Below are 115343 nucleotides of genomic sequence, written 5' to 3'. Positions count from 1 at the left end.
GAATCACAGCACCTTTCGGGAGCAGTAGAGGGAGACCACTACCAACCTTAGAATCTAGAGAGAAAAGTTTGAGCTGCTGCCCGATCTTACGGTGGTCTCGCTGAGCTGCTTGTTCCATCCGCTCAATGTATTTGTCTAATTCCTCCTGGCTTGGAAATGCAGTTCCGTAGATACGCTGCAGCATCGGCTGAGTGTGGTCACCGCGATGGTAGCTACCCGATACGCTCGTGAGCTTGAAAGCTGCTACCTTGCCTGTAGACTCTACGTGTGAACCTGCACAAAGATCGCTAAAATTACCATTTGTATAAATACTGATAGATTCGCCATCTGGAATGTCATCAAGACGGCCCAGTTTGAAGGGCTGACCTTGATCTCTGAAAAGGGTACGTGCTTCCTCTCGACTCACTTCTTTTCGAACGAAAGATTGATTCTCAGAGATAATGTTCTGCATTTCTCGCTCGATTGAGGCAAAATCTTCCGAGCTAAACCGATGCTCGTTATCAAAGTCATAATAAAATCCGTTTGTGGTTGGAGGCCCAATATCAAGTCGTGTGTTTGGATAAAGTCGAAGGACGGCTGCTGCTAGAATATGCGCAGTAGAGTGGCGGAGCTCTTCGAGAGATGTCATGGTTTTCATAAAATATTAGAGTGGGGTGATTTCGTATGTATCTGCGGTATCTTTGACGGACCATCCTGCTGAAGTGAGCTGTTGCCGTAGAGTATCGGCTTTTCCCCAGTCTTTGTTTTGCTTCGCACGCCAGCGGTCTTCCGCCAGTTGTTTGACGTGCGCTGTCGCGTCAATGTGCGGTTCTTTTGTTAGAGTGAAGCCCAATATTTTCATCACCATAGCGAAACCAATACGAACACGATGAAGCTCATCTGAGCTGATTTTATTTAATTCGAGATCAGTCAGCACCGATTTGATGGTTTTGAATAAGCGGCCAAGTGCGTCCGCCGTATTGAGATCTGCCTGAAGAGCCTCTAGCACTGGGCTGAAAACGTGGAAATCGGTACTCTTAGATTCAGGCAATTCACCGATGCTCTGTTGAAAATTACGTAAGCGGGAGATGGCTTTTTCCGCAGCATTGAGTGAATCCCACGAAAAATTGAGCATCTGACGGTAGCTGGCTGAGAGAAGCACATAGCGCAGCTCCTCTGCAGTATAGCCCTGCGCTTTTATATCAGCTAATGTGTATAAGTTTCCCAGGGATTTACTCATTTTAGCTCCATCTATCATAAGATGCGCAATGTGGAACCACTGGTGAACAAATGGCTTGTTGGTGGCGGCTTCACTCTGTGCAATTTCGTTTTCGTGATGAGGGAAAATGAGATCTACGCCTCCGGAGTGAAGATCAAAGCTTTCTCCGAGGTGTTTGATCGCCATGGCGCTGCATTCAATGTGCCAACCTGGCCTTCCTTGTCCCCAAGGAGACTCCCAATAGTTGTCGCCATCCTCGAGACGGCGGGCTTTCCAGAGTACGAAGTCGGCTGCAGACTCGCGCTCGTATTCGTCTGACTGCTCGCGTTCTACCTGAGTCGTTGTGATTTCACGCTCCTTGAGTCTAGAGAGCTTACCGTAGTCGGTAAAGGAATCGACACGAAAATAGACAGAGCCGTCCTCCGCTGCATAAGCGTGACCTGACGCCATGAGTTGTTCGATCATGGCGACTTGCTCTGGCACATGTGCCACGGCTGAAGGTTCCACATGAGGAGTGAGAAGGTTCAGCTCCTCACAGTCCGCGTGGTATTTAAGTGTCCATTCTTTTGTGAATTCTCCAAGTGTTAGACCTTGCCTTTGAGATTCACGGATCGTTTTATCATCCACATCAGTGATGTTTCTCACATGGTGTGTCACTGTGCCATCGGCTTCAACTACGCGTCGAAAAATATCTTGCATGACGAATGTGCGAAAGTTGCCGATGTGCGCAGGTCCGTAAACCGTAGGACCACAGCAGTAGAAACGCAATGCCCTGCCGTCCATTGGCTGAACGAGTTGGGTCTCACGGGTCAGTGTGTCGTAGAGTCGGAGAGGCATATTTTTGTTAGAAAGGCTGTGAGTTGCGCATTTTCACTCAGGAAAAAGGCAGTCTGGGTGGAGGATTTCTTGGGAGATGCGGAGGATTTCCAGCGGATCAATATCGGCACCTATGAAAATACCAGAGCATGGCGCCTCGCTATTGTTGATCCCACTAATGGGATCGGGTGAAATGAAGCTGCCAACGCGCTCATATAAATAACGTTTGTCGGGGTCGCTTTCGAGAATGAGTAGAGCTTTCGCTCGGATGACCGAGGTTGGCAGAGCCCTCAGCCAGTCTACCACCGAGAATGCTTCTACTGGTTCAGGAATGATGATCTGGCAACCTGTGAACGCGTGAGCCAACTTATGGCGCTCGTTGTTTTTGCCTTTAACAGACGTCGCGAGTATGGGCTTGGCCAATTCTTGCCCGCTACTGTTAGGTTGCTGAACAGCCAAAGCGTGACGGGGGCTATTTTTGATAGTCTGGCTGAGTGCGTCAGCTAGTGAGGCTGCAGTTGCACGAGTTGCATCCGAGTTGATCTCTTTGATTTCATCTTCTAGAATCTTTAGCTCACTATCTGTTAGCGTATTGTCCCATGAAATATAGTAATGGCTTGCCGTTTCCAGTTGCAGTTCTTCTAGGTCATTGAAGTAGCCTCGTTTACCGAAATGTCGCGCATCGATCACGCAGACTTGCCAACGAGGTCGCAGGCAAAACTTAGATTCTAAAAGAGTAAAAGATTCCTGTAAAGGCACAGGGTCAGCAGTGCCGTTTAGCTCAATGAGCAAAACATCGTGTGCACTTTCTGAGGCCTTAAGAATCAATTTAACAAAGCTGTGGTAGCCGTCGCAGCAAACGCAGGAGCCTGTGAGAGCTTCGATGTCTGCAGCGTGTCCTACCAATGTCTCCTTATCAATTTCGGCATTTTCACGATCATTGAGAATGACGTCAGCGAGATGATGGCGGGCTTTGAGCTGTTTCAGGAGTTCTCGTAGAAGTGTTGTTTTCCCTGCACCGAGAAAGCCCGTGAACATAAGCATCGGACGCGCAACAACTAGTTTTGGTAGAGGAGAGAAAACTGTTTGAGATGATTGTATCATGAAAATTTAGTTATGAGACGAGTCAGATTTTCCATTTAGGGAAGGGGTCAGAGAAAATTTTGTGCCATTTACGTTCGTTGGTGGCGATTTCCTCATCGGTGAGTAAACAGGCATCGAACATGCCAGTGAGACCTTCGCGATCCATGTTCTGACCGATAAGCACAAGCTCTTGGCGGCAGTCGCCATTTTCACCGTCCCATACACGGTCTATGTGAGTGGTGTCCTCTGGCCAGTGTGCTTTTGGCACGGCAGCCCAGAAATTACCTGCGCATTGGTGGTGACTGATCGAGCCAGCCTGTGACCAGTAGCCAGAAAGCTTGAGTCGAGAGGCTAGCCAGAACACGCCCTTGGAGCGGATCACGCCTGGCCAATCCTTGTGCAGGCAATCGTAGAAGCGTTGTGGGTGAAAGGGGGTACGTTGTTCGTAAATGAAGTTAGAAATACCGTATTCTTCAGTCTCAGGTGTGTGAGCGACCAGTGAGTCGAGCCATCCTTCTTGTCTTGCCGCACGGTCTTCATCATAGAGCCCTGTGCCAATTACGGTATCGAGTGGCACTTCTGAGTTTACCGTATCGTAGATTTTTGCCTGTGGATTGAGCGCTCGGATCATACCGTGCACTTGCTTTACCTGCTCTGCAGAAACCATGTCGGTCTTGTTCACTAGAATGACATCGGCAAATTCGATTTGGTCAGTGAGCAGGTCAACAATGCTTCGCTCGTCACCCTTATCGACGGCTTGGCCACGATCGTTTAGTGATTCGTTAGTGGTGTAGTCGAGCAGGAAGTTGGGAGCATCCACGACAGTAACCATTGTATCAATACTGGCGACATCTCCTAGGGACTTACCATCTTCGTCAGTGAAGGTAAAAGTTTCGGCGACAGGCATCGGCTCGGAGACTCCCGTGGACTCTATCACTAAGTGGTCGAAGCGATTCTCGCGTGCCATTTTGCCGACTTCTAGCAGTAGATCCTCGCGCAATGTGCAGCAGATACAGCCGTTAGACATCTCCACCATTTTTTCCTCGGTGTGAGATAGTGAGGCATCACCATTGCGCACAAGGTCCGCGTCGATGTTGACCTCTGACATATCGTTGACGATTACCGCCACGCGTTTGCCTTCACGGTTGCGAAGAATGTGGTTGAGCAAAGTTGTTTTTCCAGAACCGAGAAAGCCAGAAAGAACAGTCACTGGAAGTTTATTAGATTTATTCATGACTTATGAAAATGCGGTTGGTTCAGGGGCGTCTTTTTCTGGGTTTTCGATGGCACACTCGCACTCTGTGCAGCAATCGAGGTCTCGGTTCATGAAGCCGGATTTAGCGTAGTTTTCGAGCTTCTGGTCGACATTGTCGATGCCCAGTCGCTGCGCTATTTCAGCTGCTATGAGGCCAAATCGCGCGCGAAATTTGTAAATAAAGCAGAATAGCGCTTTACGGTGCACGAGTGATGGGCCGCTGTAGAAAAGCCCTGGCGTGATGGTAGATTCATCGGCCTCTTCGCTGAATACGGGGAGGTTGTGTTTATCGTATTCGAAGAGATCGCTGACGAAGCTTAAGCCTGACTCGAAGCCATTTGCAATAATCGGCTGAGTGCTGGCAGCAAGCGGAATGTCGTCTTGGTCACGTAAAATCCAAAAATCGCCCCCGAATTCAATGCTCTTGATTGTGGTGTTTTTCACCAGCTCTAACAATGGAAGTTTTTCTGGGTCAGCGAGCAACGTGCGCAAGCGGTCGAGTGTCCTAGGGCTGAGTGATTGAGATGGGTCAGGGTGGTCTGATGCCCACGCTCACCGCGCGAAATGAGCCGCACGGACTTGCCTCGGTTGACGAGATTGAGAGCTGCATCTACACCACTTTCATAGCCGCCGATGATGGTGAAGTTATCTCCTTCGAGCTTACTCCAGTCTTCGACCTTGGAGCTATGCACTGCATGCTCAGCACCTGGAAAGTCGCGGTCGCGAGGGTGGAAAAACTGCCCTGCAGCCCAGACTATATAGTCAGCCTTGATGGAGCCTTTTGAGGTTGTCACACGGAAAGCTGAAGACTCTTTCTTTACTGCAATGACTGCTACACCTGATTGTACAGGCAGGCTGTGGTGTTGCACCACTGCTTGCAAGTAGTTAGCATAACCAACACCTTGCGGGTGCTGCGTTTTCAAAAAATCAGCAGGCGACGTGATAGGGTCAATCGCGTTAAGGTCAGTCAACCCGAAGGCATTTGAGAAAAACGATGGAGTCAGCAGCGCCATGCCCTTTGGCCACGAGCGAAAGGCTGCGCCGACCTCACGTGAATCGACTACGATTTGGTCACCGACTCCAGCTTGTTTCAGTGCTACGGAAACACCAAGTCCAGCTGGTCCAGCTCCTACGATGAGAACCTTTGTCTGTTCAAACTGTGCAGTTTCAGTCATCAGTGAGTTAGAGTTGTGTTGGGTTCGCTGTACCTTTGTAAACTTCCTTTTCGTCGAAGGATTTCTCTCCTTCAGTGAACTTGAGCTCTACAGCTTCACCAGGTTTAGTATCGAGCGGAATCTCGCGGTAGAAGCAAGAGCGGTAGCCAACGTGGCAGGATGCTTCTTTGCCGCCGATAGATGGAGGCGTGAGTGCTACCTCGATAATCACACAGTCTTGGTCGTCATCGATGAGGATGCGCTGCACGTGTTGAAACATGCCAGATGTTTCACCCTTTTTCCAAAGCTGCTGACGGGAGCGTGACCAGTAGTGTGCAAGCCTTGTAGAAATGGTGAGGCGAAGCGCTTCTTCGTTCATGAATGCGAACATGAGTACCTCTTTGCTCTCTGCGTGCATGGTGATACATGGAATGCAGCCCTTTTCGTCAAACTTTGGTGCCAGGTCTTTGGCTTCTTCTACCTGGTGTACTGATTCACGCTCTGCAAATGGAATAGAAGCAATTGTGGATTCGATATCGTTAGACATAATGGTTGTTGGAGTGTTGTTATGTAGAGTTAGATTTTGTTGGGAGCTCTATTGAGCTGCGATCGATTGGTCTAAAAGGTCGAGACACTCGATCCAGAAAGTGAGGTCCATGGCGTCATAGCGCATGGTGTCGGCTCCAGTGGACGTGGTGTAGAGAATGTTGCTGGGCTCTTCTACGAGTTCCTCAAATAGACGATTGAGGCAGTGAGCGCGAATTTCGTCATTCTCCTTGAGTGTGATATTGCCAGTGCCGCCGCGGGCGTGATCGCGCAGGGCATTAGTAACGATTTTTAGGTTCTCGTCAGAAAGGTCGATGCTGAGAGAAAGCGACGCTTGGTAGTGCTCTTTGATAATTTTTTCGAGGCGTTTGACCACGCGCTGAGCCTCGGCTTTGCGATTCACCATTTCCTTCTGGTTCGGATCAGCTTTGGGCTCTTCTTGAACAACAGAGAAAAGTTTTCTAACAGGTTTATTCATTGCTCAGTGTTTGCTTTGTTTAAAAGAGGAAGGCGCCACTCCACGCGATGATCATGGCGAAACCAGAAGCCCACAGCATTTGTTTGGCACAGAGACTGGCGGCGAATTTCCAGCGCATTTCTTTGATGATAGTGAAAACGGTGACGAGGCAAGGTAGTAGAACACCAGAAAGGTAAACGGCTGTGAGCACCTGAGCTGGTGTGGTTAGAGCTACTTTTAGCCCTTCTCCACTACCATCTAGTAGGCCGATAGCGATGCCGTCTTTACGAATAGAGCCGAGCACCACTGCTGATGCCGCATCTGCAGGCAGGTTGAAAAGAGCGAGGGCTGGAGCTAAAACTTCAGACAGACTAGCAATCACTCCCAGATAATCTAGCAGTGAGGCTGCAATACAGATCACCACAAAAATTGGGAATGCCATTATCACGAAAGATTTGAGGCTACTAGCAACTTCTCTCCACACCGCACGCCATGATGGACGAATCAGTGAGTCGACAGGCGGGGCAACAATTGCATTGCTCGCTAGGCGCAAGATTTTCGGAGTGGTAAAACGCAAATAGATCAGCGTGGTCACAGCTAGAACGGCTAGATAAACCATACCGAGCTCAGCCATGCCAGCTGCCGCAAATACAGCAAGAGTCGCAGGAAGCTGGTAGGAGCACGCTGCGCCAAAGGAAATTGCCGAAACACAGGCGCAACGGGAGCAACTATGGCAAGAGCGGCTGGCCACAATAGCAGGAACATTACAGCCGAAGCCCATCACTACGCGCACAAGCTCGCGCCCGCCGAGGCCTACAGGACGAAGTAGAGGGTGTAGCGCATAAGACAGGCGATCGATGAGGCCTGTCGACTTGTAAATCGCGAGAACGGCAGAAAAGACGATGATTGAGGGAACTGCGTAGAGTAGTAGAAATGGAAACATCGCCAGCAGACCATAATCACCACCGATGAGAGCTGCAGGTAGACCTGGCCAAGTAGTCACAGCCTCTAGAGCTGGCTTAATTACTCTTGCGATAGGGTCATAGAGCCAGTCGGCAAAACTGTTAGTGTAAAGAATAGCTAGTGCAGCAGGGAGGAAAAGAAGCAGAAAGGCGATAAGAGGGTTCGAGCAGAGTGCGAGCCAGAGGTTTTTCTTTGCAGTTTTTACTTTTTCTGGAAGAGGTAGTATCTCTGGTATAGAATTGCAGATAGTGCTGAATTTCTCTGTAGAGGTCCTCACGGCATTGCGGATTGCCGATGCTTCACTGGCTTTTAGCTCACGTGCATTGACTAGAAAGACGGGAACGCCGAGTGCTTTTTCTAGCTTTTCGGTTTGGATTTCATTTTCACTAGAAATTTTGTCGGCAAAGGTAAGCGCGACAAAGCCAAGTTTGCCGGCAGCAGTGGGGAGGAGTGCAGGTAGCTCATCTGCAGCGCGGTCTGCACGCGCTACCAACATCACGCGGTTTGCCAAGTCGATGTGCTCAAGCGCAGATCGTGTGGCCTGTGTTTCAGATTCGCGCACGATACCTGGTGTGTCAGTCCAGCACAGATCTACATCGATATACGTGTCACAAGCAATAGTAGATCCAAGGAAGTTTTCAGATACTGGGAGTCTGCCTGTTAGAGATGCTAGTAATTGTGTTTTTCCCACGCTTTCACAGCCAAACACCACACAAGTGTAGACTGGGCAATTCCCCGCTAAAAGATTTTTGCCTGGATCACTGGCACAATCTACAAAGGACTTATGAGCTACGGCGAACATTAATGCAACTAAGTTGCGTTTATGGATATAGTCAACAACTATTGCAACAATGTTGCAATAGTGGCTAGTGTGAGAAGCTTGTTCGATCGACTACATCTCGGCCGTTCAAATTTAACTCTTCGCTCAGTGAGCTCTTAAATCGAGCGTGTGTTGGCTAGCTATTTAAATGCCTCTTCTTCGGAACATTATAGCAATCATATTGCTTTACCCTCCAAATACGGGCTCTAAGCACAGTCGAAAGTGTTTGAGCCTTACCACATAAAATCTGAAGTGGTCTCCTAACCTGTTGCCTCATAAATAGAGCACACCGAAGCTCTTGATCATACTGTGTAGCGTTGCCTCATAATTAGGACACTCTACGAATCTTGATTTTGGGTTGGTTTGGTGCCTTCCGAGGCAAGCGATTCTGCAATATCCTGCTGGATGAGTTCCTTACGTTTTGCCCAAAATGCGTTTTCTTTCCTGCGTATTTCCACTTGCATTTCAAACGGATTATTGATCTTAGGTGATGCTTTATCGTGGCTGTTTGGTCATCTGATAATTTCCAGCTCGCGAGTAATCCATGGGCTGGGCTAAAGCTCTTTTTTCATGTCTACTAATAAATTTCGAGCCTTCCCCTAATTCGATTTTTTTGCTTCATTGTGACTCTGTAAAGATTATTCCAGAGACCCCATAGTCGGAGTAGCTCATTGAGCTCTTCGAGCTGCTCTTGGTGATAGAGTCTTTCGTAACCTAGGAAGCTTCTTACGTGGGTGTACTTCTTCTGCTCAACATAGGCTTTGTCGTTTTTAAAATAGGGTCGAGACCTTGTCTGATGAATATCTTTTTCTTTCAGCCAGTCGTATACAAAGTAGTTTGAAAATTCGCCTTCGTTGTCGCTATTGAGTCCCAATAAGGTGAACGGTTGGCTTTCATATATGGATTCCAAACCTTGTAGCGAGGCGTGTTGCCCTCGATTTCATATAGCTCGTATCTCTGTCCAGCCGCTTGCTATATCTACACTGGTTAGTGTCCATATGAAGCTGCCGCCCATGTTTCCTCCACAGTGTGCTACTGTGTCTACTTCTGTCCAACCAGGCTCACATGTGTCCCAGTTCTCGGCCCTAGCTTCTACCAGACTTTTCACTCCTGAGGCTGGGTTGGGTGGGCGAATTTTCTTGCCTACGTGAACTTTGAAATCTTTCAATAATCGATCAATGCTAGCGGCACTAATGGCTTCTAATTATTGGCGATTCTTCGTGGCGATATTTAGATGCGGTGTCCACAACGGCAGAGCATCCTTCATTCTTTTACCACATGGTTGGTCCATCACTATCCAACACTTTATAAGTGCTTCCACAGTGACTTTTTCATACTGTTTTGGGGCTCCTTGCTGCCTGTTTTTCTTTTTAGCCCGAGGATGACTTTATTGGCATATTTTCGATCCCAGCCAGTGACTGTTACGAATTCATTAAGAAGTTTGGTTTTTGCTCTGCGACCTGTCATGCGGGCGTATCTTTCCCGCATGGTTATTGTGTACATGGGTATCCAAAATTCGGGGGATTCCAGGACTCAAAAAGACGCTTTTCCATTATCTCAGCGTCCCATGATGGGGCTCGACACTTCAAGGGTCGGATAAAGCTTCTTGAGTGAAGTAAACGAAGAAAAACAGCATTTAAGTACAAGTAAACCTTGTTTTAGAGGGGTGGGTTGGACAAAATTCCCATGACCAGAACCTCTATAGATGCTAACTTTTCTCAACGGTTCTTCAATCCTTTATTTGAACTATTTCCCATCTCAGATCACCAACGAGATTGCCATGGATTGAGTGATTTTGAATACCTCCAAATGGGAATCGAACGCTGCATAAGCTCTGCTGTATCAGGCAACGGCTTTGTCCAAAACTACCGTAAACTTGATGGCAAAAAAGTAACTGTTAGCCATATCTTTGAAAGTATCAAAAGTGGCAGAAGGTTAAAGCATCAAAGACACATGAATCAGCTAATGAAAATCCCGCTCCGGGAGCATATTACTGATGAGTTGAGCCGAATTGATGAACTCAAAAAGTGGCATCTTCTTGCTGGCGATGTCACTATCAAAAAGCGGCCATTTTCGTCCCTAAGACCACATCCGATGCGTCTCCTCTCAGAGAACCATCCAAGTCAGCAACAGGACACTTCTTTAAGTTAGATCTCCGTACCCATCACCTTGGCTACATGGACTTAGCTAAACCAAAGGATGGCAAAAAAAGTGAGCACGACATGAAAATGCTCAAACGCCAAAGTCTTGAGAATCTTCGAGACCAAGCTCCAAAGTGGACGAAAGTGCTCTACCTATGGGATCGGCCCAGCATTGATTACCAATTCTGGATGAATGCTAAATCCCAAAAGGGTATTTATTTCGTGACTTTGGAAAAAAGCAATAGTGTCACCAATTTTATCAGTGATCATCGAGTCATCGACTATTCAGACAAGCGCAACGAAGGTGTGATGTCGGACAGAATGGTCGAGACGTCCGAGGGCTTTGAAATCCGCCAAATCATTTATATTAATCTAGCCGATGGGGTCTAATATCGCTATTTGACCGATGAATTGACCCTTGCAGCATGGACCATCGTCTTACTCTACAAGCATCGCTGGGATATCGAAAAGGTATTCGACGAGCTAAAAACAAAACTTGAAGAAAATCGTCCCTGAGCAAGTTCGAACGAGGCGAAAGAGGCACACGCTCTCTTCGAGAACCTGACTCACAATCTGATGCTACTAATGGAAAACCATCTTCACAAGGTAGAGGGCATGAAGGACAAAGTTGAGCCAAAGAAAAAGATAATCCGCGAAAAAACAAAAAATAGAGGATGGCGAAAAAAAATTACCAATTTCCTTCATAAATGGTTTCTTCGAGACAGCCTCACAGAGGACGTTTCGTTTTATTCGCTGGCTGAGGTTCAGCTTGTCTCATCGTCTTACCTACAGCGATTCTCTGGCCGAATTAGCCGACGAATGGTAGTACAAGATCCCGTAATTTTGGATACCCATGATTGTGTATTCTTTGATGCTTTTTTCACTCATGGTCATGGTTGCCGTAGAGTGTCCTTATTTATGAAGCAACGGGAGCTATTTACAGTTAGATCATATTTTTTGTGTGTCCTCTTCAATGAGGCAACACGAGCAAAACATAATTTCAAAAAGGTGGTTGACGGATAACATTCCATGGGGTATTGTTCAAGCGTCGCGAATTTTTAGGCGGCCCGATTGAATATCATTTCTGGTTTTTGGGTTTTTCCAGATGATGCACAATCGGGTCGCTTTTTTTGTGTCTAGATTTTGAGTGTGATGCAGCCCATCATGACAGGGCGATTGGCTAGACAATTGCTAAGTCTTACGTTGATATGGCTGATGATTCCAAAGTGCTTGAGGGCTGATAGTGCATGACTCATCGAGTTCATGCATCTCCATTGCAATTTTGCTGAATGTGGCTTTTCCTTGCTGGGCGGCTGTGATGAGAGCCATGAGGAATACTGGGCTTGAAGGATTTGCTTGTTCGTATGATTAAGCCAGAAAGAGTCGCAAAACTTACGATCTTAGCAGAGAGTTTCTTTAACAGGTGGTCGGCCTTGGCGCCTGTTTAGATATTGAACATACCAAGCATGGGGAACTGTTAGGTGAGTCAAGTATTCCCGTGTTTTTTATCTTTTTGTGGTGCTATTTAAATCTAACAGACAGCAGCCTTGCGACTTAGGTTAATGCTGATGGATAACTACTAAGCGATCAGATGAATTTGGTTAACAATAGGCCCCTCCTATGATGAAGGGCGAAGCTCAAACCCTAGAAACTCAGCAGAGCCAAGTACTCGACATTACCGTCGGTGCCGGTGATGGGGGAGGTGGTGTAGTCGAGCCATTGGTAGCCTAGTGCCTCGGTGACGAAGTCGCGGATTTTATCCACCGCTTTCTGGTGGAGTTCTGGATCGCGGACGATGCCGCCCTTGCCGACGTCATCGCGCTGGAGTTCGAACTGGGGTTTCACGAGGCAGATGATGTGACCGTCGGGTTTGAGGACGCTGAAAAGTGGTGGGAGGATTTTTGTCAGTGAGATGAAGGAAACATCGGTGACACAGAGATCAACTTGCTCGCCAATATCCTCAGGCACCATGTGACGGGCATTGAATTTTTCCTTCACCACAACGCGTTCATCGCTGCGAATTTTCCAAACAAGCTGGTTGGTGCCGACATCAATGGCGTGCACTTTGACCGCGCCAGCCTGCAGGAGGCAATCGGTGAAACCACCAGTGGAGGCGCCGCAGTCGAGACAGAGCAAGCCCTCGGGGTTGAAGTCAAAATGCTTGAGTGCACCCTCGAGTTTGAGTCCGCCACGTGAGACGTATTTAGGCTTTTGTTTGACTAGTAGATGCGCATCGACTTCGAGCTTGGTCGAGGGCTTTGAGACCACGGTGGTGCCAGTGAGGACTTCGCCAGCGAGGATGAGTCGTTTGGCTTGCTCACGGGAATCGCAAAGTTTGCGAGATACAAGGAGGGCGTCGGCGCGTTCTTTCATGGGAAATTGGTTGTTACGTGATTAGGTTGTTACATCTTGATTATCGTTGATCGAAGACCGGGAAGAAGCGACAGATTTTTTTGCCTAAGAATGTTTACTTTTTTCTGAGGTGTTTCACTAACTTGGTTGTGGCTAACAGTAGTTCAAAAAGAAGGTAAAGGCACAAACCTGTCAAAATAAATGCAAGTGGGTTGAGAAGAAGGGATTGTGGGGCGACAAAGTCGATGAATGTCTCGTCGTTCTCAGGGAGGTGTTCGTTATATTTTTTTGCTTTATCCCACATCACGATAGGGAATGGAAAACTTTGGCCATGAAAATGGTCGGGTCTACCCCATTTGATAAAGGATGAAATAAAGCCGAGTAAAGCGAGAATTGGTGTGCAAAATTGGAAGAATATTTTGGCTCGCCTTTTCATGCTCATCTTACTGAGCTAATGTTCTGTAGTCGCCGTCGCGGCGGGTGATGCCTTCGGCGTCTAGTCCTTCTAGTAGTGGCATGATGAACTTGCGGCTGGCTCCGCTTTGCTCGCGTAGTTCGCTGGCTGTGGCGCGGGCGTTTGTCTGAAGGTGATCGATGACTGACTGGCGCAGTTTTTGGAAGTTCTCAGCGTCTAACAATGCCTTTGGGTCGAGCTCGATGACTTGACCTGAGCGGATGAGGAAGGTGAGGGCCTGTTGTGATGACTCGTCAGGCGCGAGCTCTACACGCGGAGGAGGTGTGAGTCCGCTAGATTTGAAGGTTTTGAGGATGCTTGAGGCAAAGGGGACGAGGCGATCAGGTAGTTCGAGCGAGTGATCTTCGTTGCAAATGCCGTCTTTCTGTTTGGAGTAGCCGTTAGAGAGTAGGTGTTTTTCTATGGCATCGAGAAGTGGTTCCGGTGTGGACTCGGCTAACAACTGGGTGCGCCAAGTGCCGATAGGCATGGACGGCGAGTCCGTGTTGTGTTTGTGCCATGAGTCGATGAGAGCTGCGGCTTTGCTGGTGATTTCTTTCCACCAATGTGGGGCAAGAATCAAGCCGGCGCGTTGGGCGGCTTTCTTTTCCTTCACCAGCTTTTCGACCGTCTGGGTGATGTGCTGTTTAGTGAAGGGAATGTTAGTGAGAGGCTGAGAGGCTGAGAGCGCGGGCGACTTAGTGAGTTCGCTCAGGATAAGGGGGCGGAGAGTTTCTGGCGCTTTGGCGCGGAGGGTGAGAAATGCAGAGCGTTTGTCACTGCGGAAGCCGCGGGCCTTGGCTGCGGCATCAAGTATAATTCCGCCGGCAGGGTGCCTTGCTGGCCGCCATCGCGGATGACGAATCGGTCGCCAGTGCAGGCTGCTATCGGGGATTCTAGTCGGAGTTGGGCAAAGCATTTATCACCAAGCTCAAGGGTGGTTCTGTCGAGCAAGATGACGCGGGCGCGGGTGCGACTGGTGCCGTGGTGCAGGACGACGGTTTCGGTGTTTTTGAGCGCTCGGTTGGTGGCCGATTGACCTGTGATCGAGCGATTCTCGCGCTGGAGCAGGACATCGATCGTTCCGACGGGGGTGAGATGGTCGGGAAGTGTGAGTAGAGAGCCACGACTGACGCCAGGTTTACCTCGTTGCTTAAGAGGGAGGTCGGGGAGATTGAGGGCTGTGCGCATCCCACTGACGGAGGCATCGAGTGCTACGTTGTGGTTTTGTACGTTTCGCACGGTGGCACTGAGGCCTTGTGGGAGGCAGACTAGTGTGTCGCCTTTGTTGACGGCTTGGCCTGTTAGGGTGCCAGTGATGACGGTGCCAGTGCCTTTAGGTGAGAAAGCTCGGTCTACCGATAGCCTTGGTACGTGGTGCTTTGGGGCTGACTTGAGATTTTTGGCACGTTCAAGGATTTCAGCTTTGAGCGCATCGATGCCGTCACCAGTGATCGATGAAACGGGAATGATGGGGGCATTTTCTATAGTGGTGCCGATGAGGTCTTCGCGGACGAGTTCGATGGTGAAGTCGAGGTCTTCGGCGAGGTCGGACTTGGTGAGGGCAATGATGACATTGTCGATGCCAAGGTAGTTGAGGATCTGTAGGTGCTCTTCGGACTGGGGCATCCAGCCATCGTCGGCAGCAACAATGAACAAGGCAATATCGAGAGCTCCGACTCCTGAGACCATGTTGTTGATAAAGTCGGCGTGGCCTGGGACGTCGATCAGGCCGATCTCGAAGTCTCCTATACTAAGGTGAGCGAAACCGAGCTCGATCGTCACTCCACGTGACTTTTCTTCAGGCAATCTATCAGGGTCAATACCCGAGAGAATCTTGATGAGGGATGACTTGCCGTGGTCGATATGACCCGCTGTACCCAAAATAATGTTCATGAAGTTAGAGGAAGGAGAAAGGTGAGAGGAAAAAGGAAAAACTCCTAATTCTTAATTCTTAATTACTCCGCAGGAGTCGGGATGATGCGGGCTTTTTCGAAGTCGAATGGAGTCATTTCAACGGTGACTGTGTCGCCAATTTCGAGGGAGTCGCGGTAGTCTTTGTGCTTGATCTGGGAGTGGCCTAGAGAGGTCTTCCCATTAGGGAGAGTGACGATGAAGGTTTCCCCATCGTCGCGTTTGGCTGTGATGGTGGCAGTGGTGCGGATAGGAGCGTCTTTCATTTGAAAATTTTTACGTGTTAGGTGATTACGTTGTTACGTTTAGAGATGGATGTCTAGGCAAGTCACGAGGCTGGCGAGGGGGGCGATGCCATCGTGGTGCCAGAAGAGGTGTGGGTGCTGTGCTTTTCCGAGTTGGCAGACACGTGCAGGTGTGAGGCATTCTACGGTTTTGAGCAATGCTGAAAGTGGTGAGAGGGCAATAGTGCTGAGATATTCCACTTCTTTGCCTAGATCGAGTGGGTTATCAGGCCAGGGGCGAACGTAGATTGTTCGGTTCTGCGGGCTGGGGCGCAGGGTGGGTGAGTTTTCGTAAATGACTGTCCAACTGGTGTCACCTTTGCTCTCGTAGAGCTGGTAGTTGTCTGGTTCTTGAGCGGCTTGGTAGCGTACTGTTTCGCGGAGATTGCGGATGGATCCACTTTCCGATAGTCCGATAGGTCCACGTGGATCTCGCTGGTTGAAAGTTTCCATAGCTTTGGCTAACATTGGCGCAAAGTCTTCGGCCCCTTGTTTAACATAAATAGCATGGGGCGAGAGGCAACCTTGTTGGTTGTAGAGGGAGGCGTCTGTCGCTGCAAGTTGGGCGTTCTTGGTACTAGGTTTGTCGATCAGGCCGAAACTAATTTTGTGGCCGTGGGGGATGAAACGTTGCTGTGGCTTGAGCCGTTGGTGGATCGACTCAATCGCGCGGTCCGAGCCAATGGCGATCACGCAGTCAGCGCTGGCGAGCAAGGAGTCACTGAGTTCGCTGGTGAAGAGGCAAAGCTGTTGCAGCTCTTTGGGTAAGGCTCGGTAAAAGGCGGTGATCTCCGGGATGGATTCGCAGTCGGCTTTCGTCGCGGGGAGTTTGATCGTGTTTTGTGCGCCGACTAACAAACCTCGAAGCAGGCTCTGGAGACCAGCATGTGGTGTGTTGCCACTGATGATGTGCAGCAGGTGTTTCGGGGGAGTCGCTTTGGTGAGGATGTCTCCCACCTGCTGGAACTCGTCGAGCGCCTCTGGGTGGCCGAGTTCATGGCTGACCCAGTCGAGCAGCTCATTGGCTGTGATCTGACCGAGGAAGGCCTGAAAGGCTTCGCTAGCTTTGGCTAAATGGTGGGCGCGTTGTTCGGTGAGCATGGAGATCGGTGAGTTTATCTATACCAAGTATGTGAGCACTCGGGACACAGCCGGGCTCGGCTGGTGCGGCAGAGGGCGTAGCACTTTGGGCAATGCTTTGTTTTTCCATCGAGGCGCTGGAGGGTGTTTTTATAGAAGTCCTCAGAGCCACTTTTGAGTAGCTCTAACACTTCGGGTTCTCTAGCGATCCAACGAACGTGAAAGAGTTCTTTGACGGCTGGGTATTCGCAGAGTTCGATGAGTCTCTCGACTTGGAGGTTCCGCCAAGCCTTCGCTTCATCGGGAGTGAGAAGTTCTTGATGCCCATTGAATAGATATCGGTGTTGTGTGGGAAGTTCCATATTAGACGAGGGCTAGAAGCTCATCTAACCTGTAGATGAAGTGGTCGGCGCCAGCTTTGACCTTTTCGCGTGGAGTGTAGCCGCCGTATCCGATGAAGCTATCCACTTCTGACTGGGTTTCTAGGTCTGAGACTCCGTCGCCGACCATGATGATCTGCTCTGGTGTGAACTCGGATTTGAGCTGGCGAATGATCTCAGGTTTGCCGCCATTGTAGGTGGTCGGGTAACTGTTATCGAAGGAGATATAAAAGCCATTCTCATCGAGATTGAGCGGGACAGCTTCGATGCGATCGATTTGAAGGAAGGCGGCGAGTGGCTCGATGAGTCGCTTGAATCCGCCGGAAAGGATAACAATTTTCCAGCCTTGCTCACGGAGTGTGTTGAGGGTCGCAACGGCTGTTGGCTCGACGGTGTCGATGTAGAGTTGCTCGACCGCCGCGCAGGTCGCGAGGTCTGGGCGGATGATCTCGAGTCGGCGTGCAAAAACTTGGCCGAGTGGCACCTCGCCATTCATTGCTGCATTGGTCAGAGCCTCGACTTCTGAGAAGATTTCTGGGCCTTTAGCGCGAGCGAGTTCGTCGATTCCTTCAATGGAGGAGAGCGTGGAGTCGCAGTCGAAAATAATGAGTTTCATGTTTTAAAAGTGTGAAGTGGTGAGTTTGCTTACTCAGTGAGATATTCTGACGGGGGTGTTTTCGGTGATATTCTCGAAGAGCTCGATGACGTCTTGGTTGCGCATGCGGATGCAACCGCAGGAATGGGGGGTGCCGATTTTGTCTTCGTGGTTGGTGCCGTGGATGTAGATGTAGCGTGCTTTGGTGTTGGTGTTATCGGCGTCTTGGCCGTCTAACCAAAGAATGCGGGTGGTGACGAGGTCGTCGTCGCAGTGCTCGCCGACAGTCCATAGACCGACTGGTAAACGGCCTTTGAAAATAGTGTGGATGGGAGCATCGTGTCCGTGTTTCTCGGCGATGATGAAGTTTCCCGTGGGAGTCTTGAATGAACCTTGTTCAGAGCCTAGGCCATTTTTTGCTGAAGAGATAGGGTAGTTGCGCTGTTCAACTCCGTTCTCTAGAACTCTTAGGGTCTGATCAGATATGGAAATTTCTAGAGCGGTCATGTTATTTTGAATTTAGCTCTGTGGCGGCGAAAGTGCGATGACTGAGTTGTGGCCACCCATGCCGACTGCTATTTTCAGAATGGAGTCTGTCGCTTCGGTCTTCTCGGTAGGAAGGGTGAAGGGGGCGGGGGGCTGTGTGAGTGCGAGATTTGGCGGGAGTTCTTTGTTTCGAAGGTAGTGCGCTAAGATGGCCGTATCGAGAGCTCCGCTGGCGCCGACGGTGTGGCCGGTGAAGGGCTTGAGCGGGTGCAGTGAGATTGGGGAGCTCGGTCTGAGAGCATCTAATAGTGCGCGTTCTTCCGCTAGAGAATGCAGGTGAGTGCCTGAGGCGTGTGGGCAGACGGCTGAAATATGAGTGCCGTGTGGCAGGCTGGCTAGTGCTGATTCGAGACAAGCTCGGAGGCCTTTTCCATCAGCGGGCATACCAATCGGGGAGTCAGCATCGGAATTGCACCAATAGCCGTCCAGCTTTGGGGCAGATGGGATGTCTTCAGAGCTGAGGACGAGTGCGCAGCCAGCTTCTCCTGGGAAGAACCCTGAGGTGTTAGGGTGGTAGGGATCGTTGATTCCGTTGGTGCTTAGGACGCCCGTGTCGATATAATTTTGGACGATTTCAGGAACGAGCGGGAGCTCGATACCTAGAACGATGGCGTGTTCGACCACTCCAGCCTGAAGCATCATCCAGGCCATGCCAATGGCGTCGAGTGAGGCGGCGCAACCTGAGGAAATTGTTTGCCAGGGTCCAGTAATGCCTAACTCGATAGTGACCGCCGAGGCAATCTCACCATGCATAGAGTTTGAGGCCGCCATTAGTTTGAAGGGGCGGCGGCCAGGCCAGTCGCTGAGCCAGGCATTGCCTCGCGAAGAGCCCGCGATGACTGCCGCATTTTTTAAGTCAGATCCCCCAAGACCGGCGTCGGCGACTGCTTGCTTGGCGCAATGGACTGCTAGAGTTGATGCCGGTGCCCACTTGCGGGAGTTCAGAATAGAACGGTCTTCGATCCACGACGCTTGCAGGTCTCCGCAGTCGATGCGATCACCTAGCAAGGCTTTGAGCGATCGCAGGCCTGTTTGACCAATTTCCATGGCATCGGCATGTGCGCTGAGCGTGGTGCCGAGACCTGAAATGGCTGAGATGCCTGTGATGGAAATCGTTTTGTGCAAAACGAGGGTGACTTGTTAGGTGAGTGGGTTTTAGGTATGAGAAAAAAATGCCCCACTCAGTGAGTAGGGCATGGGAAGTTTTTCATTTTCTAGTAAGAAACTATCCGCAACACGGGCTGGCTTCCTTGTCACAAGTAGCCTTAGGGATTTCCATGTCTGGGTTAGGCTGTCTAGTACTGAGCCCGAGTTTACTGATGAGATCTAGATCTTTCTGGATGCTTGGGTTCTTAGCTGTGAGGAGCTTGTCACCGTAGAAAATGGAGTTAGCGCCAGCGAAGAAGCACATAGCTTGACCTTCTTCTGAGATCTGTGTGCGACCAGCAGAAAGGCGAACCTTGGCTTTTGGTACAGCAATACGTGTGATGGCGATCATCCGGATCACATCGAAAATGGTCACTGGGTCAGAATCGCCGAGTGGTGTGCCGGGCATTGGCATGAGCGAGTTGATCGGGACTGATTCAGGCTGCGGGTTGAGCTCAGAAATGGTTTCGATCATCTTGAGGCGGTCATCAGAAGTCTCGCCAAGTCCAAGGATGCCACCACAGCATACAGCCATGCCAGCGTCTTGGACGTTCTTGATTGTCTGGAGACGATCGTCGTACGAGTGTGAAGTAACCACGTTAGGATAGTGCTCACGAGATGTGTCCACGTTGTGGTTGTAGGCTGTGACACCTGCTTTTTTGAGGCGTACAGCTTCAGCTGGGCCGACTTCGCCGAGTGTGACGCAGACTTCCATTCCGAGTTCGGAAACGTCTTCAATGATTTCAACGACTTGGTCGAAACGCTTAGTGCCGGAGCGAACGCCTTTCCAGGCTGCGCCCATGCAGAAGCGTGTGGAACCAGACTCGGCAGCCACGCGAGCGCGAGCCATGACGTCTTCTTTTTCCATCAGCTTCTCAGACTCTACGCCTGACTTGTAGCGAGCGGACTGAGCGCAGTAGGAACAATCTTCTGAGCAACCGCCAGTTTTGATAGAGAGGAGTGTGCAGAGTTGGATTTCATTGTCGATCCAGTTTGCGTCGTGGACTTCGCGTGACTTCTTGATGAGGTCAAAGAGAGGGAGGTCATACAGTGCTTTGAGTTTTTCGAATTTCATGAAATTACGTGATTGTGATGATTAATGAATAAAAAATTGTGTGCTAGCGAATCCAGCGTCCGTTGACTGTGGGCATTTTGCCAAAGCTGAGGGACGAGTAATCGGTTTTGCCTTTGGCTCCTATCAGCCTGGTACCAGTGGATTTCTTCCAGAAACGATTCATGCTTTCACCAGTATAGCAACCCCAACTCTTACAAACTGCCTTTTTTGCGAAGGGACGTGAACTGAGTTTTTCGAGGTCGGACTCATGGAGCCATGAGGCAGAGACGCCGAGGATCTGCGATGAATAATCGAGCAAAAAACAATGCTTATTGGAGTGGCCGAAATAGTTGAATGTGCGGGTGCCGCCAGCTGGTAGGCGGTTGAACTTCTGGATGAAGTCATCGCCAGAGTGGATCCAAACAAGTTTAGCTCTTCGTTTTTGAGCCTGTTCGGTGATCCAAGTTGTGTAGGGTTTCCCGTCTTCTGAACCGCGAAGCTCGTAAGCTTTTTTGTAGACGTACCAGATGATCGATGGGGTGTCACCTTCTTGCGCTTTGATGATATCCATCTGCATGGTGGAGGCGCGGATAAAGTTGGCCCACCACTTGTCGTGTCGGTCATTCGGTACTCGGTAGTTTTCCCATTTCCTGAGAGCTGTGCCACCTGTTAGGATGACGTGCTCGGAAGCTAAGCTCGTAGTAACGAGGGCAAGGATAAGAATGAGTGAGCCGATCAGACGCTGCATGCGTGGGAGGATGAAGGGTGAAGGGGTGGCTGTGAAGAGTAAAATGCAAGGAGTAGGTAAACTTCCTGGGGATCAATGGCCAGTGGCGTCAGTGCGTGCCAGCACGGCGAGTTCAAAGGCTTGGGTGTCACCGTAGCGTTTGATGGAGAACTTCACGCAGCGGCGCTTCCCTGATTCAGGTGACCAAGTGGCTTGCCAGAAAGTGTAGCGGACACCGTTGGTGACGACTGAGACTTTAGAGACCCCAACGACTCCAGAGGAATTGCGAGTTGAGCGCTGGCAAATCCTAGCGCGGTCTTCGGTTTCTATTCGCTTCAATAGGCAGTCGCGCCATTTTCGGGCAGTCAGAAGTGAGGCCTCGATGCCGCCAAGTGGGGCATCGGCAAAGAATTTAGCGTATTTGATCCCACGTCTTTGGAGGCGGACTTGCCACCCATGCGTAAGCGCATCCGGCAGGTCAATCCGGGCGATAGCATAGTTGGGTGAGTCAGCGGGCATACAGAAAAATTGATACAGCGAGTAGTGATTGTCAACAAGAGCTGAGGAATTAGGAATGCCTGTAATTCTGTTAGGTGAGTTTGAGGTTTGTTGTGTTGGTAATTGAAAAACAAAAAAATCTTGGCTAGGGGCTTGGCGTGAGTGATGAGGCTGTTTATGGTGCCGACTCATGCGCTGCCCTCGATGTCTACAAACCATGCATTTATCTGCCGAGGAATGTCCTCATTGCGGCTTGGTTTTGGCTCAACTCGATGAATTGTATGCAGGTTTTGATAGGACGGTAAGACGGCCTCATGATGCCGCTGGTGTTCTGCGTGTTGCTGATAGAAAGAGGGTGACAAAGTGGATTGCGCGAGCTGAACGAGCATTCCCGCAACTTTACTTTTGTGTGGCGACATGTTCCTTGAGCGACGAGCAAAATATCCGTTCTTATGGATTCTGGTTGATGAACCGAGGGGAGTTTAAAGATATTCCCGAGTCGGCGAGTGAAGATGGGTGCGTGATGTTATTGATAGATGTGAACCGCAAGGAGGTGTGTTTGCATGTGGGGTATTTATTGGATGCCGCTATGAATGAGGAGGAGTCTTTTGATGCTCTGACGATAGGTCATCCTTACTTGTTGGAATCTAACTTTATGCATTCTATTGAAGTAATGCTTGGTGGAGTGCGTAAGTATGTGAAGCGGCTTCGGAGAAAAGCACGCAGATTGGCGAAATGATGAATGTCTGGCTTAGATTTATAGTAGGAGTGGTACTGGGTGCGACGTCACTTAGTATGGCGGCAAAGCTCCCACCTCTACCTGTTTGGAACGATCTTGATAAAACGCGAATCAAGGAGGGGGAGATGGTGGTTGGCATGGCTTTGCTTACTGCTGCAGGACCGAAGAAGGAGGACGACACACCTGAGCGAGAGCAGGAAGTAGAGGTGATTATCGAGGCTGTTGATGCTAAACCTAGTTTGGATCTACATAAGCGGCTGGAGGAGAACTCTAATATTTCTGGAGTTCACCTAGAGCACTATTTCGGCAAGAAGCCCGAAGGGTATTTGGTTGATCCTCAACAGATCTTGAGTATGCAGGAGCGTATTGATTTTAAGTACGCGCTGGACCTGCATATGGAGGAATCAGAGTTGCCCATTTATGTCTACCTCTTCGATGCGGCACAAAAGGTGCCAGAGGGTTACTTGCCTCAAAAAGTGTACGATACTGTATTCAAGGAGAATAAAGACCCGATAGTCATCGTTTATTATTATATTGGAGCTCCAGAGCGTTCAGACTTTTTGTTGGCTGGGGGAGTGAGCGATAGAGTACCAGAATGGCAGGTGAAGGAATTGCTCTGGAATGCAGCTCACAAGGCGCGTGAGAAATCAGACGTATTTGACCAGCTCGATGGCTTTGTGGGCCAACTCTCCATGCGCTTGTTTTGGGTGGAGGAAATTCTACGCGAAATGATAGTAGAATCTGTAACCTCGATCGTTGGTCAGCAATCTCCATCAAACAGTAAGACTGATAAGCTTGTCGGAATGCTCGACTCTGCGGCTGAAGTCGAAGTTCCGCCACTCGTCTATTGGGTTGCTGGAGGAGTATTACTCGTCGGGATAGCTGGAGTTTGGTTCCTGAGGCGGAAATTGTATTTTCCTGAATGCCCTAGCCCTTGCCGGATCGGTGGTGAAGTTGGTGCAAAGAGTGGCGGGGTATTAAGTTACCGGAATCGCCATAAACCACCATCGATGCAACGCGAGCAGTTAGGTAAAGATTTTTTCTAGATTGATCTATGTGACAAATCCCTCTCAGAAGCAGGGGGTGGGCTGGAATTTTAAACGAAAGTTTCTCGATTCATCACGAAACTATTTGCAGAATGAGAAAGTGATGACATATTGCAATTGTCTTCGCAAGAGGACAAGACGATCCGGTAGGTTCACTGTTCTTCAAGGTTAGGGGGTTTCCTTTAGAATGGTCTAGCGGGTCGTCTTTTTTGTGCTTTGGCGACGATTTTTATTCATCAGGGAGTATTTGTTCAAATGGCTTATTGAATCCCTCGCGACATAAGCTACCTTGTTCAAATATACTGGATTTGTGAATTGATGAGACTTTTAGGAAAACTTACGGTGTGTATGTGGATCGCAACTTTAGCGGCTTCTTCTGCTGCAGAACGCCTTTACGTCAACGATAAGAAGGTGCCAGAAAGCCGTGAGGATCTCATGGCTATTCAGACTTCTTTACAGAAGCATTTGGCTGAAGCCCGTCAGGCAACAGTCTGTATCAAAATGGGACAAGGCTCCGGCACGGGTGTGATTGTGTCCGAAACTGGTTTGGTGCTTACTGCTGCTCACGTTATCTCCGGCGTTCAGAAGGACATGAAGGTGATCATGGAAGATGGCACAGAATATGAGGCTAAGTCTCTGGGGCTGAATTCTGAAAATGATGCAGGTATGCTTAAAATTCTGAGTGATGAGAAATTTCCATTTATCAATTATGAGGCAAAGAGTGACGATGGTAGGCCGGCGACGCGCGTCGGTGATTGGGTGTTTGCTTTAGGGCATTCAGGAGGATTTGATAAAGAACGTGGTTCAGTGGTTCGTTTAGGCCGATTGATAAAGGTGGCGGAGACTACTGTGCACTCGGATTGTGTCTTGATTGGTGGTGATTCTGGAGGTCCTTTGTTTGATATGAGCGGAGAGTTGGTCGCTATCCATAGCCGAGTGGGACGTCGACTTGCTCAGAATATGCACGTGCCGTTGCAGGTTTTTCATGCATATTGGGAGATGCTAGAGAAGGGGGAATTTATTGGTGATGGACCCTTTGCTAAGAAACCAAAGCCTGGCACCGGTTTTATGGGCTTGGCTGTGAAGGATGTAGATGGGGGCTTAGAGGTGACTCAGGTGGAGCCGGACTATCCAGCAGCAGATGCTGGAATCGAAGTAGGGGACGTGTTGACCTCACTCAATGCAATGCCTTTGAAATCTAAGGAAGATCTGAGAGCTAGAATGAAAAAATTTGCAGAGGGTGACCGAGTACTGCTTGAATTTAGTAGAGATGGAAAAGTGAAAAGTGTGGGATTTAATCTCGTGAAACGTTAAATATAGTGAACCTAAAGAAAGTGATGAAGCGAACATTTGGATTAGGGGGATTAGTGAGTATGGGCATGTTGTTGTCGTGCTCGCAGATGTTGATTTGGGCGCAACCTAGCTTGCCTAGCGACGAACGCACGAATGGTAAAGAAGTGCGTGCCGCCTTTAGCGAGCAATGCGCAGCCATTCAGAAGTGCAGTGCCGTTATCTACGATGGTTGGCGGAATTTTAACTACGGTATCGTAGTGAGCGAGGATGGGTATATTTTAGTAAAAGCGAGCGAGCTCGAACAGCGAACTGATCTGGCAGTGCGTATTGGTGAGACCAAGTATACTGAGGTCAAAGTCGTGGCTACTGACCCGCACTGGGATGTGGCATTGCTCAAGGTGGATGCAGATGGGGTTTCACCTGTTGTTTGGGCTGAATCGAGTGACCTGCCTCAAGGTTCTTGGGTTGTGGCAAATGGAGCTTCTAGTCGTAGTTTGCGCCGCGTGAATGTTGGCATTATTAGTGCTGAAAGCCGCGAGGTCAAAGGGCGTGCGCCAGCAGTGATCGGAGTCACCTTTAAGCCTGATAAGGACTCTTTAGAGATTCATGTCGTGAGCCCTGATACTGGAGCGGAAAAGGCGGGACTTAAAGCGGGGGACATCATTAAGAAGTTTGGTGGAGATGAGGTGACAACCCGGGATTCTCTGATCGATCGGATTCGAGATTTTATGGCTGGAGAGAAAGTGCCTATCGAATTTGAGCGTGACGGGGAGTTACTGAAGGCTGATGTAGAGCTGATGCCTCGGGATAAGGCATATAAGGAAAGGAAATCTAGGAATGATCAGATGAGTGGTGACTATTCAAAACGCAGGGATAGTTTCCCACGTGTGCTGCAAACGGATATCCCATTTAGTGCGCGTACCATCGGTGGCCCATTGCTCAATCTTGACGGTGAGTGTGTAGGCATGAATATTGCCCGCGCTAACCGAGCTGAAAGTTTTGCAATTCCAGCCAAAGAGTTACGTGAGGTATTAAAAAAACTCATGAAAACCGCTCGCTAAATTTATATTTTTAGTTTGATCAATAAAAAAGGCGTCACCATTCGGTGACGCCTTTTTTATTAGAGGGGGCGTGTGATTAGACGATGATGGTCTGCTCGCGCTCTGGGCCATTGCCGATGAAGCTTACTGGTGCGCCAACGAGCTCGCTGAGGCGGTTGAGGTAAGCTTTAGCATTTTCAGGGAGGTCATCCCAACTGCGAGCACTAGTGGTGTCGGTTTGCCAGCCTGGCAGTTCTTCATAAATGGGAGTCGCTTTATCCCAGCCAGAACGAGTCGCTGGCGGGAATTCGTGACGCTCGCCGTCGATGTCATAAGCGACACAGATTTTGAGAGATTCACGCTCGTCTAAACCATCAACGATGGTTACCGCGAGATCAGTCACTCCGTTGACCATTACGGCCATGCGGAGAAGGACTGTGTCGAGCCAGCCGCAGCGGCGGGCACGACCAGTTGTCGCGCCGAACTCCATGCCTAGGGCGTGGAAGAAGGCTGAAAGTTCGTCGTTTTCGGTAGGCATTGGGCCTGAGCCAACACGCGTGGTGTATGCCTTACAAACGCCAATCACACGATCGATCGCGGTGGGTGGGAGTCCAGACCCTGTGCATGCTCCACCAGCAGTGGTGTTAGAAGATGTGAGGAACGGGTAAGTGCCGAAGTCAATGTCGAGGAGAGAACCTTGAGCTCCTTCAAACAGGATAGTCTTGTTCTCTTTCCACGCCTTGTGCAGCGTTGGGATCACGTTGGTGACGTGTGGCATGAGTCGTGCGATCGCTGGGCGAACCTCATCAAGAACCTGATCGGTCGTGAATGTTGGCAGGCCGTAGCGTGTGAGTGTTTCATTCGCTTCCTGAAGTCGGATATCAATGAGTTCACGCGCTGTTTCTTCGTCTTGAAAATCAGCGAGGCGGAGGCCAATACGGTTTGCTTTGTCGGCGTATGTTGGGCCGATACCACGCTTGGTTGTGCCGATCTTGTTTTTGCCAAGAGCCGCCTCGCGCGCTGCGTCGAGTTCGCGGTGGTAGGGGAGAACTACGTGTGCACGGTCAGAAATGAGCAGTAGCTCAGGAGTGATGGTGATGCCTTGTTCTTCGAGTGTGGTGATTTCTTTGCAGAGACCAACGGGATCCATGACGACACCGTTACCGATGATGCATGTTTTATCTCCCCAAAGAATACCAGACGGTACAAGGTGGAGTATGTATTTTTTGCCGTTAGCGAGCACTGTGTGACCGGCGTTATTGCCGCCTTGGCCACGTGCTACGAGATCGGCTGATTCGGTAAGGTAATCAACGATTTTTCCTTTTCCTTCGTCGCCCCATTGGAGACCACAGATGATGGTATTCATATGAATGTTACTTGTTTGAGATGCTGAGGCTTTTCTGAATAGTCGCAAACATGCGCTCAGCCTCTTTACTGTGTTGAAGTGCCATCTGAGTAATTACACAGATGGTGTCGCCGTCTTTTTTGAATGTGAAGAGTAGCGACTCACTCGGGATATTATTTCTACTAAATAAAATGTATCGGCCAGCGCGGGACTCACCTAGCAGAGTGCGCGAAGCAGTCTTGTGGGTGAGTTCGATGGCGTTTTCTTCAAACTGCTTGAGCAAGCTTTGGCTCATCTTTTTGAGCAATTGCTCGGGAGTGATAGATGAGCCATAGTTTTGCACCATGAAAAGGCTGTTGTCAGCATTTTCAATCCGTAGAGTTTTGATCTTATCGCCAGTGACTGTGACTTTTTCAGAGTCTCTGTGTTGAAATGTGAAGCCGTTTGCTTGGTAAGTTTGTTCGGCAAATGCCAAGCCTGAAAGGCTTGTAAATAAAGAACAAAGGATAACGAAGTTACTGAGCATTTTTCTAACGAATCCAGGCTTTAGCCTTGGGGGTTTTCAATCATGCCTGCGAACTCGTCGAAGAAATACTTCGCGTCATTCGGTCCAGGTGCCGCCTCTGGGTGGTACTGAACTGAGAATGCTGGAAGCGTCTTGTGACGGAATCCTTCGACGGTGTTGTCGTTGAGGTTGAGGTGAGTGATTTCCACGTCATCGGGAAGACTGTCTGGATCTGTCGCAAAACCGTGGTTCTGTGCGGTGATCGAGATCTTACCAGTGCGGAGGTCCTTTACCGGTTGGTTGCCTCCACGGTGACCAAACTTAAGTTTGTAAGTCGTGCCGCCGAATGCGTGGGTGAGGATTTGATGACCAAGCAGATACCGAAGATTGGCTTCTTGCCTAGGAGTTTTTTCACCTCAGCGTGAATGTAGTCAAGGGCTGATGGGTCACCTGGGCCATTAGATAGGAAAATGCCGTCTGGGTTAAGTGCGAGAATTTCTTCTGCTGTAGTGCGTGAGTTGACGACTTCGACATCGAAGCCAGCCTGGCGCATGGAGCGGAGAATGTTGTACTTAATACCAAAATCGAGGGCTACGAGCTTGTACTTCACTGGTGGAAGTTCATTGTAGTGGCCTTCACGGTTTTGTGACGGGCTAGGGATGTTCCAGAGGCGGGATTCCTTATCCCATTGGTAGTTCTCTGCAGTGGAAACTTCTTTGACGAAATCTGATCCAGCCATCGGTGGGGCATTCTTTGCTGCTTGAATCGCTTCCTCAGCGGAAAGCTCGGTAGAGATGCAGCAACGCATAGCGCCAGCTGTGCGGAGATGTTTGGTGAGGGCTCGTGTGTCGACACCTTCGATTCCAAGAATCTTGTGTTCCACAAAATAATCCCCGAGTGACTGGCGTGAGCGGAAGTTGGATGCAACCGGGGAGAGCTCTCCAATAACGAGTCCTCTAACGTGAGGGGAAGCAGACTCTGCGTCCTCGGGGTTGACTCCGTAGTTTCCTATCAGAGGATAAGTCATCGTGACGACTTGACCGCGATAGGATGGATCAGTGATGATCTCCTGGTATCCAGTCATGGAAGTATTGAAGCAGATCTCACCAGTGGTTGTAGTCCCAGTGTGACCAAAGGCTTCACCTTCAAAGGTGCGGCCGTCTTCAAGTGCGAGTATGGCTTTGTTAGTAGCTTTCATAGGCGCCGTAGCTCGCGCACACTAGGGGGCAAATCTCACCTGTGCAAGCGGTAAGTATCGCGAATTTTAAGATCCTCGAAATTAGCCGAATCCATCCCAATTTCTAGGGACGATGGAGCGAGTGTAGAGTCTATGCTGCGCCAGCAATTATTCCATATATCCAAAGAGATACACAAACGATGGCGGAGAACAAAAGCACAAAGAGTAAAGCGCTACGGGCTTGGTGGCGACGCTCGTTTTTGAGTTCACCTTTGGTAAGACGATTAGAAAAGTCGTTTTCGCGTCGACGATGGGCCAGCTCATCTGGTGCTGGCATTGTCTGCAGCCGCTCTTGTTCTTCGCGTTGGAGCTTCTCTGGAGCTTCCTTAATGAAGCTTTGCAGTTCATCGATTTGAGCTTGGAGCGCATCTTTTTGGCGCTCGATCTCAGCGAAGTTCTCTCTGTTTTTTGTGCCGAACATGCCCTAACGAGTCAGATAGATCGCGAAACCGATCAATGCTGCGAGGATCAATGGAAGGTTGAAAGCGAAACCTTGCTTGAAGTAACTGGAAAATTCACTCTGAGAGCTAGAGCCTTTGTTAGTCTTTTTCTTTTGAGTTGGGCTAAGAACTCCGGAACGACGGCCACCACGAAAATGTTGCATGGCTTCTTCGTACTCGTCTTCTGCGTGGTCGAGCATGGAAATTGAGCGGTTGAGCTCTAGTTTCAACTCATCGCGAGTCCAGCTTTGCGGGTTGAGTTCGTCGATCTTTTTCTGGTGATCGGCAAAGCACTGACGGGTTTGCTCTAAGTCTTCCATCTCCTGACGCATCTCAAAGAGCTCTCGGTCAATGGCTGTGAGAGAAGTCGTAAAACGGTCGTTGATGTCATTTTGACCAGATAAAAATTCTTTTTTGCGTTCGTTAAGTTCTTCGAGTTCAATTTTTTGTTGCTCGATAAACTCTTGCTGCTGCTGAAGTTGTTCTAATTGTTGTTGGGCTGCAACGAGCTTACCTTCAAAGTCTTCAGCTAATGGTGAAGTGCTAGGCTTTGTGTCGGCTTTCATTTCCATTTGAGTGGGGGCGACATTGAGGCGTTGTGGGCGAGTTTCGGTGAGACGGGACATGGTTCTGTAAAAAGGCTGCTAGTTCTACACAACACAACTAGCAAATCAAATTCACTTTGGCTAGGTAATTATTCAATTTCGCTTAACTAAATCACTGTGGGTGAGTCGGCCATGGGAAATGAATTAGTTAGGAAGGGATAGAATTAAAAAAAATATGCTTCATCCCTTGCATCAAAAGGATCTGAACCTAATATTATTTCACTATGTTGTTACCAACCTATTTGAGCGAAGAGATCATGTTGCATCCAGAGAATCGTAAATTTCCACCTTTCTCTGTGAGCAATTTGATGAGTACTGTGTTTGATCCTACAGATGGCTGTCGTGTTTGTATTCTAATCGATTTTGATGAACCGCAAAAATGGATCAAAGATTTTGCCTTTTTAGAGAATTCTGAATTTAGCGTCCAGCGGAAAGCGTATGAGAACTTCTACCAACGTTTTAAAGAGGGTGTAATGGATGAGTTAGGTATGAGTGGTGGTGAAATGTTCTCCTATTATTGTACCCATGGTTCAAACCTCGACCTTCGCGATGCGTGCTTTGACACTTATGGCAAGCAGCTCTCTTTAGATAAGGACATTTATACTCACTACGATATAGTCCTGTGCGTTTCTACCTGGAGCGCAACGGCACCACTCACGGCAAAGTGTAAAGAATATGGATTCCGTGGAGCTACGATGCATGGAATGAATGATATTATTTTAAACTCAGGACTAGCTGTCGATTACAATGAAGTGTCGGCTGATGCGGAAAAGGTACGTAAGGCGATGACCAATGCCGATTCCATTGAAATTGATTTCACGCTGGAAGATGGACGAGTCCTCACCGCTTGGCTGGGCTTGGATCAGCAGGATGCACAAAAGTCCCATGGACTGTGTACGGGGAGAACGCCAGATATAGCGAACTTGCCAGCAGGAGAGGTGTACTTCGTGCCTTGTGATGCGCACGGCGAGTTCCCTATGAAATATGAAGATGGCACTCTCGGCGTGCTCACTGTGGTTGACCGAAATATTATCAAATCGACTTTGATCGAAGGAAAGCAGTCAACAATCGACGAGCACAATGCGCGACTCGCCGATGATCCGATGACTGGAACTCTGGGTGAGTTGGGATTTGGAACCCAAGTGTTGCCTGTTTCCTATCAAGATATTCAGGATGAAAAAGTGTTAGGAACTTGCCATCTTGCGACTGGTCGTGATGACCATCTCGGTGGTGATATCGTGCCTGAGATGTTCAAAAAGCATGAAAATAGCACCCACGACGATATTCTCTTTGCTCCGCATAAAACACCGAATTTCAACGTTAGTGAGGTCCGTATGCAGCGTGGCGGGAAAGAGGAAATCATTATCGAAAACTTCCGCCCGAGCGAGTACATCATGAACGCGCTTCGCAGCTAACATCACTTTCTTTTATGCAAGATTACGAATCTCAAAAACTACTGAACGAATACTTGCTCATGCATTATGGGACAAGTGAGGAAAGAATGCCGTGGACGCTAGGCGGAATAGGCGCTCTCGATTTTGTGAGTAGAACTGTAGAGTTCTTCACCCAAAAACGCGTTGGTGTGAGCCTCGATCTTGGATGTGCCGTGGGGCGCTCCAGCTTTTTGCTCAGTAAAACATCGGAGAAAGTAATCGGGATAGATTTCTCTCAGAGCTTCATCGATGCTGCCAATCAAATGAAAGAGCATGGGAGTATAGCCTATCAGATTAAGGAGGAAGGCGACCGATGTGCCGATGCCGTCGCTCTGCTTCCAAAGGGTGTGTCACCTGAAAAGGTGAGCTTTGCTCAAGGTGATGCTCTCAACTTACCAGCAGGATTTAAAGGTTTTGATAGAGTGCATGCTTCCAACCTCCTTTGTCGCTTACCTGAGCCGATGGTTTTACTAAACCGACTTCCACAGCTTCTAGCTAGTGGTGGAGAGGTCGTTTTTGCGACTCCATTCTCATGGTTAGAGCAATACACTCCGAAACAGCATTGGCCACAAGGAGATAGCTGGAAATGGCTGCAGGCCGCCATGAAGGATCATTTTACACTCCTGCATGAAACCGACGAACCATTCCTCATCAGAGAGCATGGGAGGAAATTCCAACTAGGAGTGTCCAAAATTAGTGTGTGGAGGAGGCATTAGCCTCGTAAAAAGAAGGTTATGAACTGTGCCAGAAATTTGATTTCCTAATGCTAGCTACTTGCTACTGCCTACTCTCAACTTCCCCCATCAGTTCCTGAGCTAGTTTATAGCCACGGTGTTCGGACTTGGTGTCTTTGGACTGGTGGAAGAGTTGTTTGATGCGCTCGACTCCACGTGAGCAGAGATAGTGGATGGTGCTTAAAGATTGCTGAGGGTCTTTCTGTAAGAGGCTGTCGGTGCGTGAGACTGCGCAGCTCATTGCAAAAAGTTCGGTGGCTATATCGACATAGCAGCCAAGCAAGAGTTGGCGCTTTTCTAGCTTTGGGCCATTGAGAACCATCGCGTGAAACAGTGCTCTGGATAGCTTACGAGAATACTTTTCGATGTGCTTGTAGTGTCGTTTCAGGCGAGAATGGGTGCCCACTGGAACTTCAAGAGTGAGAGGCATCCAGCGAAGGGGATACCAAACTGCGTAGTGAAGGCCGGCTTTGAAAGCTGCTGGAATCCTCTGCGATATCGTACTGCGCGAGTCGATTGCTGCGGCACCTTGGCGGAGGTGTGGATCTAACGCTTCGCGCGCAATGAAGAGCTTCATGATCTCTGAGGAGCCTTCGAAAATCGTGTTGATCCGGCAATCGCGCATCATGCGCTCGATAGGGTCGGCGACTTCGCTCGATTTTTTAGAGACTCCGCAGTCTCGTAACCGCGGCCACCTTTGATCTGCATGGTCTGGTCGACCCCATGCCAAGCTGCTTCAGTTCCCCAGAGTTTGGCCATCGCGGCTTCGATTCTTATGTCGGCCTTTTTGTCCAGATCTACTAGGGCTGAAACATAGAGGACCATGGATTCGGTGGCAAATTGGTCCGCTCTGAGATCTGCAATTTTTGCTGCAATGGCAGCATGCTTGCCAATGGCGGCACCCCATTGTTCTCGGCGACTTGCCCAAGCGAGTGAGATGTCTAGGCACCTTTGAAGTGCGCCGGAGCATGCAGCGGGGAGGGTGAGTCTGCCAGTGTTGAGAGTGGTGAGGGCCACCTTGAGACCTTTCCCCTCAGCGTAAACGATGTCATCCTTTGGTACTCTAACATCGGTAAATCGGATGACTCCATTGTAAAGAGCTTTCAGTCCCATGAAGCGGCAGCGGGTGATGATCTCGACTCCGGGGCTCGTCACATCGATTATGAATGCAGTGGATGCGTAGGGTTTTTCAGAAGTTGGAGTTTTGGCCATGACGACCAGATGCGAAGCTTTTAGCCCGTTCGTGCACCAAAGCTTTTCGCCATTGAGAGTCCAGTGCTCCCCGTCTGGATCGAGGGTTGCAATTGTCTTCATTTTTGCTGGGTCTGAGCCAACTTCCTGTTCGGTGAGTGCAAAGGCTGAGATGTTACCAGCCGCAAATAAAGGGAGGTATTTTTCTTTTTGAGCATCGGTGCCAAAAATGATGAGTGGCTGGGGAACTCCTATCGATTGGTGAGCAGATAGAAGAGCAGTCAGGTTGCCGCAGTGCGCACCTAACACCATTGCGGCGCGCGAGTAATTTGTTTGGGATAACCCTAGTCCTCCGTATTTTTGCGGAATTTTGATGCCAAATGTTCCCAATTCTGCGAGTCCGCTAAAGACGCTGTCAGGGATTTCTCCGTCGCGGTCGATTTGATCTGGATCGGTGTGCTGTTGGAGGAATGTATCGAGTTTTGTAATAAATTGATCACCAGCAAGCTTGTCCTCGGTGGTTTGCTCAGGGAATGGGGATAACCTAGAGAGCTTTGGGAAACCCATGAAGAGCGAGCCAGCAAAGCCGCTGATCTCCCGTGAGTCGCGTGAGTCTTCAGCCATTTCTAAAGCGGCTCGTTGACCTTCGCTCATAGTTGAGGTGTCGATTATAGATCTGTCAGGCATAGTTTTTTTGATCGAGTTTTGTTTGAGTGAGTTTAGTAAAAGCTTCGCTTTAGTAGGTTGGTGTCGTGAGCGTGGCGCAGCGGGCCTCCGCGGAAGGGGGCGTAGCCGGTTCCCATAACCATGGCGAAATCGATGTCAGCGGCAGAGCTAGCGACACCTTCATCTAAACAGCGAGCCGCTTCTTCGCTCATCAAGGCTGTAAGTTCGTCTTGAATTTTCTGGGCAGATGACTGCGGTGAGGCCCCCGGTTGGATGTTAGGGTTTGGTTTAGTTTTACCTTTTTCGTAGAGATAAAACCCTTCGTTGGATTTTTTACCTAGAAGTCCTTTCTCAACGAGCTCGTTGAGTATGCTCGGGATTTCCATTCTATCCGGAAAGGCAGTAGAGAGGGTTTTGGCAACATGGAGTGAGACGTCCAGCCCAACTTCGTCGAGTAATCGCAGTGGCCCCATCGGCATGCCAAAGTCGAGCATGCAGTTGTCTATGGTTTCTGGATCGTGGCCATCGCTGAAGAGTTGCCCCGCTCTGACGAGGTAGGGGAGAAGGATCCTGTTGACTACGAAGCCTGGTGAATCCTTGACGACGACCGGAAGCTTTCCAATGGATTGGACGAATCTAACCGCCGCAGCCAAGGTTGCATCCGAGGTTTGTGGAGCTCTGACGACTTCGACTAACTTCATCCGTGGCACTGGATTGAAAAAATGTATTCCGACAAGTCTTTCGGGGTGGCTGATGTGCTCCGCGAGTTGGTGGATGGGGAGTGCTGAGGTGTTGGTTGCTAAGATCGTGTTAGGCGATGAATCCTCTGAGAGCTTGGAGAAAATCTTCTTTTTAAGGTCTAAGTTCTCGGTTGCAGCTCGATGACGATTTCTCGGTTGTTGAGTGAAAGGTCGGCTGTGCTTGCGGTGATTCGATCAAAGCCAGCATTGGCTTCAGTCTGGCTGAGCACGTGACGTTTGACTGAGCTGTGATAGAGCGATTCGATCGTTCCCATACCTCGAGCTAGAGCATCTGAGTTGATGTCTTTGAGGAGTACGTGGCAATTCCTAGTAGAGAGCCAATAGGCAATACCTGAACCCATCACTCCTGAGCCAATGACCGCCGCGTGGTCGATTGTGGCCGGCATTTGTTCGCCAATCCTCAGCTTCTTGGCTCTTTCTGAGGAGAAGAATAGGCGCATCAGTTGGGCTGCTTCGGGGCTTGGCTGAGCTCTATGATCGCTTCACGTTCGTTGTCGAAGCTTTCCTGTTTACTGACACGTACTCCAGTGCAGACGACGTCTACGGCGCGGTTGAGCGCAGGATAGAGACCGCGAGTTTTTTTGTAGAGGCTGTCTTGTGCTTGCTTTCGAATAAGTGAAACAGTGAGAGGGTTGTGCTCTAGCATGTGAACTGGAAGCTGCCGCATCTGTCTATTAGCGAAGCTTGAGGCATAGCTAATGAGGTGTTGCTGTGGACAAATTCCATCGACAATTCCTTTTCTAAGGGCTAATTTTGGTTTCATTATTTTACCCGATAGAATCAAGGGTAGAGCTTTGCTGAGCCCAATCAATGCTGGCAGTCGGGTAGATCCACCCCATGCTGGGAGGATGCCGAGTTGCGTCTCGGGTAAACCAATCCGTGAGCACTGTGCCTCGGACACGACTCGGTAGTCGCAGGCTAGAGCGAGCTCTAAACCTCCACCAACACAAGCCCCATGAATGGCCGCAATGGTGGTGATATGAAGGCTCTCTAGTTTGCTGAAAACGGATTGGCCCAGAGATATGAGGTTTTCTAGCTCTTCACCGGTTGCTGTTGAAAGGATCTTTAGATCGGCTCCAGCGATAAAAATGTTCGGTTTGTTGGAGCTAATAATGAGAGCTGTTAGTTTTGAGCATTTGGGGATACCATCAAGTTGTTGGTCGAGCTCCGCCAAGACATCGCGGTCAAAGATGTTCGCTGAGGAATCTTTGCGATCAAAGATGAGGTGAGCGATGGTGCCGTGGGTTTCTAATTTGAGATGCATGTTAGGTGAGTCTTTCTATCCAAAGTGCCGCGCCTTGTCCTCCGCCAATGCAGAGGGTGGTGAGTGCGTGTTGTTGCTGACTTTCTCGGAGCTGATCTAGGGCTGTGAGGACGAGCCGGGCACCAGTGGCTCCCACCGGGTGACCAAGGGCTATGGCGCCACCACGTCGGTTGAGTTTATCGAGCGGGATTTCACCGAGTTTAGAGTCGAGGCCAGCTTTCTTTGCGAGCACCTCAGAGTCACTCAGTTTGATACAGGCGAGGGCCTGAGCGGCAAAGGCTTCATTGATTTCAATGATGTCAGCTTGAGCGAGACTGAAGCCCGTTTCTTTAAAGAGTTTTTGCATGGCAAAAAGTGGGCCGAGGCCCATCCGTGACGGATCGCAGCCAGCGTAAGCATAGCCGCGAAGTCGACCGACAGGCTCTAGCCCCAACTCTTTCATGCGAATGGATCCGACTAACAGAACGGCTGCTCCGTCAGTGATTTGTGAGCTGTTTCCAGCAGTCACAGAACCCGTATTTTTTTCAAAAACCGGTTTGAGATTTGCGAGCTTTTCGACCGAGGAGTCGGCGCGGATTCCATCATCCGAATCGATCGCTTTGCCGCGTGTGTAGACTGGAGAGATTTCTTGGTTGAGGCTTTGCTGGTAATTGAGGGCTTTATTGTGTGAGTTCACTGCGAAGGCATCTTGCTCGACTCTGCTTATTTCATATTCACGTGCAAGAATTTCTGCAGTTTGGCCCATATTGATTCCAGTGAATGGATCGGTGAGCCCTAGACGCAGGCCAATGAGTGGGTTGAAGTCTTTAGGCCGAAACTGAAGTGCGGCGGTGAGCTTGGCTAGTGGGCTACGTGCTCTGGCTAGTTTGGCAAATTTTTGGACTGCGGATTTCCGATAAAGGACCGGGGTATTGCTCATGCTCTCGCAGCCTCCAACGACGAAGAGTTGACCGTGGTCAGCGTGCATTCTTTCGTAGGCCGTAGTGATAGCTTCCATGCCGCTGGCGCAGTTGCGGTGGACGGTGGCGGCGGTGACCGATTCTGGAATACCGGAGCGCAGCGCGATCACCCGTGCTATGTTTGCCGAATCTGCAGGTTGGCAGACGCAGCCCATGATGACTTCGTCGATCAGTGCTGGGTCGATTGCTGCATTTGTAAGGAGTGAGCTGACTGCACTTTTGCCTATGTCCGCCGCATTGAGGTGGTCCATAGCTCCTCCCATTTTAGTGAAAGCGGTGCGGGTGCATTGGTAGATATAGAGCATAAATTCTGAAAATGGTTAGGTGGGGCGATTATCGATGACTTTGAGTTCTTTGAGCTCTTTGCCCACTCCTTGAAGCTCGCGCATGTGTTGCCAACTGTGAAATTGAATGGAGTTTGGACTGAGCTCGGTCTTGTCTCTAAGTTGTTGGGTGATGGTGACTCTGAGCTCTTCCTCGGTGACGTCCATAGCGACCAAGTGAATGTGGATTTCATCGAGTCCGAGCGGGTCATCGTTTTCCTTTCTAAGTTCAGCTTGCCAGGCTCCCACACCATCGGTGTCGTCGAGGGCGTGTTCGAGTGTGTTGAAGTCGACGAGTGTGCCTTTTAGTTTACCTAGTTGAAGCCTTTGTATATCGGTGACACGGGAGATTTTTCCCAATAGCCGTGGGCAGGTGCGTCCGCAGTGAGGGCAAGGTTTGTAGGTGATTCCTCCGTCGATTATGTCGCCAGTCCGGTAGCGAAGAACGACGGAACCTCGGGCATTGAGCGGGGTCAATACAATCTCACCTGGTGTCTCGTCCGGGACGCGTTCACCAGTCTCGGGATCGATGATTTCGACAAAGGCTAAGTCCGGATAAAGGTGGAAACCGCTAGGGGATTTTTCTTTGGGTGGACAGCATTCGCTAAATGCCATTTTAGCCTCGGTGAAGCCATAAGTAGAGATCACATCCACATCATCGGAGCCCATCGCGGCACAGAGTTTCTTTAACTTTCGGCGCATACCGAGCGGGACTTTCTCGCCGCCAAGAACCAAGCGCTTCAAGTTGGTCCAACGCATGCCATTTTCAGCAGCATATTGCAGTAGGTGATAGAGGAAGGTGGGCATCGCGATGATGCCATCTGGCTGAATTTTATTGATGGCTTTGGCGTTGCCTGAAGTACCCATGACTTTTCCCCCACCAGTGCTGAGAACAAAACACGTATTTCCTAGAGCCGCGTACCAAGCCTGCCAAAAGGCAAGATGAGGAGCAAAGGGGAAGGCGTTGATTACTTTAAAGTCAGACTGCGTGTCGCTGAGTTGCATCAGGCGCAATCCACTGGCCTCTAAGTTTGCTAAATCATGTTTGGTGTAGAGAAAGGGGACTGGTTCGGCTGAGCGTCCAGTAGTTGAGGTCATGTGAATCGGCCTGAGTTCATCCGCTAAGACTTGCTTCACACCTCTCGGCCCGTGGCGCAGGACTTTAAGAAATGTACCGACTTGTTTTTTTAGAATTTTCTCATCTGGGATGAGAACGAAATCGCGAGTCTCACCAAGATCACGTTTCGATGTGAAGGGGAGCTTCACTAGATCATCCGTGTTCCTGATGTCATCGGCAGTGAGCTCCTGCTGCTGGAATATCCTACCATAGTGGGCCGAGAATGGGATGACTCGGTCTTTTAGGAATCTGTGGAGAAGCGCGGACTGGCGTTTTTTTATTTCGTCAGGCGACGCGCTTTCCCACCATGGATTTCTCGGTGGTTTCATCGTCGTTAATTGGTATGGGGGCTAAGAGTTTTTGGATTTCAGGAAGCGCCTTGAGTGCCTCGCTTCTCCCTAACTCTATAAAGTTTTCAAAATTATGGTATTCGTGCCATCGGCTACCGAGAGAAATGGGGTGGATCACCACATCTGCCCGCAGACATGAATCATGAGCCATGCGGATCTGTGAAGCTCGGAGTGCGCGTCTGAGGTTGTCTATGATGTTACCTTTTGCGCCAGGGTTGATCTTACTTCCTAAAATGCCGAGTGAGCGCTGCCACCAGGACTCTAACTCGACTTCTATTTCTTCTTCTGCTGTGGCTTCAGCTGCAGTGTGTGTGTCGATATCCTCTAGAGTCGGCACTGTGCTCACTGCGATTACGTAATCGACATCCGTGAATTTTTTGAGCGCACCCACTGGGACTGGATCGACCACCCCGCCATCGGTGCAGCGCATCCCGTTGATTTCTACCGGAACGATGATGCCGGGCATAGCGCATGAGGCGTGAACGGCATCTAGGATGCTGCCCGAGCGGAATACGACACGTTCATAGGTGTCGAGGTTTGCAGCGATCACTAGTAGTTGGCGTTCGGATTCTTCAAAGGTGGCTGGCCCGATTGAGCGTGCCAGTTGCGCTTTGACCTTATTGCCATAAAAAACTCCTCGGATGGGGGGAATCACTGGGTCAGCCAGCTTTCGCATGGTGCTTGGGTCTTGCATGTTTGCTGCTAAATGGAGCATTTGTTCGGCGCTGTGATTGGTTGCCCAAAGTGATCCTACATACGCTCCCATACTCGAACCTGAAACGGCGTGAATCGGGATATTGTTTTCCTCAAGTACCTGCATGACGCTAGGTGAGCGAGCGATTTTGCCCCGCCAGAGGATAGCGCCACGCCGATTTTTGGCGGGCGAGTCCTCTGAGATTTTAGCGCATTTTGCTCGGTCGCGATCCACGGGGTGATTCGCTTTAGGAATGAAACAATGTGCTGCTTAGCACTCGCTGATTCTGTAAGGTCTTGCGGCATGAGGACTCGATATATAAAAAGATCTAGGATCTTACTATAAAGTGCTACCTTCTCATTATCAAGTAGTTTCGTTAGTTGTGCGTGTTAGGGGAATGATTGCGGGTACAAAAAAACCGCGCACCATGAATGGTGTGCGGCTAGGAAGAAGCTGTGGGTGTGTTTGTTGCTAGGTTGTGGATGCTCCACGAGCCATGACAACTTTACCTGTGCGCACGGTTTCAATGATCTCATAGTCTGAGAACATCTTGGTCGCCGCGTCGAGCTTCGAAGTTTCACCTGAGAGCATAGCAATCATTGACGTTGGTGTGAGGTCTACCGTTTTACCATTGAAGTGATCGATGACTTGTAGTGCCGCTGTGCGAGACTCCGTGTCAGTGATGACCATTTTTACGAGTAAGAGCTCTTTTACGATTGAGTCATCGGCGTTGTGTTGCACACAGTGAATGACATCAATGAGTTTTGAGACTTGCTTGATGATTTGCTCGAGACCGTTAGATGAGCCCGTGATGCCGATAGTCATACGTGAGAATCGGTCGTCTCGCCCTTCAGAGACAACGAGGGAATCGATGTTGAATCCACGACGAGCAAACACCTGAGTGATGCGCATAAGCACGCCAGGGGTGTTGTTGACAAACACTGAGAGCGTGTGGCTACTCAAGTCTGGCAAATCGTTAGACGGGATGTCTGATGTGATGATTTTTTTGGACATGTTTGAATGAACGTTAAATAGTGAGTGATGAGGGTGAGTCCTATGTGGAGCCAGTAGGTTTTGCCATCTTATGTTTAGGCGGTTCAATGAGCATCTCTTCAAGAGCTGCGCCAGCTGGGATCATAGGGAAGACGTTGTCCGTCTTGATACATTCCGCATTGATGAGAATAGGCCCATCGTTGTATTCTAATGCCTGTTGAACGATGCGCTTTACATCGGCAGGCCGCTTGATATTCAGAGCCTTGATACCGTAAGCATTTGCTAGTTTGACAAAGTCGGGGTTTCCGTCGAGGTCCACACCGGAGAGTCTACCGTCAAAGAAGAGCTCTTGCCACTGACGCACCATTCCCAGGTAGTGGTTGTTGAGGACAACAATCTTGATGGGGAGTTTGTGGATCGCTGCAGTCGCGAGTTCGAATAATGTCATTTGGAAACCGCCGTCGCCACAGAATGTGATGACCTGACGCTCAGGGCAGGCAAATGCCGCACCAATAGCTGCAGGAAATCCGAAGCCCATCGTGCCGGCTCCACCTGAGCTGAGCCATGAATGGGTTTTCGCGTTGCGGTAGAACTGAGCTGCCCACATTTGGTGCTGACCTACGTCAGTTGTGACGATTGCTTCACCCTTTGTTTGTTTCCAGAATTCTTCGATTACCTGCTGCATGCGGAGGCCGCCTTGCTTACGGAAGCTGAGTGGGTATTTCTTTTTGTAGCCGTCGAGGTGTTCATTCCACTCTGTGTGCTGAACGGGCTCGATTTCTTTCAAAAGAGCATTGAGAGCAGCCTTCGCGTCGCCAATGATTTCCACATCAGGAATGATCATTTTCTTCATTTCAGAAGGATCAATGTCGATGTGAATGATCTTCGCATCTGCACAGAACTTATCCGGATCTCCAATGATACGGTCGTCGAAGCGTGAGCCAATGTTGATGAGTAGGTCGCACTCGCAGACCGCCTTGTTCGCATAGGCTGTGCCGTGCATCCCAAGCATTCCTAAAGAACGCGGATGAGTTTCAGAGAGGATGCCCTTGCCGAGTAGGGTGTTAGTGAGTGGGCAATCGAGAGTTTCTACGAGCTTGAGAAGCTCGTCGTGAGCGCGTGCAATCATGCCGCCTTGGCCAGCCAAGATCAATGGGCGCTTGGCTTTCTTGATCAGCTTAGCAGCCTCGCTAACACAGGTGGGATCAATATCAAAAGCAACCTCAGGATTGTATCCTGGAAGGTCAAACTCTTCGTTCTTCTTTAGCTTGCCAGTGAATGGCGCCGAGCTGATATCTTTAGGGATATCGATGAGTACTGGACCGGGGCGACCAGTCGTTGCGATATGGAAAGCTTCACGGGCTATTCTAGGAAGGTCGTTGGTCTTCTTCACTAGGTAGTTGTGCTTCACTATCGGGATAGTGATACCGAAAATATCAGCCTCTTGGAATGCATCCAGACCAAGCATCCAAGTCACTTGCTGGCCACAGATAACGATCATTGGCACGGAATCCATCTGAGCTGTCATAAGTCCAGTGATGGTGTTGCCAGCTCCAGGGCCTGAAGTGACAAGAACAACTGCTGGTATCCCTGTAGCACGCGCATAGCCGTCAGCCATGTGGCAGGCGCCTTGCTCGTGACGAGCGAGGATGAACTTGATGTTCGATTTGACAGTTTCTAGCGCGTCAAAAATCGGGATTGCTGCGCCGCCTGAGTATCCGAAGATATATTCAACTCCAAGGTCATTGAGAGTCTTGATCAGAGCCTGTGCTCCGTCTAAATTTTGCTTAGCCATAGTGAAAATTGGTGTATTGAGTTCAATGTGGCACTATTTCTTGAATAGTAAATCTCAAAATGATGTAAAAATGTCAATGTGTGACATATATGCAGGGTTTAATCTTTGAAAGATTGTCATTTTTTGTGGAAGAAGCGTAATTTTTCGACGAATTTGATTGAGAAAGGTCGATGTTCTTGTGCGTTTGGTTGAGGGGGGCTCAAATGTAGTGTCACACTACACGACGATTTTTGAGCTTCTAGCCAGTCAGAGATAAATCCCATTTTATACAGGATTATCAGAATTTTTGCAGGATTCACAAAATTGACCTCTGTTTCTGAAACTCTTCGTTCTGTCCGTTTTATAACATCTTTACAGTTATATTGGATCAAGAGTTGTACCCTTATTCTTTGTATTTGCAGCAAAGCTGATTTGGAGAGGGCTAAATAATACAGCGAGATTAGCTTCGTTCGTTGTCAGTTGCATAGCTCGCTATGCGTCTTCCTCCCGCCTTGCTACTCTCACCATCTTGCTTCGCTACTAATCCACTCTAACTATTCAAATGGTATTAGAAATCCTGCAATTCTGTATGAAATCACAGGCTATGTCCTAGAAATAGACCCAACTCTCCCTGTACCAAAAGTTTGCGGACCTAGTGATTATATGTCCCCCACGATTTGAGCCCAAATTCCAAGCTGCGGTGCTCAACAGCGGGGAGTAATCTCTGAGCGACTGTTAATTTTTGATCTGACTTGTTGTAGCATAGGTGACCGAACTTGTTGGTTGTTGCCAGTGTAGGGCTTGGCGCTCCCAGGGAGGGGGAGTTACTCGGGTTTGGGGAGAGGCTGGGCTAGGACGAAGGGGGTGCAGACTACGGCTGTGAAGCGGGTTTTGTCGTACTCCCACCAATCGGCGTGCTGTGGCCCAGGTTTTACTAAATCGGCTTTTTTCATCCAGGCTCCGACCTTTTCTTTGTCGTCTTCGGTGAATGCTTTGGCTACTTCAGCGAGCTCAAGGCTGGGATCGACGTAGACCATGGCACCAGTTTTGAAGTGGGGCTTTAGGTATTCCCAATCGACGTCGCCAGTGTATTTGGCGACTTTGTCGTCTTGGGACATTGAGTCGTCACCGAGGACTCCGTATTCCATTTGCTTTGCATTTTCTTCGCTCATAATGATTGGGTTAAATGGTGATTGGGAGTTAGTCAATGGTGGTAGGCTTCCGAGCTGGGGCTCGGCGCTCTCAGGTCACTCAGTCTCGCGGGAGAGGCTGGGAAGCCCACGGGCTAGGAGGCTCTGGTCGACGGTGTCTGACACTTTAGCGTCGAGGTAGATTGTTTCTGGTTGGCCGTCGAGTTTAAGTGTGTGAATGCCATTTTTAGGGACCTTTTTAAAGGCGGCGATGAGAGAGGGGAGGTCTTCGATGGCTTGTCCGTTGATTTGTTCGACGATGACGCTGTTGAGCGATTCGTAGCCGAGTGTGGCTGGGGTGGGGATGACGGCGCTGATGAAGACTAGGCGTTTGCGTCCTTTTTCATAGTCTTCTGGGTGGTTGATTGCATCGAGCAGGTTAAGTGGAGCGCGTGACACCCAGTCGTCGCCAAAGGCTCGGAGGTAGGACTTTGTTAGCTCCTGGAAAACGATGCCGCCTTTGACGAGGAAGCGTGGAGCCTTGTCATAGGTGTGGGACGGGATGATACCTTCAGGGGCGCGCTTGAGTGTGGCTGAGACCTCGAGTGGCTTGCCACCGCGTAGCAGGTCTAGCTTAATCGTGCTACCGATTGGTTGTGATCCGCGGATGAGGTGGCTCCAGAAGAGTTGGCCGTAGCCGTTGGCATGGTAGTAGCCGCGGCGGTCGAGTGGCTTGCCATTGATCGCTGTGAGGACATCTCCTGTTTTGATGCCGGCGAGTGCTGCAGCTGAGTTTGGTAGCACACGTGTGACATAGAGTCCACCCTTGTCGCTGGAGAGCTGGAGCCAATCGCGGAAGTGGATGTCGGTGGTGCGGGTGGTGCCGATACCTAGACTTGGGAATCCTTGGTACTTACCATCTCTAGCATCTTTAAGAAATGCTTTGATGATTTCTGGCGAGATGATGTCGACGATTTGGTCCTTAGAGGAATAACTCGTGAGCAGCCCGAGCAGCTTGTCATCTTTCAGAACGGGTACGGTGAAGCTGTTCGCCGCACTCTGCATGGAGGCTTTGACTTCGTAGTTGAGGAAGAAGTGACCAGGGACGAAACTAGCGACCACATCGGCACTCTGGATACGGCCTTCAGTGATCAGGGTCATGCCATTGTCTTCGATTTGGACGATGTTGACCTCATCTCCGAGGTGGGCTGTGGGTGCGATCTCTAGGCCATTGAATTTTCCAAGAGTTTTTATGCCTTCGTCAGAGTTAGGAGTGAGTAGGGCGAGGTTAGCTTCGTAATCGACTGCGACTACTCTCGCTGGAATTTGGTGCTCGCCATTGGCCGATTCTAACTGGATGAAATTGGCGTCAGTGACCATTTCAGCAGTGGTAAGCACTTGGCTGTTTGGGAGTACTGCGGCGAGGGCGCGCCTTTTGCGTGGCGAAGTTTTTTCCCATGGTTGGGATGGATTGTAGCTTTGGAGAGTGGTGGCTACACGGATGACTGAGTCGGATACATCTTTGGCCATGGCTCCGAATGAGGAGGCGAGGACGATACTAAGAGTGAAAAATGATTTCATGATTAGAAAGGTGGAAAGGTTTAGTTAGAGAGGTTGTTAGCTTTGTGCACGCCGTAGTTCTCGCTGATACGTTGGTTCGCTTCGCTGAGCCCTTTGCTGGGAAAAATGAGCGGTCGGTCGAGGCCGTCGAGCATGATTTCAAAGAACTCTGGAGGAGTGGCTGGGTTGAGTAGTTCATGGGCCTGTTTGATGTCGGTGATGTCGACTCCATTGATGGATTTGACCGCGCTGCCGACGTAGCCTGAGAGAGCCGAGTTGATGGGGTCGTCAAGTACGCGTGTCAGGATGAGGATGTCTGCACGTTCCTTGAAGATGCCTTCTTTTACATACTCGCTGAAAAGGCGGCGGACACGTGGGTTGTTTAGCTTGTGTGCCGCGTAGAGGTTGCGGTTGAGCGGTTGGAGGACGAGTCCACCTTGGATGAGGTAACGAGGCTTTTTTCCGTATTGGGCGGAGTACATACTGGCTGGAGGAAATGTTTTTAGAGAAATTTCTTTGCTGAGCTTCTTGCCGTCGCGGATGAAATCGAGCTGGATTTTGTCACCAGCGAACTTGCGCTCGATTATTTCGTTCATGTTGACGCGCTCTCCAGCGATAGTGATGTTACCTGAGGAATCGACGGAGTAGCCATCGATAGCGGTGAGGATATCGCCTTCTTTAAGAGAGCCACTAGAGGAACCTCCAGAGGTGACACTGGAGATGAGAACACCAGGATCGTTGGCTTGAAGATTGTAGACTTTACGCATGGCGGGGTTGAACAGAGCAAAGTCGTAGGCTCCTAGGTCGGCGTATGAGTCATAGCTGCCATCTTCGATGTCCTTGAGGAAGCGTCTGATGACAGGGGTGGGGATCATGTAGCCGGTGTTGTCGGCCTGGGTGAGTCCCTGAAAAGCGACACCTGCAACCTTGCCGTCTTGGAGGACGGGGCCGCCAGAGTTGCCGGGGTTGATCGCAGCATCGATTTGGACAATGAGGTGAGAGTCTGAGCGTGAGTGCGCGTAGGGTCGGAAATCGATGCGGGAAACGACTCCACGCGTCACGGAGATGCGCTCGCCACCCATCGGGTAACCAATCACGCGGACTTCGGACTCGAGCTTTGGAATGCTACCGATTTCTAAATGGGCAAGGTCAGCAAAGGGCCTGAAGTCGACCAGCTCTAGAAGTGCCAGGTCGCAATCGTGCGCGACGTGGACGACCCGGGCTTGGTGCTTGCGCGAGGAACCGTGCATGGTGATGAGGATCCGGCGGGCGTTGGAGACCACGTGGGCATTGGTAAGGAATTGATTTTTGCCAATCAGAAACCCAGTGCCAGTGCCACCAGAAAAACGACCAGCATTCCACGGGGTCTTGTAGTCGGGGACTTGTGAGGCGACTTCGATGCGGACGATGGACTTATAGATGGTAGCTTTGGTGGCGCTTTCCGTCGCGGTGTGGTGATCCTGAGCGGGAGCAGCTGTGACGGCTTCTTGGGCGTACAGGGATCCCACTAGGGCGATGGCGCAGGTGAATAGGACTTTCATTTGTTGAATAAGCTAGGCTGGATTTTTAAAAAAAGAGGGATTTGAATTTTACTTTGATGGGGGCTAAGACAAGGCATGGAACTACGCGATTTCGCTGAGCAGGTACTCTTTGGCAAGACCTTGGAGGAGAAGCTCTTGATCAATCCCAAGCTTGTGACTGATGAAGCGCCAGCCCAGCCATTTATTATGGCTGATGGACCGGGCCGTCCGATCGAGTTGCGTATTTCCGAGCGTGGTGTGAAGGCTGACTTCCCTGGGACGAACCGTCTCGACGACGATCAAGAACGAGGGAAGATGTTGCATTTCCTTGCTAACCACGAACTACTAGCGACAGAGTTGATGGCTCTTGTCTTACTTAAATTCCCAAATGCTCCAAAAGAGTTTCGCATGGGGGTGTACCAGACATTGAAGGAGGAACAGGCGCACACATTGATGTATATGCGACGAATGCGCGAGTGTGGGGTCGAGTTCGGCGAGCTTCCTGTAAATGATTACTTTTGGCGGGCGGTGGCTCCGATGGAGCAACCAATGGATTTTGTCAGCCGATTGAGCTTGGTCTTTGAACAGGCAAATCTGGATTACTCCGTCCACTACGCTAAGTTGTTTAGGCAAGTGGGCGATGGCGGGACCGCTGCGGTGTTAGAGAAAATCTACGAGGATGAGATCGAACATGTTGGGCATGGCTTGAAGTGGTTTAGAAAGTGGAAGGACCAATCGAAGTCAGATTGGGAGGCATTTCAAACACAACTTCATTTCCCCTTGGCTCCAGTGCGGGCGAAGGGATTGGCTCCGTACAATGCGGAGGGACGGCGGCTCGCTGGGATTGATGAGGACTGGATCGAGTTACTCGAGGTCGCAGAGCAATCGCGTGGCCGTACGCCCGTGGTGCATTTTTTCAACCCAAATGCCGAGAGCGAGGAGGTGGCGCGGGTGAATAAAAAAGCATTCACAGCAAAGAAGAATGTGCGTCTCTTAGAAGAGGATTTGGATATGGTGAGCTTGGCACTGGCTAGGCGTGATGACGTATTATTGCTACACAAGGAACCAAGCCGGCAGCACCTTAAAAATATCCGAGCTTGGGGATTTCCAATGCCGCAATGTGTTGTGATAGGGAATTCTAGCGAGCTGGAAGAGAGACGTGTAGGTGGAGTGCGTCCGTGGGCTTGGCAGCAAAAGGCGTCAGATGCCTTGAAGCCATTTTCTCATAATATGAGTGAAAATGTAGAGGCGAGTTGGCGGGCTGAGTCACCGTCGCTCTGGCTGTCTAAAGAGTTTGGTTATGAATTAGAGAAGATGATAGGTGACCCTGTGGGGGAGTGGTGCACTAGCATTGATGAGGTTGAGAGCTATGTGGATGGAGCTGTGGGTGATGTGCTGATGAAGGCTGCGTATTCTAATGCTGGCCGTGGGCATTGCCGGTTGTTAGGTGCTGAGTGGACTAAGAGTTCTAGGGGGTGGCTCAGGCGGGTGCTGAAGGAACACGGTGGTGTGCTGGTGGAACCATGGTTAGAGCGTGTCCTTGATTTTTCATCGCAATACGAAATTGCTTCAAATGGAGAAATTAAGCAGCGTGGAATGACACGGGTGATCAATGATGAACTCGGGAGGTTTCGTGGTTCGTTAGTATTGCCTAAGTGGTCGCAGGGCTTGGATGAGGAGTTGACCAGCTTTCTGTTTAGAGATTGTCAGGTGCATCATTTTTACCGCCACACGCTGGTCAAAGCTTTGGGTGAACTGCTGGCTGATAGCGGCTACGTGGGGGCTCTGGGGGTGGATTCTATGGTGTTCCGTGATGCCGATGGGAACTTGGTATTTAGACCCGTGGTCGAGCTGAACCTACGCCACACGATGGGCCGAGTGGCTTTGGAATTATTGAAAAAAACTGCACCAGGACTGGGAGGGCATTATGAAATCCTACGAAAATCACAGATGACGGAACCTATAAAATTGGGGCCAGAGGAGGAAAGTGCTGAGAAGCTAGTTCTAACAGCTGGTGTCTATGTGCTAAATGATCCTGAGCAAGCCGAGGAGTTTCTAGCAGTTTACCGTGTAGCCAAGCCTTCGGCCTTCGATTTTAGATAGAACTGGCAATCATTGGTGGGCATTCGTGTCAGAAAACCTTCACCGTGCTGGTTTTTCCAGGCTTTCGCATTTTTCGCGGTTGAAGTCGTTTCATCCTGCTGGCTGGAAGCCCAAAAATTGTCTTGTGGTGTGGTTTATGATAGACTCGCCCAGTGTTTATCACTTATGCTAATTGGGTTATGATTATAAAACTCCCATCCAGTGAAGGTCGATATTTAGGTTACGAGGTTTCTGGGACCATTGGTCCAGACCAAGAACGGCTTTGGATTGCCGATATTGAAGCAGCGCTAGAAATGCATGCTAAGGTTTGTGTGCTATTGGTGTTAGATACGGGTGCTGGCTGGGGCGTTAGAGCTGGAATCGATGATATAAAATGGGTGCTTACTCATATGAATAAACTTGAGAAAATTTGTGTCGTGGCGGATGAGAAGGTTTGGCAATGGCTAGTGGCCATCGATAGCAAGTTTGCCAAACTGGTAGGCATCAGAGAAAAGCACTTCAATACCGAAGAACTTGATCAAGCCTGGAAGTGGCTCAAATCATAATTTGAAAAAGTAATACGATTTTGATGCAAGTTAGTTGCTAGTTTTAGTTTAAGGCCTTATAGACATTTGTCGTGAGCACAAGGAATGCGCACAACAATGAATAAAGGGAGCCTCTGTTAACTAGCGGCAGTGACGCTGAAAAGGATTTCAAACAAGGCAAGGCGTAATGAAGGAGCGGATACTATCCGGGACCGAAGAGCAACGCAGCCTAGTGAAGGAAGACTTTTCAGCCCGCAGGGTGCCTTACCAATAATCGAGCTCGGCTCGCAAATCACAATATAACACACACACACGGCACCGATGCTAGTTACCAGAGGTTCCCTTAAGGCATGAAATATTCTTTCGAGTTGGTAGTGAAGGCCGCAAACACTAAAGGTGTTAGCGAGCAATCATAATGCTACCATTCATACTCATTTTTTTACTCATAGGATCGATTGTCCCTGTATTGCTCAAGGATAAATCTAATTTTATGGGTCGTGGGCTAGTGATATTGCCCGCGTTGGCTAGCTTTGTTTGCCTCTGTATAGCGGGGGGGGAAGTGTTGAGTTCCGGGCAAAGCTTGATCTGGACGAGGGAGTGGGTGCCAAGTTTTGGGCTAACCATTGGGCTTCATCTCAATGGCTTGGCTTTGCTGATGGGATTGTTAATCACTGGGATAGGGACGCTCATCGTCACATACGCGCTCGGGTACATGGGCGGGAAATCTGGCACGATGCGGCTGTGCTCCTTGCTGTATTTGTTCATGTTTGCAATGACGGGGATTGTGCTCTCGAACCACTTGATCATTCTGTTCATTTTTTGGGAACTCACTAGTGTGAGCTCGTATTTGTTGATTGGCTTTGACCACGAAAAAGCATCGGCTCGACGCAGTGCTTTGCAGGCCTTGGTTGTCACAGGGCTTGGAGGACTGGCATTGCTGGCTGGCTTGATCTTGCTGAATCAGATGACCGGGACTTGGATGTTGTCTGACCTTCTCACTGGTGATTACCAAGTGGCTGGGCACCCATTGTATACGGGATGTTTGATTTTAGTTTTACTGGGAGCATTTACTAAATCGGCACAATTCCCATTCCACTTTTGGTTGCCCAATGCGATGGCTGCGCCGACACCAGTGAGTGCCTACCTACACTCTGCTACGATGGTAAAAGCGGGGGTGTTTCTTTTGCTGGTGATGCAGCCCGTCTTGGGAGGTACTTCAGAGTGGTCGCATTCTTTAATGATCGCAGGCGGCGTGACTATATCCATAGCCCTAGTGTATGGCTTGCGTCAGGCTGACCTTAAAAAAATATTGGCAGCTACGACCTTAGCAGTTCTAGGTATACTGACGTTTTTGATAGGAATTGATACGAAATATTCTATTCTAGCAGCGCTGGTGTTTTTACTAGGTCACGCTCTGTACAAGGCGACTTTATTTATGACAGCTGGCGCGGTGGATCACTCTACTGGGACGCGTGATATACGGTTGTTAGGCCAGCTCAAAAAGACAATGCCACTGACTACGCCTGCAGCATTGCTGGCTGCCTTTTCAATGATGGGGCTGCCACTATTTTTCGGTTTCTTAGGGAAAGAATACGTCTACAAGTCTGTGGTGGGTGGCAGCTGGCTGACTATTGCTGTGCTTCTTATCGGCAATGCGACGATGATGGTGCTCGCGGCCCGGGCGGGTGTGATTCCTTACTTTAGAAAATCGATTGGAGATCTTCCTAAGAAGCCGCACGAGATGGGCTTGTTGATGACGGCCGGGCCATTGCTGTTAGCGACTCTAGGTTTGGTGATCGGCTGTTTTCCCGGTTTGGTGGGCCCTTTGATTAGTTTTGCCTACACTGGCATTGTAGCTGGAGCTGAGCCTTACACTCTCTCGTTATGGCATGGAGTGAATCTCCCATTGATTCTGAGCTTAGTAACCTTTGCTCTGGGTTTCACTTTGATGAAAGTTCTCAGACCTGCAGCAGCGGGTAAGAAGGTCAATGAATCGACATTTGCCGACACAGTTTACGAGCACGTTTTTAAGTTTGTTCTGATGGTGGCACGCTGGTCGACCCAGTCACTACAGACTGGCAGGCTGCGCTCTTATGTAATCATTATTCTAGTTTCTAGCTGTGGCCTCATTTTGTGGAAGCTTGTTCGCTTCGGCGGTTGGCCCACTTTCGAGGGAATCGGGCAGCTCAATCCATTCATAACCATTTTGTTAGTGGCGATGACAATAGCGACTTTGTTTGCTGTTCTCTCAAAGTCGCGTCTGACCGCTGTGGTCTCACTCGGTGTTGTTGGTTACGGTGTTTCTATGATTTATGCGAAGTACAGCGCACCGGATTTGGCAATTACCCAGGTGTTAGTGGAAACGCTTACTGTGGTGCTTTTTGCCTGGGTCGTGCGCCGGTTACCACGTTACAGGAAACTCTCGACTGGCTTCGAGCGCTTCATGGATACTGGTCTAGCATTGATCATGGGAGGGGTGATGACGGTTCTCATGCTAAAGTCCCAAGGGCTTTTGTTTGGCCCGAAGATCTCGGATAAATTGACTCAAATGAGTTACCCTGAAGGCCATGGCGCCAATGTAGTGAATGTTATTTTGGTGGATTTCAGAGCGCTTGATACATTTGGTGAGGTTTGCGTGTTAGCAATTGCAGCGCTTGGTGTATGGGCGCTGGTGGATAAAGTCACAACAAAAGGAAAGTAATGGATTCAGTCATTTTACGCACAGCGACCCGCTTTCTCTACCCGCTCTTGATTCTACTTTCTTTAGTGGTCTTGTACCGTGGGCACAACCTGCCCGGAGGTGGGTTTATCGGTGGCTTAATTGCTGCCTCGGCAGTGATGCTACGTGCTTTGGCTGTCGGTTGGGATGAGATCAAGGCGAGTAGAATTCTCAAACCAATAGCGTTGATGCAATACGGCTTGATCATTGCCTGTGTCAGCTCCTTGATCGGACTAGCCGTCAATAATGTGTTGTTTCAGGCTGTCTGGCTGCCGACTTGGTATTTACCCGTTATAGGGAAGCTCAAGCTTGGAACACCGATCGTGTTCGATATCGGGGTCTATATGGTGGTGCTCGGCTTTGCCTTGCTCTGTGCAAAATCCTTAGATTCTAACAATAACTAATCATGTCTCTCCTCATCACTATCATGGCTGGCATATTATTCGCAGCAGGCGTCTATTGTCTGTTGCGGCGCAATATGACAAAGCTCATCATTGGCATCATTTTACTCAGTCAGGCTGCTAACTTGTTAGTCTTCACCATGGGGGGGATTCGAGCCCACCAGCCAGTCTTTGCCGACAGTGAGACAGGCACTGTGGCTGCTGGTCACGCCGACCCCGTCCCTCAGGCATTGGTGCTTACAGCTATTGTGATCGGTTTTGGTCTAATGGTTTTCACGATCACGCTGCTGATGCGAGCCCACGCAGTACTCAAGAGTGATGACGTGAATGAATTTAACCACACGGACGCACTACCATGATCTGGTTAGTTTTATCCTTACTTCTGCCATTCATAACGGCAGTGGCTTGCTTACGCAAAGAGCGCTGTGGGCCGTGGGTGCCACGGCTGAGTTTGATCGGAGCTGTGCTCCAATTAGGCAGTGCTGGGATGTTGATGAATCATGCGTTAGAGCATGAATATGTAATCATCCACGTGGGGGCTTGGGCTGCACCTTTTGGCATCACTTTGGTTGCTGACCTGTTCAGTGCTATGATGGTTTTGATCACGGCGGTGATTGCCGTCGCCGTTGCTTTGTACTCGATGGGGGACATCGACCAACGCCACACACAAAAGCATTATTACAGCCTGATTCACCTTCTGTTGATGGGAGTGAATGGTTCATTCCTCACTGGAGATTTATTCAACCTCTACGTTTGGTTTGAGGTCATGCTTTTGTCCTCCTTTGTTCTGATCACTCTTTCAGGGACCAAGGATCAGCTGGAAGGTGGGGTGAAATATTTACTGATCAACATCCTTTCCTCTATTCTCTTTCTTTGCGGTGTCGGGTTACTTTACGGTAAACTCGGGACGCTTAATATGGCAGATGTCGCGAATATGTTGAGCAATCACGATGACGCCTTGTTAGTGAACAGCTCAGCCATGTTGTTATTGGTGGCCTTTGGTATCAAATCCGCTTTGTTTCCCTTTTTCTTCTGGCTCCCAGCCTCGTACCATACACCACGGGTTTCCATCTCGGCGATCTTTGCGGGATTACTCACCAAAGTGGGGGTCTACGCTTTGATCCGCTCCTACACCTTGCTGTTCCATAGCCAATTTGATGTGGTGCAGGATGTGTTGCTCTTCCTAGCTGGGATGACGATGCTGACCGGCGTGTTTGGTGCTGCCTCGCATTTCGATATTAAGAAGATCCTGTCATTTCACATTGTCAGCCAAATTGGCTATATTGCGATGGGGTTGGCGATTGGCACACCGATTGCGATTGCTGCCGCGATATTCTACACGATCCACCACATTTTGGTGAAGACGAACCTGTTCTTGATTGCTGGTCTGATCGAGAGGCGTTGTGGAACGACAGATTTGAAGAAGTTAGGCGGGCTAGCGAAAGCCTCACCAGCTCTAGCTCTATTGTTCTTTATCCCAGCATTTTCTTTGGGTGGAATTCCTCCACTTTCAGGATTTTGGGCAAAATTTGGGGTGGTCAAGGCTGGCCTCGATGCGCAGCATTATTGGTTGGTCGGCTGTGCTCTCTTTGTAGGTGTCCTTACATTATATTCGATGACGAAAATCTGGGCTGAAGCCTTTTGGAAGAAAGCTCCAGCAGCTGGTAAGGAACAAAAGGCAGCGAGCTCGGATTCCTTGCCTAAAGTGATGGTGATCCCCTGTGTTGGTTTGGCATTGATTACTGTTTGGCTCAGCCTCAATCCCGAGCCATTGTTAGAGCTGTCAACTAAAGCCAGCGAACAACTCGGCAACCCTCAAGGATACATCAAGGAGGTATTAGGGAAGTAAGATGAAATTTTTAACGAAAATGATAAAAATGATAGGCTTCGGCTTCTTTTATCTAAAGGAGGTAGTGGTGAGCAATCTGCGGGTGGCGGCAGACATCGTGACATCCCAGCACCTGATGAAACCTGAAATCCTAGAAGTAGATGTGAGCAATCTCACACCGCGCCAGGTCTTTGTAGCATCGAACTTGATCACCATGACCCCAGGTACCTTGAGTCTGGATGTGGTCGACGACACCCTGTTCATTCACAGTATGTATTGTGTGGATAAGGTGGCGGATGCCGATGCCCTTGTAAAAAATTATGTAAACCGAGTACGCGATGTTTTTTGATATTCCAGATCTCCCTCAGTGGGTGCTCACAGCATGCCAGTATATGCTGGCTGCAGCTATTGTCTTGTCGACCATTCGGGTGGTCAAGGGGCCAACCTTGGTGGATAGAATTATAGCTCTCGACTTGATCGCAGCCCTGACTATGGCGCAGTGCGTCTTGTTGACCTTAGTCAGTGGCTTCATTCCCTACCTAGATATCGCGATCGCGATCGCTCTCATCAGCTTCATTGCCACAGTGGCTTTGGTGCGCTACTTAGAAAGCAAAGACCTATGATGACCATTATTATAAGCACCTTCTTGTTAGTCGGTTGTTTCTTCGCGCTGTTAGCCGCGATAGGAGTTGTCCGGATGCCCGACATCTATTGCCGGATGCACAGCGCAACCAAGGCCGGAGCATTCGGTAGTGGGCTCATCCTGATAGCCGTGATGTTAGCCTACCCAACGCCCCACGTGTGGATTGCTTGCCTGGCCATCTTGTTTTTCTTTTACCTCACAGCACCAGTAGCGGCGCATTTGGTTGGGAGAATTTGCTTCCGCTCCAAGTTGCCGATTTGGAGACCGAAGAAGCTGAAAGTAGAAAGTAGAAAGTAGATGCCTATTGGTAGAATGATGGGGTCAGGTATAGAAATGTAGGATCTTCGCCTTGTCCGCTCTGTTTACTCTGATAAATCCCCCTCATCTTGTGGCAAGTAGGAGTCCCGTATGAAGATGCTCTCTATCATGTGATGGCGGCTGTACCATCATGCGCCATTCATCCGACTCTCCAACTACATCTGCTCATGCTCATTTTTGCGGCGACCACAATACTGGGTCGTTTGATCAGCCTGAGTGCGCCGGTCTTGGTGACTTGGCGTTGTTTGCTAGCGACGGCTGGGGCCATGCTGTGGGTGAAGGTCATGTCGAAGCGCAAGCTGTGGCTCGGCAGGGTAGTGGTTGGGAAACTGATGGGGGTTGGAGTGCTGATTGGGCTGCATTGGTTGTGCCTGTTTGGGGCGGTGAAGATTGCAAATATATCCATCGCGCTAGCCGGGTTGGCTACTTTGTCGCTGTTCACGGCCATTGCCGAGCCCTTGCTGAACCGTCAGCGGATCAAGCGCTACGAGGTGATGCTCGGCTTGTTGGTGCTCGGTGGCATTGTGCTGATTGCGGGAGCTCAAAGTAATTACTTCCTCGGTCTTGGCCTAGCTCTGCTCAGTGCCTTGCTGGCGGCGATTTTTATGGTCATCAACAAGCACATGGTCGTCACTGGCAGTGATCCGTTGGTGATGGTGTTTTGGGAGATGATGTCGGCCACAGTGGTGTGTTTCCTCGCAATCCCGATCTTTGATCCCAGTGGATTTGAAGCCATGGCATTTACCGATCCGTTGGATTGGCTGTGGCTGTTGATATTAGCGTTTGTCTGCACGGTTTATGCTCAGGATCTCACCAATCGCTTGTTGCGTCAGATTAGCGCATATAAGTTTAACCTAGCGGCTAATTTCGAGCCGGTTTATGGGATCGTAGCGGCGGCCCTCATTTTTGGCGAGCACCAGGAACTCCAGCTGACATTCTACCTCGGTGCTTTAACGATCCTACTGGCGAACTTCCTGCAGCCGCGATTGCAGAGACGCTTCGGCATATGAATGTGCATTGTCCTGATGGGCACAGGATTGAATGGCACTTAGATCAGCGAGCTGCCAGCGTCCTCCAACGGAGAAATTTATGTCTAGGGTGGACAGAACTTGTATTGGGCTTCAACGAACGAGCCACGTAGAAGAGCGCTTCCAGCCTCTTTCCTCTGAACTTGTATCGGGTTTGCCGGTGAACTCTGATCGCTGTGAGTCAGCAGCTTCGCTGGAAATTTTTTGAGTGACCGAGACGGTCGCGCTACGTAACGCGACCGTCTCGGTCGCTTTGAGCTGATCGCCGAAGGCTGATTTCAATCTGTTGGGTGAGCGGTAAGCCTCTCTTTCCTCCAGATCTCATGTAAATCGAGGGGGTACTTCATCTAGCGTTCGGACCTCCACAGGCCAACAGTGCTGGAGCATCCTCAACGCCAAGCTCCTGCAGGATCGCGTGCAAGTTATCGCCGCGGGCGATCCGCTTGCGCTTGCCATTTTTTTCTATGCTCACCGCACGATAGTAGCCGGGACGCATCAGGTGCTGCTCCAGTTCCACCGTTCCATTACGCAAACTCAGAGTGCGAAGCTTGTTCCACCACATCTCGCCCTTCACTACTGGCACATTCCAGTTCATTTTGGTGCTGCCCGAGATCGTCACTCCTTGTTCGTACAGCTCGAGGAATGCGATCGCTTCGGCCAGGCCTGAGTAGTCGGTTGCAAAACCCACTCGCTTATGCGCATGGGCACAAGAGACAGGATAGTTTTCAAACACCTTTCCATCATCGGAGCCAACTTGCCCACCCGGAGGTGTTTCGCTCATGAAGTTGAAGGCCATCCGGTGCACCATGTCGCGGATCGGCGAATGGTAGTTGGTGATCTTCATCCCTTTCGGCAAAGCTTTGCGGTTCTTCAGCGTCGTGTCTTTCGTCATCGCTGAACCAAGGAAGTAAACGCCGCGCAAGCCCTTCAACTCACTCTTGGTAGATTCGAGCGACTGCAAAGCAACGCGCGATCCAACACTGAACGCTACGATCACATAAGACCTCTTATCGCGTTCCAATTTTTCTAGCACCTCACTCCTGAACCTCGGCGCTTCCGCATGCGCCATTTTCTGTGACTTGATCCAGGACGCTCCCACATGGAGTGGATCGACTTTGACCGAATCCCATTCGTAGTTAACCACCTCTGACGACACCTTCTCCTCCAACAAAAACTCCTGCAAGTTCTCACAGAACTTCGGCGACTCTTTCACCCCGCCGAAGCCATGCACATAAACGAATACCAGCGAGTCGGAGCCACCTTTGAGCGGCTCCTCAACTAGCTTGGCAGCAGAGGATTGAACCGTACACATCACCGCGATCACAGCAGTCGTAAGTAATTGACGTAATCTCTTCATGGCTAGAGACTGCCACGAATTCGACGGCTCCGGTAATCGATAATTCGGAGTCATCCATCGACTGTGTCGATGCTCTAAACGCCTTCCAACGCGCGCTATAGGTGAAGAACTCCATAACCCACAGCCATGCGTGGAACGGGGTAGGGTGGATCATTGGTTAATTAGTTCACTGGGAAACTGGAACAATCTAAAATGCGGGCTCGGGTGTTGTACGACTGGGCAGAAGGGATCGATCTAGCAGCAGATATCGTCTAAAAAATCCGTGGATAGCCTCTCATGGAAATGTGTCTCTCCATGAGGTCCCTTATAAATCAGGGGTGGACTGGCTTCCTTCAAAGATTGTGTGTCAGATGATTCAGTTAGATGGAAACGTTCGGAGCTTAAAAATAGCTTTACCTGCATTGGCTAACTGATAGTAGCTTGTGTGAAAATTTATGAACATTGAATTATTAAGAAAGAAAACTGCAATGGTTCTTCAAAGCTTAGAGAAAGGTATTGGAGATTCATTATAGATCAGGACAACTTGATGCCGGCTCACAGAAAATCAAGTGCTGTGAACGGTATAGTTGACAGGTGTTCAGAAGAAAGGTGGTCAAACATCTCTAATGATAGCTTAGCCCAAACTAAAGTGTTAGTTGAGTCTTCGTATTTTGGTGAATTGTTGGACCTTGCTGTGATATCCACGAAAGACACAAGTTACGAAGTATTGTGTAGATCTCTAAAAAGTAAGATTGAGTCTCTGGAAGTTTTTGTAATCAGAAATGCTATGGCTCATCCAAATCGAGAGTTTTTTGAAGTTTACTGGTATAGAATGGCGGCCATAGTAGCGGATCCAATTCTAGAGCATCTTGGAATATTCGGACCTAGAGCTGAACTAGAAGCTGCCGAAGACGGGGAAATTAGAGATGTTTCAGAAGAGTGGTGGTCACGAGGGGAGCGATATACATGGAATAACCTACCTAGCGACTTCGCTCATGATGTTACCGGGTTAATAGGTAGAAAAATAGAACTCGAAGAACTTAAATCTTTAATCGTAAGTAAGAGAAATCCTGTTGTAACAATCGTAGCTCCAGGAGGAATGGGAAAGACTGCAATAGCTCTAGACTCTTTGAACACCGTCGTTCACGATGTCAGTCTAGCAGAAAGTTTGGATGCTGTATTCTTTATCAGTCTGAAGCAGGAAGAGTTAACGGCCTCAGGTGTAAAGAAACTGGATGCTCCTGATTGCATGGAGGCCTTACAAAGGCATTTAGATGAATTAATTAAAGATTCAGACGTTGCTGATTCATCAAATGTTATCCTTTGTGTAGACAATCTCGAAACTGTTTTGCTGGATGGGAGTATGGAGTTTGATGATTGGTTAGAGAAAATGCCAGCACACTGGAAAATTATTATAACAAGTAGGATTGCGTTGGACGGTGCCAAAACATTCCCTCTTAAAGGTTTAAATACTCAAGGAGGAGAGCTACTTGCTAGAAAATATGCAGAGGCAATCGACCTACATAATGTCAGTAACGATCTACTCAAGTCAATAGCTGCTTCTTCAGCTTCAAATCCTTTGGCGATCAGGTTACAAGTCGATAGATTAAGAGCAGGGGGTGATGTAAATATAGTTTCTGGTCAAACTGAAGCTGACATTATTGATTTTTCATTTAGAGCTCTAGTGGAGAGCCTTCCTCAACATAGTTGCGATGTATTAGAGTGTTTGTTTGCTTGTGGAGGTTCAGCAGATCGAGGGCAAGTTCATATACTTTTGGGGCTTGCTGTCGAAGAAACAACAGAAGCAATAAACTGTCTGGGGCGAACTAGTTTGATAACAAAAGAATTGGACGAAGATTCTGAGACCTTAGAGTTAGCTGAGTCTGTTCGAATCATGCTTCGCGACCGGCCTCTAGACTTCAAATTAAGAAGCGAATTTGCCAAAAAAATTAACGCGACAAGGGCTGCCAACAGGCTTCATTCAAGTATCCAGAAACATAATACTGATCCAACTCATTGGGATTATATTTCAGAGTCCGTGCCTGATTATTTACGTAAAGTTTTAATCGATGCAATGCGATTATTCAAGAAGCCTGGTAGGCATGAAAAGGACTATCAACAAATAGAAAAAGTTGGTAAGTCTTTGCAAAGTCTTCCAAGAGAGAGTAAGAATTACGCTGAGTATTGGCTTACTTTAGGTAGATTGAGGGAGAGTCAAAGAGATTGCCAAAGCGCCTTAGAGGCCTATACCACAGCTTCAAAAATTGAAGGTTTATCATCGTCTTCAAATAAGTTGAGATATACATGTCGGCTCAATTTGGGTCGATTCTTATCTTCCGAAAGTATGGTTGATGAGGCAGTTGCGCATTTAGAAAAATTAAATGAATGTGAAGCTATGCTTGGGGAAGATATACCTGAGGTAGTAGTTACTCGTTTTTCTAGCATGTATGTTAGCTTGTTGATGAAATGCGATAGGATTGATTTAGCTTCAAGCCACTTAAATCTTGTGAAAAAACATAAAATCGCTGACACTTATAAAGGGTTTATACCTGCATGTAGTGCTCAGTTGGAGATTGCCAAAGTGAAAAGAATACATAAGTCTGACTGTCTTTCTGCCGTAAAAGGTTTAACTAGGTCCGCTGAAATTCCTAGTGATGCTCTATCTAAGGATAACGAGTCTCGGCACGCCATAGGAGCAACGTTATACTTAAATAAAGAGTTGGGACACCTTCTTTCAGCAATGCGGATCTCTGATTTGCTTGAGGAATCAACGACTAAACTTCTTTGTAAATCGGAAGAATTATATGAGCTAGTATACAACATATCAGGACTAAAGATCAGAGATAAAAGGGAGTTGCTTTCAGTCGTGAAAGATCTCATAAAAAAGTTAACTGATTCTAAAAATCTATTTAATAAGAGGTCTTGGCTGAGTCGTTGCGGCATCCAAATTATAGATAACTGTAAACATAAACTTGAGGAGGGGTGGATTCCTTGTGAAGTGGTCGTTGTGAATGGGGGTTATGAACTGCCTCGATTTATAATGTGTAAAGATGAAACGGGCCAAATGTATTTTGCGGGTAGACAAGGTCTCAAGGATTTGGACTTAATCGCATGGTCGAGAATTGAAAAAGGCTACAAGATTGCGATTAGCGGCATTTCTACTCCAGTCTCAGCTAAAGGGAGGGAGAGGGGGAGGGAAACATACCCTGTTCCTAAGTATTTGAGAGTTCTTTGATTAATCTGCAGATCGGTTAAAAAACTAAAAGCCCGCTAGGATTTCCCCGAGCGGGTTTTTTTTAGAGTGGCGTCTGAAGTCCATGTCTCTAGGGAATAGACAATATGTGAGGTGCGGCACATTACTAACGTCACAGGAGTTGATCGCCGAGGCTAAAGCTGCAATGAGCCCATCCGCTTACAAGAACTAGAGCGTGACCGTGACGCTCTGGTGGTGCACTACGTGCGAGCTGGGTAGTGGGGCTCACGGCTTCGAGGCTTATAAACGTTGGCTCAGCCGATGGTAGAGCCCGATTGCAACCTGTTGGCAGGACTGCTAGAACGTCTCTAGGGAACAGACAATATGTGAGGCGAAGACAGCAAAACCCTTGTTTATAAAGGATCTTTAAAATAGAGAATTCTCCATGAAGCTCTATGAGTTGTAGACTGTCATGCAATCTATGAGTAGACGCCTTTCACACCCCCATGAAGTTAAGTATGGCATCGAACTCCGGGAGGGTGCTTCTCTTGGCTTCTAGCAATTCTTTGGGAAAGAGCTGTGGGCACCTAGAGCGAAGCTTCATGGAGTAGCCCGCCTCATCGGTATTGAGCAGCTTGATGAAAGCAGACTTGAGCTCCTTCGAGCTACTGTGGAGGCCGCCTTTAGGTAATTCACCGAGGATGCTCAGCATCAGCCCTTCGAGGCACTGAGGAACCGAGAGAGCAAGGGTGATGCTGTTCTTTTTCAGGAATGCACTCTTTATCTTGTGCTCAATATCGCTATCGATAAGCAGCAGGCTTCTGTCATAGCAACCAAGCTTGAGTAGTTTATTAACGAGGCGATTGGCCACGTCTTGAGGTGACTTCCCTTGACCCTTATCGACCTTGATCTTGAGTCTCTTATCTTTATCAGCCTCGTAGACTTTCTTGAGGTGGTTAAGGAAGATGGCCTCAGTTTTTCCCTCACCGAAAAGGACGATACTTTCTCTGGCCATCGATTAGAAGAGATCGGGTTCAGGGATAGCATCGTAGCGACCGGCGTTGTAGTTGGCGAAGTGATTCTCATCACGGCGGACGCCTTTGTGCTGGCTCAGGCGCTTCACTGTACTCAGGTTGTCATCGTCTTTCTCGACCAGGAAGATCTGCTCCTTGGCTAGATGGTTGAGGACCTCTACATGATGACAGGTGAAGACCAGTTGAGCTCGTTTCGGGTTGGAGTCACGGTCTACAAAGAGGTCTAGTAAGAGTGGAATAAGGTGAGGGTGGAGGTCTGATTCCATCTCATCGATCACAGCGATACCACCGTCTGTGAGGACAGGTAGGAATGACCGCAGCAAGGTGAATAGTCGCTGGGTACCTGAGGATTCCTGTAAGAGAGAAAAGGTGAACTCACCGTTTGGTGTGTTGTGGGTGACAAACGGGAAGTGCATCTTCTTCGTGTCACCTTTATTCTGGCTCATCACTTCCACCTCGTGGACGTCGAACTTGGTGATGCCGAGGTCGGCCTGCTTGAGGCGAAGTTCTATATCGTCTTTGAAATGTGGGTTCTCGTGAAGGAAGTCTGCGCACTCACTCAGTTGGTCTGCCACAGAGCCAGTTTGTCTATCCATCTTTCCACCACGGGTAACATTGCATGCAAATTTACCGAGCGCGACATCGAGCTTTTTGAACTCCGAGCGACCAGTAACCATGCCGGCTGAGATCATAGAGGCATTGGGGCGATCCTTGAGGAGTTCAGCAATGAGGGAGGCATCAGTGTAGCCATCCTTCTGACTAACCAGAGCACTCTTCTTACCTTGCTTGCGGAGCAGCACGGTACGAAAGGATTTCGTCTGTTTGTAGTAACGCTGGAGGCGTTCAATGACCACAGCTTCAGTATTGAGCTCTAGATGGTAGCGGTAGACGTTGTCCTGGCCCTCGAACTCTAGTGTGAACTTGATAGGGGCATCACTGCCGATGAAGCCATCGACTGGGATGGATTCTGTAGTATCCAATTCTTTGTAGGAATGACGGATGAAGAAGTTAAGAAAAGAGAGGCTTTTGAGTAAGTTTGTCTTACCTGAGGCGTTTGGTCCAAATACGCCAGCGAGAATGCTCACCTGGTCTCCAGAGCTCGATTTCTCGAAGGAGTAATCTGTGGGAGTCTTGGCGCTGGTCGTTAAATCTAGCGTTGCTTCACTCTGGAGTGAGAAGAAGTTCTCGGTAGTGATCTTACGTATCATGACGTGCAGACAATACTCTAAAATGCTGAGAGTGCTACCAAAATGTTACAAGATTGACGTGAAAATGTTAAGTTAGTGTTATTTTTGAGGTTTTAGCCGTTTCAGGATTTGAGTCTCAGGGGGCTCTGGTGGAGCAGTACGTCGCGAGCTGGGTAGTGGAGATCAAGGCTGCAGGGCATATAAACGTTGGCTCGGACGATGGGAGAGCCCTAGTGTAAGCTGTTGGCTGGCATGCTAGAGCCGAGATCAAAAAGCTAGCGTGTGGAACTGGGAGCATGCTGCTGTAGAAAGTCGGCTATGCGGTCCGGATGCTCGTGATCTGAATCACGGAGACGTGTTTGACGCGTATCATTGAGGAGGCGGCCGGAGCCATCGAGGACTACGAAAACTGGAATGCCTTTTTTGATAGTTGCGTGATACCTCGCAACCAAATCGCCATTGTGGCCACTGTCACTTGGCCCGACATCGATACGAGTGACCAGATAGGAATCCCGTAGGATACGGGATATCTCTGGATCAGACTGCAACAACTCCACCGTCTGCGTGCTGTCCGAACACCAATTGGCTCCATAGATGAGCAAAACGTGCTTTCCACTCTTCTGAGCAGAGGAAAGAGAACGGGAGACCTGAGCCTTGGCATCAGCGGTTTTATCAAATGCTCCAGGGCCGTCGTAAGGAGGAGCGGTCGCACAGGAGGTGATCAGGACCAACAACGAAAACAGGAGAATAGAGCAGTATTTCATAGAGCAAAGGGAGAGCAGTGAAGCCAAGGAATAAGAAACTAACATCCCCCCTTTCCTCGTCAACGCCGTATAAGTCGATCTACGTAAAACTATTCATTTCTACGCATTTCTACGGAACAGACAATATGTGATCTGAAGGCACCAATCTCTTTATTTAAAGGGAATCTCCCCAGTGTCATTTTTCTATGAACGATGCATGGGTGATCTATGCGTCAGTTTTTTTGAGAGAGAACTATGTGAGTTCACAGGCAGCCATATGTTTCCTTGGTTGGGATGCTTGATTGTCCCTGGCTTTCGAAATTTTCGTGTGTTTCGCGGTAGAATGTTTCATTTTGTAGGCGGATGTACCCAAACTGACACTGGTGAAAGGCATCCGCTAGCCACCGGCGAAAACTGGTTTGAAGCCGGCTTCAGTTAGGATGCGCTTCATCTCGTCTCGTTTGTCGCCTTGGATTTCGATGCAGCCATCCTTGACGGTGCCGCCTACGCCGCAGGCTTTCTGGATCATCTTCGCTAGTTGTTGTTTTTCGGCAAGTCCGATCCCGATGAAATTCTTGGCGACCGTGACCGCTTTGCCACCGCGATGCGCCGTCTGACGGACGATGTCGACACGCCCTCGATTGGTATTTTTCTGACCGCGCGTGGGGATTTTCACTGTGCTGACAGGCAGAGCGCCTTCTGGTCCTGTAGGCAGGTTTGCGAGTGCGTCCAATGCTCCAAACGCATTGGGGATTTGCAGATTTTCAGCAGAACTATCAGACTTTCTTTTCTTCCGACTCATGGAGTGGATTCAATGGCAAATCTCAAAAGAATTCACGCTTATTCGATTTGATCGATTAAAATGGGAATCAAAGGACTGATCTAAATGGCAAGCTTTCAAGCTCAGATTTGCTAACTCTGAGGTCCGTGGCGGTGGTTTCCAACCGCCAAGCCCAAGACTATCAAATACGGACGAGGCGGTTAGAAGCCTCCGTCACACTCCCAAGTATCACTCTGCCAATCAAAAAAACTGATACCCTCAAAATAGAGCTCGGCACATAGCGTCGAATACCAGACTCGCTCTTGGAGCAGCATGTATAGGGCTTGTTGGGTGAGCAGAAGTTTGCTGGTGAGGTCTGAGGACTGTGAGTCAGCAGTTTCGCCGGAAATTTTTTGAGCGACCGAGACGGTCGCGGTACGTGGTGCGACCGTCTCGGTCGCTTTGAGCTGATCGGCGAAGGCCTACTTTTCGATCTATTGGGTGAGTGGAATCTCTCTCTACCAAACCTCATGTAAATCGAGGGGGGCACTTCATCTAGCGTTCGGGCCTCCACAGGCCAGCAGTGCTGGAGCATCCTGAACGCCTAGCTCCTGCATGTGTATGGAGGGACAGAACTTGTATAGGGCTTCCAAGACTTCTCCCTCAAATTTTCACTATGTCTTTCATCGGTTTCCAAGTTCGTAATTAACAACATTCGGACAATCTAACATATTAGGTGGTGTTACTTGCTGTAGACGTATTTTAAGCCGTCTTTGATGTCTTTAGATATAATCAATATCACGGGAAGTAGAAAGAGTGTGATGATGGTGGCGAAGAGAATACCAAAGGCGAGTGAGGCTGCCATCGGCTTGAGGAACTGAGCTTGAACCTCGGTCTCACGTAACAGTGGGTAGAGTCCAAAGAAGGTAGTGAGTGATGTCAAAAAGATCGCTCTGAACCTGTCGGCACCAGCTCTTTTACAGGCGTCTAGCAAACTGTGGCCTTCCTTTCTGAGGTCGCTGACGCGGCAGACTAGTACCAGCGAATCGTTCACTACGACTCCTGAGAGGGCGAGGATTCCGAAGACGGAAAGGATGGAGACTGGGATGTCCATTATGTAGTGTCCGACTAGAGCACCAATGATACCAAAGGGGATGACCGACATGATGATAAGCGGTTGGAGATAACTTTTCAGCGGTATGGCGATCAGTATATAGATGAAGATTATGGAGAATAGAAAACCGACCTGTAGAGATTTCATGGACTTCATTCTTTGTTCCACTTCACCACTAGCACTGATCGCAATACTTGGGTATTTGGCTAACATTTTTGGATAGTATTCTTCTGTTAGCCGCTTTTGGATTTCATCTGATGAAGTGATCGTTTTATCGATCGATCCTTCGACAGCCACGACGCGCTTATTATCATATCGTTCAATCGAGGCTAGCGACTCTGAATACTCGGTATTCGCGACAAGGGAGAATGGCACCGCGGTACCATCGGATTTTCGAATACGCATATTGCGTAGGGTTTCTAAGGAGCCGCGTTGTTCGAGCGGATAGCGCACCATGACACGCACTTCCTCGCGGCCTCGCTGGACGCGCTGGGCTTCACGGCCGTAAAAGGCGTCTCGCACACCGGTGGCGAGATCTCGCTTGGTGATTTGCGCAGCCTGGGCTTCGGGGGTGATAGAATAAAGTATCTCAGGCTTTCCTGAGTCGAAGGTGTCTAGAACATCGTAGACGCCCGAGTAAGTAGCGACGACTGATTTGAGGTCTTCGGCTGCGAGTTTAAGTTCATCGAGGTCATCCGATTCGAGATTGATTACAAAATCACCGCCGGGAGGCCCGGCTTTGGCGGCAAATGAAAGCGAACGGGCGCCAGCAATCTGACCGACGGCCATACGCCAGTCTTTGATGATTTGTGCTGTAGTGAGAGATTCGCGGGTAGTTGAGCGTGTCAGCTCGGTCACTACGGATACCTTGGTGTTATTACTAGAAGAAATCTGGACTTCGACGAAAGGATTCTGGCCAAAGTTTTTTTCGTATCGAGCACCCAGTTCTTGAGATGCTTGCTCGATCCGAAAGGCTGAGGCGTGGAGGTAATCTACCGATTGGCCTTGTTCTAGTTCGAGGGTGACTGAAATGTTGTCCTGGTAGATGTTAGGAAAGAAGACGAATCGTAATTGGCCTGCAGGGAGTAAACTAACAACGAGAATAAGTATGGCGATGAATGCCGCAAATACAGCGTAGCGCCAATCAATGAAGGTGCGGATGAGTGGACGATAGACTGAGTCTACGACCCATGTAAGACCTCGTGCGATGGAGCCCTGAAATCTTGACCAGGCTCTAGAAATGGCATTAGCAGGTTTTCTGTGCACGTTGAGATGTGCTAGGTGGGATGGGAGGATGAGCTTCGACTCGATCAGTGAGAAAATCAGGCAAAGAATGACGGTGGTGGCTATTTGGCCAAAGACATTACCCATACGTCCACTGACTTGAGTGAGCGGCAAGAAGGCTGCAATGGTGGTGAGGACACCAAAGGTTGCAGGGGTGACCACCTTGCTGACTCCTCGTACCGTCGAACGAATATAGCCTTCGCTGTCACTGACGCTCTTCTGCTGTTCTTTTTCGGAGTAAATAGACTCACCGATGACAATGGCATCATCCACTACAACTCCTAACACGATGAGGAAACCAAAGGCCGAGATGACATTTACTGAGAGTTCAATGCCTGCAATAGGGAAACACGCAAGAGCTCCTGCCAGTGAAACAGGCACACCTACGGCCACCCAAAATGCGAGGCGGAGATTGAGGAATAATGTGAGGATCAAGAAAACTAGCGACACCCCGAGAAGTCCATTCTTACCAAGTAAGACCAGCCGGTCACGGATGCTGGTCGCCCCATCATACCAACCTGCGACCTTGATGCCTTCAGGAAGTTTATTTGCCTTAGAGTATTCTTCAACCGTGGCACGCGCTTGAGCTACGGCCTTAAGGATGTCGTCATTGCCTTCGGTCTTGATTCTAAGGCTAATAGAGGGTTGGCCTCTGTAGCGATTGATGAATTTTTGATCGATGAAGCTGTCGCGGACGTTGGCTACATCACTGACGAAAATCCGAGTTCCATCAGAGTCGGTGCGCACAGGAATATTTTCGAAGTCGGCCTTGAGGTAAGCTTGGTCGCGGGAGCGCAGTGAGATGTCTCCGCGCTCAGAGCGTATCACTCCACCACCTAGATCGAGTGAGTTGTTTGAAATAGCGCGTGCTAATTCATCAAATGTGAGGTTGTAGAGGCGAAGCTTTTGCTCGGATGGTTCGATCGATATTTCATAATCACGGTCGCCCAGAGTTTCTACTTTTGAAATGGCATCTTGCCTTAGTAGAACGTCTCGTAAGTTTCGGGCCGCTTCTTTGAGAGTGGCTTCTGAGGCGTCACCATAGAGCTCCAACCAGAGGACTTCATTGCTCCGTTTTTTTTCGATGATTACTGGTTTTTCAGCTTGTTCTGGGAAACTCTGAATCGCATCGACTTGGATTTTAACATCGTCTAGCAGCTTCGAAATCGGATACTTTTCCTTCGCTTGTATGGTGACGATGGCAATGTTGTCCTTACTGATCGAGCGGATATGTTCGATGCCTTCAACTGACTGGAGCGATTCTTCAATCTTGATAGCGACCCCGCGTTCGACATCCTCAGGAGTGCCGCCGCGGATAGGGACCATGACCTGAACAGTTTCTGCGGCAAACGCAGGGAAGCCTTCTTTCCGTACTGTGAAGGCAGTGAATATTCCCGCCGCTAATATAGAGAACATCAAGATATTCGCCACAACTGGGTTGCTGGCGAACCAAGTGATGAAAGGGTGCTTTTGAAGAGGTGATGACACGACGCTATGTGTAGGTGTTAGGTGACTGCACAGAAGAAGTTACTGGCTAAGAGTTTTGACTAGCATGCCTGTACGGAAGTTGGTCAAAGGCCTAGAAACGATCTTGAGTGGTGGAGTCAAACCTGGGTCGATCAATTTGAGATAAGCCATGCCTTTGTGGCTGTGGATACGCTGAGTGTTGATTTTTACGAGCTTCATCTCAGAGTCAACAACCCAAAGATAGGAGTCATTCACCAGAGCTACTTCAGGTACTTCCATTGCTTCTGGGACTTCTTTGGTCGGAATGGTGGCCCTGACAAATGTCCCAATGGGTAATGAGGCCTTTCCTTTGTACGGGTGAGTAATCTCGGCGATGACGAAGACTACTTGATTGGTCGGGTCAATGATCGGGTCAGTTCGGCTCAAGGTGGCTGTCCATTCGGCTCCAGGTTTTGTCGGGCTAGTCAAGATGATCGAGCTTGGTTCTGTTGACTTGTTAGGCAGTTCTATCCGTGCTGCTTGTTCAGGTGTGAGTGGTAAGCGAATCTCAGCCATCTCAGTGGCGACTAAGGTGCCCAGCGGCTTCTGGGAAGTGGCATAGTTTCCGATCGAGGCCGAGCGTTCACTAATAACTGCATCGAATGGAGCTTTGAGAGTGCAACGGTCTATATCAGTTTGGGCTTTATTCTTGGCTGCTTCAGAGGCTGCGATGCTAGCGAGTGCCGCCGCGAGTTGAGGTTTGCGGAGAACAAAGGGGGAGGCGGAGGAGAGTTCTCTGCCAGAGGCTTTCCAATCTCCTTCAGCTTGTTTCGATCGGATGATTTCCTCTTCTAGCGTGCGGTTGTTAGTCGAGAGTGTTGCAGCTTCTCGTGCTAGGATCGCTTCGTAATCGGTGGTGTCGATGCGTGCTAGTACCGTTCCTTTGCTCACCTCTCTACCCACTCTAAAGGTGTCTGCAACAAAGGTGATATTGCCACTAACTTGTGGCGTGATTGCAGTCTCAAAATAGCTTTTGACTGTGCCGAAGGTGAGGACAGGAGGGCTATGGGTGTCAAGACCAACCGTGAGGGTCGAGACTGTGGGCACCACTGCGGGGGGCTGTTTGCTCTTAAGTAGAGGTTTTGAGCCGATCATTTTGATAGCCACACCACGAGCAGCTAGGAGGATTAACAATGGGATGAGAATTTTGAGTACTAATTTCACGTGTGTAGATAGATGAGTTAGAAAAATTAAAGTGCCTTACCTAAGGCGAGAGCGAGCGATACGCGGTTCTGGTAGCGCAGAGCCCGAATATTGATGAGTGATTCTTCAGTGGCGAATGTTCTACGCTGGACAGCGAGTAAATCGAGGATGTTGATCAGCCCGTTGTCGTAGCTTCTTAGTCCACGCGATTCAGCGCTTTGGGCGGCAGTGAGAGCCTTGCCGGTTGCTGAGTACTGTTGTCGTAAATAGTTCTCTGATCCCAAGGCATTTTCAACTTCACGGAAGGCGTTGAGCACTATGGATTGATAGTCAGCGAGGGCTCGCTTGGCTCTGGCATTGGAGGCTCCTAGCTCCGCACGTCTTGCTCCACCGTCGATTAGCGGAGCGCTGAGGCTGGCAAGTAATGACCAGGCATTGAAGTTAGAGTCTGCTAGATTTTTTAGAATATTCGACTGCTGGCCGTAACTAGCGGTGAGTGTGAAATCGGGATAAAGGTCGCGGTGAGCAACAGTCACTCTCGAGTCAGCAGCTCTGATGCGTTGGTACGCAGCATCAATGTCCGGGCGCTTCAGCATCAGAGTGGATGGAATGTTAGCTTGGACACTGCGGCTGAGTGTTGGCCATTTTGTGGCTTTGCTGGAGTTGTTAGGATAGGCGCCAGTGAGTGTGGCTAGTCTTCTAGCAGCCTTGTCGCGGTCGTCTTTACGTAGCGCGACCTGTGATCTGGTATTCTCAATGTCTGTTCGAGCGAGGTCGAGAGATCCTAGATCGGCAGTGCCAGCCTCAAACCGACGGTTGACGAGATCGAGAGTCTTCTTAAATGAAACTAATCTGCGCTCTGAGAGCTCTAGTAAACTACTTGTTCGCAAGAGATCGAAATACGCTTGAGCAGTTTGCGCTACAATCGATTGTCTTGCTGATGCATAGTCAGCAGCTGCTGCCGCTTGGTCGCTTGTTGAGGCGCTCACGCCTGCACGGATGCGGCCCCATACATCGACTTCCCAGCGGGCGTCGAGCGAGGCAGTGTAACTCTCGGAGCTGACTGAAGAAAAGCCTGAAGGGTTACTTGTGTTTGTTCCAGCGCCGAGGTTGGCGTTGAGGGTCGGGCTGAGTCCAGCCTGAGAGCGTCTTGTGTTGTAGCCAGCTTCTTCTAGACGAGCTGCACTGGATCGTAGGTCAGGGTTGTTTTTAACTGCCTTGGAAATGTAGTTTTTTAGCTGCGGGCTAGGAAATAGACTGACTAGGTTTTCGCTAATCTCTGGGACTGGTGGTTGAGTCGCATCGTAGCGTGCTGGGATATCCAATGAAGCTTTCGCGTTGGGGGAGAGGGCGCCTGGTTGCTGGACACAGCTGGCGATAGTGAAAGGCAATACAATCCCAATCAGGGAAGAGGCGATCTTAGACATATTTGCCTTCGTTAGATTGAGTGTGACAGTTCCTTGACTGCCAGGGATTTGGTGGCAGCCAGGATAGCCGTCACTTGTTGCTCGATGAATGCATCTAACGTTTCTTTAGCTGGGTCGTCGCCGAAGATTTTACCCATCACGAAGGGGTGCTTAGCTACGATAGCGGCGAGACTGAGGAAGTTGAGAGTGGCTACAGCGTAGGTCTGTTCGTCAGCCGCTCCTAAATATTCAACTAATAGGGGCATGAGTGGTTCGACTTGCAGAGTGGTCACTTCAGCGCAAATGGTATCAATCGGTGAGCCTGGTGAGTGTAGCGTCATGCTCATGATTCGATTATAATCACCAGCGGTGCCTTTGTCTAAAGTTCGGCTGACAATTGCCCGCGCAAAAGCTGCCAGCTTTTGTTCGACTGGGGCGTTCTTCGGAAGCTTTCCACTGATAGGGTGGCTCTGCTCCGCGACAGCAAAGGCTTTGCGTAACACCTGAGTGAAGAGCTTTTCTTTAGATCCAAAATAATAATTCACCGCAGCGATGTTTGCCTTAGCTCCGCGAACGATCTCCGCGACCTTCCCGTCGCGGTAACCGGATTTTGAGAATACGCGAATCGCACTGCTGATGAGTTTGTCCTTCATTGTCATTATTACACTTATCTATTAGATCGAGTGATTTGCAAATTAATTTTTGAAATGGCTATTTTAAAACGAATGGCAGTTCTAAATAAAAGGGCCTGCATCAAGGATGATGCAGGCCATTAGGAAGGTGTTGGTAATTTAAAGTAAGACTATTTACGTCGGCGAATGCCTAGTCCAAATAGGAGTGATCCGAGTAGTAATACACAGGATGAAGGTTCAGGGACGAGATATGATGAGCCGTCAGCAGTGATCGGGTCAGCATTATGCCATACGAAATAGCATCCAAAGACTTACTGAAGTAATAGTCACGAGTCGGAGCTATATAGGTGACAGCAGCTTTAGCTGTTCTGGAGAAATAATTGCCCAAGCTTGGCTGCTGAGTCCTGATTTTCGTAGCGGGCGTAGGTGACACTGTATGGGAAGACGGATGTGTCACCATGAAGCCGTTGAGCTACGCTCACGATGCGAACCAATTTTTGACTGTTTGGTAGATCGGTTGGCCAGTCATGCGGCGGTGGAAGAGAATCATGGCGACGAAAGTGAAAAGGACATTGGTGGCCCAAGCTGCGACAACTGGCGGGAGATGACCAGACTCACCTAAGGTCGGAAAAACTGTGGAGCAGAAAATCATACCAGCGCAGAGGAAGATGGCGACAGCGACACCTCCACCCACACCACGTCTGTTGAAAACGATCCCTAGTGGCGCTGCTAGCATGATGGTGATCATGCAGATGAAGGGGGCGGCAAATCTATAATGCCAATGGGTGAGGTAGGAGCGCTTGTCAGAGAGCGGGTGGTCCCGGTGGTTAGAGAGCCAACTAGTAAGTCCAGGGATTCCCATAAAGGGTGGTTTCAAGCCTGGGTTGATGATTTGGTAGGGAGTTTCCGGCCAATCAAAAGTGAGGTTGCCTTGGTGTTTGGTGACCTGTTCTTTGCCTTGCTTGAAGGTGAAGACTAGCGGGGACTCTAACTCCCAAAGTCGCTTGTTGATCGACCATGATGCTGATTTAGTGATGATGCGCTGGATGACTTGGCTCTTTTCATCGAGAACTGAAATGCTAACGGATTTCAGTGGTTTTCCGTGTTGGTGTTCCGCTGGGAACGCTCCGACATACCAGTGGCGGGTGTCATCGGCATTTTGGTAGGCCACGTGGCGGGCTTCGCTGGCTGCGATGCCGCGAGCTTCTTCGAGGATGCTTTTTTCTTGGCTGTCCGCATAGGGTGCCCAGTGGTAGCTAAAGATGATGCATAGCAAAGTGCAGAGGAAACCAAAGCCGACGAGTGGGGCTACGATGCGCGTGACGCTTCTTCCGGTCTGAATCATCGCGACGATTTCCTGATTTTTAGACATTTTCCCAAGAGCCCAGAGCAAGGCTAACATGAGAGAATAGGGGAGAATGAATACCAACAATGACGGTAATTTGATGAGGTAGTGTTTACCCATGAGCCACATCATCCGTTCATTTTCTTTAAAGTCAGAGAGGTTGTCCTGGATGTCTTCGAGGAACATCACAATGAATAAAGCGCCAAAGCATATAGCGAAGGCATTGAGGAATACCTTAATAGTGTAGCGGTCTAGAGTGTCGGATAGCCGATAGATAACCGAGGCTATAAAGGGGATGAAAAAGGTGAACGCCAGCAGCCATGGTCGGAGCTGGTATGCTGGAACGACAGAGTTAGGGAAGCCAATGATTTGTTGTTCGACTGCGGCACTCTCAATTGGGCATAGCAAATACGTGGCGACTCCTCCTAGAAGAAGGAGGATGGTGGGCCAGGTGAGATTGCTGAGAGCCTTGGGCATGCGCTGAATGTGTGCTTGAAGGAGGTGGACTGCAATCCAAAAGGCGCTTTGATTTCATTTGCAGTAAGTGCCGACCGTGCTAAGGATGCTACTGGATGTTTAACAATAGAACAGGGAATCAAATGAGTAGCCGATTTGTCGGAGCTCCCGTTACCAAATGGCTTTTGATCATCAATATAGCTATTTATGCGTTAGATTTTTTTGGTGCAGGCAACAATAGTTTAGGCCGTCTAACTCCCTACGGTGCTTTTGAAATTGGCGCATGCTTTGATTTCCACCAATACTGGAGATTGCTGAGTTTTCAGTTTCTTCATGCGAGCCCGATGCATCTGATCTTTAATATGTTCGCTGTTTATATGTTTGGAGGGATGGTCGAGCGGGCATTGGGGTCGAGACGCTTTGCGGCGTACTATATACTCTGTGGCGTAGCTGGTGCCTTATTCTATACCTTACTTGCTTTGGTCGGATGGCTAGGGTTTTCTTGGTTAGTGGGAGCCTCCGCTGGGATTTTTGGAATTCTAGTGGCTTTGATTGTGATCGCCCCGGACATGAAGGTGATGCTGATTTTTCCTCCAATCCCGATGAAGATGAAGACCTTCGGAATGATCATTTTAGGTATAGGTGTATACACTGTACTCACCTCTGGAGATAATGCTGGCGGCGAGGCTGGACATTTGGGGGGGGCTCTACTTGGGTTTATCTTGATGAAGAACCCTTGGATGCTGAATTGGGTCGATAGTATAGTTTCAAAGCAATCAACAGCGCGTGGTCCAAGGGCAGACTATTCGCCTAAAATTAAGCCGCGAACGAAGGTGAATATGGAGAGTTCTGAGGTGGATCGTATTTTAGATAAAGTCACACAGCATGGTGTTCACTCATTGACCGAGGAGGAACGCGCCACTTTATTACGTATTTCAAAGCAGGACTAGTTATGAACGATACTGAGATGATAGAGTGCGCGGAGCCTTCGCGTCAGATGGAGCGATTGCGTGAGATTATGCATCGATTACGCGCTCCGGGTGGTTGTCCGTGGGATGCTGAGCAAACGCATGAAAGTATCGTGCCTAACTTGATCGAGGAAGCGTATGAGACAGTGGATACGATCAAGCGTGGAGATATGGAGCACATGCGCGAAGAGCTAGGTGATCTCTTGCTTCAGGTGGTGTTCCATAGCGAAATAGCCGAGGGCAATGGCCATTTCAACTTTGATGATGTCGCGCGGGGAATTTCTGAGAAGCTTGTGCGCCGCCATCCACATGTTTACGCCGAGAGCGTGGTGAGTGATACTGATGGAGTGCTCAATCAATGGGATGCGATCAAGCGCCAGGAAAAAGGAACCGAACAACATCCCTACCTCTACGGTGTGGGCGATGGCCTTCCCGGCTTGTTGAAAGCTGCGAAATTACAAAAAAAAGCAAGTAAAGTCGGTTTCGATTGGCCAGACGCGAGCTCGATCATTGAGAAAGTTCACGAAGAGCTCAATGAGGTCGTGGAGGAACTCAGTGATTATGAAGAAACAGGAGTCGTTAGTAAGGCTTTGGAATCTGAGATCGGGGACTTGCTTTTCGTGGTGGTCAATCTAGCGCGTAAGCTAAAGGTGGATCCAGAAGTCGCAATTGACCTGACAAATAATAAATTTGTGAGACGCTTTTCAGTGGTGGAGAGTAGGCTGAAAGAACGTGGAATCGAGCTCGATGCTGCCACTTTAGCAGTGATGGAGGAAGAGTGGCTCGCGGCTAAAAAATCAGACTTGTAATTGAAGCGTCAAGGCCGATTGGCTAGATGGTTGCTAAGTCTTAGGTTAGCGGACTAGAACTCATTTTGCTGAAAATGTCGGCCTCACTTTTTCAATAGTAAGTGTGAAGTTAACCCAATTACCTATTCCCACTGCGAGGCTAAAACTCAGAACTGCGACTGAAGAAGCTGAAGTCAATCTACTTCGTCAAACTCTCAACCGTGAGTATTATCTCAAAGCTGGGAGGGCTGCAGGTTACACCATTCCACGAGCACGACTCAGTCAACGGAGCAATGGATCACTACGCGAATCATTCATGGCAAACCATTAACCTCATCCCAAAATTGATCATCAGCGCCCGCTAGCCAGCCAGTCGCCCAGACCAACCGGGCTAGGCCAAATATTATGAGTTTGCTTTTTGGGTAAGGATTAGGGTGCGAGATTTTGAGGTGCCTATCGTTTGATTGTTTTGCTTTCATTGAAGTATTTTTCTATTTTTTGTAGAAATATCTACTATTGGCGCGTCCGATCGTTGTTTATGTCACCCACTCGTCCCGGGCCTCAGGAAAAAGCTTCATTCCAACCCCGTTCATTTTGGATACATATTTTTTCATCTCTCCCAACTAGTTCCATTCCCTGACGGATCAGGTCGCCGAATCGATTCGGTGAGAGATTTGGAAAATCGAGCGGGGTGAAGCCAGGGCGGGACGAACAGGCGAAGGAGCTTGGGGTCAGCGGCAAACTGGGTAACGGCGTCATAACGTAACGGGTTTAGGCATAGAAAAGGCGCAATTTGCGATCGATGCTCAATGACATACGGCTAGCATCCTATGCATTCTGTGTAGGGAAAGGGGGGACAATTGCCATTAACTGTACCCCTTATTTCTTTCGTGGGTTTAGTGTTGTAGAATTCCTCAAATCAGTTTCAAATGCGGACTCATCGAACAACCCTTTGTATCTATTTTGAACCACCCATCACCGCTGTTAAATCCCCTCCACTCTACGATTAAGGCAATAAGCATGAGTTTGCTATCTCTGGTGATTTTGTAGAAGGACACGAGATAAACTCAGGGCTCATCAATACCACTTACATCGCGACTTATGTCCGAGATAATGGGGTGAAGAATCGCTACATTCTCCAGCGTATAAACGAGAAAGTTTTCACTGATCCGCTGGCTGTGATGCACAATGTCGAGTGTGTTACCCGTCACATCAACTGGAAGGTGTTGAGAGTGAAGCGCGATCTCGGCGGGCAAACGCTCAACTTATACCCAGCAAGAGGGGGGAAGTTTTATGCAAAGGGGGAGGGTGCTGGCGTCTGGCGGTGCTACAACTTTATTGAAGGTTGTCATACCTATGACATTGTCGAGAACACTCGACAGGCCTACCAAGCGGCCCGTGCATTTGGCTCATTTCAAGATCTAGTTTCAGACCTTCCAACGGAAGATATCTTAGAGACAATTCCAGATTTTCACAATACTCCTCGTCGTTTTGCTCGTCTCATGGAGTTGGTTGAGTCTGACCCGATGGGACGACTCGAGTCGGTTCAGGACGAAGTTGATTTTGTTAAACAACGTGAAACTCTGTGTTCGAGCCTAATCAAGCAGCTCGATGCCGGAGACTTACCTCAACGCATCACCCACAACGATACAAAGCTGAATAACGTGATGATGGACTCTGAGACTGATGAGGCAGTGTGTGTCATCGACCTCGATACAGTAATGCCTGGGTTGTCTTTATATGATTTTGGGGACTTAGTGAGGACTGCCACTAGTCCTGCTGCTGAGGATGAAGTAGACCTCACTAAAGTTGAAATGAGGATGTCGATGTTTGAGGCATTGGCTGAAGGTTATCTAGATGGCTGTGATTGCTTGACTGCTAAGGAGATTGAAAATCTCGTGACAGGCGGAAAAGTGATTACGCTGGAGACTGGAATACGTTTCCTCGCAGATTATCTCGAAGGCGACGTGTATTTTAAGACTGATCACGCCTCCCATAACCTTGATCGCTGCAGAACTCAACTCAGGCTGGTGGAGTGCATTGAGGAAAAGGAAGATGCTATGGAAAACTTTGTGCAGCGTATCTCGAAAGCTAAGCGAGACTAAGGATTTACCAGCCTGACAAGTTTGCTGAGGTGTGCGCCTGTGATGGATCCTTTGAACCATTTAAGGCATTATACTCGGCGCATGTGGCAAATGCGACCCCAGAGCTTGGGATTTCTTCAAGAAGGTTGTAGTCACCACCGCCTAGTGGGCAAAAAACTTTTACCCTATAAGGTTTGTCTTCACCATAGAAATCAGAAGAGGATATGCTATCACCATTGGCTAGGCTGTTGAGGTTTTGATATGTACGGACAGCCTTTTGAAATTGGCTGATCTGGGTAATACAAGATGACTTGTCGGCGGCTTCTTTGTAGTACTTTGCGCTTATAAAGAGGGCTGAGATTAGGCTGAGAAGCATCGAAATAACTACAGCGAGCTCTATTAGAGTGGCGCCACGTGGGCGTGAATGTGTATGCGGGGTCATGGGTTTCGGGGGATAAGAACTTATACCCCACCGAGAAGTGGATTTCAACTAGAAAATCCTTTGTTGTCTAACCGTGAGCGAGTTAACTGGTCTTACTTGTAGCCTTTTGGGTTCGATGACTGCCACTTCCAAGCAGATTCGACCATGGGTTTGAGGCCTAGTTCAGCTTTCCAGCCTAGTTCAGCTTCTGCTTTCATCGGGTTTCCAGTGACTTCAGCGATGTCACCATTGCGGCGAGGGCCGACTTCATAGGCAATTGTGTGGCCACAAGCGTCTTCAAAAGCTTTGATCATCTCGAGGACTGAATAGCCTCTTCCAGTTCCGATGTTGTAGATGTGTACTCCCTTACTAACTGCGAGCTTCTCGATAGACTTGGCGTGAGCCTTTGCTAGGTCGACAACGTGAATGTAGTCGCGTACACCTGTGCCATCTGGGGTGTCCCAGTCGTCACCGAAGACGACGACTTTTTCTCTAACACCAGCAGCAACTTGGCTAACGAATGGTAGGAGGTTGTTTGGGTAGGATGGGTCTTCACCTATGCGACCAGATTCGTGGGCACCAACTGGGTTGAAGTAGCGTAGGATTGCGATGTCCCAGTCATCTGCGTGGGCGGTATCGATAAGGATTTGCTCCATCATGGCCTTGGTGTGGCCGTACGGGTTGGTCGCTTGTACGGGCGTGCTTTCAGTGACTGGATTTGTTTCTGGGTCACCGTAAACTGTAGCAGACGAGCTAAAGACGATCTTTTTTACCCCATGATTCTTCATGGCCTGATAGAGGTTTAGTGAGCCAGTGATGTTATTAGAGTAATAAGCGAGGGGGTTTTTGACTGAGTCGCCGACAGCTTTGAGTGCTGCAAAGTGGATGACTGAGTCGATGTTTTTCTCCTCAATAAAAACTTTATCGAGAGCTTCGCTATCCATGAGGTCGACTTCATAGAACTTTACTTTGCGGCTGCTCAGTTCTTCGACGCGCTTCATTGACTCGGCGCATGAATTGGAAAAGTTGTCGACCAAGACGACTTCGAAATCTGCTTTAAGTAGTTCGATGTTGGTGTGAGAGGCGATGTAGCCAGCACCACCGGTGATAAGTATTTTTTTCATGCTTTTTGAGAATCAAGTTTGAGTGAGTGGAGCTGATTGCTGCTGTTGAAGTCAGTTTTAACAATTATAGAAACTGCTTAATTTCTTTTGGATCGTTACTGATCTGGTGGGCCACTTTGGGAAGCTTGGCCAAGCAGGCGAGTCGTTCGGGTATTTCGATCGAGCCTTTGCCTAGTTCTTCTTCCATTGTGGGGAGGAACTTTGACGGGTGCGCGGTTTCTAAGATGATAGTTTCATCGTCTGGTGAGGCTTGGTGCCAAATCTCAGCAGCGAGGATGCCAACAGCTCCATGTGGATCAACTGTGTAGCCAGTTTGCTCTTTTACTCTTCTGATTGCTTCACGAGTTTCGTCGTCGTCAAAAGCGAGTCCTGAGATATTTTCACGCATAGCTTCCCAATTGTCGCCAAACAGGTCTTTCATACGAGCGAAGTTAGAGGGAGCGCCCACGTCCATTGCATTTGAGATGGTGGGTGTGGATGGTAATGGTTCGTAGTTACCGTCAGCTAGGTAGCGAGGAATAGTGTCGTTGATGTTTGTCGCTGCAATCCAGTGACGAATAGGCAGGCCTAGGCTCTGAGCTAGCAGGCCAGCAGTGAGGTTGCCAAAGTTACCACTTGGAATCACAAACACCGGTTCTTTGCCTTCTTCTAGCTGGCGCGCAGCATTGAAGAAGTAAAATGCCTGTGGGATGAGCCGTGCAATGTTGATTGAGTTGGCGCTTGTGAGGTTGTGTTTCTCCATCAACTCACGGTCGAGAAAATTGGCCTTCACCATTGCCTGACAGTCGTCAAAGCTGCCATCCACCTCGAGGGCTGTAATGTTGCCGCCTAGGGTGGTGAGTTGCTTTTCTTGGAGCTCGGATACTCCGCCTTTAGGGTAAAGAATGATCACGCGGGTGCCTTCGATATTATGGAAGGCTGATGCTACTGCTCCACCAGTGTCACCCGATGTGGCGACGAGTACTGTGAGTAGGTTGTCGTCACCCTCTGTGAGATAGGACATGACGCGAGCCATGAAGCGGGCGCCAAAGTCTTTGAATGCCAATGTCGGGCCGTGGAACAGCTCAAGCACATGCGTATGAGGAGCGATGGTTACCACGGGGGCGTCAAAGTTGATTGACTCGTTGACTATCTCGCGCAGCTTGTCTGCAGGAATGCTGTCACCAAGGATTTGCTTTGCCACGTGGAATCCTAGTTCAGTAAGAGACATGTCACGCCAATTTTCCCAGAAGCTATCTGGCAATGGTGTGATGGATTCAGGCATGTAGAGGCCGTTGTCCGCCGGGAGTGAGCGGATGACGGATTCTTTGAAATCGACTCGGAGGTCCTTATTGTTGGTTGAGTAAAACTGCATAACGCGGCGAAATTTTAGATTTTATTGCTAGTTGTTGACGACGTGGACGCCTTGTTGGTTGATGCGTGACACGTGGATCTGATTGGTCAGATTATTGTCGTTAAATACGTTTGCGATGGCTGATGCCACTTTTTGTGCGTTTTTTTCACCTTCACACAGAGCGAAGACACTTGGCCCCGCTCCTGAGATGGAGAATCCTAGCGCACCATGCGATAGTGCTTCTTGTTTTGCTTTGTAGAACTCAGGGATGAGCTTCTGGCGAAATGGTTCAGCAATCACATCATGCAAAGATCTACCGATGAGGCTATAGTCTTCCTCGTAGAGGCCACAGATGAACCCGCCTAGATTACCCATCTGCTGGGTCGCTGTGCTGATTGAGATCTCTGCTGGCAGGATCTCGCGAGCTACTTTGGTGAGAATTTCGATGTCTGGGTGCACTACGGCAGCCCAGAGGTTTTCTGGGACTGGCAGTTCAGATATGTCGAGTTCTTGGTTTGAGCGGATGACGATGATGCCACCGAGGAGTGATGGGCCGACATTATCAGCGTGGTATGCACCGTCGGCGCTCGCTTCACCGGTCATGGCAAATGGCAGAAGTTGCTTTTTAGTGAGAGGTTCGCCGAGTAGGACATTGACTGCGTACACGCCAGCTACGGCAGAGGCTGCAGAGGAGCCAAGGCCTGAACCGAATGGCATCTTCTTGTGGATTTCCATTTCAATACCGACATCCGATTTCCCTAGATGGCGCAGGAGATCCTGGGCTGAGACTCCAGCGGTATTCCCCTCGACAGTCTTGGGTAGTTTTCCGCCGTCTCCGGTGATCGCGGTGATTCGGAGACCTGGCTTATCGGAATATCTCACGACTACTTCATCACCTGGTTCATCGATGGCGAAGCCTAGGACGTCGTATCCGCTGGCAACATTAGCAACAGTTGCTGGCGCAAATACGCGGATTTCTTTTGGCTCTTGTTCTCCCATAGTGGAGAGGCTCATAGCAGGGATTTAGGCGCTAGTATAGTACGATTTCATTCATTTGTCTTCGGTGAATAAGTGCGCATTTCACATAACTTCGGGGTTCTCTGCTGGTGGAGTTATTCTAGAAAGAGAGGAAGCGCTTCTTGCGTTCGGCTTTGCGTTTATGCCTTTTGTCACCAACGCTAAGAACTTCTACTTTGACCCGAGTTAAACCATCTTGATGGAAGTCTAGATTTTTCGCAGCGCGAGGTGTGACATCGATGATGCGTCCTGGGATAAAAGGGCCGCGATCGTTGAGTCACATTTCGGCGATAATTTTGGGAGGTCTTCAGGGTGTTTGACCTAAATTCTCGGCGGTTTGCAGACTCTCTATGTGCTTGTCGGTCATGTGGAATGCATCGTTCAAGAATTCTTCAGCCACATGGCCGGCGGCCCCTGTTAGATCCTGAATCATTTCCTCCCCAAGCCCCTTGATTACCTCAAGCGCTCCTGTGATCAGAAGACGAAAGAGTTTCCACACTAAACTGGCAAATGACATGCTGCGCAGCTTCCCTCGTTTCATCTGAAAGATGGCCATCAGCTCCAGATCTATTGCTGTATCAATGTTCTTTTTGATGCCAAACCAGCATCAGCAAGTAAATATAGAGCTGTGAACCCAGCTTCCATTGATTGCCGATCTCAGCATGCGTTGAAGCATCTCATTATTGTCCTCCGCCAGCGCACGTTTCATGCCTTTAGCGCTTGCACTACGCTTGTCTGCAAAGTCCTTTGTCGTGGGGTGCTTGATTTTTTTTGAGCTCCTATCTTGATGTATTGGCAGAGCTCGGAGCAAATACAATGAATGCTAGCAGATTTCAGAACGGGCCAGACAAACAAGGTGATGAGGATATAGGGGAGCTCAACGGCATCAGATCTGCGGCCCTTTGCCAGACACTTAAAAAGCAGAGCAACTAGATTGAAGCGTCTCATTCCCTCATGAAATTCGTTATCAGCTAGAGTATTCTGTTGGCAAAATGCGTCAGAAATTGGAGTGCAGGAAATCCGAGTGATTGTATGGCCATTTTGGTCGTGTGGAGGATTGTTAGTCTCGTGTTTTACCATATAAGCAGCATAGGCCACACGCCCATTTACTCACGTCAATCCTTGCGTTTTTGAGTGGTTTTTTATCGCCGGAATGTGAGTAATTACTACGATGCTGCGAATTTGCTTTATATTTCCGCAATTAGAAATCCTTATTCAAAGGAATTATGAAAGAAGGTTATTGTGGTCTCGTATCTTGACTGATATCTGTACCAGTCATATTTTGCATACCGCATCGATAAGACTTTTACACACTATGAGACAGAATAATTTCCAAAGAATTGGCAGTACTTGCCGGACAGCAGTGGCATGTTTGGCCTTAACTACTTTAAGTGTCTCGGTATGCTCAGCTAATCGGGCGGGTCAGGAAATCACCTACCCGCCAAAGGAATTTTCTAAATTAGATACCTTCGAGGGTTTGAATCTCGAGGATGCAGACAAACTTTATAAAAAGCGCGACTACAAAGGAGCCTACGCAGCCTACAAGGCCTATTCCTTCGAGTTCGTAAAGAGCAAGGCACTTCCCTATGTTCTGCTGCGGATGGGACGTTGTCTGCACATGATCGACAAACGTCACGCCGCGATCAAGGCCTACCAAGATGTCGTGGATTATTTCCCAGATGATGTCAGCTACGCTGCCGGAGCGCTCTTTTACATGGGCCAATGCCATCAGCAAAATGGTGACACCGCCAAGCAAAATGCGGTTTGGGCAAAAATGGTCAAGGATGACGACTATGTCGCCCAGCCAAACTCCGGCACAGCTCTCACATACCTCGGCGGAGCCATGCAAAAGCTCGGGAAATTCGAGGAAGCCGCAGAGTACCACTGGCGCACAGCGGTAGCATTTTCCAAAACGAATCATCAGGCAGCCGCTGCAGCCCGCAACGCGGTACTTGCCCATTACGTCACTCGCAGTCAAAATAACGACAAACTCCAGAAGTTCTACGTCGAGGCTGGTGGTTTTGATGGCCGTGGCCAAAAAACTGACAAGCCCAACGAAGACAATCGCTACTGGTCGACCGTCCTGAATACGTCCCTGAGAATGCCCGCAGGAGCGGAGTTGGAGAAAAAGGAGAAAGCCGCCCGCTACTGGAGCGCCAAAATGGGGGACCGATTTACCGATAACGATGACCTGCGCAAGCAATGGATTGATCTCCAGAATGTCTACGAAAAGGACAGCAAAAGCTGGCTCGCTGGGATGGAGAAACAATACAAACTCCAGCCAGCCACTCTCGCACGCGTGTTGAAATGGTCTGGCTATTACGGCGTCGACCCTAAAATGCGTTCGAATTTCTTTGCTAGTCAAAGTAAAGCATTTCTCGGTGGCTTGAAAAATCCTGAGAAAATGGCTCTCATGAATCAATTGAGGAGCTTGAGGATGAATGAGGAGTCAAGGACGGTCATGCGCTCGGTTAGTATTCAAGGTATGAATGATGAGGAAATTCTCAAACTCACCAACTTTGCGGCTCTTTACGAGCCAGAGGACTTCGTGCTGCGCTATTTTGCAAAAATGAAGGATAAGACCTTCGCTGCAAAATCTCGTTTCGATTACTACAATGCACGGACTCACCGCAACCGCCCGTTCATGGAGAAAGCTCTCCAAGAGATGCCAATTTTGCAAAAATCCCCAAAGTATGCCGGTCAGGCGCTCGGCATGTCTCAGGCCGTACTCCTTCAGGGGCTTGGTCGTTATGATGAGGCGATCAAAGCCTACCGTGTGGCAAATAAGCAACCTCAGTCAACATGGGGAGTCACCGACTGCATGGTCGCTCTCAAGCAGTACTCAGAAGCAGTCAAGACTGTCCAAGGGCTTGAGTCCGTCGGCGGTTCCACTGCTTCCAGCGCAAGTTTGAAAATTGCCGATATTTACCGTATCAGCGGCAACAAAGGCAAGGAAGTCCAACAACTTCGGATGGTTCTGCGGCGCTACCCAAAAAGTGGCGAGTCCAGTGAAGCGCACAACCGTCTCGAGCGCTACGGCGTGGCACTCACCGGAGGTGAAGCCGAGGCCGAGGAGTAAAATTAACCTGCCCATATATGGCTAGGGTGTGAAAGTGAATATGTAAAAAATGACTCGTTTACTCATCGATATCAACCTATGACACCGCAGCATCCAGTGGCGAAATGAGTAAAAGTACAATGGCTCCGATAAGCGAAATCGTTTGTAAGTTAGCTAAATTAAATAAAAAAACCACCAATCAAAAAATTTGATGAAATTTTATATGACAATGAAACGTTCTAGCTTCGTGAACATCAACTCAACACTGATCCTTCTGGCACTTTGCTTGGCTACGCCCGTAGCTTCCCAAGCACAGGGTAAAGACAAAGCAAAGAAGGACGCAGCTCCACGTTCCCGTGCCTCTTCGGATATCGACCGCCGCGCCAAGCACCTCTACGACAAGGCGATGGAGTTGATGGATTACAAGCAATACGAACGTGGCCTCGCCATGCTCAATACCGTTGTGCGCGACAATCAAGGCACCACACTCGCCCACATGGCTCACATGTCCATGGGTAAGCATTATCTAGGTCTCCATAAAAACAAAGAGGCGCTCAGTCACTTTCTCCTGCTCACCCGTCTACTCGCACCAGTACCAGGTGAGGAACAAGCTGAAACCAAGCAAGAACTCTACCACGAGGCTCTATTCCAAGCTGGATTTAGCCAATTCCAAGGTGGCCAGTATTCCGCGTGTTTCCCCTTGTTCCGCCGCCTCACCGAGGTCGCCGGTAAAACCAAGTGGGCCAACAAAGCCTACTACTACATCGGCATGAGCCACTACAATTTGAAAAACTGGAACAAGGCGATCGACTCGCTTTCTCTGGTTGGTACCGAAGTCGAGGACGCGGGTGAAGAACTCGGCCGAATCGAGATAGGTCAGCGCTTTTACGCCAAAATCGAAGACGCCGACGTGCCCGTCATGCGCAAGCTCGGTCAGCCGATTACCGCAACAATTGCCGTCAGCAGTGGCGATACCGAAATCATCACCGGCGTGCCCATTGCTGGCAAAAAACACGAAATGCTCGCATCTGCACCCACTGCCCTAGGCGATGCCAAACCTGGCGACGGAGTCCTGCAAATGATCGGTGGCGATACAATAACCGTGACTTACCTTGACGATAGCACGATGGACGGCAAAAAAGGCGTGCCACGCACCGGTAAGGTCCGCGCTGTGAGCACTGGAACTGTTGGTTTCTACCTCGGTGACTACTCCACCCCAGCCTACATCGCCTACCCAGGCCAACCGCAGGTGCTTATGCTTCGCGATGCCGACCTCGATAAAACACCCGGCGCAGAAAAAATCACACTCACCGTCACCTCCCGCTACAAAGTTGAAGCCCAGGCCAACGGAGAATCCGCTGACGCCATCGATATCTTCGCTCTCGAAGACGACGAAAAAGAGGTCTGGAAAGTACGCGACAGTATCTCGGTAACACTCGTAGAAACCGGCGACGGCCCAGAAATTCGCACCGGTAACTTTATTGGAAGAATCAAGCTGGCCCCGCTCGAAGAAGGAGTAGAGCCAATAATGGACGACGGGGTTCTCCACACCAACGAGCTAGACGAACTCCGTGTCACCTACACAGATGAAGTCCACCTCTACGGTGATGAACCACGTGAGAGCGAGGCGACCATCAAGGTTTCCGGTTCCGTGAACTCGGGTGTCTCAGCCGATCAGTACGTTGTGTTCGACGCCCTACTCAAAGCCCGTAAAAGCTCAGTCGAAGCCGAGGCCCTCACCGGTCTAGGTGGAATCTATAAGGACATGGGACTCGACCAACGCGCCGCACTGCGCGCTAAGGAAGCCCTCGCAAAAATCGACCAATCATCCTCAATAGAGCAAAACTTCCAGGTGATCTGGTCGAAAATTCCTTTAAACTCAAATGGGAAAGTGAATTGCTCAAGGCTGACTTTGAGTCCGCTACAGCCACATGTCTGGCATTTAACCGACTCTACCCAGAATCCGTCCTCGCTGACCAAGCGCTGATGACTCTAGGTCGCAGCCTCGCCGATAAAGGTGATTATGTGAAATCTGTCGAATCCTACAAACGTGTGCTCGAGCTCCAGAACCCGATTTCTGCAGCTGAGGCTCAGTACCGCATCGGTGAAGTCCTCCAGAAGCAAGCTGAGGAATCCATCAAGGCCGCCGACCAACATAACAGTAAATGGGGTGAAGGTGGACTTTCTGCCGCCAGTGCTTTGCAGAGAGCCATGGGTGGTGCCATCGCCGCTTACCGCAGGACTTACGAGACCTACCCTGAGAGCTCATTCGCCGCCGAATCACTCGGTCGCGTCGTTCGCCACCACGTCGATACGGAGAACTTCTCGATTGCTGCCGACCTGCTCGACAGCGTATTTAACGACTACCCAGACGCTGCTTTCCTCGATGAGATGCTCCTCCTCTGGTCGAATGTAGGTTACCGCATGGGCGATAACGAGATTGCTAAGGCAAAACTCCGCCAGCTAATCTCCGATTACCCATCGAGCAAACATATCACCGAAGCCCGCAGCAAACTCGCAGGCATCGAGGCGGAGTCCGCAAATTCCAGCGGCGAGTAATTACCTGTGATTGACCCAGCCAAGCCACCTCAAGGTTTTTATAATACTCTAATTAGATCATCATTCGAATGACAAAATCAACACACTCCACCCCCGGTAATGCCATCACCACCAGAACTGATAAAAGATCTTCTGGTAAGGGGGTTCGAATGTTTGGCGTCTCTCTGGGGCTTGTAGTTTTCGGCTCACTGGCTGTGCCAGCCACCGCCGCGACTTTCGACGAGCAACGCAAGGCTGTAACAGCATCCATCGAAACCCAATCTGAAAAGGCGATCATTTCCCTGCTGCAAGCTGGAATCAAGGAAGGAAAGCCCACCCAGGCCATTGCCGAAACCCAGAAATGGTTACGCCAAAACATGCCGAAAGATGGCATGCTGCTCTACTACGCCGGTCAAGCCGCAGAGCTCAGCGGCGATTGGAAAAATGGCACAGCACTCTACCAACAATACCTTAAAAAAGCTGACCTCAAATCCGCCACTGCCGATGATGCTGTCTATAGAGTTTACTCACTCCTGATCCACCGTCTCAAGGACGTCAGTGGTGCCTACGCTTTCGGCCGCAACGAGGGAAATCGTGTCATGGTCTGCCCGCGTGCGCGCCAGTTCGACTCCTGGTTCCTCGATGAAGCCGTCCGCCGCAAGGACTCCGCCGCCGTGGCCGCCCGACTGCACGCCGGCATCAAGGCCGGGCTTCCCTCCGACCTGTTACTCGTCCGCTACAGTAGCTATTTCAACTGGCTGCTAGAGAACCTCAGCAGCTACGTCGAGATGCCCGGGATTGCCCCTGTCACCGCAGAACTCGTCACCAACTGCAAACAACTTTCCAAAGTGATGAGTTTTAACCCGGAGATGGCACTGCGCATCGACTGGGCGGTATCGGTCAAAGCCTACAACCAGGCGAAGATTGCTGGCAAGGTGATTTTACCACCGCTCGCCGAAGCCAAGGCGCTGCTCTCGAAATACCCACACTACGCCCTCTGGGTACAAAACGGCTGGGGAGGCGGAGGCAATAGCCGACATTACCGAGGCGACATGGCGAAATACTGGGCCGATGACATTGACTCTAAAATGGCACCGATCATCGCCGCTGTTCCTAAACTCACCCCGATTCAACTCGCCGGTCTCATGCCGTCTTGGGGCAATCCCAATTATTATCACCATAAGGAGGCTACCCCGACTAAGGTCAATGCAGTGCAGGACTACATCAAGGCCAACCCGAAGCTAATGAACAGCCGGACGAGTCCTGTGTTGTTAGAAAAGCCATGGAGTCAACTCACATTCGAGCAGCTTCAACAACTCGTCCCGCACCTTGCGCAAAACTCCCGCCAGCAAGCCTCACTCATCCTCGCGGCGGTTGCTGCAGGCAAGGACAAGGATTTTGACAAAGCGCTAACGGCTATCGTGGGCCCTGAGGCATGGCGTCTTCCCCAGCACCATGACCAACGCAATGCTTCTATATACGGCCCCCTTAGCAAATATTGCGGTGCTAAGCCGACTGATGAGGAAAAAAAGAAATGGGCCGTAAAATGGGCGGCCCTTGGCGGTGGAATCTCCACCGTGGATGCCAAGAAGGAGGACCCAGCCGCTAAGCGTCTCTCCGTGTTCAGAAAATTCTGGGCAGACTACAAATCAGCACAACCTAAAATCCCTAGTGTCCACGAGCGACTCGTAAAAGTTCTAGCATTCACTCCAGAGGCCATTCCAGAATTACTCGCTGACCAGAGCGTCGCAGCTCAGCAACTTGCGCGCAACGCAATCGTCACCGGAATGTCTAGTACCGACCCAGTTTGGGCTGAAATCGAAACCACCAACAAGGTAAACGCCTCCAAGTACGCCCCCGGCATTCTCTTCCTCGCCCAGCGCCACACCCGCAGTGACAATGTACTCGAACTGAAAAAACGTTTCCCTAAAAAATGCGTGCCGCACCCACTCGAAGCCGCACTGCGCAAATCCGTCGCCGACGACTTGAAACGCAATAGTCTCGCATCATGGAAGGTCATGGCATGGATCAACATGCAGTACCCAGAGGACAATGTTGAACAGGTCAAACTGATCCAAGCTCTCGTCAAATCTCCATCATGGAAAACACTTTCCGGTGCCGTACATAGCGGTGCCCGTCAGTGGTTCAAAAAAGAACTCACTACTCCGGCTCAGCTAGCCGTCGTCGACTCATCCGATCCCTTAATCGTCTGCAAAGACCTATTGGCACTGCCTAAGAAGGCTGCCGTCGCACCCAAGAAGGGCGATACATCACCTGCCGCCGCCAAGGTCGATGTCGCAACCGCCGTCGCCGCTCTGACCAAGGCGATCGATGGTGCTAAGAAATCACCGGTTCGCTTCGAGATTAATGCCTCGGCTCAGATCTGTGCCCTCGATGCAGCCGTGTTATCCGACCCGAAAGTCTTCAGCCTGATCGTCGATCTCATCGAACTCAGAATCATACCCGCCGCCGGAGAAGCGAACCCCTTGATCCTGCTCACAACCATCCAGGAGAAACAGGACCCGGTCGTCATTCACAAAGTTGCTTACTTTTTATGGGACAGCATGCGGGTGATTCGTTACCAAGGTTACCTCCCACAAACACTCGCCTTTGCTAAATCTCTTGCAGACGAACAACCGTCCGCTGCCTACGCTATGGCGCTGACCGGGCAGGCGGTTTTTCCTCCGCAGCCAGTTAATAAAAAGCATAAAGTCGATCCCACACGTGACACCCGCGTACTCAAAACCCTCCGTAGCCAAGCAGCAATGAACATGGGCTTGATGGTGATCCCAGTGGCTAAAAATGATCCAACTTATCCGATCTACAAATCCCAAGGCGATTGGTTGACCGGAAATGAAGACTCCGCCTGGGAACTCTGCGATGAGAACTGGGAACATCTCATCCCCACGATCCGCGAACTCAACGTCAGCTACCTTAACTGGGCACTCCAACGCGTGATCTACAGCCGCGATGAAACCCGCCAGGAAGACCTCGTCAAGGCCCTCCTAGCCTGGTCCGCCGAGCCAACATCACCGCTCACTCCCGAAGAAAAAATTGGCCTCGAAATCGCTTACGGTGACATCGCCATGCAGCGCGGACAGCTCCGCGAAGCCCATCAGATTTATACCAAGACCCAGGAAAATAAAGCCTACGAAGGTGTCGTCGCCCGTTACCAGGCCACCCTGCGCAAAGCCGACGCCGAGCGTATTGGAAAAGACTTTGACTCAGCTCTAAAAACCCTCGGCCTACTAGAGCTCGAACGCATCCCAGAGATGTGGTCACCCGCCCGCTACGCCCGCGCCGTCGTCAACTACGACATGGAAGAATACGATGACGCAGCCGATGATATCGAGTCCATCCTTGCCCGCGAACCAAACCACGCGAAGCCAAAATCCTCTTAGGAAAAGTCCAACTCAAGCGCAAAAACCTGATGGAGGCCACCGAGATTGAAGTGACCTCAGGTAGCGCTCAGAAAACCCTCGTTCCCGGTGAAAAACTTAAAGTCACCCTAGTCGACCCCACCCTCGCAGTTTCCGGTGCTGGCACCGAGATTGAAGTTGTCGTCTGGGCCACATCAGGTGATAAAGAAACATTCTTCCTCCGCCAGTTTGGCGACCAGAAAACCAAGTTCCGTGGCGAAGTCGCCACCGCACTCGGCGCCCCGAAACCCGGCGACCGCATCCTCCAGGTCATCGGTGACGACGAGGTCTTCTACGCCTATTCCGAGCGATTCCGCAAGAAGATGAACAACATCGCTGAGAAACGTGGCGGTCCCATCACCATCGCTTCCAACTCCACCCTCATGGCGTCCTCCCGCAAACTCCTCACCGAGGATGAACAACGTATCGCCGACATGGAGAAGCAGATGGAGGCAATGAAGACGGTAAACCGTAAAGTCTCCGAGGCCGATCTCACTGCCCTCGCCAAAGCAGAACGCGCCGCAGAGGCTGGCCGTAAGCTCCTCACCGGTGAAAGCATGGACGAGGATTCAGAAGGGAAGAAAAAGGAACAACCTGTCGAAACCCGCGTCAAACCTGGCAACCCGATCCACGTCCGCGTCATCGACCCCGACCGCTCACGCACCGCCGGCATTGATGAACTCACCGTCAGCGTCGAGAGCTCCAGTGGTGATGGCATCAGCCGTATCACTCTAAAGGAAACTGGAACCCACACGGGTTGGTTCGAAGGAAGCATCCCAACCACCGGCGCTCAGGCAATGGCATCTGCGCAAAACTCCGAGCCCGGCCGTAACCCGAACATGGTACTCAGCCCGGAAACCACATACCCAGCTTGGCAGCCAGTCTCCGTCAAAGGAATGACTCCGGAATTTAACATCGACCTCAACGACAACGTAGAGCTCGGTGAAATGACAATCACCGCCAAAGAACCTGGAGCTAAGCTCAAGAAGTTCATCCTCCTTACAGGCATGAATCCCGGCGATATGCAACAAGTCGCTGTCTATCCTACGCATCGCACAGCTCTGAAAGACCCTTGGCAACCTTCGGTCGTTATCATGAATGATACCGACAGATTTCACGCCAGCTCAGGCCGCACTATCGATGACCTTCGTCAATTGGAACAGCACTTGGAAAGTGGTTGGGTGAGTCAACAGTTCGCTCAGAGCGCCGTCGCCAATGTCGCCGGCCCTTCCGAAGCTCTACCAGAAGACCTCTACAAGACCGTTGTCTGGAAACGTCAGAACCGACACGGCGTTTCTTCCGTGATCTACAGGTTCCAGGCGCACTTCTACGAGTCATCCAATGTAACACGTAAGTTCAAAGTGGATCTCGGTAAGTACCAAATCCCTAAAAATACCCACCCGTCGATCAATAGCAAACCGAAGTTCACGCTCGTTGTTGACGGCCGCAGGATCTCTGAAAAAGGGGGTACGGGCAATCTTGAAGGTTCTATCAACCTCAGCCCTGGTGTTCATAAGTTTGAAATCTGGGCCACTGGATGGGTCGCCAATATCGGCTTTGGCCGCGGCGTCAAACTCTCTGCCAACCTCGAGGACAAAGAAGCACTCGTCGACTGCCCAGATAGCTTTTTTGACACCACCAAATTCCCCAAAGGCGTCCTCACTCACCGCAACGCATCTGCTGCTATCACAGCCAATGCCGATGGCTCCGAGTTCAATGTTAAATTTGCACCGAACTCACGCACCCGACTCTTCAAGCTAGTCTTCACCGAGAGCGAAGGGCCAATCCCGGCCTTGAACAAAGTCACACTCAATGCTCCTGACGGCAAAAAAGTACTACCTGTCGCCGAGGACTACTCAAAGCTCAATAAGAACGACACGCTGGAAATACTCACCGGTGATAAAATTTCCGTCCGCTACGTCGACGACCGCTACGTCACCAAGTCACAGCAAAAGCAGGAGCGCTTACTCAATGTAGCCTTCAGCACCGCAAAAATCGAGTTTGCTGATATCAAACCGCGCTTCAGCGGCAGACATAGGAAAGACATGCCTTACTATGAGAAACTCCTCCGCTTCCCATACGGAGAGCCACTCTCACTCGCCATCAATGACGCTGATATGGATGTCACCGTCGAACCTGACACCCTGACTGTCACGGTGCAAAGTGAGTCTGGTGGTACACGTGAATTCATCGCCACCGAAACCGGCCCATCCACTGGCGTCTTTGAGGCCATCATGATTCCGGTGCCCACCGCTCCCAAAAAGGAAAATGAGATCCAAGTCGCCGAGGGGGGAACACTCACAGCCATCTACCGCGATGAGGAAAACACCAAGCCCGGTGTGCCCACCGACCGCTACGCTAGGATCGACCACGCCATCTTTGCTCTGCCGCAGATCAGCTTGTCACAGCCAACCGTGACCAACATCGACTACAGCACTGGCGCAGGAGACCTTCCTGGATTCCGTTCACTCACCGAAGGATTTATCAAGATGGATGAAGGGCAACTCAAAGTCGAAGCCGATTCAGCCCGCAAAGCCAGGGAGGCGGGTAGTGGGCAGATCCAGCCACGCTGGTCGATCGCCCACAAACTGTTCCCGACTACCGCCCCACCCGAAGGCGGATTCAAGACCGTGCATGGTCGCCGGATGTATGTCGAGCTACTCGCCCCTCATCTCGCGCTCGGAGCCGCATCCACCGTCACCCTCTACGCCCAGACCGATAACGGCCGCAAAATCGCCGAGGTTCCCCTCGACGGCAAAGTATTCGATCTTAACGTGCCAGGAACCATTGAACTCATTGGTCACCTAGTGACTCCCGAGAAGAGATATGGAGACATCTGGAGAGGCATTCCTGAAATTGCTTCCTATGTTGGAAATAGCTACCAGCTCTGGTCAGACAACGCCGTGCTCGACCACTTCACTTTGGACATCCCACTCATTGCCAGCCACTCTCCGGAGTACGGCGTGATGTCTCACGATGAACGATACGATCTTCTCCAAAAAGCCCGCAATGGCGAATTAGGCTACGAGGAATACAATAAGCTCAAAATCAACGGACTCATCGTCCTTCCCGGCGAGCGCGTCCATATCGGAATGAAGTACAAAGACGAATCCGGCGCTGACAAGTGGCTCACCACAACCACCAAGGTCATCACCCATCCCGTTTTTGATGTCATGGAAAATAATTTCCGTGAAGCCAGAACTACCGCTTACGTCGGTGAAACCATCACTCTCCGCGTTGTCGACCTCGGTGGCGATGTTTCGGATAAAACCGACACAGTGAACGTCCTAATGCAGGCTAAATCAGGTGCCAAGCATCGCGTGGTTCTCCGTGAGTCCACCCCGCATAGTGGTGTTTTCAAAGGCAGCTACCGCCTCTCTTACGCCAAGGCAATCACCCCGCAGACTCCTGAGTCCACTGATCAGGAACCTGTTCCACACAATGTCAGACGCGACGGATTCCCCGTTGTTTACGACGACGTTGTCGCCATGCGCTACACCGCGAGCAACGGTATTAAATCACCGACTCAGATGATCACCATCAGCAAAGGATCTGACGGAACCGTCAAACCGTTCTCCAAAAAATATGACGATCCGGAAATCGCCATGCGCACCCAGTTCTCACTGGCGGAAAGCTATCTAGAAATTGCCAAAAGCCACCGCAAACTCGGAAAAACCGAAATGGCTGCCCGCGAATATGTTCGTGCCAAGCAACTACTCGCCAAGGCGATGGATCAATTCAAAGACCCCGAAACCCGCGCCCACGCCGAGTACTTGCTAGGAACTCTATCACTAGAAGAAGCCAACGACACTGAAAAAGGTGACCTGCAGGAAACCCGCTACCGCGCCGCTCTGTCACGCTTTATGAATGTGACTGGCAGCTACCCAGAAACTCTGCACGCCTCCAAGGCCCAATACAGAATTGCCTCGGTCTATGAAAAACTCAACGAGCGCGACGTCGCCGCCCAGGAGTATGTCAAACTCGCTTACAAATACCCTGACTCAGAATTCCTCGCCACCGCAATGGCGAAGTTAGGTAGCTACTTCCTCCGTAGAGCAGCCACTTATGAAAAGCAGGCAAAGGCATTGTTAGCTGATACCGAAAATAAGGATGCCCAATTCAAAGGTGAGGCACTACAAACTAAAGCCAACCGGGAGTATGTCAAAACCGCCCAGATCTTTGGTCGGTTGCAGCAACGTTTCCCCAGCGACCCGCTCGCTGGTAAAGCCGGAGTCAGCGCAGGCGAGGCTTACATGCGTGCCGGTAAAAACGAGGAAGCGCTCGCCGCATTCCTTCGGGTCGTTAACGATCAAGGATACGATGGAAAAACCTTACGCTCACGCGGGATGTACTGGGCCGGAATGTGTTACCAAAAACTCAAACGAGAGATGGCCGCCTACTCCATCTATAAACGCCTAACCTACGATTTCCCCGAAAGTATATGGGCCGCCTACGCCCGAGGCCAGCTATCAACAGGGTCACTTCAAAAACTCGAAAACGAACTGGAAATCGATCGCTTGGAGGACGGACGATAATAGTTAGGAAACCAAATAATACGATGGATAATAATCAACACATACCGGTTTCTAGCACATTGAATTCACCAGCTCCAGCCATGGACGAGCTTCAGAGCCGCGCTCAAAAACCGTCCTTCAGAATGGAAATGACTTTCACAAAAATCCAAGATGGCACACCATCTAACAATTCTCAAGCAAGCCCAATTGGCTTGCCCATCCGACCACAAGGCATCGCTCTTGCTCGGATGACTCGGGTGATCCGCAAGCTGAAGGCTGGCATCATAGAGAGTACCAATTTCAAGCAACCCATGTCTATTCGCCGTTATTCCTGCCTCTTTATCTCGCTTCTGACAATCAGTCCAGCCATCGCCTCACCGCTCGACGATCAGATCAAAACCTTTGAAGATTCGCAAACTCAGTCCGAGAGCGCAGTCATCGGCATTCTTCAAACTGGCTTAAAAGAAGCCAGAGCAGCCGAGGCATTTGCCAAGGTGAAACCATGGTTGACCGCAAACTCATCCAACTCGCAGAACTTGTTGCTTAGCGCCGGACGCTCCGCAGAATTTGCTGGAAAATGGTCGGATGCTGTCAGTTTCTACCGCAAACTGCTCAAAGAAAAATCGCTCGATTCCAGACTCGCTGGCGATGCCGCAAATTCAGTCTATCGACTGCTTATAAACAACATGAAACAGCCCGAGGCTGCCTACCTGCTGATGCGTGAGGACGGCGACCGCCTTCGTGGTTACGGCAAGGCGAAACAATTCGATTTCTGGTTCCTGACTCAGGCCCAAAAACGCACCGATCTTGCCGCCATCGCAAACAGACTGGCTGCAATTTATAACAGCAATGACCCGATTGAGCAGTTCGCTCCGTTTGAAGAATTCATGCTAAAGGGGCTAGAAAGCTACAAGTTCGACGATAAAACAACCTCCGATGCTATGGAGAATCTAGCCAAGGCGAGACGCGCTAGCCCACAGCTCCGAGCTCGCCTGAATTGGGTCAAAGCCATTATTCCAGTTCAGAAAAAGCTAGAACAGTCCATCGCCGATCGAAAAGAAATTCAGCCAGCCCTGCTCGGTAACGCTCTCAGATCTGCGCAGACGCTCATCACCGCTCTTCCTTATCAAGGCTCCATCATCGTTTCTGAAGGCTGGATGCACACTGGCCAACGCGACGCCGGAGTCTTTTCCATGTTCCTCAAAGTGAGCCGTGCCGAGAAGGCCGCGCCTATTTTGAAGGCTCTCCGCAGCATGCCAACCGAGCAAGCCAAGAGCGTTGTTAGCCACAAAATGAACGGCTCTCGTGGCCGTCGTGCATGTGATTTCCTGTTCTCTCGCATTGAAGTTCGCGCGCTAGTCCGCGATCTTCCAGAAGTCTTTAACGATCTTTCAGCACCCGACACATCACTCTTCGATAAAACCCTCACTGTTGAGCAAGCCAAAGCAATAGCTCCCAACCTTGCCCGCAACCCCCACGCACAGGCCGCGATGGTCCGCGCTTGGGCGAAACCTGAACGTAAATTCAGTCTCGTCGTCGATGATATGATGAAGTCTGAAATGTGGCGCTCTAACGACATCAAGACCCTCAGCCACGGAGTCTGGCATAGCGGCATGTTTGAGCGGGATACAAAATATGAGCAAGCTCTCAATAAATACGCCAAGCTCGATGGCCGCTACCAACAACTCAAAAAACAGGTAGCTAAGAAAGCAAACGCCGGTGAACGAAAGGCCGCTTTTGACAAACTCTATAAAGAGCTAACTGGCGGAAACTATTCCACTCCGGGACTACTCACCCTCTGGGCTGAACTTTTCCAAAATTCTCCCGATGGAGACAAAGTCACATTCCTTAAAGTGATGATCCAGAACAACCAGGGGACTCGTGATACCATTCTCCGCCGAACCTTGAATAAGTTGAAGTTTGGAAAAGGTGGGGCATTACCATGGCAGGCCGTCGTACAGACAAACCATTTCAGATACCATCAGAAAGACACGCGCAAACATGCTGCAGCACTTCTCAGCCAACTGCCGGCAATCCTCAACGGTCAAGTCAAGTCAGGCACATTGTCCGAAACCATTTTTGGAATGTGGCTGCACAGCGTGGATGTTCGCGACGATAAGGCCAAAGCACAGATGAAGGAGATCCTAGCCTCACCAGCCTACGCTAAAATCGATCCAGCTTACCAAAAAGTGGCTGCTGATGCTTCCCATTTCGGAGCCGAGGCCTTGGCGCCTAAAATGCTAGTAAATCAGCCTGAGTACATCAGCCGCGAGCTGCTAGCTCTGCCTAAAGATGCCGCACCAGCAGCTGTCGAAGCCGCCTTCAAAGCTGTCATGGACCGCGTCTCCAAGGCCACATCTCCCGTCGTCGTGCGTGGCCTCAACGGTGTTGGAAACCTCTCCAAACTCTCAGCCCAGAGCCGTGCTCTAGCGTTCACACTCTTCAATGGCCAGTCACCTCTAGAAGCCTACCCATCCAGACAAGGATACGAACAACTCGCAGTGCGCTTGATCAAAGATGCGCAAGAAGCCAAGCAATGGGGTCAACTGGTCCCATACGCTGCCAGCCTCTGGCGTAGTTCGATGACCCCGGACCACCATAACAGATTCCCTGTAGCCGACTCGCTTGTCGCCTTTGCTGAGGCTGCCATGGCTGCCAACCAACCATCTGTCGCCATCTCCATCGCTCGTACAGGCATCATGTTGATCGACCCTGTCAACACGAACCACGGAATGCCCGAGCGCATCGCCCGCATGCGTTCTCTTTCCGGCAAAGCCTCCGTCGCCATCGGTGCTGTCGAAATTCCGGTCGATGAAACCGACCCAGCATACGGCATCTACAAATCCAACGCGGAATACGTCCAAGGCAACCTAGACACCGCATGGGAACTTTACCAAGCCAATGCCGACCAACTGGAACCACTCATCCGCAAACTCGCCGTTGAATACAGCTTTTGGTTGCTCAAGCGTAATACTCAGGTCGGCCAAACCGACCGCGCGGAAACTCTCGTCAAGGAGCTCACCATCTGGTCGCGCCAAGCCGAGGGAACATTCAGCCTCGCCCAAGAAGCCAAACTCAAAATCTCCTACGCCGACCTCGCATTCCGCAAAGGTGCCTTGCCAACATCACGCGCCTGGTACCGGAAAGTTGCGGACGCCGCCGAATACAAAGGCACCTCGATTCAGCTCCGTGCAGCACTCGGCTCCGTCAATGTCGACCGCGTTTCCAAGGATTTCTCTAGCGCACTAGGTGAACTCGATAAACTCATGCGCCTCAAGGACCCGGCATTACGCATTCAGGTCTACTACACCCGCGGTGAGGTCCTGATGGACCAAGAAAATTACAAGGAGGCATTCGATGCCATCGATTACGTGTTGCGCCAGCAACCGAAACACGCCGACGCCTTGATCCTGCGCGGTAAAATCCAGTTCAAAATGCGCAAACTCGTCGAGGCCACCGAAATCGAACTCGGGCCGTCCCAAGACGATACCGTCATCGTTCCCGGTGAAACCGTCAAAATCAACCTGCGCGACCCCACACTCAGCGTCTCCGGTGTTGGTGCAGATATCGAGGTGGAGATCTGGGCTGCTTCTGGTGACAGCGAACGCGTCATGCTCAACCAGCTTGGTGATAGCAAAGAGAAATTCCGCGCAGAAATTCCTACCGTCCTCGGTGCTCCCGTCAAAGGCGACAAGATCCTACAGATCCTTGGAAAAGACGAAATCCGCTTCGGTTACTCAAAACGCTTCCGCGCTAAAATGGACGACCTTCCAGCCGACCCAGAATTAGCCATCGAGGTCGCATCTGACGCCCATCTTTCATTTTCCGCTGGCGCCTTCCCTCCTCGCCAAGGAGAACGCCGACTCGACATCTCTGAACTTGGACTCTCCACTGCTCAGGCCGCACTCGGCACACGCAGCGTCAGACCAGGAAACCCAGTCTACATCCGCGTCTCCGACCCCGACCAAAGCCAATCCCCAGGAATTGATGAAGTCACCGTCTCTCTCAATGTAACCAGCGGCGATGTTATCCGTAAGCTCGTGCTCAAGGAAACTGGCCCGTACACGGGTGAGTTCCAAGGTATCGTCCCCACCACTGGCGCACAAGCCATGGCATTCGCCTCCGAAAGCGCACCTGGCCGCGATCCTAACATGGCTATCAGCTCTCAGGATTACCCCGGTTGGGCTGGCAATGTGGGTGACAAAAACAAGACCCGCACATTCGGTGTCGACCTTAACGACAACGTGCCAGTCGATAAAATGAGCTTCGACTTCGGCGCAGCAGGGCAGGGGCTTAGCCATTTTGTCCTTCAAACATCAATGAACGGCAAATCGTGGACCACACGTTCCCGCTTCCCAGCCGCAAAGAACCTTGCACCATGGGATGGCCGCCCACGTATTTCGGTTGTCTCAAATTCACATGTCGACACGCTTTCATTCCCTGAAAACCGTCAAGTCCCAGAGGATTGGAAACAAAGAATGGAACTCGATTCCGTTGGCCAGAATGTCAGATTTAAAGATGGCTACCTGAAAAATCTTACCTTTGAAAAACTTCCCAACATCGGTCAGCACCCAGGTGCTGGTGTGTTGGTCCAGTTCCGCGCTCATTTCTACCAACCAGCTGCAGCGATCCGCCGTTTCCGTCTAAGCGGTCTCCCGGTTGTCGACGCCAATGATGAAACCAAGGCAATTTTCTTGATCAACGGTCAACCAGCCTCCGGTAATTCCGATGACCCACTCACCATCGAGCGCGAGTTTGGACCCGGACTTCACGATATTGAAATCTGGTACACTGAGGCACTTAGTGAGCTGCAAAAACGCAAACCAATCCTCTCGTGCGACGTCCCAGGCAAGGACCAACTCGTCCCATGCCCGGATACCATGTTTGATTCCGCCAAGTTCCCCGAAGCGTACGCCAAGACATCACCCAACCAGCCACCATCACAGAGAATCAAACTGGTATCGATGTCGCATTTGGTGACCACACTCAGGCTCGCCTAGTTCGTCTCTTCATCGCTGGTTTCAAAGGTGTTTCACCATCGGTGAAATCGGTCACTCTCAGCGACCGCGACGGCACAGCTCTGCTACCCGTCAGACAAGACTACAAAGCACTGCGTGAAAACCTACAACTCGAAGTTCTGCCCGGCGACCAAGTCACCGTGCGCTACGTCGACCCACGCTCAGCCACACCAGGCCGCACCAAACACGGCAAAAGCCTGACTGTTGCATTCAACACAGCCACCATCAACGCATCCTTCCTCAACTACAAAGAAACCGACGAAGGACGCGTTTTCGAACCAGAAGCCATCCGCCGTTTCAAATTTGATGATGCCGTAGCCCTAGTCATCGACGACGCCGACATGGACATCAGCGCCCAGCGCGACACACTGGATATTCAAATCACTACCAGCGATGGTAAAAAAGTCACCATCAAGGCAGTCGAAACCGAAGTCCACAGCGCCCGCTTCATCGGCCGCGTCTTCCCAGTCCTAGGCAAGCCCGAACGCGATTCTGAAATCCAGCTCCCCGTAGGTGGCACCATCACCGCCACCTACCGCGATATGGAAAACCTCGACCCAGGTATCCCAACCGATCGCACAGTCGTTATCGAGCACGCACAATACAAGACCCCCGCTGTAGCAGCATACAACAACAGCAGCAAACTACTGCCCGTATCACCAATCGCCGACATCGAGCCAGCCGCAGATGCCACCAGCAAACGCAAACGCGATAGCGGCCCAGAAGTTGTCGAGCCTCGCCGTGAACTGAGCTACGTCTATGTCGATGAGCCCGCCTTGGCGGATACCTCACTCAAGACAGTCATCGGATCATCCGTGCGCTTTGACGTCGTGGTGCCTCATCTAGCCTTTGCAAAAAGCAGTGAGATCAGAGCCTACGTGCAGACCGACGCAGCCCGCAAAGCTGCTAAAGTACCAGCCAGCAAGGCATTTGATGTCAGCGTTCCCGGAACACTCAAGCTCACTGGATCACTCGCAGGTGCTGAAACAATTATCCCCACTGGCTACGCAGCTAGGTCTAATACCTCACCACCTACCAATGCCACACCACTGGAACAAGGTCGCTTCACCTTCTCCGTCCCGTTGATCCTCGGTGATCCTCCAGCTCGTAGCTTCGCTACCAAAGCTGCTGAGGCGATGTCAGCTTCGGCTCTGCCTAACGGACTCGCCGTCCGCGCCGGAGACATCGTGCACGTCGGCTATCCATTTAAAGATGCCAACGACAAAGTGCAGTGGAAAACCATGACATACAAAGTCGGTAGCCACGCATTCCTGTCTGTCATGAATGGCAGCTACAACCGCCCACTGCAGAGCGCGTTTGTAGGTCAGAAAGTCTATGTTCGTCTGCTAGCTCGCGGTCTCGACCAAAAGCCGTCGCGCGATACAGCATCTGTCACACTGAAAGGGAGCAGCGGCGCATCCACCACTTACAAGATCCGTGAAACTGAACCACACAGCGGAGTCTTTAAAGGAGTATTCGCCATCGCCTATGCCGATGAGGAAATCCCAGCCAAGCTACCACCTGTCGAACTCAATGGATTCCCGATCCGCTACGGTGATAGCATCAGTGTCACCTACGCAGCATCCGGCGATGACCCAGAGCAGAAACTAAATGTCTCTATCAACAAAGGAGCCGACGGCATCATCGAACCATTCAGTAAACGTTACTCCGGCGACCAAATGGCCGTGAAAACTGGCTTCACTCTAGCTGAGTGCTTTTTCGAACTCGCTAAAAAGCACCGCAAGATGGACCAGGAAAGTCTAGCCCGTCGCGAAATGGGCCAAGCCCGTAAACTCCTACTCGAGGCGCTCGCCACCCACCGCGATGACGACATGCGTGCCCACGCCGAATACCTCCTCGGTAACCTCGCTCAGGAATACGCCGACCTCTCTAAAAATGAGGAAGCCAAACTGCCACTCTACCAAGACGCCCTCGCTCGATTCTCGAAAATCCCAACCGATTATCCAGAAACCGAGTTTGCATCCAAGGCTCAGTTCAAGACCGCCCTCGTTTACGAAAAAATGGGTGAGATCGAAAACTCCGTCGAGGAATACGTAAAGCTTGCCTACAAATACCCCGACGACGAGTTGATCCCGACCGTCATGTCACGCCTCGGCGGATACTTTAAGAAAAAGGGCATGGTGTACAAAAAACAAGCTGACACAGTGCGCGATAAAGAAGACGTAGCCTCCAAGGCCGAAGTACTCCGTCTCGATGAACTTTCCTACCCAGAGTTCCTCAAAGCCGCCATGGTATATTCTAAACTCCAACAACGCTTCCCGGATAACCCGCTCGCCGGGCTCGCCGGACTCAGCGCCTCCCAGAACTACATGCGCGCTCACCAATACAAAAAGGCAATCGCTGGATTCGAAATCTGTATTAATAACGAGGATTACGACGACGGAGATATCCGAGCCCAGGCTCTATATTGGTCTGGACTCAGCCACGAACGTATCCCCGACGGCGGCTGGAAATCCAAAGGCCAAGCTATGATGTCCGCTTACCAGATCTACCGCCGCGTCACCTTCGACTTCCCCGACAGTAAATGGGCTAAATATTCCCGCGGTCGACTCGCCGACCCGGTATTCGAACGCATCATCGAGCAGGAAGCTTCGATGCGTAAGAAAATGCTGGAGGCTCTAGAAGAGAATCAATAAAACAGGTCATTCATCCCATGAACCAACTCGAAAAACAACTATTCCGCGATAACGTAGGTGATGCCGAACCCCGGCTTCAGTTACGCACCAAAACGCGGGTCGACACCGGTCGCTGGTGGCGGAAAACTCCGCTCTGGCTCTGTGTCATGGACGACGAACTCGTACTTCTTTCCGTCAGTCGCCGCCGCTATATCGAGCGCTTGCCACTTTCTGCTAGCCAACAAACACATTATAATCATTCTACCGGCGAACTCGTTATTGAACCAGCCGAGTCACTGCAGTGTAACCGCTGCGCACTCTCCCCACGCGACGCTCTCCGCGTCCTTAATTTTCTCAAATCCAAAAAAACAACTAAACACTAATTACTAAATAATGTTAGAAAAAATCTTAACAGGCGGACCTATCATGGTCCCATTGGTTATTTGCAGCCTGATAAGCCTAGCTGTCGTCTATGACCGCTGGACGGCTTTCCGCGTGAACCGCAAGACTGACACCAGAGCACTTCGCTCCAAGGTACTCACTCACTTGCGCAATAACGATATACAGGGTGCCGTCACCGAGTGTGAATCATCCAACGGCCCGATTGCTTCGGTCCTACTCGCTGGTCTTCGTTCCTATTCCCACCTTCATGGGAAAGAGGAAAGCTCAGAGACTATGCGTCTCGTTGTCGGCCAAGTAATGGAAGACTACAGCGCACAAGCTATGAGTGTGGTGAACAAACGTCTCGACGTCCTCACCACCATCGGTACAGCAGCCCCTCTTCTGGGAATGACTGGTACCGTCACCGGTATGATAGCCTCCTTCGCCGGCCTCGCAGATGCTGGAAGCGTCGGCGGTAGCGGCGGCGCCGTAGCTGACGGAATCGCTGAAGCCATGGTAACCACCGCCGTCGGACTAATCGTCGCCCTGTTGGCCGTTATTCCACAGAGTGTGTTCAACCGCTGGAGTGACGAAATCGAACTCGAAATCGAAGAAGGCACTAGCGAAGTGGTCGAGTTTATCCTCACCCACCACTAATCACTCATGTCGAGAAAACGCTACAGCAAGGAGAAAAAGCACCGCTCAGGAGAAATCCCGACCGGCTCATTCTCTGATATCGCATTCCTGCTCATCATCTACTTCCTTGTGGCTACCACACTGGTGAAGGTGAAAACGATCGCCGCTGACCTGCCGTCGGGAGAGAAATCAAGCCAGACCCAGTCGGACAAAACGCCGATCGTCAACCTGCGCGGATCCGAGATCTTTTTTAACGATAAAAAGGTGAGCGTCGATTTACTCAACGAGCGCCTCGCAGAATTGAATTTAGGTGAGAAGATCCCCTCAAAACGCGTAATCATGCTGGAGTCCACCAAAGGAACCCCTTACGAAAACTACTTTCAGGTCCTCGCCGGCATCAGTGCGAACCAGGGAGTTGTAGCCATCGTCGAGGACGATAAATAACCATGAAGAAACGACTCCAAAGTAAGAAACGTCGACCTGTCCCCGTGCCCATTGCTAGCATGGGCGACATCGCATTCCTGCTGATCATTTTCTTTATGGTCTGCAGCGAGGCGTCGAAGGATAAAGAAATGGATGTCGTATTGCCGATCTCCGAATACGTCAAAAAGATAGAGCTCACCGTCGTGGCTCGAGTCGCAGTCGACAAAAATGGCGACATCTATTTCGACGGCGTCAACGTCGATAGCGCGAAAGACGTCGAGTGGGGCATCAGGGCACTTCTCACGGAGACCATTTCTGACGATCAACGTCACGTCCAGTTCAAGTGCGATAGCGCACTGCCCAAAGAAACATTCGAACCGGTCATCAAGGCGATTGCCGCAGGTGGCGGCATCATTGAAGCCGTCGGTGAAATACAGTAAGAAACGAACAATTATTCAGTAAACAAAATCAACTTAAAAACTAACAACATGTCAGATACACTGAAAGAAGAAACAACACCTGATCAGCTGATGAAGCACTTCCAGGGCAGTAGCCTAAAGTCGATCATCATCTTTACCTTGATCATACACGCCGTCCTATTGGCCGGAACGAGCTTTCCCTACCTCTATAAAATGGTCGTCGGGGAGAATGCTTCCGAGATGAGCGAAAAAGAGAGAACCGAGACAGCAATGCGTAAAGCCACTGCTGTCCTGCGTGAGATAGCTGAAGAACACGGGCTGAAACCCCAAGACCTCAGTAGTAAACTCGCCGGTGGCACACCCAAGGCGCCCAAGGCGCCTAAGACTAATAATGCCAGCACCAAGGCCTCTCAAGACGACTCGGGCACCGATTCCGAGACCCCGAAGTCTTCCATCGAGAAGGAACTCGAGACAAAGGCCGTCGGACCAACTACGCCTAAACCTGAAGACGACGAAGAAGACCTTTTTAACTAAGCTTCTCTGACACAGCCAGCCCCGCTAGTCACGCGCCCCGAGTAAAATATTCTGAGAATGAACAAAAAGAACCAGAGCAAGATCCCCGAAGAGTGGATCGATGAGATTCCAACCCGAGCGTCCGCCTCTAAAGCGCGTATCGTCAGCGTGGCTGCGTTCATGCTGCTCGGACTTGGGGCGGCGGCGTGGGCTTGGGGCCCTCCGGTTTTAGCTAGTTTTCTGTCACAAAACCCGTCAGTCTCTGTTCTTTGGGAAAATAACGGCACCACCAAATCACTAGAGTTTTGTTTCTTGCTCTTTGCCATCATGGCCGGAGCATGTTCCCTGGCTGGTTTGTCGAGTCTCATGCGCAACCGGGTGACTTACCATTTTCTGCGCGCCTCAATGTGGACCGTCTACTTGGCGGTCGCCTGCTACGTTTACTTCACCTGGCAGGGGGTTTTCTCTATCAAAGCTGAAGGCTTAGAAATGGGTGGTGTCAAACAAGATGGTGCCACCATCTTTAAATTCTGGTGGAAAGCATGCTGGCCGGCTCTCGCTGTCGGCCTCTACGCCGGCTGGCTACACGCCATGATGCGCAGCCGTTCGGTTTATGCGGCATTCACCCGCGTTGCTGGCAACCCCATGGTCGGTGACCGCGTGCTCGAGGACATTCGCACCCACGGCCGCGACCCACGTCACCGCCGCAGCCTCTACGCCAGTGGCATGACTCACCTGATCATCCTTGTCCTTATCCCCTATCTCCTCAGCCTCGGCGGATGTGTCGAAGCCTACCGCGTGCCCAAAGGAAGCGGCAACCCGGTTGTCGCCATGGTCAAGATGGTGAAACCGAAAAAGAAAAAGAAAAAAACTCTCAGCCTGCGGCCTAACTCCGCGATCATTTTCGACCAGCCAGACCTCGACAGCACCGAAGTCGATGAACAACTGGAAGAAAAAACCCAGGTCACCTACTCAGCAACAAACAGCAAAGCTGGTAAAATGGGCAAAGGTGGCGGCAAAGATGGCGGTTGGCCCGAGGGTATGGATAAATACAAGATCCGCTTTATCCGTCTCGAACACGGTGGAGCCGGATGGGACGACGGTATGAACCAAACTGGAGCCGACATCAATTTCCTCCGCGCTTTCTCACAGGCTACCGGATTTAAGAAAATTGCCCGCAAAGGTGAGAGCCACTCGATCTCGCTACTCAAGAAATACCCGAAGGACGGATTTCCTCCCTTCGTTTATCTGACCGGCAACGACCGCATGGGGCGCGTCAGCTCGGCGGATATCAAAATCCTGCGAGAGTACTGCATCAACGGCGGGATGCTCATCGCCGATGCCGGTCATCGCAATTTCCACCACTCATTTATCCAATTAATGCGTCAAGTGTTCCCCGATAAAGCCCTGATCGATATCCCGGATGATGACATGCTTTACCAGCTTCCTAACGGATTCCCCGAAGGTGCACCCGCATTCTGGCACCACGGTGGTCGCCGTGCGCTCGGCATCAAACATGACGGACGCTGGATCGCATTCTACCACCCCGGTGATATGAATGACGCCTGGAAATCACAGAACTACACAGACGTCAGCCCCGAGATGCGCGATGCCGCGATGAACCTCGGCATCAACTTGATCTACTATTCCTTCACCCAGTGGAATGATACCATCTCAAAACTTAAAAAATGAACTCAGATTTCTTTAATCTAGCTGGATACATCAGCGTATTTCTATGGGGTGTGGTGCCCATCCTGTGGGTGATCTATGCTATTACTGGACCACGTCGTTGGCTCTGCCCGATGGCATTGATGCTGGCCATCGTTGCATTCTTTTTTGCCAGACATAACTCAACAAACTACGTCAACCTGATCCAACCTGACCGCAGCGAGGAGATCGCCGCCCAACAGGCACTGGAAGAAGCAAGCCGCCAGGCAATCAAGGATAGCCGCGGCAAGGACCTCTCAGATGTCCGCTTCGCCGAGGACTCCGCCAGTGATTCGCTCGACCGCGCAGGAATGGAGCAAGACGACCTGAAATATATGGACCAGGTCAACAAGACGGGTACCCCAGATTGGAAAAAAGGAAAGAAATCCCGCACCGCAGGCGGTGTCGATGACGGCAGTGTCGAGTCGGCAGTCGGAGGCGGAAATGCGATCAAAGCCGCCGACTCGGAATTTCTCGAGGGCATGGAAGAAGCCGTTCCCGTGGTGATGATGGAGGAGGATCTAGCAATGGCACATCGTTTGGATTCCCTAAACCTGAAAACCATTCGATTTCTTATCGCCTTGGGACTTGTCATGGTCGGTTATGATTATCTGAAACGAGCCAACATCTATGGCAAGGAATCATTTCCCCTGTCGTTGCCAAGTGCCTGGCTCAATGGCCTGACGCCGCTGCCAGTCGTAGTCGAACGGCCCAGTCCTGCCGATTTGGCCAGACTAGCCAAGCGTGGTGATTCATTTGTTTATCTTACCGATGACAAGGAATCCACCGCCAAGATCCCCGAGTCATTTCGCCGCGTGTCACTGTGCCGGGAAAAGGTCGATGTCCTGCGGGCCGAGAGTGAGCTTGGAACCATCGATAACGATTTCATCTTCGAAACCATTTGGTTTGGACGTAGCTCATTTGTTGTCGATTCCGCTGCCCGATCCGAGCAGTTGATCGAACGATTTTTGGAACTCCTCACCAAACGCAAGGAAACTCGCGCCAAGGTAAAACAAAGCGTACACGTCGTCTGGGATCTCAAAACTCCGATGCCGGAAGTCCAAAAACAAAATTTTGCCATCCTGGCCAAAGCCACTGGGTTTTCGCTCATCCTCAATTCCCAAGGCAACACCGCTGATTAGAATTCAACATTCTAACAGATTAAAGTGTTCAGAGCCTAGTCTGATGACTTAATCCACTATCCGAGTCCAGCGAATTCACCCATACTAGATATCTTTCCAGCATTCACATCATGAAAACCATTCCATTTCTAACTCCGGCCCTCATCTTGGGTCTTTTGACCTTTCCTCTTTCTGCGGAAGAGCGCACCCACACGCCGGAGCAAATTGAAGCTCTGGAAAAGGGCGGTGACCTCGGCGAGGAGGCCGAACGCGCTGGCAATCTGCCCGACCTCACCAAAGGCGACCCTATGCCTACCGGCAGCAAGCTGGGACCACCACCAACCTGGAGCCTAGGGCCAACAGGCATCGTGGGCCAGATGATTGATTATAGATTCAAAGGTGACCAGATCCAGGTGGTTGCAACCTTGAAAGGTTCACCCGCTGATGGGAAATTCCAGAGAGGCGATGTCATCACTGGAATGAATGGCAAGAAGTTCGTCTCCGGCGGCCACATCGGCCAACTCATCGGCAAGGCAATCGTTGAAGCCGAGCGAGAGAAAAATGCCGGCAAAATCACCTTCCAGGTCTGGCGCGATAAAAACTACATCAAGCGCAGCGGCAAAAAGGATGTCTCAGGCGTAGACATCGACAAACTCTTCGACAAGGCACGCAATGACAATACCCTCTACGAGTGGAAACCTGAAGAAGCCCGCAGCAAAGAGGCAAAAGGATTTAGTGAATTCCCAGTCATCCCCAGCACATTGGAAGTCGCCCTAAGCCTGCGCGTATTCCCCGACTACAGCGACACCGCTCCCTACGACTGCCCGAAGACTGCTCAGATCCTCGAGGAAGCTTGGAAAGTATTGGAAAAAAGATTTGTGGTCGACCCCAAACAACCGCGTAGCGGCAGAGGCGGTATAATAGAAGCAATAGCCCTAGTATCCTCAGGAAAACCCGAGCACCGCAAGATCGTGCACGACTGGGTACGTAGTAAAGATGCTAGACAATGGCACCCGCCTACAGTCCCAGCTGGTGCAATGTTTGAGCCCGGCTACAGAGGTGGCAAGGGCTACCAGAGCTGGCATCACGGATTCACCGGACTCAACTGCGCACTCTACTATGAAGCCACTGGCGACAAGTTTGTTCTTCCTGCCTTACGCAAGTTCGCCATCGATGCTGCGCTAGGACAGAGCGCCGGCGGAAGTTGGGGACACACCTTCGCCTACCCATCCTTCAATGGTGGTGAATTTCACCGCATGAACCCCGGCTACGGTGCGCTAAACGCCGCGGGTAACCGTTGCTTCTTCCTCATCACCCTCGCCAAAAAACTCGGCATCGAACACCCAGAGATCGACCAAGCTATCGAGCGCGCCCACAAATTCTTCGGCTCCTACGTCGACCAAGGTGCCATCCCTTATGGTGATTTTGGCGCTGCAGCCACTGATGACAGTAATGGCAAGAACACCGGTATCGCCTTCGCCATGAAACTCCTCGGAGATAAATACGGCGCCAAATACTTCTTCATGATGTCCAGCCACTGTGCCTTCACCCGCCGCGGTGGCCACGGTCACGACTACCACGGAAACTGGTCGTCATGGGCCGCCGGAATGTGTGGACCTAAAGTCCGCGCCTACAATGAGCGCAACCTCCGCTGGCGCCGTACGCTCTGCCGGATGTTTGACGGCAGCTTTGTCTACCACTCACCAACGATCGAACACAAAACCCTCCGCGACCCCACTGCCACTGAGATCCTCCACCAGGCGGTTTACCTCAAGCAGACCCTCATCACTGGTAAGAACCCTGACGAGGACCTCTACCCGACCGAGCGGGAAATGAAGCAACTCATGACTAGCGCGCGGCCGCAATTTAACGACCCGTGGCTCAAGCAAATTGATGGCACACCATGGCAGGAACGCAGCACCGATGAACTCATCGACCTGCTCGATATCTTCAAACCAAAGGTCCGAGGCATTTTCGCCAGGGAACTTGGCAAGCGCTTTCAAGCCGGCGAAAAGGAAATCGTCCCTCGCGTCGTCGCATTACTGAAGAGCGAGGAATCGCGCTTCCGCGATGGAGCCCTACGCACCCTCGGAGCCTGTGGCAACGATGCTGTACTGCAAAATCTCTCCAAACTCACCCCGCTTCTTAGCGATCCAAAGGACTTCGTTCAGATCACCGCAGTGAAAGTCATTTCCAAAGCTACCGATGCCGAGGACACACAGCTCGCAATACTGGGAGCAACAATCGAAGATCCGGTCGCCTTATCACCAAATAGCATAAGAAATGCATCCCAATACGCACTATTCGGTAAAAACAACGTCCTCTCCAACACTCCTTTCGAAGCAGGTTTTGACGAAGACCTCGTGCACGAGGCTCTGGAGAGTCTCATCCTTTTAGACCCAGCCCATAAGACATTCACGGGCTCACGTCTCAAAGTTTGGGGCAAGGACACCATCGTCAAGCTCGCCGGTCCACTGACCTTCGCTGCTGAAGAGGAGCAAATCGTCGACCAAATGTTCGCCAACCGAAGCGAACCAGCACAGAACCTGTTAGCTAAATTTAACTACCACGAGGCTGTTCAAGCTGCAGGTCACCGAGCACTTAAAAAAGCTGCAATCCCACGCCACATCCGCCCACACGTTGGCTTCAAGCGAAATCTGGTCGTTCCAAAGGCGGTTGAGAAACAACCCGGAGCTTTCTACGAATTTATCGAACCTCTCGGCGTCAGCCTTATTGACGATCCATTGATGACGGTCATGGTTCTCGAGGGCGAGAAGAAGGTCCTCTATGGCTTGGACAAATACTACAAACTCATCGTCGCAGCAAAAAATCCGGTCAAGCTACCGAGTATTGAGCCAGACGTACGTAAGATGTTCCAAGCCAAACTCGATGCCCTCGACGGCACCGGAGCGAAGCTAAAGCTCTGCCGCGACACCCTCAAGGACCCCGCACGCAAAATCTATTTCCGCCAGATGGCAGCGATGACTTTCCTTAGCGATACCCTCGCTCAGGATGCCATGCAAGATCTGCTGCCGTACCTCGGACACGAATACTGGCGCTTGCGTCAGCACAGTCAGAAACTCGCACTGGCTCTAGTTCCTGCTGGCGGCGATGCGACGCTTACTTCACTTTTCGCAAAAACCAAAGACCCACAATCTGCAGCCGGAATTCTCGAAGTGCTAACCACTGCCAAGTCCACTGCTGGCCTCAAGCTCGCCAAGCAAGCGATGGGTCATGACAGTCCAGTTCTCCGCCAAGCCGCACTGATAGCTGCCTTCGACATCGGTGGTGACAAGCTCTTGCCAGATGTGCTTGCCCATCTCAAAAATGCCAAGACTGAGGAAGACCTACGCGGTTGCGAACAGGCCATCCTGTCCCGCCGTGACGATGCTGCCCACGTCGCAAAAGTCAGCAAGGCCCTCATCGGCATGCTTTCCAAGAGCTCCGAACTTGTTCGACCATCACTCTATTACACCCTCGGCCAACTCGGCGACGCTGGAAGTATGGCAGCACTCAAAAAGCTTGCTGCCGATGCAGAGATGAAGGAGCTTGCAAAGCTCATCTTCGCATTGTCCTACTCACCGAGCCGCGAGGCTGACCAGATCCTGCTAGAGATCGCCACATCTGGCCCGACCAGAGCTCGCCTCGTGGGTGCCCAGGCGGTTCGCCGCATGGTAGTCGGACCAAAAGGTTACGGAGATGTCTCCAACTCTGACGCCCTCAAGTTCGCCGATGCTATGCTCCGACTCAACCTCGACCTACGGATGGTCAAATACCTCGGCCACATCCACGAAGCTCGCGCCATGAAGACTCTGATGTATTGCTTGAAAAAAGGCATTCCGACCGCTGCGAACAGTTTGATCAATGTGGCAGAAGGCTTAAAGAATCCTAGCACTGCCGATGGTAAGATTGCCGCAAAATCACTCCAAGACGTGATCGAATACATTGAGGTCACTCAGCTACGCGGTGGTGTCGCTGGTAAGGATTTCCGCTATTACCCCGCATGGAAAGCCCTCCAGGCCCGCGCCGGAAAAGTGCTGCTCAAGGTACACAAACCCGAAGAAGCCCCGATCGATGGCTTTGATCCACTGGAGCTGGATGATTGATCGTCTGGACAGGGCTAAAATATATATATACAGTCTGGCTGGCAACGCTCATCGCCTAGCCCTCAAAAGGCTAAGCTCCGACCAGACGCAAATTTAACAGACAGACTAATAGAGAATAGAGTCTAGAAGGTGCCCATCCCTATTTTATAGGGAACCTTCAAATGTTTATCTTTCTATGGGAGTGTTTGCTCACTGCTAGCTCACACTATATCATCAGCCTGAACCTCTTCAATCGGCTTGTAATGATCTGTGAGTCCTCGGCGTGAGGTACATGAACGAGCGTGCCTGCAACAACACACACACTTTATACCATTTCGACAGTTAGATTGGTGGAATGGAACTGGAGATCGTTGATTGTAGCAAGGCGGGAGGAGGAAACGTAGCGGGCTACCTGACCGACGACTAAAGCAGCTAGAATCAACGATCTCCTGCACCTTCACACTTTTCAGCTCTGCTGGCTGACTAAAATACCGAATAACACCCATTCCTTCAAGATAACTGTCGAGATGGTATTAGTGGTCTCAAACTTATCCGCAAGGACTGCTGCTTTAGATTTTACGCACCCCATCCAAGAACTCCCAGAATATTGCGATTCGAGAGTTCTTGCAACCAATCGGCTTGCGTAACTTTAGAAAACTTAGCAGCTTTACTCAGTGGAATAAATGAGCTGGCAATCTCAAATACGACCATCCTTGTTCTATGTGTTCAGCTAGTAGCCTAAATTCCCCGTCTCAGTTCACAGCTATGTGCAGAAAATCCAGCTCCAAAGGAACACATCCATAGATGCTCAAGATCTGGAGCGGATTCCAAACATTTTTCTAGGGCGACAAAGACGGACGGGCTACTTAAATTTCCATATTGATCCAACACTGCACGCGCATACTCTAACGAGTCAATTGGCAAAACACGCTCCAAGGCTTCCACCACATCGCGACCACCACCATGTGTGACAAGTGCATCCGGCTCAGATGATCGCATCTTATAGAGCCTCTCTACAACTTTCGCTGCTAATTCAGGAACCGACTTATCTAGTTGATTGCGCAGTTTTCCGCCAGCATTTGTGAATCGAATTTTCTCTCTTTCCTCTGGGAAATGTAATGACTGAAAATTCTTCACCTGCCAGCCGCCAGCTCTACCAGACCAAACAACAGCAGAAGCACCATCACCAAAAAGACAGGTACTAATCAACACTCCGAAATCATCCTCGACAAAGAATGCTGCAGAACACACCTCTACCGCAACGGTCACGACCACCGCATCAGGATTTAACGCCACAACACCCTCTGCAGCTCGCATCAACGGCACTGCTGCACCACAACCAAGTCCCGTCATATCCTGCAGAAACACATCACTCCGTAGACCTAATATTTCAGCTAGGTAAGAACTCACTCCTGGACACAGAAAACCAGTGCACGAACACAGAAATAGAGCATCGACTTTACTAGGGTCAATTTCAGATTTAGCCAAAGCCTTCCGCACGGCATTAGCAGCCAAAGCTGGAGCTTCCCTTTCGTACGCTTGATTGAGTTCTTGCGCATCGCGACTCCATGCTAGCTCTAATGAATCGACGCAAAAATGACGCTTCTCTATCCCACTATTTCCGGACAGAACTTTCTCAAGTAACAGACGTGAACGAGAATTGAGTTCCTCCCAAAAAGGTGCACCACGCATGGCGGTTAGGCATTCAGCCTGTGTGTAGGAATGTTCGGGAAAGGCGCTGGCAACGGAGAGTAGTTTCATGGTGTGCGGAGTTGGGTGAATAAAAAAGGTATTGGAAGGAGGTCGCGTTTTGCTAGCTGCTTGAGGGACGCTCTACCGATGTTATTAAACATCAATGGATGAATACTGGAAGCTAAAGCCGTGCGTTTTCCAAACTGAGACTTCAGCTTACGGTGATACTCTTTTTGGGCCGCATCCCATGAAATATCCCCAACCGAATAAGCCAGTAATGACTCCAAGGCTAAGGCGCTGGATTCCAGTGCCATGCTCATGCCATTTCCAGTAAAGGGAGGAATCAAATACTGTGCATCACCGATGCTGAAACCATTTTGCAACTCTTGCTTGCCTAGAGCAAAGCCAGCAGTTGCGGAAAATGAGGAATCATCAGACTCTAACTCATCCAAAATGCCCGCAAGATAATCTAAACCAGCACTTCTAAGATAATTGAAAAACAACTGCCTCCCTTTCCCCTTGATCTGAGAGTTCATTTGAAAGAGACCACAAGCATTCACTCGACCACCCCCCACATCACAAAGTCCCATGTAGCCAATCTTGCCTAGATGCATCTCAAGACCTGCGAGATCGTCTTTCAAGAAATGCAACTTCAGGCCAATCCATTCTTTATGGCCAGACTTCCTCTTACCACACGCCCTCACCACGCCCTCGCCAAAATCCGACCTCACCCGTGACGGGGTCATTAGAAGTCCGCCTAACTTTTCAAAATGTTCAGCGAGCCGTTGATCTAACACATACCGGGAAATTCCTCTTGCTGGTCGTGGTAGCGCCTTATCGACTACCTTAACTCCATCCACCCACCACTTGAGTCTTTGATGTATTTTGGCATTATCTAGGCAGGTCTGGATACCTAGATTCTCCAGCACTGAATCTTCCACACCACAGATAAACTCCCCACAAACCTTATGCTGGGGATAGACTCCACTCTCATGTAACACGACAGGCACCCCATTGTTACGCAGAGCAATCCCTAAAGAAAGCCCAGCTAATCCACCGCCTATTATTTGAATCTCTTTCATCGCGCTTTACTACGAATCCCTCCAAAAATACCAACCGACTCAGACCACTCAAAAGGAGCAGCAAGAAGCTTCTGAATCTCCCCCTCACGGAAACCAGCACGGATACTTACCAACATGTCATATCGAGTCACCCTCCCAACAAAAGGATAGATCAATCGAGCCCAAAATAGCGCAAAACTACTGCGGTAAGGTTCTGCGAAGAGCAACGCTTTAGCACCGCGCACTCGCTGCCCTAAAGAAGCCAATACCTCTTTGTCTAAATGATGTAGAAACAGATTAGCCACCACCACTGTGCTGGCTCCCACTGTGTAAGCCTCGCTCAATACATCTGCCTGAAGCCATTCGACCCCATCGCCCGCCAAATCTGGTGCTCCAACCAGATCAATAGCCAAAATACGAACCTCAGGTAAAGCAGCCTTGATGGAAGAAGCTAAACATCCTTCCCCAGCTCCCAACTCAACCACACACTCCACTCCTTCGAGCTTTTTAAGCTCTCGTAAGACCCAAGCCTCTCCCCCCATCATTTTATTTATAAACCGTAAATCGGCACGACTCCGTTTCGCCTCAGGATCATCTGAGGAGAGCGTATCTAAAATCTCTGGCTGAACAATACGTTGCATCAATCTAACTTAGAATCACCCAGTCTCAAAAAAAGGCAACCGAATTCATTTTTCGATGTGACAGCCACCTCGTTACCATCTTACATTCGACCATACGCCTATTAGCATTTAGCACTCTAGCATTGTCCGCATTACTCTTCACCTCTTGTGCCTCTGCCTCTGGTTGCAATGGCTACCTCTCACATTCCGGCGATTAAAAAACACTCAAAGACGCAAGGGTTGACGTGAGTAAATGGGCGTGTGGCTTATGCTGCTCATATGATAAAACACGAGACTAGCAATCCACCACTCGACCAAAATGGCCATAAAGTCACTCGGATTTCCTGCACTCCAAATTCTGACGCATTTTGCCAACAGAATACTCTAGATGATAACGAATTTCATGAGGGAATGAGACGCTTTAATCTAGTTGCTCTGCTTTTTAAGTGTATGCCAAAGTGCCGCAGATCTGGTGCCGTTGAGCCCCCCAGATCCTCATCACCTTGCTCGTATGGCCCGTTCTGAAATCTGCTAGCATTCAGTCCATGAGCTTCTCGATACTTGATTTGCATCGTTGTATGTGATTACATGCAGTCACCACCGTTTGGATCTTTGATGTAACTAGAGCTAGTATTCTAGTGCTTTAAGATCAATCGCAAATGATTCTCGTTAGTCGGACTTCCTATTGCTTTTTTTTGCATATTAATTGCACCCTTTAATGTGCCTAATGTACCATCTATGGTTCAACGTTGTTCTTAAAATGAGAACTTAAATATACAGGTTTCTGTGTTCGGCTGATGTAAGTAGGGCTTTTCCGTGGTGATTTCACTCAGCTTTCGTCACTGTTTCGATGAATGATAAATTAAGTTATAGTCGCTGAAT

The 115343-nt window shown here is 50.1% G+C and carries 98 protein-coding genes and 4 pseudogenes (1 of these 102 only partly in view); 40 read left to right on the top strand and 62 right to left on the bottom strand.

The genetic code is table 11. The features are described from left to right. The 8 genes and pseudogenes from thrS to BSZ32_RS04465 form a co-directional block, all read right to left on the bottom strand. Nucleotides 1-628, bottom strand: the beginning of a protein-coding gene (gene thrS / locus BSZ32_RS04500; RefSeq protein ID WP_105044768.1) for a threonine--tRNA ligase. It extends 1103 nt beyond the left edge of the window; only the first 628 of its 1731 coding nucleotides appear in the window; it begins with the start codon at nucleotides 626-628; its stop codon lies off the left edge, out of view. A gap of 15 nt (nucleotides 629-643) precedes the next feature. Next, entirely contained in the window at nucleotides 644-2035 is a 1392-nt protein-coding gene (cysS, locus tag BSZ32_RS04495; RefSeq protein ID WP_105042322.1) for a cysteine--tRNA ligase, read from the bottom strand. A 33-nt stretch (nucleotides 2036-2068) separates the two neighbouring features. Beyond that, nucleotides 2069-3118 carry a GTP-binding protein gene (locus BSZ32_RS04490; RefSeq protein WP_105042321.1) on the bottom strand — a complete coding sequence of 350 codons (1050 nt, stop codon included), beginning with the start codon at nucleotides 3116-3118 and terminating at the stop codon, nucleotides 2069-2071. A gap of 22 nt (nucleotides 3119-3140) precedes the next feature. Beyond that, a complete protein-coding gene (zigA, locus tag BSZ32_RS04485) occupies nucleotides 3141-4331 on the bottom strand; it encodes a zinc metallochaperone GTPase ZigA (RefSeq protein WP_105042320.1) in 1191 nt (396 codons plus the stop codon). A 3-nt stretch (nucleotides 4332-4334) separates the two neighbouring features. Further along, nucleotides 4335-5527, bottom strand: a pseudogene (locus BSZ32_RS19625) (NAD(P)/FAD-dependent oxidoreductase). Nucleotides 5528-5534: 7 nt separating this feature from the next. Further along, nucleotides 5535-6053 (bottom strand): phosphoribosyl-AMP cyclohydrolase, encoded by a 519-nt coding sequence (gene hisI, locus BSZ32_RS04475; RefSeq protein WP_105042319.1) that lies wholly within the window; start codon nucleotides 6051-6053, stop codon nucleotides 5535-5537. A gap of 48 nt (nucleotides 6054-6101) precedes the next feature. Next, a complete protein-coding gene (locus BSZ32_RS04470) occupies nucleotides 6102-6530 on the bottom strand; it encodes a hypothetical protein (RefSeq protein WP_105042318.1) in 429 nt (142 codons plus the stop codon). Between the two features lie 19 nt (nucleotides 6531-6549). Next, nucleotides 6550-8274: a nucleoside recognition domain-containing protein gene (locus tag BSZ32_RS04465; protein ID WP_105042317.1), complete on the bottom strand. Its 1725-nt coding sequence runs from the start codon at nucleotides 8272-8274 to the stop codon at nucleotides 6550-6552. A gap of 1704 nt (nucleotides 8275-9978) precedes the next feature. Here BSZ32_RS04465 and BSZ32_RS04445 point away from each other — a divergent pair. Genes BSZ32_RS04445 through BSZ32_RS20535 form a run of 3 tightly spaced genes read left to right on the top strand, consistent with a single transcriptional unit; the run spans nucleotide 9979 to nucleotide 10949 of the window. Beyond that, nucleotides 9979-10443 (top strand): hypothetical protein, encoded by a 465-nt coding sequence (locus BSZ32_RS04445; protein WP_105042313.1) that lies wholly within the window; start codon nucleotides 9979-9981, stop codon nucleotides 10441-10443. Between the two features lie 26 nt (nucleotides 10444-10469). Then, entirely contained in the window at nucleotides 10470-10823 is a 354-nt protein-coding gene (locus BSZ32_RS04440) for a hypothetical protein (protein WP_105042312.1), read from the top strand. A gap of 9 nt (nucleotides 10824-10832) precedes the next feature. Further along, entirely contained in the window at nucleotides 10833-10949 is a 117-nt protein-coding gene (locus BSZ32_RS20535; RefSeq protein WP_129589590.1) for a transposase, read from the top strand. Nucleotides 10950-11624: 675 nt separating this feature from the next. Here the strand turns inward: BSZ32_RS20535 and BSZ32_RS18680 are convergent. From BSZ32_RS18680 to BSZ32_RS04370, 14 genes are all read right to left on the bottom strand, one after another. Then, complete coding sequence (locus BSZ32_RS18680; RefSeq protein ID WP_165788643.1) at nucleotides 11625-11762, bottom strand: hypothetical protein; 138 nt, start codon at nucleotides 11760-11762, stop codon at nucleotides 11625-11627. Between the two features lie 315 nt (nucleotides 11763-12077). After that, nucleotides 12078-12806 (bottom strand): TlyA family RNA methyltransferase, encoded by a 729-nt coding sequence (locus BSZ32_RS04430; RefSeq protein ID WP_105042310.1) that lies wholly within the window; start codon nucleotides 12804-12806, stop codon nucleotides 12078-12080. A 94-nt stretch (nucleotides 12807-12900) separates the two neighbouring features. Next, on the bottom strand, nucleotides 12901-13221 hold the full coding sequence (locus BSZ32_RS18675; RefSeq protein ID WP_165788642.1) for a hypothetical protein: 321 nt from the start codon (nucleotides 13219-13221) through the stop codon (nucleotides 12901-12903). A gap of 7 nt (nucleotides 13222-13228) precedes the next feature. Next, nucleotides 13229-13855: a SelB domain-containing protein gene (locus BSZ32_RS04420; RefSeq protein WP_165788641.1), complete on the bottom strand. Its 627-nt coding sequence runs from the start codon at nucleotides 13853-13855 to the stop codon at nucleotides 13229-13231. A gap of 95 nt (nucleotides 13856-13950) precedes the next feature. Next, on the bottom strand, nucleotides 13951-15135 hold the full coding sequence (selB, locus tag BSZ32_RS04415) for a selenocysteine-specific translation elongation factor (RefSeq protein ID WP_105042308.1): 1185 nt from the start codon (nucleotides 15133-15135) through the stop codon (nucleotides 13951-13953). Between the two features lie 62 nt (nucleotides 15136-15197). Further along, the gene (gene infA, locus BSZ32_RS04410) at nucleotides 15198-15419 is read right to left on the bottom strand and encodes a S1 domain-containing protein (protein ID WP_105042307.1); all 222 of its coding nucleotides are present in this window, start codon (nucleotides 15417-15419) and stop codon (nucleotides 15198-15200) included. A 39-nt stretch (nucleotides 15420-15458) separates the two neighbouring features. Next, a complete protein-coding gene (locus BSZ32_RS04405; RefSeq protein WP_105042306.1) occupies nucleotides 15459-16538 on the bottom strand; it encodes an acyl-CoA reductase in 1080 nt (359 codons plus the stop codon). Nucleotides 16539-16552: 14 nt separating this feature from the next. After that, entirely contained in the window at nucleotides 16553-16879 is a 327-nt protein-coding gene (locus BSZ32_RS04400) for a hypothetical protein (RefSeq protein ID WP_105042305.1), read from the bottom strand. A 1-nt stretch (nucleotide 16880) separates the two neighbouring features. Continuing rightward, nucleotides 16881-17513: an HAD-IB family phosphatase gene (locus tag BSZ32_RS04395; protein ID WP_105042304.1), complete on the bottom strand. Its 633-nt coding sequence runs from the start codon at nucleotides 17511-17513 to the stop codon at nucleotides 16881-16883. Nucleotides 17514-17546: 33 nt separating this feature from the next. Then, nucleotides 17547-17999 carry a L,D-transpeptidase gene (locus tag BSZ32_RS04390; protein WP_105042303.1) on the bottom strand — a complete coding sequence of 151 codons (453 nt, stop codon included), beginning with the start codon at nucleotides 17997-17999 and terminating at the stop codon, nucleotides 17547-17549. 12 nt (nucleotides 18000-18011) lie between these two features. Beyond that, a complete protein-coding gene (locus tag BSZ32_RS04385) occupies nucleotides 18012-19163 on the bottom strand; it encodes a beta-ketoacyl synthase N-terminal-like domain-containing protein (RefSeq protein WP_105042302.1) in 1152 nt (383 codons plus the stop codon). 100 nt (nucleotides 19164-19263) lie between these two features. Continuing rightward, nucleotides 19264-20259 (bottom strand): biotin synthase BioB, encoded by a 996-nt coding sequence (gene bioB, locus BSZ32_RS04380; protein ID WP_105042301.1) that lies wholly within the window; start codon nucleotides 20257-20259, stop codon nucleotides 19264-19266. 43 nt (nucleotides 20260-20302) lie between these two features. After that, entirely contained in the window at nucleotides 20303-20986 is a 684-nt protein-coding gene (locus BSZ32_RS04375; RefSeq protein ID WP_105042300.1) for a hypothetical protein, read from the bottom strand. Nucleotides 20987-21058: 72 nt separating this feature from the next. Then, a complete protein-coding gene (locus tag BSZ32_RS04370; protein WP_105042299.1) occupies nucleotides 21059-21484 on the bottom strand; it encodes an AP2 domain-containing protein in 426 nt (141 codons plus the stop codon). Nucleotides 21485-21680: 196 nt separating this feature from the next. Here BSZ32_RS04370 and BSZ32_RS04365 point away from each other — a divergent pair, with 196 nt between their 5' ends. The 4 genes from BSZ32_RS04365 (at nucleotide 21681) to BSZ32_RS04350 (ending at nucleotide 25602) form a co-directional block, all read left to right on the top strand. After that, nucleotides 21681-22202: a hypothetical protein gene (locus tag BSZ32_RS04365; RefSeq protein WP_105042298.1), complete on the top strand. Its 522-nt coding sequence runs from the start codon at nucleotides 21681-21683 to the stop codon at nucleotides 22200-22202. Between the two features lie 56 nt (nucleotides 22203-22258). Beyond that, the gene (locus BSZ32_RS04360) at nucleotides 22259-23248 is read left to right on the top strand and encodes a hypothetical protein (protein WP_129589587.1); all 990 of its coding nucleotides are present in this window, start codon (nucleotides 22259-22261) and stop codon (nucleotides 23246-23248) included. Nucleotides 23249-23596: 348 nt separating this feature from the next. Beyond that, the gene (locus tag BSZ32_RS04355) at nucleotides 23597-24562 is read left to right on the top strand and encodes a S1C family serine protease (protein WP_165788640.1); all 966 of its coding nucleotides are present in this window, start codon (nucleotides 23597-23599) and stop codon (nucleotides 24560-24562) included. Nucleotides 24563-24585: 23 nt separating this feature from the next. Continuing rightward, nucleotides 24586-25602: a S1C family serine protease gene (locus BSZ32_RS04350; protein WP_105042295.1), complete on the top strand. Its 1017-nt coding sequence runs from the start codon at nucleotides 24586-24588 to the stop codon at nucleotides 25600-25602. Between the two features lie 76 nt (nucleotides 25603-25678). Here BSZ32_RS04350 and BSZ32_RS04345 read toward each other — a convergent pair whose 3' ends face one another. The 5 genes and pseudogenes from BSZ32_RS04345 to BSZ32_RS04325 all read right to left on the bottom strand — a co-directional run bounded on the left by BSZ32_RS04345 (nucleotide 25679) and on the right by BSZ32_RS04325 (nucleotide 29734). Continuing rightward, entirely contained in the window at nucleotides 25679-26947 is a 1269-nt protein-coding gene (locus BSZ32_RS04345; protein ID WP_105042294.1) for an adenylosuccinate synthase, read from the bottom strand. 7 nt (nucleotides 26948-26954) lie between these two features. Continuing rightward, nucleotides 26955-27452, bottom strand: coding sequence for a hypothetical protein (locus BSZ32_RS04340; protein ID WP_105042293.1), 498 nt, complete (start codon nucleotides 27450-27452; stop codon nucleotides 26955-26957). Nucleotides 27453-27472: 20 nt separating this feature from the next. Continuing rightward, nucleotides 27473-28629: pseudogene (gene carA / locus BSZ32_RS04335) on the bottom strand (glutamine-hydrolyzing carbamoyl-phosphate synthase small subunit). A gap of 130 nt (nucleotides 28630-28759) precedes the next feature. Further along, nucleotides 28760-29089 (bottom strand): hypothetical protein, encoded by a 330-nt coding sequence (locus BSZ32_RS04330; protein ID WP_105042292.1) that lies wholly within the window; start codon nucleotides 29087-29089, stop codon nucleotides 28760-28762. Between the two features lie 3 nt (nucleotides 29090-29092). Further along, complete coding sequence (locus BSZ32_RS04325) at nucleotides 29093-29734, bottom strand: hypothetical protein (protein ID WP_105042291.1); 642 nt, start codon at nucleotides 29732-29734, stop codon at nucleotides 29093-29095. A gap of 287 nt (nucleotides 29735-30021) precedes the next feature. Between BSZ32_RS04325 and BSZ32_RS04320 the strand changes: the two genes are divergently transcribed. Beyond that, entirely contained in the window at nucleotides 30022-31128 is a 1107-nt protein-coding gene (locus BSZ32_RS04320; protein ID WP_240610694.1) for a M29 family metallopeptidase, read from the top strand. A 14-nt stretch (nucleotides 31129-31142) separates the two neighbouring features. Beyond that, the gene (locus tag BSZ32_RS04315; RefSeq protein WP_105042289.1) at nucleotides 31143-31862 is read left to right on the top strand and encodes a putative 4-mercaptohistidine N1-methyltransferase; all 720 of its coding nucleotides are present in this window, start codon (nucleotides 31143-31145) and stop codon (nucleotides 31860-31862) included. 61 nt (nucleotides 31863-31923) lie between these two features. Here BSZ32_RS04315 and BSZ32_RS19620 read toward each other — a convergent pair whose 3' ends face one another. The 13 genes and pseudogenes from BSZ32_RS19620 to BSZ32_RS04255 form a co-directional block, all read right to left on the bottom strand. Next, the gene (locus tag BSZ32_RS19620; protein ID WP_240610693.1) at nucleotides 31924-32457 is read right to left on the bottom strand and encodes an acyl-CoA dehydrogenase domain-containing protein; all 534 of its coding nucleotides are present in this window, start codon (nucleotides 32455-32457) and stop codon (nucleotides 31924-31926) included. Between the two features lie 47 nt (nucleotides 32458-32504). Next, nucleotides 32505-33758 carry an acyl-CoA dehydrogenase family protein gene (locus BSZ32_RS19615; protein ID WP_276308400.1) on the bottom strand — a complete coding sequence of 418 codons (1254 nt, stop codon included), beginning with the start codon at nucleotides 33756-33758 and terminating at the stop codon, nucleotides 32505-32507. Between the two features lie 32 nt (nucleotides 33759-33790). Beyond that, nucleotides 33791-34390 (bottom strand): 3-hydroxyacyl-CoA dehydrogenase family protein, encoded by a 600-nt coding sequence (locus BSZ32_RS04305; RefSeq protein WP_240610692.1) that lies wholly within the window; start codon nucleotides 34388-34390, stop codon nucleotides 33791-33793. Beyond that, a pseudogene (locus tag BSZ32_RS19610) lies at nucleotides 34391-34839 on the bottom strand (3-hydroxyacyl-CoA dehydrogenase family protein); the annotation flags it as partial. Nucleotides 34840-34937: 98 nt separating this feature from the next. Then, nucleotides 34938-35762 carry an enoyl-CoA hydratase-related protein gene (locus BSZ32_RS04295; protein WP_105042286.1) on the bottom strand — a complete coding sequence of 275 codons (825 nt, stop codon included), beginning with the start codon at nucleotides 35760-35762 and terminating at the stop codon, nucleotides 34938-34940. Nucleotide 35763: 1 nt separating this feature from the next. Further along, entirely contained in the window at nucleotides 35764-37026 is a 1263-nt protein-coding gene (locus BSZ32_RS04290; RefSeq protein WP_105042285.1) for a thiolase family protein, read from the bottom strand. Nucleotides 37027-37041: 15 nt separating this feature from the next. Then, complete coding sequence (locus BSZ32_RS04285; protein ID WP_105042284.1) at nucleotides 37042-38490, bottom strand: phenylacetate--CoA ligase family protein; 1449 nt, start codon at nucleotides 38488-38490, stop codon at nucleotides 37042-37044. Next, on the bottom strand, nucleotides 38447-39439 hold the full coding sequence (locus BSZ32_RS04280) for a patatin-like phospholipase family protein (RefSeq protein ID WP_105042283.1): 993 nt from the start codon (nucleotides 39437-39439) through the stop codon (nucleotides 38447-38449). Before BSZ32_RS04280 ends, BSZ32_RS04285 begins: the two co-directional genes overlap by 44 nt. 237 nt (nucleotides 39440-39676) lie before the next feature. Then, nucleotides 39677-40219 carry an acetolactate synthase small subunit gene (gene ilvN / locus BSZ32_RS04275; protein WP_105042282.1) on the bottom strand — a complete coding sequence of 181 codons (543 nt, stop codon included), beginning with the start codon at nucleotides 40217-40219 and terminating at the stop codon, nucleotides 39677-39679. A gap of 40 nt (nucleotides 40220-40259) precedes the next feature. Then, nucleotides 40260-41993, bottom strand: a complete 1734-nt coding sequence (ilvB, locus tag BSZ32_RS04270) for a biosynthetic-type acetolactate synthase large subunit (protein ID WP_105042281.1) — start codon at nucleotides 41991-41993, stop codon at nucleotides 40260-40262. Nucleotides 41994-42796: 803 nt separating this feature from the next. Then, complete coding sequence (locus BSZ32_RS04265) at nucleotides 42797-43144, bottom strand: DUF2288 family protein (RefSeq protein ID WP_105042280.1); 348 nt, start codon at nucleotides 43142-43144, stop codon at nucleotides 42797-42799. 75 nt (nucleotides 43145-43219) lie between these two features. Then, complete coding sequence (locus tag BSZ32_RS04260) at nucleotides 43220-44683, bottom strand: S1C family serine protease (RefSeq protein WP_105042279.1); 1464 nt, start codon at nucleotides 44681-44683, stop codon at nucleotides 43220-43222. Nucleotides 44684-44703: 20 nt separating this feature from the next. Then, nucleotides 44704-46203, bottom strand: coding sequence for a S1C family serine protease (locus tag BSZ32_RS04255; protein ID WP_105042278.1), 1500 nt, complete (start codon nucleotides 46201-46203; stop codon nucleotides 44704-44706). A gap of 75 nt (nucleotides 46204-46278) precedes the next feature. On the opposite strand from BSZ32_RS04255, the gene BSZ32_RS04250 reads away from it, so the two are divergent. The 10 genes from BSZ32_RS04250 to BSZ32_RS04205 all read left to right on the top strand — a co-directional run bounded on the left by BSZ32_RS04250 (nucleotide 46279) and on the right by BSZ32_RS04205 (nucleotide 55728). Further along, entirely contained in the window at nucleotides 46279-48285 is a 2007-nt protein-coding gene (locus tag BSZ32_RS04250; RefSeq protein WP_105042277.1) for a DUF455 family protein, read from the top strand. A gap of 179 nt (nucleotides 48286-48464) precedes the next feature. Further along, a complete protein-coding gene (locus BSZ32_RS04245; protein WP_105042276.1) occupies nucleotides 48465-48830 on the top strand; it encodes a SpoIIAA family protein in 366 nt (121 codons plus the stop codon). 394 nt (nucleotides 48831-49224) lie between these two features. Continuing rightward, entirely contained in the window at nucleotides 49225-51510 is a 2286-nt protein-coding gene (mbhE, locus tag BSZ32_RS04240; RefSeq protein ID WP_105042275.1) for a hydrogen gas-evolving membrane-bound hydrogenase subunit E, read from the top strand. Continuing rightward, nucleotides 51510-51932: an MnhB domain-containing protein gene (locus BSZ32_RS04235; RefSeq protein ID WP_105042274.1), complete on the top strand. Its 423-nt coding sequence runs from the start codon at nucleotides 51510-51512 to the stop codon at nucleotides 51930-51932. The genes mbhE and BSZ32_RS04235 overlap by 1 nt, the downstream gene beginning before the upstream one ends. A 2-nt stretch (nucleotides 51933-51934) precedes the next feature. Next, entirely contained in the window at nucleotides 51935-52288 is a 354-nt protein-coding gene (locus BSZ32_RS04230) for an NADH-quinone oxidoreductase subunit K (protein ID WP_105042273.1), read from the top strand. After that, nucleotides 52285-53778 (top strand): Na+/H+ antiporter subunit D, encoded by a 1494-nt coding sequence (locus BSZ32_RS04225; RefSeq protein ID WP_105042272.1) that lies wholly within the window; start codon nucleotides 52285-52287, stop codon nucleotides 53776-53778. The genes BSZ32_RS04230 and BSZ32_RS04225 overlap by 4 nt, the downstream gene beginning before the upstream one ends. A 19-nt stretch (nucleotides 53779-53797) precedes the next feature. Further along, nucleotides 53798-54106 (top strand): Na+/H+ antiporter subunit E, encoded by a 309-nt coding sequence (locus BSZ32_RS04220; protein WP_165788639.1) that lies wholly within the window; start codon nucleotides 53798-53800, stop codon nucleotides 54104-54106. After that, nucleotides 54096-54380: an MrpF/PhaF family protein gene (locus BSZ32_RS04215; RefSeq protein ID WP_206018718.1), complete on the top strand. Its 285-nt coding sequence runs from the start codon at nucleotides 54096-54098 to the stop codon at nucleotides 54378-54380. The genes BSZ32_RS04220 and BSZ32_RS04215 overlap by 11 nt, the downstream gene beginning before the upstream one ends. Next, nucleotides 54377-54697 (top strand): monovalent cation/H(+) antiporter subunit G, encoded by a 321-nt coding sequence (gene mnhG / locus BSZ32_RS04210; RefSeq protein WP_206018717.1) that lies wholly within the window; start codon nucleotides 54377-54379, stop codon nucleotides 54695-54697. Before BSZ32_RS04215 ends, mnhG begins: the two co-directional genes overlap by 4 nt. Before the next feature lie 89 nt (nucleotides 54698-54786). Then, complete coding sequence (locus tag BSZ32_RS04205) at nucleotides 54787-55728, top strand: DMT family transporter (protein WP_105042270.1); 942 nt, start codon at nucleotides 54787-54789, stop codon at nucleotides 55726-55728. A 111-nt stretch (nucleotides 55729-55839) separates the two neighbouring features. Here BSZ32_RS04205 and BSZ32_RS04200 read toward each other — a convergent pair whose 3' ends face one another. Together BSZ32_RS04200 and BSZ32_RS04195 are read right to left on the bottom strand one after the other, a co-directional pair. Next, on the bottom strand, nucleotides 55840-56028 hold the full coding sequence (locus BSZ32_RS04200) for a hypothetical protein (RefSeq protein WP_105042269.1): 189 nt from the start codon (nucleotides 56026-56028) through the stop codon (nucleotides 55840-55842). Nucleotides 56029-56089: 61 nt separating this feature from the next. Further along, nucleotides 56090-57103 (bottom strand): hypothetical protein, encoded by a 1014-nt coding sequence (locus tag BSZ32_RS04195; protein WP_105042268.1) that lies wholly within the window; start codon nucleotides 57101-57103, stop codon nucleotides 56090-56092. A gap of 553 nt (nucleotides 57104-57656) precedes the next feature. Between BSZ32_RS04195 and BSZ32_RS04190 the strand changes: the two genes are divergently transcribed. Further along, nucleotides 57657-60317 carry a tetratricopeptide repeat protein gene (locus BSZ32_RS04190; RefSeq protein WP_105042267.1) on the top strand — a complete coding sequence of 887 codons (2661 nt, stop codon included), beginning with the start codon at nucleotides 57657-57659 and terminating at the stop codon, nucleotides 60315-60317. 454 nt (nucleotides 60318-60771) lie between these two features. Here the strand turns inward: BSZ32_RS04190 and BSZ32_RS04185 are convergent, their stop codons facing one another. From BSZ32_RS04185 to BSZ32_RS04170, 4 genes are all read right to left on the bottom strand, one after another. Beyond that, nucleotides 60772-61290, bottom strand: a complete 519-nt coding sequence (locus BSZ32_RS04185; protein ID WP_105042266.1) for a hypothetical protein — start codon at nucleotides 61288-61290, stop codon at nucleotides 60772-60774. 3 nt (nucleotides 61291-61293) lie between these two features. After that, nucleotides 61294-62517, bottom strand: coding sequence for an AAA family ATPase (locus BSZ32_RS04180; RefSeq protein ID WP_105042265.1), 1224 nt, complete (start codon nucleotides 62515-62517; stop codon nucleotides 61294-61296). A gap of 254 nt (nucleotides 62518-62771) precedes the next feature. Continuing rightward, the gene (locus BSZ32_RS04175; protein WP_165788638.1) at nucleotides 62772-63260 is read right to left on the bottom strand and encodes a thioredoxin family protein; all 489 of its coding nucleotides are present in this window, start codon (nucleotides 63258-63260) and stop codon (nucleotides 62772-62774) included. A 376-nt stretch (nucleotides 63261-63636) separates the two neighbouring features. Next, on the bottom strand, nucleotides 63637-64041 hold the full coding sequence (locus BSZ32_RS04170; protein WP_105042263.1) for a translation initiation factor: 405 nt from the start codon (nucleotides 64039-64041) through the stop codon (nucleotides 63637-63639). A 371-nt stretch (nucleotides 64042-64412) separates the two neighbouring features. Here BSZ32_RS04170 and BSZ32_RS20005 point away from each other — a divergent pair, with 371 nt between their 5' ends. Further along, nucleotides 64413-64535, top strand: a complete 123-nt coding sequence (locus tag BSZ32_RS20005) for a hypothetical protein (RefSeq protein WP_276308398.1) — start codon at nucleotides 64413-64415, stop codon at nucleotides 64533-64535. A 206-nt stretch (nucleotides 64536-64741) separates the two neighbouring features. On the opposite strand, the gene BSZ32_RS04165 is transcribed toward BSZ32_RS20005, so the two are convergent. The 7 genes from BSZ32_RS04165 to BSZ32_RS04140 all read right to left on the bottom strand — a co-directional run bounded on the left by BSZ32_RS04165 (nucleotide 64742) and on the right by BSZ32_RS04140 (nucleotide 72906). Further along, complete coding sequence (locus BSZ32_RS04165; RefSeq protein WP_105042262.1) at nucleotides 64742-67885, bottom strand: efflux RND transporter permease subunit; 3144 nt, start codon at nucleotides 67883-67885, stop codon at nucleotides 64742-64744. 39 nt (nucleotides 67886-67924) lie between these two features. Then, entirely contained in the window at nucleotides 67925-69067 is a 1143-nt protein-coding gene (locus BSZ32_RS04160; protein ID WP_105042261.1) for an efflux RND transporter periplasmic adaptor subunit, read from the bottom strand. A 26-nt stretch (nucleotides 69068-69093) separates the two neighbouring features. Further along, nucleotides 69094-70473, bottom strand: coding sequence for an efflux transporter outer membrane subunit (locus BSZ32_RS04155; RefSeq protein WP_105042260.1), 1380 nt, complete (start codon nucleotides 70471-70473; stop codon nucleotides 69094-69096). Between the two features lie 11 nt (nucleotides 70474-70484). Then, nucleotides 70485-71105, bottom strand: coding sequence for a TetR/AcrR family transcriptional regulator (locus tag BSZ32_RS04150; protein ID WP_165788637.1), 621 nt, complete (start codon nucleotides 71103-71105; stop codon nucleotides 70485-70487). 149 nt (nucleotides 71106-71254) lie between these two features. Then, on the bottom strand, nucleotides 71255-71356 hold the full coding sequence (locus BSZ32_RS20530; protein ID WP_105044764.1) for a PEP-CTERM sorting domain-containing protein: 102 nt from the start codon (nucleotides 71354-71356) through the stop codon (nucleotides 71255-71257). Nucleotides 71357-71443: 87 nt separating this feature from the next. Continuing rightward, complete coding sequence (locus BSZ32_RS20000; protein WP_276308397.1) at nucleotides 71444-71566, bottom strand: hypothetical protein; 123 nt, start codon at nucleotides 71564-71566, stop codon at nucleotides 71444-71446. Next, complete coding sequence (locus BSZ32_RS04140) at nucleotides 71563-72906, bottom strand: LptF/LptG family permease (protein ID WP_105042258.1); 1344 nt, start codon at nucleotides 72904-72906, stop codon at nucleotides 71563-71565. Before BSZ32_RS04140 ends, BSZ32_RS20000 begins: the two co-directional genes overlap by 4 nt. 95 nt (nucleotides 72907-73001) lie before the next feature. Here BSZ32_RS04140 and BSZ32_RS04135 point away from each other — a divergent pair, with 95 nt between their 5' ends. From BSZ32_RS04135 to BSZ32_RS04125, 4 genes are all read left to right on the top strand, one after another. Further along, nucleotides 73002-73835 carry a rhomboid family intramembrane serine protease gene (locus tag BSZ32_RS04135; RefSeq protein ID WP_105042257.1) on the top strand — a complete coding sequence of 278 codons (834 nt, stop codon included), beginning with the start codon at nucleotides 73002-73004 and terminating at the stop codon, nucleotides 73833-73835. Between the two features lie 2 nt (nucleotides 73836-73837). Then, complete coding sequence (gene mazG, locus BSZ32_RS04130) at nucleotides 73838-74662, top strand: nucleoside triphosphate pyrophosphohydrolase (protein ID WP_105042256.1); 825 nt, start codon at nucleotides 73838-73840, stop codon at nucleotides 74660-74662. A gap of 103 nt (nucleotides 74663-74765) precedes the next feature. Beyond that, nucleotides 74766-74972 carry a hypothetical protein gene (locus BSZ32_RS18275; RefSeq protein WP_129589585.1) on the top strand — a complete coding sequence of 69 codons (207 nt, stop codon included), beginning with the start codon at nucleotides 74766-74768 and terminating at the stop codon, nucleotides 74970-74972. 700 nt (nucleotides 74973-75672) lie between these two features. Further along, on the top strand, nucleotides 75673-76746 hold the full coding sequence (locus BSZ32_RS04125; protein ID WP_105042255.1) for a phosphotransferase enzyme family protein: 1074 nt from the start codon (nucleotides 75673-75675) through the stop codon (nucleotides 76744-76746). A 4-nt stretch (nucleotides 76747-76750) separates the two neighbouring features. Here the strand turns inward: BSZ32_RS04125 and BSZ32_RS04120 are convergent, their stop codons facing one another. The 6 genes and pseudogenes from BSZ32_RS04120 to BSZ32_RS04100 all read right to left on the bottom strand — a co-directional run bounded on the left by BSZ32_RS04120 (nucleotide 76751) and on the right by BSZ32_RS04100 (nucleotide 81161). After that, the gene (locus tag BSZ32_RS04120) at nucleotides 76751-77167 is read right to left on the bottom strand and encodes a type II secretion system protein (RefSeq protein WP_129589584.1); all 417 of its coding nucleotides are present in this window, start codon (nucleotides 77165-77167) and stop codon (nucleotides 76751-76753) included. Between the two features lie 92 nt (nucleotides 77168-77259). Next, entirely contained in the window at nucleotides 77260-78270 is a 1011-nt protein-coding gene (gene galE, locus BSZ32_RS04115) for a UDP-glucose 4-epimerase GalE (RefSeq protein WP_105042253.1), read from the bottom strand. Nucleotides 78271-78334: 64 nt separating this feature from the next. Continuing rightward, a complete protein-coding gene (gene thrC / locus BSZ32_RS04110) occupies nucleotides 78335-79624 on the bottom strand; it encodes a threonine synthase (protein WP_105042252.1) in 1290 nt (429 codons plus the stop codon). 27 nt (nucleotides 79625-79651) lie between these two features. Then, a complete protein-coding gene (locus BSZ32_RS04105) occupies nucleotides 79652-80617 on the bottom strand; it encodes a homoserine kinase (RefSeq protein WP_240610561.1) in 966 nt (321 codons plus the stop codon). Nucleotides 80618-80720: 103 nt separating this feature from the next. Then, a pseudogene (locus BSZ32_RS20285) lies at nucleotides 80721-80882 on the bottom strand (septal ring lytic transglycosylase RlpA family protein); the annotation flags it as partial. A gap of 45 nt (nucleotides 80883-80927) precedes the next feature. Then, on the bottom strand, nucleotides 80928-81161 hold the full coding sequence (locus BSZ32_RS04100; RefSeq protein ID WP_129589583.1) for a hypothetical protein: 234 nt from the start codon (nucleotides 81159-81161) through the stop codon (nucleotides 80928-80930). A 774-nt stretch (nucleotides 81162-81935) separates the two neighbouring features. Between BSZ32_RS04100 and BSZ32_RS04090 the strand changes: the two genes are divergently transcribed. From BSZ32_RS04090 to BSZ32_RS04020, 15 genes are all read left to right on the top strand, one after another. After that, nucleotides 81936-83699, top strand: a complete 1764-nt coding sequence (locus BSZ32_RS04090; RefSeq protein ID WP_165788636.1) for a tetratricopeptide repeat protein — start codon at nucleotides 81936-81938, stop codon at nucleotides 83697-83699. 202 nt (nucleotides 83700-83901) lie between these two features. Next, nucleotides 83902-85665: a tetratricopeptide repeat protein gene (locus BSZ32_RS04085; RefSeq protein WP_206018716.1), complete on the top strand. Its 1764-nt coding sequence runs from the start codon at nucleotides 83902-83904 to the stop codon at nucleotides 85663-85665. Continuing rightward, on the top strand, nucleotides 85575-86237 hold the full coding sequence (locus BSZ32_RS04080; RefSeq protein WP_129589582.1) for a tetratricopeptide repeat protein: 663 nt from the start codon (nucleotides 85575-85577) through the stop codon (nucleotides 86235-86237). The genes BSZ32_RS04085 and BSZ32_RS04080 overlap by 91 nt, the downstream gene beginning before the upstream one ends. Nucleotides 86238-86305: 68 nt before the next feature. Continuing rightward, nucleotides 86306-89617: a hypothetical protein gene (locus BSZ32_RS04075; protein WP_105042246.1), complete on the top strand. Its 3312-nt coding sequence runs from the start codon at nucleotides 86306-86308 to the stop codon at nucleotides 89615-89617. Nucleotides 89618-89646: 29 nt separating this feature from the next. Next, a complete protein-coding gene (locus tag BSZ32_RS04070; RefSeq protein ID WP_105042245.1) occupies nucleotides 89647-94170 on the top strand; it encodes a tetratricopeptide repeat protein in 4524 nt (1507 codons plus the stop codon). 23 nt (nucleotides 94171-94193) lie between these two features. After that, nucleotides 94194-99149, top strand: coding sequence for a tetratricopeptide repeat protein (locus BSZ32_RS04065; protein ID WP_129589581.1), 4956 nt, complete (start codon nucleotides 94194-94196; stop codon nucleotides 99147-99149). A gap of 41 nt (nucleotides 99150-99190) precedes the next feature. After that, complete coding sequence (locus tag BSZ32_RS04060; protein WP_105042243.1) at nucleotides 99191-101824, top strand: tetratricopeptide repeat protein; 2634 nt, start codon at nucleotides 99191-99193, stop codon at nucleotides 101822-101824. A 17-nt stretch (nucleotides 101825-101841) separates the two neighbouring features. Next, nucleotides 101842-102186, top strand: coding sequence for a hypothetical protein (locus BSZ32_RS04055; protein ID WP_105042242.1), 345 nt, complete (start codon nucleotides 101842-101844; stop codon nucleotides 102184-102186). Nucleotides 102187-102196: 10 nt separating this feature from the next. Beyond that, entirely contained in the window at nucleotides 102197-102841 is a 645-nt protein-coding gene (locus BSZ32_RS04050) for a MotA/TolQ/ExbB proton channel family protein (RefSeq protein ID WP_105042241.1), read from the top strand. Between the two features lie 6 nt (nucleotides 102842-102847). Further along, the gene (locus BSZ32_RS04045) at nucleotides 102848-103264 is read left to right on the top strand and encodes an ExbD/TolR family protein (protein ID WP_105042240.1); all 417 of its coding nucleotides are present in this window, start codon (nucleotides 102848-102850) and stop codon (nucleotides 103262-103264) included. A gap of 2 nt (nucleotides 103265-103266) precedes the next feature. Then, nucleotides 103267-103683: an ExbD/TolR family protein gene (locus BSZ32_RS04040; RefSeq protein WP_105042239.1), complete on the top strand. Its 417-nt coding sequence runs from the start codon at nucleotides 103267-103269 to the stop codon at nucleotides 103681-103683. Between the two features lie 48 nt (nucleotides 103684-103731). Continuing rightward, the gene (locus BSZ32_RS04035; RefSeq protein WP_105042238.1) at nucleotides 103732-104196 is read left to right on the top strand and encodes a hypothetical protein; all 465 of its coding nucleotides are present in this window, start codon (nucleotides 103732-103734) and stop codon (nucleotides 104194-104196) included. A gap of 57 nt (nucleotides 104197-104253) precedes the next feature. Continuing rightward, nucleotides 104254-105867: a DUF4159 domain-containing protein gene (locus BSZ32_RS04030; protein WP_105042237.1), complete on the top strand. Its 1614-nt coding sequence runs from the start codon at nucleotides 104254-104256 to the stop codon at nucleotides 105865-105867. After that, entirely contained in the window at nucleotides 105864-107024 is a 1161-nt protein-coding gene (locus BSZ32_RS04025; RefSeq protein WP_105042236.1) for a hypothetical protein, read from the top strand. The genes BSZ32_RS04030 and BSZ32_RS04025 overlap by 4 nt, the downstream gene beginning before the upstream one ends. A 110-nt stretch (nucleotides 107025-107134) precedes the next feature. Beyond that, the gene (locus BSZ32_RS04020; protein ID WP_105042235.1) at nucleotides 107135-111109 is read left to right on the top strand and encodes a DUF6288 domain-containing protein; all 3975 of its coding nucleotides are present in this window, start codon (nucleotides 107135-107137) and stop codon (nucleotides 111107-111109) included. 717 nt (nucleotides 111110-111826) lie between these two features. Here BSZ32_RS04020 and BSZ32_RS04015 read toward each other — a convergent pair. From BSZ32_RS04015 to BSZ32_RS04005, 3 genes are read right to left on the bottom strand one after another with little or no spacing between them, the layout of a single operon-like run. Next, complete coding sequence (locus BSZ32_RS04015) at nucleotides 111827-112849, bottom strand: type III polyketide synthase (protein ID WP_105042234.1); 1023 nt, start codon at nucleotides 112847-112849, stop codon at nucleotides 111827-111829. After that, a complete protein-coding gene (locus BSZ32_RS04010) occupies nucleotides 112846-113862 on the bottom strand; it encodes an NAD(P)/FAD-dependent oxidoreductase (RefSeq protein ID WP_105042233.1) in 1017 nt (338 codons plus the stop codon). Before BSZ32_RS04010 ends, BSZ32_RS04015 begins: the two co-directional genes overlap by 4 nt. Next, on the bottom strand, nucleotides 113859-114482 hold the full coding sequence (locus tag BSZ32_RS04005; RefSeq protein ID WP_105042232.1) for a class I SAM-dependent methyltransferase: 624 nt from the start codon (nucleotides 114480-114482) through the stop codon (nucleotides 113859-113861). Before BSZ32_RS04005 ends, BSZ32_RS04010 begins: the two co-directional genes overlap by 4 nt. Nucleotides 114483-115343: the final 861 nt, after the last annotated feature.

The organism is Rubritalea profundi (genome assembly GCF_002954445.1).
In the GTDB taxonomy this organism is placed as follows: domain Bacteria; phylum Verrucomicrobiota; class Verrucomicrobiia; order Verrucomicrobiales; family Akkermansiaceae; genus Rubritalea; species Rubritalea profundi.
The sequence above is the reverse complement of the archived record's forward strand: the minus strand, read 5'-3'. Positions and strand labels throughout refer to the sequence as shown.

Coding starts and splice junctions, on each gene's coding strand:
- cysS (WP_105042322.1), bottom strand. CDS start 2,035: ATGCCTCTCCGACTCTACGACACACTGACCCGTGAGACCCAACTCGTT.
- BSZ32_RS04490 (WP_105042321.1), bottom strand. CDS start 3,118: ATGATACAATCATCTCAAACAGTTTTCTCTCCTCTACCAAAACTAGTT.
- zigA (WP_105042320.1), bottom strand. CDS start 4,331: ATGAATAAATCTAATAAACTTCCAGTGACTGTTCTTTCTGGCTTTCTC.
- hisI (WP_105042319.1), bottom strand. CDS start 6,053: ATGTCTAACGATATCGAATCCACAATTGCTTCTATTCCATTTGCAGAG.
- BSZ32_RS04470 (WP_105042318.1), bottom strand. CDS start 6,530: ATGAATAAACCTGTTAGAAAACTTTTCTCTGTTGTTCAAGAAGAGCCC.
- BSZ32_RS04465 (WP_105042317.1), bottom strand. CDS start 8,274: ATGTTCGCCGTAGCTCATAAGTCCTTTGTAGATTGTGCCAGTGATCCA.
- BSZ32_RS04445 (WP_105042313.1), top strand. CDS start 9,979: ATGACCAGAACCTCTATAGATGCTAACTTTTCTCAACGGTTCTTCAAT.
- BSZ32_RS04440 (WP_105042312.1), top strand. CDS start 10,470: ATGGACTTAGCTAAACCAAAGGATGGCAAAAAAAGTGAGCACGACATG.
- BSZ32_RS18680 (WP_165788643.1), bottom strand. CDS start 11,762: ATGGCTCTCATCACAGCCGCCCAGCAAGGAAAAGCCACATTCAGCAAA.
- BSZ32_RS04430 (WP_105042310.1), bottom strand. CDS start 12,806: ATGAAAGAACGCGCCGACGCCCTCCTTGTATCTCGCAAACTTTGCGAT.
- BSZ32_RS18675 (WP_165788642.1), bottom strand. CDS start 13,221: ATGAAAAGGCGAGCCAAAATATTCTTCCAATTTTGCACACCAATTCTC.
- selB (WP_105042308.1), bottom strand. CDS start 15,135: ATGAACATTATTTTGGGTACAGCGGGTCATATCGACCACGGCAAGTCA.
- infA (WP_105042307.1), bottom strand. CDS start 15,419: ATGAAAGACGCTCCTATCCGCACCACTGCCACCATCACAGCCAAACGC.
- BSZ32_RS04405 (WP_105042306.1), bottom strand. CDS start 16,538: ATGCTCACCGAACAACGCGCCCACCATTTAGCCAAAGCTAGCGAAGCC.
- BSZ32_RS04400 (WP_105042305.1), bottom strand. CDS start 16,879: ATGGAACTTCCCACACAACACCGATATCTATTCAATGGGCATCAAGAA.
- BSZ32_RS04395 (WP_105042304.1), bottom strand. CDS start 17,513: ATGAAACTCATTATTTTCGACTGCGACTCCACGCTCTCCTCCATTGAA.
- BSZ32_RS04390 (WP_105042303.1), bottom strand. CDS start 17,999: ATGACCGCTCTAGAAATTTCCATATCTGATCAGACCCTAAGAGTTCTA.
- bioB (WP_105042301.1), bottom strand. CDS start 20,259: ATGAAATTCGAAAAACTCAAAGCACTGTATGACCTCCCTCTCTTTGAC.
- BSZ32_RS04375 (WP_105042300.1), bottom strand. CDS start 20,986: ATGCAGCGTCTGATCGGCTCACTCATTCTTATCCTTGCCCTCGTTACT.
- BSZ32_RS04370 (WP_105042299.1), bottom strand. CDS start 21,484: ATGCCCGCTGACTCACCCAACTATGCTATCGCCCGGATTGACCTGCCG.
- BSZ32_RS04365 (WP_105042298.1), top strand. CDS start 21,681: ATGCATTTATCTGCCGAGGAATGTCCTCATTGCGGCTTGGTTTTGGCT.
- BSZ32_RS04360 (WP_129589587.1), top strand. CDS start 22,259: ATGGCGGCAAAGCTCCCACCTCTACCTGTTTGGAACGATCTTGATAAA.
- BSZ32_RS04355 (WP_165788640.1), top strand. CDS start 23,597: ATGTGGATCGCAACTTTAGCGGCTTCTTCTGCTGCAGAACGCCTTTAC.
- BSZ32_RS04350 (WP_105042295.1), top strand. CDS start 24,586: ATGAAGCGAACATTTGGATTAGGGGGATTAGTGAGTATGGGCATGTTG.
- BSZ32_RS04345 (WP_105042294.1), bottom strand. CDS start 26,947: ATGAATACCATCATCTGTGGTCTCCAATGGGGCGACGAAGGAAAAGGA.
- BSZ32_RS04340 (WP_105042293.1), bottom strand. CDS start 27,452: ATGCTCAGTAACTTCGTTATCCTTTGTTCTTTATTTACAAGCCTTTCA.
- BSZ32_RS04330 (WP_105042292.1), bottom strand. CDS start 29,089: ATGTTCGGCACAAAAAACAGAGAGAACTTCGCTGAGATCGAGCGCCAA.
- BSZ32_RS04325 (WP_105042291.1), bottom strand. CDS start 29,734: ATGTCCCGTCTCACCGAAACTCGCCCACAACGCCTCAATGTCGCCCCC.
- BSZ32_RS04320 (WP_240610694.1), top strand. CDS start 30,022: ATGAGTACTGTGTTTGATCCTACAGATGGCTGTCGTGTTTGTATTCTA.
- BSZ32_RS04315 (WP_105042289.1), top strand. CDS start 31,143: ATGCAAGATTACGAATCTCAAAAACTACTGAACGAATACTTGCTCATG.
- BSZ32_RS19620 (WP_240610693.1), bottom strand. CDS start 32,457: ATGAAGCTCTTCATTGCGCGCGAAGCGTTAGATCCACACCTCCGCCAA.
- BSZ32_RS19615 (WP_276308400.1), bottom strand. CDS start 33,758: ATGCCTGACAGATCTATAATCGACACCTCAACTATGAGCGAAGGTCAA.
- BSZ32_RS04295 (WP_105042286.1), bottom strand. CDS start 35,762: ATGCATCTCAAATTAGAAACCCACGGCACCATCGCTCACCTCATCTTT.
- BSZ32_RS04290 (WP_105042285.1), bottom strand. CDS start 37,026: ATGCTCTATATCTACCAATGCACCCGCACCGCTTTCACTAAAATGGGA.
- BSZ32_RS04285 (WP_105042284.1), bottom strand. CDS start 38,490: ATGAAACCACCGAGAAATCCATGGTGGGAAAGCGCGTCGCCTGACGAA.
- ilvN (WP_105042282.1), bottom strand. CDS start 40,219: ATGTCCAAAAAAATCATCACATCAGACATCCCGTCTAACGATTTGCCA.
- ilvB (WP_105042281.1), bottom strand. CDS start 41,993: ATGGCTAAGCAAAATTTAGACGGAGCACAGGCTCTGATCAAGACTCTC.
- BSZ32_RS04265 (WP_105042280.1), bottom strand. CDS start 43,144: ATGAGCGAAGAAAATGCAAAGCAAATGGAATACGGAGTCCTCGGTGAC.
- BSZ32_RS04260 (WP_105042279.1), bottom strand. CDS start 44,683: ATGAAATCATTTTTCACTCTTAGTATCGTCCTCGCCTCCTCATTCGGA.
- BSZ32_RS04255 (WP_105042278.1), bottom strand. CDS start 46,203: ATGAAAGTCCTATTCACCTGCGCCATCGCCCTAGTGGGATCCCTGTAC.
- BSZ32_RS04250 (WP_105042277.1), top strand. CDS start 46,279: ATGGAACTACGCGATTTCGCTGAGCAGGTACTCTTTGGCAAGACCTTG.
- BSZ32_RS04245 (WP_105042276.1), top strand. CDS start 48,465: ATGATTATAAAACTCCCATCCAGTGAAGGTCGATATTTAGGTTACGAG.
- mbhE (WP_105042275.1), top strand. CDS start 49,225: ATGCTACCATTCATACTCATTTTTTTACTCATAGGATCGATTGTCCCT.
- BSZ32_RS04235 (WP_105042274.1), top strand. CDS start 51,510: ATGGATTCAGTCATTTTACGCACAGCGACCCGCTTTCTCTACCCGCTC.
- BSZ32_RS04230 (WP_105042273.1), top strand. CDS start 51,935: ATGTCTCTCCTCATCACTATCATGGCTGGCATATTATTCGCAGCAGGC.
- BSZ32_RS04225 (WP_105042272.1), top strand. CDS start 52,285: ATGATCTGGTTAGTTTTATCCTTACTTCTGCCATTCATAACGGCAGTG.
- BSZ32_RS04220 (WP_165788639.1), top strand. CDS start 53,798: ATGATAAAAATGATAGGCTTCGGCTTCTTTTATCTAAAGGAGGTAGTG.
- BSZ32_RS04215 (WP_206018718.1), top strand. CDS start 54,096: ATGTTTTTTGATATTCCAGATCTCCCTCAGTGGGTGCTCACAGCATGC.
- mnhG (WP_206018717.1), top strand. CDS start 54,377: ATGATGACCATTATTATAAGCACCTTCTTGTTAGTCGGTTGTTTCTTC.
- BSZ32_RS04195 (WP_105042268.1), bottom strand. CDS start 57,103: ATGAAGAGATTACGTCAATTACTTACGACTGCTGTGATCGCGGTGATG.
- BSZ32_RS04185 (WP_105042266.1), bottom strand. CDS start 61,290: ATGGCCAGAGAAAGTATCGTCCTTTTCGGTGAGGGAAAAACTGAGGCC.
- BSZ32_RS04180 (WP_105042265.1), bottom strand. CDS start 62,517: ATGATACGTAAGATCACTACCGAGAACTTCTTCTCACTCCAGAGTGAA.
- BSZ32_RS04175 (WP_165788638.1), bottom strand. CDS start 63,260: ATGAAATACTGCTCTATTCTCCTGTTTTCGTTGTTGGTCCTGATCACC.
- BSZ32_RS04170 (WP_105042263.1), bottom strand. CDS start 64,041: ATGAGTCGGAAGAAAAGAAAGTCTGATAGTTCTGCTGAAAATCTGCAA.
- BSZ32_RS04155 (WP_105042260.1), bottom strand. CDS start 70,473: ATGTCTAAGATCGCCTCTTCCCTGATTGGGATTGTATTGCCTTTCACT.
- BSZ32_RS04150 (WP_165788637.1), bottom strand. CDS start 71,105: ATGAAGGACAAACTCATCAGCAGTGCGATTCGCGTATTCTCAAAATCC.
- BSZ32_RS04140 (WP_105042258.1), bottom strand. CDS start 72,906: ATGCCCAAGGCTCTCAGCAATCTCACCTGGCCCACCATCCTCCTTCTT.
- BSZ32_RS04135 (WP_105042257.1), top strand. CDS start 73,002: ATGTTTAACAATAGAACAGGGAATCAAATGAGTAGCCGATTTGTCGGA.
- mazG (WP_105042256.1), top strand. CDS start 73,838: ATGAACGATACTGAGATGATAGAGTGCGCGGAGCCTTCGCGTCAGATG.
- BSZ32_RS04120 (WP_129589584.1), bottom strand. CDS start 77,167: ATGACCCCGCATACACATTCACGCCCACGTGGCGCCACTCTAATAGAG.
- galE (WP_105042253.1), bottom strand. CDS start 78,270: ATGAAAAAAATACTTATCACCGGTGGTGCTGGCTACATCGCCTCTCAC.
- thrC (WP_105042252.1), bottom strand. CDS start 79,624: ATGCAGTTTTACTCAACCAACAATAAGGACCTCCGAGTCGATTTCAAA.
- BSZ32_RS04105 (WP_240610561.1), bottom strand. CDS start 80,617: ATGAGCCTCTCCACTATGGGAGAACAAGAGCCAAAAGAAATCCGCGTA.
- BSZ32_RS04100 (WP_129589583.1), bottom strand. CDS start 81,161: ATGAAACGAGGGAAGCTGCGCAGCATGTCATTTGCCAGTTTAGTGTGG.
- BSZ32_RS04090 (WP_165788636.1), top strand. CDS start 81,936: ATGAGACAGAATAATTTCCAAAGAATTGGCAGTACTTGCCGGACAGCA.
- BSZ32_RS04085 (WP_206018716.1), top strand. CDS start 83,902: ATGACAATGAAACGTTCTAGCTTCGTGAACATCAACTCAACACTGATC.
- BSZ32_RS04075 (WP_105042246.1), top strand. CDS start 86,306: ATGACAAAATCAACACACTCCACCCCCGGTAATGCCATCACCACCAGA.
- BSZ32_RS04070 (WP_105042245.1), top strand. CDS start 89,647: ATGGAGGCCACCGAGATTGAAGTGACCTCAGGTAGCGCTCAGAAAACC.
- BSZ32_RS04065 (WP_129589581.1), top strand. CDS start 94,194: ATGGATAATAATCAACACATACCGGTTTCTAGCACATTGAATTCACCA.
- BSZ32_RS04055 (WP_105042242.1), top strand. CDS start 101,842: ATGAACCAACTCGAAAAACAACTATTCCGCGATAACGTAGGTGATGCC.
- BSZ32_RS04050 (WP_105042241.1), top strand. CDS start 102,197: ATGTTAGAAAAAATCTTAACAGGCGGACCTATCATGGTCCCATTGGTT.
- BSZ32_RS04045 (WP_105042240.1), top strand. CDS start 102,848: ATGTCGAGAAAACGCTACAGCAAGGAGAAAAAGCACCGCTCAGGAGAA.
- BSZ32_RS04040 (WP_105042239.1), top strand. CDS start 103,267: ATGAAGAAACGACTCCAAAGTAAGAAACGTCGACCTGTCCCCGTGCCC.
- BSZ32_RS04035 (WP_105042238.1), top strand. CDS start 103,732: ATGTCAGATACACTGAAAGAAGAAACAACACCTGATCAGCTGATGAAG.
- BSZ32_RS04030 (WP_105042237.1), top strand. CDS start 104,254: ATGAACAAAAAGAACCAGAGCAAGATCCCCGAAGAGTGGATCGATGAG.
- BSZ32_RS04025 (WP_105042236.1), top strand. CDS start 105,864: ATGAACTCAGATTTCTTTAATCTAGCTGGATACATCAGCGTATTTCTA.
- BSZ32_RS04020 (WP_105042235.1), top strand. CDS start 107,135: ATGAAAACCATTCCATTTCTAACTCCGGCCCTCATCTTGGGTCTTTTG.
- BSZ32_RS04015 (WP_105042234.1), bottom strand. CDS start 112,849: ATGAAACTACTCTCCGTTGCCAGCGCCTTTCCCGAACATTCCTACACA.
- BSZ32_RS04010 (WP_105042233.1), bottom strand. CDS start 113,862: ATGAAAGAGATTCAAATAATAGGCGGTGGATTAGCTGGGCTTTCTTTA.
- BSZ32_RS04005 (WP_105042232.1), bottom strand. CDS start 114,482: ATGCAACGTATTGTTCAGCCAGAGATTTTAGATACGCTCTCCTCAGAT.